The sequence below is a fragment of the Simiduia aestuariiviva genome (assembly GCF_014192475.1).
Taxonomy (GTDB): domain Bacteria; phylum Pseudomonadota; class Gammaproteobacteria; order Pseudomonadales; family Cellvibrionaceae; genus Simiduia; species Simiduia aestuariiviva.
This window is the reverse complement of record NZ_JACHXZ010000002.1, coordinates 285,462-400,804: the sequence shown is the minus strand read 5'-3', so window position 1 is coordinate 400,804 and position 115,343 is coordinate 285,462. Positions and strand designations below refer to the sequence as shown.

Sequence of the window (115,343 nt, the reverse complement as noted above, 5' to 3'; positions counted from 1 at the left end):
TTATCACAATGGTGTGAGTTAGGGCTGTGGGGTTTAATTCACTGCGTGCACAGCGATATAGATCAAAAAATTAGATCCGATGCAATAATTCGCGTTATTAGTCAGGCGAGCACAAAAAACGCTACCGAACGTGCATTAGCCCAAAGCATTGATTTCCCTCCCATGCCTTTTACTTTTATGCAGTCTCAGCCTGGCCAATTTTTTTCGGCCTTAGCCAATGTATTCGAGTGGCGAGGTGATGCACAGGTCATGACGCTTAGCAACTTAGGCTTGGACTTAGGATTATCGCTGCGATCTATTGGCGAACCCTGTTTGTTGGGCGTCGTCGATGATACGCCAAGGCTGTGCAGTTTTTGGTTGTCGCTTTTACCCACTGATCATCTGGTGCGTCCTGAACTCGAACAATTCGATAGTTTAAGCAGTCTATTTGACCTACCAGTATCGGCCCAGTATCTCTGTATAGATAGCCGCAACAACCTTTTTTACTGCTAAATTTCTTAGTTTGCACAAGTCTCCAGATTTTGATGTAAACCACTTCGCCTACACATCTTCACACCCAAGTTATATTGATCCTGGCCGTCGGCTGTCCGTTGTTGATCGATGTTGCTGAAATCCTTAGTTGCTAGTCATGCATCGCACCCGTTGTTTTACAGGCGGCGGGTTTGGGGAGGCCATTTGATACTGTAATGAATAACGCTATCAGGCTTTATGCGCGCTAGTTCTATCGACATGTGAAGGCTTGTTCTAAAGTTAACGCTAACAAAAGGGGAATAAAGGAGTATCCAACTTTGACCAATATCCGTACCAGTTTAGTGCTGTTCCCGTTTATCGGTATGGCCACTTTGCTGGTGCTATCTGCTTTTGTTTTAGAGGTGGTGCTCAACCGCTGGTATATCAAAGAAGCCCTTGATGAACAAAAGCGCATCATTAACATTACCCTAACAAGCATCAATCGAATTGGCGCCAGCGCCGATGAAATGGCACTTATTGCACAACAAATTGGATTGGTGAGGGTAGAGCATCGAATAACCATTACAAACCTAAGTGGCGATATTCTAGGAGATTCTCATATAGACGAAGGCAAGGTTGAATCTAGCCCAAATCTCGGAAGTAGACCCGAAATGAGCATGGCGCTGCGTGAGGATTTTGGCTATTTTGAAGGCCCCGATGAGCTTAGCGGCACGGAAATGCTCTTTCTTGCTAAGCGTTTCCAAGCGGAAAATAGCACTGGCATTGTTAGGGTTGCCACCTCTAAAACCGCGTTGTTAAACGCGATCGACCAACTGCGTCTGTTGCTGACAGGCATCAGTATTGTGGTGCTGGTTTTTCTGATTGCATTACTTGCTACGTTTAAGCGACACCTATCGTCTGCCGTTCGGGAAGAGAAGCGACTCTTGGAGTCGAGAGTGCGCTCAAGGACCCAGCAAATCGCGCTACTACAACGGCTGGTTAGCCTGCTGGCCGCCTGTAATACCATTGATGAAATACAGGCGGTCATCGCCGATATCGTACCCAGAATATTGGGCAATACCCCTGGCGCCATTTCATTAATCAATGCCTCTCGAAACCTTGTTGAAATAAAGGCCACTTGGCAGGGGGCTTGGCAAGGGGAAATGGTGTATCCACTTGAGGATTGCTGGGCGCTGCGAAAAGGCAAATTTCATCTATCCCATGATGAGCTGTCATCCATGGTTTGCCCCCACATGGCTAATTCCACACAGAATTGTGTCTGTATACCGCTGGCTGCGTACGGTGAAACCCTGGGATTACTGCATATAACGGCAGAACAGATCAGCGAAGGCACGAACAATATTGCATTTACCGTTGCTGAGCACCTCGGATTGGCCCTTGCCAACCTAAATATGCAACGAAAGTTACGCGAACAAGCCACAAGAGACCCTCTAACAGGCCTCTATAACCGTCGATACATGGAAGAGTTTATGGCCAAAGAGTTAAAGCTCGGCCAGCGACACGAGATAGGCTTTGGTGTGCTAATGATCGATGTAGACCACTTTAAGCGCTTTAACGATACCTTTGGCCATGATGCCGGTGACTATGTACTCGCCACAATTGCTGATCTCGTGATGCGCAATATACGTGGAGAGGATCTGGCTTTTAGAATGGGCGGCGAAGAATTGGCAATCTTGCTGCCTTTGGCGGATATCGCGCAAACAATGCAATGCGGTCAAAAGTTACGCGAGCTGGTTAAAACATATCATTGGGTGTTCAAAGGGCTTTCATTGGGCAAGGTGACCATGTCAATCGGCGCTGCAGTATTCCCGGACCATGGTCAAACGGGTGAGCAGATTATAAAAGCGGCCGACGTTGCTCTGTATCAGGCTAAGGCTTCCGGCAGGGATACTTGCTTGTCAGCTGAAATGCTGGCTGAGAATCCACCCCAAGTTAAGGTAATTCGGGAATTCAAAAATGTCGATTAGGTTGTCGGAAAATGGCGATAACACAGGAAATACCCATGATTTAGCGGGACGCCCGTGGACTGAACCAATCCTGCATTACGCATAATCTATATTATGTTAAATAGAATAATAGGTTAAGTGTTGAAGTAGACCTCGCCTTAGTATGCTTAAAATTGGGCCGACGACGTCTATTACGACGACCTCATTTACGCAGCCGTCATCAGGAATCAGGAGATTTGTTGTTTGATCGCTGCCCTAACGGGATATTGGGACAAGTTCAGATCACAAGCATCTACTGGACGGCTATATAAATACCCTTGTGCGCGATTGCATTGTAGGTCGCAGAGAAAATCATGGTGCGCCTCAGCTTCGACGCCTTCAGCAATGACGCTTAATTGCAAACTTTTAGCCATTGCTATGATCGCTTTGACCAATGCAACGTTTTCAATATTAACGGGTATACCTTCTATAAACGTCTTGTCGATCTTTACAACATCTACCGGAAATTTTCTAAGATAACTGAGTGATGAATACCCTGTGCCAAAGTCATCAATGGCAATCTTAAATCCCATATCGGAAAGTGTCTGGATCAGCTCGATATTTTCTGAGTAATCATCTAACAATAATGCTTCGGTAATTTCCAGCTGAATCCAGTGAGCTTGTACCGAAAATTCGTGAAGAAATTCCGTAAAGCGTTCTACTATTCCCTCCGCCTGAAACTGAACCGGCGAGATATTAATCGACATTGTGATTTCGTGCCCAGAGTCCCTTAAGCGACGTAATTGCGCGCAAGACTCCTTAAAGATATATTCCCCGAGTTGAACAATAAGTCCCGTTTGTTCCGCGGTTGCAATGAACAGGTCTGGCGCCATTATGTGGCCATCTGAACGCCTCCAGCGCACCAGCGCCTCCACTGAAGCGATGTTTCCAGACGCTAAATCGATAATCGGTTGGTACACTAAAAAAAATTCGGCTTTGGTAAGTGCGGCTCGTATATCAGCCTCTAACTCCAACGCTTGGCGAAGTTGCAGATTCATTTCAGGGCTAAAAAAGCAGGATTTGTTCTTGCCGGATTTCTTTGCCTGATACATAGCTGCATCTGCATTCATCATCAGTTCTTCAGCGGTACTGCCATTGTGGGGAAATATGGCAATACCAATGCTCGCTGATAGGTATATCGGTTTATCGTCTATAAGATAATACTCTGATAGCCGGTGTAACAATCGGCGTATAATTTTATCCACGATTACGCCGCCCTCCTCCATCGGCAGCAATAAAACAAATTCGTCGCCGCCTAACCGCGCCACGGTGTCACTGTCTCGCAGACAACCTTCGATGCGTCGTGCAGCCTGGACCAAGGCTTGATCTCCGGCATTATGTCCAAGTGTGTCATTGATGGTTTTGAAGTTATCTAAATCTACAAACAATATGGCGAGCTCAGTGCTAGACCTTTTACTTAGCTGTAGTAAGCGTTTAAGTCGGTCCTGTAGCAGTGTTCTATTCGCAAGTCCCGTGAGTTCGTCATAGTTTGCCTGCAACCACATGTTGTCTTGCAGCAACTTTTTTTCGGTAGAGTCAGTCGCGCTAAATATTACTTTCCGCCTTCCATTTGAGTCTTTTTGCTGAGTGCAAGCGATGGACAGCCAGCGCTTACTGCCGTGCTTGTCGTTGATCTTGAATTCTCGACGATCTAGCTCTACGCCTGCTAATGACTCTTCTAAATAGGCTTGAAATTCATTTCGGCAGGTTTCATCAAATAAATGATTTAGGTGTATTGGGTTCTGCAGGGTCGGTCTGATGCCAAATATGTCTTCAAAGGCCCGGTTGGCGTAACCGCAAACCCCTGTGTGATCACTGACCCAAATTAATACCGGAGCAGACTCAGCGACTAACTGAAAATTTCGATCGCTATCGCGTTTGACTGCAGAATCTATGGCTATTTGTTCTGCATTATTAATTGCAACTCTAAAACCGCGAGTGATATACCAGCCGATAGCAATGAAGAATACGGCAAGCGGAATTGCCCACATCAGTGCATTTAATACCAGCTGCTGGCCTGGGAGCGCCGTTGACCAAACAAAGGCACCGAGTTTGTTGTCGTTATGGTCGGCTATGTCTAGGAAGAGTTGCTTAGAATTAGGGTGCCCTGGAATCTCATTGCTGGATATAAATTGAATGTCGAAAACGTCATTTGCCTTTGTTAATTCTGGCAGTACGCTGTGTAAACTTCTGATGAGAAGAAGCGCTGGTCGAGCGGTTCCTGATGGCAATATATGCTCCTCAATATCTGTAGTGATTGCGCAGATTGCAACCATATAGGGCCGCCCTTCCCTCACCAAAAGCCCGCCAACAGGTACCGGTATGTCCATGGGTGCTAACTGGGCTTGGTTAAATAATTGGCGAATGCCATTGGGAGCAAAACCCAAGTTATCATCACTAGAAACCGCTTGCCCCATGAACTCGCCATAAAGGGGGTCGCCTTTGTCGCTCAATATCAGCAGTCCTTCGATGTCATAGCTTTCTAACAGGTAGTCTCTAAAATTGACCGTCAGCCATTGTTCGTTTCTTTGCTCCACGACGTTACTTAAGATTAAGTCCCACCACGCCAAATCCTTCGCTTTTATAATAAGAGAATCATGCAATTGCAGAAAATTTCGCTCAACCACACGCTTTGACGCAGCTATCTTTTGCTGGTCAGCCCACTCGGCCGACAGCCACAACATAAACCCAATAATGAAGAAAAAGCTGATGACAAGGCCGAGAAAATACAGCGCTAAGCGTTTGATTAGCAAAGCTAATTGGCTCGGAGCTTCCTGCTTTATAGGGCCGTCTATAAGCGCCTTTGGGATCGAAGTTCTCGGGGGAGACGACACTGTCTAAACATCCTCTGAATTTACCCAGACAAGGATAGTACAAGCGGGTCTAGATGCAGCAGATGGGCACAAAAAAGCCGCACAATGGCGGCTTTTTGATGTTATAGCGGAAAAGTCGATTAGCGAAGCGCGTTAGCCAACAGGTTGTTCAATGTTGGGCTTGGACGCATTGCTTTCTCTACTTTCTCTGGCTCGGGCATAAAGTAGCCACCCAAATCCACAGGCTTTCCTTGGCACTCAGTCAGTTCAGCAACGATTTTGTTTTCGTTCGCCATCAATTCCTTCGCTAGCTTACCAAAAGTAGCTTTTAAGTCTGTGTCTTCATTTTGTTCTGACAGCGCCTGAGCCCAGTATAGGGCTAAGTAAAAGTGACTGCCTCGGTTGTCGATTTCGCCTACCTTGCGTGAAGGCGACTTACCGTTGACCAACAATTTACCTGTGGCCTGATCCAGGGTCTTCGCCAAGATTTGTGCTTTTTGGTTGCCTTTTTTAGCTGCTACATCTTCGAAGGACACCGCCAGCGCCAAAAACTCGCCCAATGAATCCCAGCGAAGGTGATCTTCCTCGGCAAATTGCTGAACGTGCTTGGGTGCTGAGCCGCCAGCCCCGGTCTCAAACAAACCACCGCCAGCCATCAAGGGCACGATGGACAGCATTTTGGCACTAGTACCCAGCTCCAGGATCGGAAATAGATCTGTCAGGTAGTCGCGCAACACGTTTCCGGTCACAGATATGGTGTCTTCACCGCGCTTAAGGCGCTCCATGGTGTACCGAATAGCACTATCCGGTGGCAGGATTTGAATATTCAAACCATTGGTGTCGTGCTGTTGAAGGTATTTCTCTACCTTTTTAATCATTTCACGATCGTGGCCCCTGTTCGGGTCCAACCAGAATACGGCGGGCATGCCGCTGGCTCGGGCGCGATTTACTGCTAGCTTTACCCAGTCTTGAATAGGGGCGTCTTTGGCTTGGAACATGCGCCAAACATCACCTGCTTCTACGTTATCGTGCTGCAGCAACGTCGTACCGTCTTCCGATACCACACGCATTGCGCCGCCAGCGGGCACGGTGAAAGTTTTGTCGTGTGAACCGTACTCTTCTGCTTTCTGAGCCATTAGCCCGACGTTGGGCACAGTACCCATGGTGCGCGGGTCAAAGGCGTCATGGTGCTTACAGAAGTTAATGACCTCTTGGTAAATGGTGGCATAGCAAGAATCTGGAATGACGGCTTTCGTGTCTTGTAACTTGCCATCGGCACTCCACATTTTGCCGCCGGCACGGATCATAGCTGGCATGGAGGCATCGACAATGATGTCGCTGGGCACATGGAGGTTGGTGATGCCTTTGTCGGAATCCACCATAGCGAGCATCGGACGTCGCTCGTAACACTTGCGGAAATCGTATTCAATTTCTGAACGCTTGGAATAACCGAGGCTGTCTATTTTTTGTAAGACAGAACCAATGCCGTCGTTAGGATTTACGCCTAGCTCTTGCAGCGTTTTGGCATGCTTATCCCAAGCTTCTTTGTAATATACGGTCACAGCATGACCGAACACAATGGGGTCTGAGACCTTCATCATGGTGGCTTTCATGTGCAAGGAGAACAGCAGTCCTGCATTGCGAGCCCCTTCCATTTCCTCGTCGAGGAATTTACGCAGCGCCTTAGTGCTCATGAATTGAGCACTGATGACTTCGTCAGCCTGAACATTGACTTCTTTTAGCTGAGTGATCTTTCCATCGGGCTCAACGAGCTCTATACGCACTTTTTGCGCTTTAGTTGAGGTGGTGGAGATGTCACTTGAGTAAAAGTCACCTTCGCGCATATGGGCCACGTGGGTGCGTGAAGCTTGACTCCATTTACCCATAGAATGTGGGTTCGCTCGTGCATAGGCTTTGACGGCTGCCGGTGCGCGACGGTCGGAATTACCCTCCCGCAAAACGGGGTTTACAGCACTTCCAAGGACTTTGGCGTAGCGCGCCTTAATGGTCTCTTCTTCTTTGGTTTTTGGCGCATCTGGGTAGTTCGGCAGCTTATAGCCTTTGCCCTGCAGCTCGGCTATCGCCGCATTGAGCTGAGGAATGGAAGCACTAATGTTGGGCAGCTTAATGATGTTTGTGTCTGGATTTTGGGTCAGGCTACCCAGTTCCATTAGCGCATCCGGAACGCGTTGCTCTTCGGTCAAGTATTCGGGGAAGTTGGCTAGAATCCGAGCGGCTAAGGAAATATCGCTGGTTTCGACTTCAATGCCTGCGGCGGCTGAGAAGGTATTTACGATGGGCAGCAAGGAATAAGTCGCTAAGGCAGGCGCCTCATCAGTTTTGGTATAAATAATCTTCGATGTTTGATCTGTCATTTTAACCCCGTGTTTGCGTCTGGCCCGACCAACCACGACTTGTTGGTCAGCCCCTTTAAATTCTGCGTGCGGATCATACAGAATACTGACCTAAATTTATAGGTTGTAAAAATACTACAAATAATTCGCCTTTAAGCCGTGCGTTGGGCTATCCATCCCAGATAGTGACCCCGAATTCCGGTATTTTGGGATGGTAGTTGCGGTATTTTGCTGAAAGTACGCTACATATCACTCAAAGGGGCTCAGCCAACGGCGGAATAATTTGGCATTCAACCAATGCAGATGGAGCCACACTACCCCCTATGACTAAGTCTAGTCGAACATTAGTCTCGATAATTAGGGAGTACAGCGCATCCTGTACAGATAAAGGTGTTTGCCACCAATGCTTTTGCTAAGCTTAGTGGCACCTATTTTGGTATCTTCTGGTTCTCGCCAAGCCTAGTCGTATCTGGGTTACTTTCAGGATTTGAGGGTAGACTCGGGATTTCAAAGCCAGATATTGGGCTTTGTCTTCGAAAAGCTAGGGTACTACAGCTAGGCCAACTTACTTACAGGTAGCACATGAGAAGTATATTTCTGTTAGTCACTGCACTGATTTGGTCGCTGAATAGCGTGGCCACCGTTGAAAGCCCCTCTGCACTCACGTTTACAGAAACCCAAGGCAAAACGGCAATCGAGATTATCGATAAGCTGTCCACTAGGCATTACCGTAAGCTGTCACTTGACGATGACCTGTCAAGCGCCTATTTGGACAAGCTGCTCGAAACCTTAGACCCTGGCAAAGCCTATTTTTATGCAGCTGACGTAAAGCGTTTCGAAAAGCTGCGTTCTAAATTCGACGACTTCTTTCGCACCGGTAACCTGGCACCGGGATTCGAAATTTACAACCTTTACCGCGATCGTGTGAGCTCGCGGCTTATGGCCATCGTTGCGGAACTGGAAGATCCTGAAACACAATATGATTTCACCAAAGATGAGTTTCTCGACAATGACAGAGAAGCTGCACCTTGGCCAAAAGATAAGGCGGCGTCTGATGAGCTGTGGCGAAAGCGCGTAAAAGCCTCAGTGCTATCGTTAAAACTTTCGGGTAAAACGATTGAAGAGTCAAAAACTACATTGGTGCGCCGCTATAAGAACCAAATCACGCGGCTTCAACAGCAAGATCGTGAGGATGTTTTTGAAACATTAATCAATGCCCTAACGCTATTGTATGACCCCCATACCAACTATCTGTCGCCTCGGACACTGGAAAATTTCAATATCAACATGTCGCTCTCGTTAGAAGGTATAGGCGCAGTACTTCAAACTGAAGACGAATTTACTAAAATTGTACGCTTGGTTGCAGCTGGGCCTGCAGACAAATCTGGACAACTTAAACCCGCTGACAAGATTATTGCGGTAGGCCAAGGCAAGGATGGTGAATTGGTTGATATCGTTGGCTGGAGGCTGGATGAGGTTGTGCAATTAATTCGCGGTGAACCCAATACAATTGTGCGGCTACAGGTTCAGCCCGCCAATGCTGATGCTACCGCGATTAAAGTCGTCACAATCAATCGCGAGCGGGTCAAGCTTGAAGAGCAGGCAGCTAAAAAAGCGGTGTTTGAGCTTAAAGATGGCAACACCACCTATAAATTAGGTGTTATTGACATCCCTGCATTTTATTTGGATTTTGAGGCCTATCGAAAGCGAGACCCAAATTATAAGAGCACCACAAGGGACGTTATGAAGCTCCTGCGTGAGCTTGAGCAGGAGCAGGTTGACGGCATTATCTTGGATTTGCGCAACAATGGCGGTGGCTCGCTGCAGGAAGCGACCACGTTAACTGATCTATTCATAGATCCGGGTCCCGTTGTTCAAATCAGGCAGTCGAACGAAACCATTTCGCGTTTCCATCGCTCGCGCTCGCGAGCACTTTACCGCGGACCACTTTTGGTTCTAATCAATCGTTTGAGCGCGTCAGCGTCTGAAATTTTTGCTGGCGCCATTCAAGATTACGGCCGAGGCATTATAGTGGGCTCACAGTCATTTGGTAAGGGCACAGTACAATCCCTCACTGGACTGCAAGAAGGACAGTTGAAAATTACGGAATCAAAGTTTTACCGCGTCTCAGGAGAGAGCACCCAACATCGAGGCGTGATACCGGATATCGCGCTGCCTAATCTTATCGATGAAGCTGAAGTGGGTGAAAGTGCGTATCCCAATGCCCTCCCCTGGGATAAAATCCATCCGGTTCCCCATGAAAAATATTACGACATAACGCAATTGATGAGGGATATAAATCCTCAGCATGAGTCGCGAGTGGCGGTCAATCCTGATTTCAATTTCCTTCGGGATCAATTGAATTTGGTCACTGAACTCAAAGAGAAGAAGCAATTATCACTCAATGAGCAAAAACGCCTCGCTGAAAAAGAGGCGTTGGACAAGCGTAACTTACTCAGTGAAAACGCCCGCCGAATCGCAAAAGGCGACAAGCCCTACGCCAACATCGAAGCGCTTAAAGCTGCCAATGAGGCGGACAGTGAGCAAGCCATGAGTGGTTTGGTTCAAATTGATACAGAAAAAGATGCGATGTTGAGAGAGGCTGGCTTTGTTCTAGCCGATTTCATAGCTTCTCAGCGAGAAGAATCGGCGAGTAAGCTGGCAGATTTTCGTTAGCGGCGGTCGACCCAAACCCAAAAGAGCCCTAAACTAGGGCTCTTTTTTTTGGCTGAAATAGTAGACCTATGAAAAGCGTCATATCATTTAATATTAATAGTTTGAGAGCTCGTCTGCCGCAACTGCAGGCGATTATCGACAAGTATGATCCAGATTTTATTGGCCTGCAGGAGACGAAAGTCCAGGACAAGGACTTCCCTGAGGCGGCCATAAATGACATGGGTTATCAGGTAATTTTTCACGGTCAAAAGACCCATTACGGGGTGGCCTTATTGTCTAAGCAGACACCTGAACGCATTGTAAAAGGTTTTTTGTCCGACACTGAAGATGCGCAACGCCGGTTTGTGGGTGGCTGCTATTCGTTTAACGGCGAACCGCTGTGGGTGTACAACGGCTATTTTCCGCAAGGCGAGAATGAATCGCATGAGATCAAATACCCAGCAAAGCGAAAATTTTATGCCGATTTAATGCGGCACCTTGAGGACAATCATTCGCCATCGGAAAATATTATCGTTATGGGCGACATCAATATATCGCCAACTGATTTGGATATTGGCATCGGAGAGCCCAACAGAAAACGCTGGCTAAGAGACGGCAAGTGTAGTTTTTTGCCCGAAGAGCGCGAATGGCTTGATAAACTATTGGGTTGGGGTTTAATCGATAGTTTTCGACGTTTCCATCCTGACGTTAACGATCACTTTAGCTGGTTTGACTATCGTAGCCGTGGTTTCGAAGACAGCCCCAAACGCGGACTGCGCATTGATGCAATTTTGTGTTCAGCACCGTTAATCGCGAGTTGTGTGTCGGCGGGCATTGATTACGAAATACGAGCAATGGAAAAGCCTTCAGATCACGCACCTATTTTCCTGAACTGGTAACAGTTGGGGCATGTAGCCCCACCTTCCGCCAACATGCCTTCCACTCTAGCCGTTAGAGGCTCACTCGCTCTTTCCAAGCCAGCGTTTCATGCTGGATTCCAGCTGGTCGTAGCTCACCGGCTTGGGTAAATAATCGCTCATTCCAGAGGCAAAACATTTTGATTGATCGCTGCTGCCTGCATGAGCAGTCATTGCAATTATCGGCAGTGGATTGTCAATCCCTTGTTCCGCTTCCTTTTTTCGAATTGCAGCAGTAGCCGCATAGCCATCCATTTCAGGCATCTGACAATCCATCAACACTAAGTTGAAGGATTGCTCAGCCAATGCGGCCAATGCTTCTTTGCCGTTGTTAGCCAGTGTTACCTTGTAGCCCAGTTTTTGCAGCATACTTTTACTCACCATTTGATTTACACGGTGATCATCTACTAACAATATGCGCTTGCCTATGCCTTGCTTGTGATCGTGCAGCGGTACGTCACCCACTTCGGATGCAACATTGATGAGTGCTTCGGCCACAGTTTGATGTAAATTCCCGCGCAGTACTGGTTTTAGCAGGTTTACTAAGTGCGCATTATCGAACAGCGTTGCAACTTCTGTCGTAGCACGCTGTTGCAGCGTTGTGACGACAACTTGCGGCAATTCTTTAAAAGCTTCTACCAATAACAATCGCTTAGATACCGAGAGCAGTTCCAGTGAGCGAACCAACGTGTATATTAATATGCCGTCAAACGGATGATCGCTCTCAAGCGCTTCCTCCAGTTTTGTTAGCGCCGATTCTTCATCCTGAGCGGTTTCAATCAACATACCCCAGGTCTCCATCTCTACTAAGAAAGAACCCACGATAGAGTCTGGAATGCCTAGCAGCAATAATCGTTTATTTCTAAGCTGAGGGTTGATTGAAATGGTTTTTGGCGAGCGGCTCGTCGTTTCCAACGTGATATTAAAATAGTACTGGGTGCCCTGCCCTGGCTCTTCAAACACCTGAAGCGAGCCATTCATGCATTCCGCAAGCCCTTTACATAGCGTTATGCCAAGGGGAATTTCCTCGCCATGTTGATCTACGTGGTCGGACTGATCAAATTCCTTTTCTCGCGTGGAAATCTCTTTGTGTTGATCAACGATGGTAATCTGGAGCTCGCCCTGCTGGTCATTTTTAAGTACAAATTCAGATTTGAAAAATACGTCGCCGCTACTGGAATACTTAATAGCATGGCTTAGTAAATTAATTAATACTTGTTGTAGGCGTTGGGCGTCGCCCTTTACTCTCACAGGCGTTTCATTGTCGAGCACGTGATTTAACTCGACGGCTTGTTGGTAAGCGTCGTGTGAGACATCTTCAACTACGTGCTCAATCAGCTTCCAAAGGTTGAATATTGAATGATCGAGCACTAGGTTTTCATTGGACGCATTTGAAAAATCAATGGCATTATGGACGAGATTTAACTGTCGCTCGCCGGCTTTGTTTGCAAGTGCCAGTAACTCACGTTGCGCAGCGGTGAGTTCGCTGTCATCCAGCAAACTGAGCGCGCCTAGAATATCATTCAATGACGTGCGCAATTCTCCACCAAAGCGCGTAAGAAAGGTATTTTTCAGCTCTGCTGCTGCTTCTGAATCACGCTTTTCTAGCTCTAAGCTTTTCGCGTGTTGATCTAGATTAAACTGGGCCTCTAAGCGATCCCAATAGGTTCGGGAGGTAACCTCACCCTGATGGTCGAGCAACAAATAAAACACCAGCATTGTCACGCCGTATATGTAGCCTTCCCAGGTGCCGAGCAAAATGGCGGCGGCGGCGGCCGGAATCTGGCCAATAAATAAATACATCCCAAGAAAGCGACGGTAAGGCGCCAAAACATTAGCAACACTTGAATAAAATACGACCGAATACAACCAGATCAGCAATGTATCGTTTTGCATGCCTACCACCCAGGTAATAGACACAATGATAAAGCTCCACCAGCCTGCCCCCACAAATGAAGCCCAAAAGTAATGCGTGCGCCAGCGGCCTGGGGCTCTAGGATAAAGGCTGTCGAATCTGAATAAAAAATAACCGCGCCACAGTGTGATGAGGAGCAATCCGATGGCTAAGCCTGTGGCATAGTTGGGCATCTCTTGATAGAAGTCACCGAGCGCCAAGCATAAAATAAACGCGAAGAGGTTGAGAATAAGCCCCCTGCGGCTGTATTTCGCCATGCGCGCATCGGTCTCGCGCATGATCTTCCTGTCTTTTTGAACTTTGTTGGCCGGTACAAAGAGCTGCAGCATCTAGTTCCTCTTGGGGATTCTTTGCCGTTTTGGTAAGTGTCGGCATTGTAGGCCGAGCACAGCTGGGTGTGAATTTATTTATGGTTGTGTCAACCAATACGGCTGGTATACGTTATATTCAATGAATAATAGCTAATCCAAGGCGTTCGGACTGCTTTGAACAAGGACTCACTCAATCAATTCCTGCAATCACAGGAGGTGCAGGCATTTAAAATTGCCCGAGCTGCTGTGGGAAGCCATGAAGATGCCTTGGACATTGTTCAGGATGCGATGCTGAAACTGTGCAAATATTATGCGGATAAGCCTGAGTGTGAATGGCCACCCTTGTTTTATCGCATTCTGAACAATCGGATTATGGATCATTTCAGGAAAAACAAGCAGCATCGCAACGTGGTAATTGAGGACGTGGAGGCTAATCAGGCCAGTGAAGTACCAGATAGCTATGCCCCCGAGGGATTTCGATCGCTACTGGGAGCCCAACAACTCACACGATTAACAGATGCGCTATCGGCACTCCCTGCCCGTCAACAGGAGGCCTTTCTGTTGCGTTGCTGGGAGGGGCAAAGCACAGCAAGTACGGCCGATAGCATGGGCTGTACAGAAGGTAGCGTTAAAACACATTACTCGCGCGCGCTCAATGCACTCAGGCAAGCGCTACAGGATCTCTGGCCATGAAACACAGCCAACCACCAACCCCTATTAGTTCACTAGATGAGCGGCGTGAATTTGCTGATTTTGCAGGCAAATTGCCCGATCAGATCATCGTGGACGACGCTACAAGGGAGCGATTGGCTCTGGCGAGAGCTAACGCCCTCAGCACGGCTAGCAAGACCCGTTGGTTGCCTTGGTTGGCGGCTGCTTCTGTCTTTTTTGCGGTTAGCTGGCTGGTGCTTCAGCCTTACTCCGCGGTCGAGCAAACAGCGGAGCTAGCCATGATGGCTGAACTGGAAGACCCCAATATAGACCTTGAGTTAATCGATAACTTGGAATTTTACGAGTGGCTCAGTGAACTGGAAGGTTAATACGATGTGTTTAATGGCGGCTGGCTTTGCGACCCTATCGCTGGCTGAAGAGACCAAAAATATCTCACCTGCTGACCCTGAGCTGCTTATATTTTTGGGCGGGTGGGAGGCCGGTGACTCAGAGAGCTATACGCCACTCGAGTGGCTAGATATGTTGGATGATTTGGAGAGTACAGAAAGCTTCCCTAGTCAATTACACACAGGGGCGGAAACACAGCCTAAGAGAGACCTGGAATGAAGATTTCCATCAATTTAGGGCCCTATATTTTGCTGGCTACATTGACTTGCTGGACACCAGCGGGGCTGGCGGAGGGAGTGGCTTGGGAGAGCCTTACGCCTGAGCAGCAACAATTACTGGCGCCCATGGCAGCCGAATGGGGCTCATTTAACGCCGATCGACAACAGCAGTTGTATCGTGGCGTGCAGCGCTATCAATCTATGACGCCGAACGAACAGGCGGAAGCAAGACGGAACTTGAAGCGTTGGCAACAGCTGCCAGCGGCTGATCGAGAGCGTTTAAAGGCGCGATATCAAGAGTTTAAAGCCCTACCCCCTCATCAGCGACAGCGGCTGCGTCAGGCGCACGAACAATTTAAAAGGATGCCGCCGGCCCAGCGTGAACGCATTAAGCGACGCTGGCAATCGATGACACCCGAAGAGCGAAAGTCCATGCGAGAGCGGCTAAAGCGCATGACGCCAGCGGAACGGAAAGCGCTGAAAGAAAAACTCAAGAAAAGGCGTAATGCTGACTGATCAATGACAAAGGAGGCCCGTTATTATTGGCGATTTTGTTGCCATCAGGCCTCTACTTCTATCTTTTTATCCCCGCGTCGCCGGTCGTAGCCCGTGCGCAGTTCGATTAGAGGGCGCCGATAGGCACGGCCACGGCGGCGTTGATCGCGTCGACGCTCCCTATTTGGCAAAGATTCAGGTAGATCAACGGGACGCTCAACGGGAACTTCTTTCGGCAGTGTTTGACTTACCGGAGTGATTTTAACGCTACTCATAGGCTGTGTGTACAATCTGATGTCGGACATAAGTGGGGCTCCCACTGAACCTATACCCTAAATTGTGCCGCCACAGTTTTCAACTGGTCTGCCAAACCTTGCAACGAGGTACTGAGAGCGGCTACTTGTTCAGTATTTTCTTGCGCAATTTTCGAGGCATCCCGCATATTAATCACATTACCCTGGATGCTTTGAGCGAAATGTTGCTGCTCTTCCGTGGCAGCCGCAATTTTTTGATTCATATCGGTGATAGATGTAACTTTGCTGGTGATAGCGTCGAGTGAATGGCCAGTTTCGCTGGCTTGCGAAACACTTCGGCTCGCCCCTGCTTTCCCAGTCTCCATCACCTGCACAGCCTCGCGAGCCGCAGATTGAAGCTGCTCGATCACCTTCTGAATTTCATGGGTGGACTCCTGCGTGCGCGATGCCAATGTGCGGACTTCATCGGCTACCACTGCGAACCCACGGCCTTGTTCGCCAGCTCTAGCCGCCTCAATCGCGGCATTGAGGGCTAACAGGTTCGTCTGTTCGGCAATGCCCTTAATGACGTCGAGAATACCTGCCACACTTTCGGTATCGGACTCCAGCTTGACGATGACCTCTGCCGCGCGTTCGACTTCGGTCGCCAAACGATTAATTGTTTGCACGGTATCGTTGACGATTTTCAATCCGGCCTGGGCCTCTGTATCCGCGTCTGTGGCCGCCTGCGCCGCTGAACCGGCGTTTTGGGCGACGTTGTTGACACTTCGCATCATGTCATCCATAGAGTGAGTAACTCGCTCTGAGGAGTGTGTCTGCTCGGTTGAAAGCCGCTCAGATTCATGGGATACGCCGTTTAGCCGCTCTGCAACATCGGTAAGCGGCTCGATGACTTTCATCACCTCCCCAATAGTGCGGTGTAACTTATCGACAAAGGTGTTGAACCAGCCCACCAACTCACCCAATTCGTCATCGGAATTCTTGCGAAGTCGTCGGGTTAGGTCTCCCTCCCCTTGCGCGATATCCTTGAGTGACTTGGTGATGACATTGACGTTGCGGGTGATAATAATCGCGATGCTAATGGATATGGCGAGCAATAGGACGACCATCACTACACCCACGATCAAACCGACTTTTAGATTGCTTTGTTCGGTTTCAGTGGCCTGGCTGACGGTGTCTTTAAAGCTGGCATGGCTTTGATCTCGGAATAGCTTCAATGAATCGTTGACGGCATTTAATGCCTTGGTGCGCCGGTCGGCAATGGCGGCCAATTGGCTAAAGTCTACCGTGCCATCGATCATACTCGCGGTGAGGTCATAGGAGATCTTAAGGTAAATCTCCAAGAGCTCTTCCATTTCATCTATTTGGTCTCGCTTGTCCGGCAGGAGGCGGCGAGTTTGGGCGAGGTTCTCCTCAATATTCTGACCCATGCGCTTGGCGTTGTTGAGCATGTCGATTTCACCGGTGCTGGCGGCAGTACCCATGGTTTCGTTCATGCGATCAAGCGTAACGATGTTGGCCTGCGCCAACTCCAGAACCGGGAAGTAGACATCCTGGATGAGATTGAGCCGATCGACGTTTTTAAAGCCAGAATTGACAGTGAAAAGCAGATAAAGGGCAAAGCCCGTAATCCCTACGGCAGGAATCAACAAAATTTTATACTTGATACTGACGCGACTGAGCCATTTCATAGGGTTAGTATGCCTTTATTACACTGATGTAAGCATAGCTAATAACCCGATGGATGCTACTAGCCAGCCGCTATAACTGTTTATCGGCGGCAGCTAGGCGGGCTTTAATGGTCAATGGCGAGTAAAACGGTTGAATCTAGCTATTTTCCGGCCTAAACCATGCTAGTTCATGATGTAAATTGGCTACCCCACCGATGATTAGCAAGGTGGGGGCGTGAATCTCTCGACCAGCCGCTAGAGCTGGCAAGGTTGCAAGGGTGCCAGAATGGACGCGTTGGGCCGGCGTGGTGCCGCGCTCGATCAGGGCGGCCGGCGTTTCAGGCGATTTCCCGTGTTTAACCAATGTGCTGCAGATACTGCTTAAGCCCTGCAGGCTCATGTAAAACACGAGGGTTTGATCATCGGCAACGAGCTCAGCCCAACGTATGTTGGGCTGGTTGTCTTTTAGATGACCGGTTATGAATCGCACAGATTGGGCATGATCGCGATGCGTCAGTGGGATACCTGCGTAAGCAGCGCAGCCCGAGGCGGCAGTAATCCCGGGTACAACCTCAAAGGGTATTCCCTGACTGGCGAGCAACTCGATCTCTTCGCCACCCCGACCGAAAATAAAGGGATCACCGCCCTTCAACCGCAATACGCGTTTACCTTGCCGCGCCAACTCCACCAATAATTGATTGATTTGACCTTGCGGCAAGGTGTGTTCCGCACGCCGTTTACCGACGTAAATTCGATCGGCATCACGTCTTACTTTGTCCATGATTTCGGGGGATACCAATCGGTCGTAAAGTACCACATCGGCCTGCTGCATCAATTGCAATGCGCGCAACGTCAGCAAATCAGGGGCACCGGGGCCGGCTCCCACCAGATACACCTCTCCCTCAATGCTCTGCTTGGTAGCCAATATTTTGAGCGCCTCGGCCTCGGCTTTAACGAGTTGGCCCTGAGATGCCAAACTGGCCGCAGAACTGTCAAAAAACCGCTCCCAAAAGTTTCTACGTTGATTTTCCGGTAGCGATGCTTTGACTTTTTCACGCAGACCATCGGCAAATTTAGCAATGCGGCCAATGCCTTCAGGGATAAGGGACTCAATGGTTTGGCGCAGCCTACGGGCCAATACAGGTGCCGCCCCGCCGCTGGAAATGGCAACGACTAGCGGGCTTCGATCAATAATTGCGGGAGTAATTACGCTGCACAGGGATCGCTCGTCTACGACATTGACCGGCAGAAAACGGGCTTTACACGCGACAGAAATCTCGGTGTTTAGCTGGCTGTCATCAGTGGCAGACACAACCAGACACACACCCTCTAAATCCGACAATTGATAGCCGCGCGAATGCCATTGGCCACCCGTAGCGGTGATCAATGACTGCAATTCAGTAATGCACTGGGGGCTAACAAGGTTAATACGCGCTTGCGCTTTAGCCAGCAGACGTGCCTTGCGCAAGGCCACCTGACCGCCACCAACCAATAGAACCGGTTGCTGGCGCAGGTCAAAGAAAAATGGGAAGTAGTCCATTAACCAAGCTGAGTCTTACCGCCCAAATAAGGCTGTAAAACTGTAGGTACTTTTACGCTGCCATCGGCCTGTTGATAGTTCTCTAGCACTGCCAATAAGGTGCGACCAATTGCCAAGCCGGATCCATTGAGCGTGTGTAGCAGTTCCACCTTGTTGGTTTCTGGATTGCGGAATCGAGCCTTCATGCGACGCGCCTGAAAGTCTCGGAAGCTTGAACAAGAAGAAATCTCTCGATACTTAGCCTGACTCGGAATCCACACCTCGATATCGTAGGTTTTAGCCGCGGAGAAGCCGATATCACCGCCGCACAAAATCACCGTGCGGAACGGCAGCTCCAGCTTTTTCAGTATCGCTTCGGCATTATCCAGTAACGAATCAAGCGCTGCATCGGATTGTTCTGGCCGCACGAACTGTACCAGTTCAACTTTTTCAAATTGATGCTGTCGAATCATGCCGCGAGTGTCTCTACCGTGAGAGCCTGCTTCACTGCGAAAACACGGTGTGTGGCAAACAAGCTTCATGGGCAAATTTGCTTTTGCATCTAATATTTCATCACGCAGCAAATTTGTGACCGGCACTTCCGCCGTGGGAATTAAATAAAAATCTCTATCATCGTTGAGTTTAAACAAATCTTCCTCAAATTTTGGCAGTTGACCTGTGCCATAGAGCGAGTCTTTGTTCACAATAAACGGTACATAAACTTCTTCGTAGCCGTGCTCGTTTTGATGGACATCTAACATAAATTGAATCAGTGCACGGTGTAGGCGTGCGATGTCGCCACGCATCACAGCGAAACGAGCGCCCGTCAACTTGGTGGCCACCTCAAAATCTAAGCCACCCAGCTGCGCGCCAATTTCCACGTGATCTTTTACGTCGAAATCAAATGCCCGAGGCTCACCCCAACGCCGAATTTCAACATTGTCCTCTTCGCTAAGGCCATCCGGAACCTCCTCTGCCGGGATGTTCGGGACACCCGCTAACACCGCATCTAATTCTGACTGCACCTCTGTCAGTGCAGCTTCAGCGTCAGTTAACTGGGCCTTTAGGTTTTCAACCTCTGCAAGCAAGGGCGCGATATCTTCACCTTTTGCCTTTGCTTGACCGATACCTTTTGAGCGAGCATTGCGCTCCTGCTGTAGCGCTTCGGTACTGGATTGAATGCCACGACGGCGTTCTTCCAGCGCCTTGATGGACTCGATATCCAGCGTGTATCCGCGTTTTTTCAGTTTGTCGGCTACTTCTTCAGGGTTAGTTCTGACGTACTTAGAGTCAAGCATGGGGAATGGGGTCTCGTATTACAGGTATTCGCTGGTGATTTTAATAGCTAGAGAAACGGCAATGATACAGCTGGTCACACTGAGGAGTACATAGGCAATGGCTGTAAGCGAAGCGCCATTGCGCATAAGCGCAAACGCATCTAATGAAAACGCCGAAAAAGTGGTAAATGCCCCCAAAAAGCCCGTCATCAGTAGATGCCTTAGCACTGGGTGATCAGTACCGCGCTCGATCAGCCAGACATAAGCCACACCCATCAGGGCAGACCCCAAGACGTTGATACAGAGTGTGGGTAAGGGAAAGCGCTGTTCAAATAAGGGGTATAGCCATAAATTCGCGCCATAGCGTGCCATAGCACCCAATCCCCCACCCAGTGCAATGGCTAGCCAAATCATAAATCCACCATCGGCCAGCGCCTTTGCGGACTGCTCGCATCAAGTTTTTGCAGCCGCTCAAGCTTTTCGCCGATCTTGATCTCCAGTCCTCTCGGTACCGGCTGGTAGTAACGTCGCGCGGCTATGGCCTGCGGCAAATAACTTTCGCCGGCCGCGTAGGCATCGGGCTCGTCGTGAGCATACCGATAATCAGCACCGTTTCCCTGATCCGCCATTAGTTGGGTAGGCGCATTGCGCAGGTGGATGGGCACATCAAAGCTAGGGTCAGATTTCACATCTGCCATCACTTTGTTAAAGGCCTTGTAGACAGCATTACTTTTGGGCGCCGCCGCGAGATAGGCAAGCGCCTGTGCGATAGCAAGCGCACCTTCTGGGTGCCCTAGCCGCGACTGAACATCCCATGCCGAAAGTGCAATATCTAGTGCTCTTGGATCAGCATTGCCCACATCTTCGCTTGCCATTCGCACCACGCGCCGGGCGACATACAGCGGGTCACAGCCACCGTCTAACATGCGGGCGAACCAATAAAGGGCACCATCGGGGTTAGACCCACGTACCGCTTTGTGCATTGCCGAGATCTGGTCGTAAAATTGGTCGCCACCTTTATCGAAACGCCTTACATCACTGCGCAAAACTTCTTCGACAACTTGATCGGATATGCTATTCCCCCCTTCCACCGGCTCTGCCAAATCAGCTGCGATCTCCAAGAGGTTGAGCAAACGGCGAGCGTCGCCGTCTGCGGCTGCACAAAGTGACGCTTTTACCGAATCGCTCAACTCTAAACCAAGCTGGCCAAGCCCGTAATCTTCATCGGATATAGCGCGGTCTATCAATTGCATTAATGCGTGATTATCTAATGATCGCAGGACATAAACTCGGCATCGAGATAACAGCGCACTGTTGAGCTCAAAACTTGGGTTTTCAGTGGTTGCGCCGACAAATATAAATGTCCCGTCTTCAATAAAGGGCAGGAAGGCGTCTTGCTGCCCTTTGTTAAACCGGTGGACCTCATCAACGAAAAGTAGGGATTTTTGAGCGCGGTTAAGCCTAAGTTGCTTTGCTTGCTCAACCACTTGGCGAATATCTTTAACACCGGCCATTACGGCTGACAGCGTGAAAAAATGCGCGTCAACTTGAGAGGCGAGCATCCGCGCCAGCGTTGTCTTTCCCACGCCGGGAGGACCCCAAAGAATCATGGAGTGGACCTGCCCGCTGGTTAAACATTCTCGCAGAGGTTTACCTTCTCCCAACAAATGTTCTTGGCCAACGTAATCGTCTAGGTTGCTTGCTCGCAGCCTAGCGGCTAACGGTTGATAGCCAACATGGGTATCGGTAAAAAGATCATCAGTCATTATGGATAATGTCAGTGCCCGCAGGTGGTGTAAATTGGAACACAGCGTCATCAAGCGTTGGATTTAAAACAACACGCGTGAAATTAAAGGTGGTGACATTGCCGGATTTATCGGTTAACCGCATCTGCGATAGTAGATTCGCGTTAAAGCTGGCTTGTATAGTCGCAAAATCAGCGCGCAGCTCTCGGCTGACGAGTTTAAACGACTGACTGGTACTATTAGAGTTCAACCGCGTTACAACATATTGGTTTTCAATCGTATTGCCATCGCCACTGAGCAACACTGCAGGTGTTTGTGAAACCTTGTCATTGATGGTGCTGACTGTCGCCTGCTCTAAATCGGGATCGTAAAGCCACAACAGCTCGCCGTCACTCATGAGCTGCTGGGGAAATGGAGACTCTGTTTGCCAAAGGAATTTGCCCGGTTTTTTAACCGCAAAACGCCCCTCACTTGACTGCAGTAGATTGCCCTTCGAATCCGCCAAAGTCTGCACGAATTGTCCTTGTGCAGATTGCATTTCCGTAAGTATCTTTGCAAGATCTTGCGTCGGCGATGCCAGAGAACTCGAGCATACCAGGCTCAAAACCAACGTTTGCAACAACGCTATAAACTTCACAGATAGTTCCTTAAAAATAGGTGTTAATGCCTTGGCGGTGCCGGCGCTAAAACCTCGCGGTTGCCATTCGTGCCCATGGAAGATACTACCCCCGCCTCCTCCATAGCTTCGATCAGACGCGCCGCGCGATTATAGCCAATACGCAATTTACGCTGCACCGATGAAATGGATGCTTTACGTGTTTCCGTGACAAACGCCAGAGCCTCATCATACAAAGGGTCTGACTCACTGTTGTCGCCATCCTCGCCCTCTGTGGGTAGGCCCGGCACTGGAATACTATTGGTGCTTTCATCAACAATTTCATCTAAATAATTTGGCTTGCCGCGCTTTTTCCAATCATCGACAACGGCGTGAACTTCGTGGTCATCCACAAAAGCACCGTGCACCCTTACAGGAACCGATGTGCCTGGGGGTAGATACAACATGTCACCATGCCCCAATAGTTGTTCGGCGCCGCCTTGATCCAGAATAGTTCTAGAATCAATTTTGGACGACACTTGAAACGCAATACGTGTGGGCACATTGGCCTTGATCAACCCGGTAATCACATCCACAGACGGGCGCTGAGTCGCCAAGATCAAGTGAATACCCGCCGCCCTTGCCTTTTGGGCAATACGGGCGATCAATTGTTCCACTTTTTTGCCAACAATCATCATCATATCGGCAAATTCATCGATGACGACGACAATTGCCGGCAGTGTCTCTAGGTCGGGAGCCTCTGCAACAGCCTCTCCCGCCACAAAATTTTCATCTGGGACCCATGTGGGATCTTTAATGGGTTCGCCGGCTTTAATCGCGTCTTCAATCTTTCGATTAAAGCCCGCGAGATTGCGCACACCCAAGGCCGCCATGAGCTTATATCTACGCTCCATTTCACCGACACACCACCGCAAGCCATTGGCTGCGTCTTTCATGTCGGTGATCACCGGCGTCAATAAGTGTGGGATATCGTCGTAAATGGACAGTTCCAGCATTTTTGGATCGACCAAAATCAGCCGGACCTCTTTGGGAGTGGATTTGTAGAGCAAGCTCAACAACATCACATTGACACCCACGGACTTGCCCGAGCCGGTCGTACCCGCAACGAGTAGATGAGGCATTTTGGCAAGGTCGGCGATTATTGGCTCACCCGCTATATCGTGACCCAAGGCCAGCGTGGTCGGCGATTTGGCGCGGTCGTAAACATCAGATGCCAAGACTTCACTCAACCGCACCATGGCGCGGTGCTCGTTGGGAATTTCAATGCCGACAACGGACTTGCCGGGGATGACTTCAACAACTCGCACACTGATTACCGCTAATGAGCGGGCCAAATCCTTAGCGAGGTTGGAAATTCGAGAGACCTTCACCCCGGGTGCCGGTTGAATCTCAAAACGGGTAACCACAGGCCCGGGCAGAACGGACACCACCTCTGCAGTAATGCCAAAGTCAGCCAGTTTTAGCTCCAGTAGCTTCGACAGTGCCTCAAGGTTTTCTTTGCTGTACCCTTTATTTCGATTGTCATCAGCGGGCTCTAATAAACCCAATTTGGGAAGTTCACCGTCGACGGTCGTGTCGACAAATAATGATTTTTGCTTTTCTTTTTCTACGCGAGGGCTGGGTGCTTTCTTTTTAACGGGAGGCGCAATAACAATGGGCTCGCGTCGCTCCTGCTTTTCTACCTGTGCAGCAATGGCTTTGCGGCGCGCTTTCTGTGACGCTTGAGCCTGCGCTTTTTCCTGCTGCCGTTTACGGTAGTTCGACCATTTCGCCGATAGCCAGCGGGTCAACTGCAAGGTGATACGACCAATGTTGTCCATTAGCCTTATCCAGCTTAAATCCGCAAACACCGTTAAGCCAAAGAGTAAGCTGGCTAGCAATATAAGCGTGGCACCTACAAAGGAAAATGCTTTATCAAGCGCTTCTGAAACTGAAGCTCCTAGCAGCCCCCCTTCGGAGAAAGGTAGGTTGGCATCGCCGGTTTGGTGTAGAGCGATTAAGCCGGTACCGCCAATCATCAACAGCACTAACCCCATAAACCGGAGGCTCAGTAGCAATACGTCTATACCGCGCTGGGTCTTTCTATCTCGAAAAATTAACCAAGCTCGCCAGCCTATTAACACGGGAAACAAGTACGCCATGTACCCAAACAGAGACATGCACACATCGGCGAGCCAAGCCCCAAAGGGGCCGCCGGCATTACTGACTGTTCTGTTTAGGCCCGTGCTGGACCAGCCTGGATCCACCGGATCATAGGTGGCCAATATCAGTGTCAGGAAGGCGCAAACTACCAGCAGACCAATTAACGCACCTTCTGTCACCGCACGCCCCACTACCTTGGTTGTAATGGGGGTTTGGGTTTGTTCCATGGATTTCAAAGGGTCACCCGCTCTATTTTGTGCACGGCTCCACGCCAGCCACTAGTACTATTAACTTAATAATCAACATGTTATACGCTTTTCTTAAAGTAAATAAAAGCGATAAATTTCTACTATAGCTAACTGTTATCCGATAGATTAAACGATACAATTTGCCTATTTCATGCCTATCCCTAGAATTTGGGGCAGCTAGCCCCCATTGAGGGAGCAACACATTTATTCATTTCGAAAATCAGGACCCCCTATGAGCGACATCAAGCACCATCGCCTCATCATTCTGGGCTCAGGCCCAGCCGGTTACACTGCGGCAATCTATGCCGCACGCGCCAACTTAAAACCTGTTGTTATCACCGGTATGCAACAGGGCGGCCAGCTTACCACAACCACCGAAGTTGAAAATTGGCCTGGTGGTGTACACGACCTTCAGGGTCCAGATCTAATGGTGCAGATGCAACAACACGCGGAGCGCTTCGACACCGAAATAATATTCGATCACATCGATTCGGTAGATTTGAACCAGCGACCTTTCATTTTGAAGGGTTCTAGCACCTACAGCTGCGATTCACTCATTATCTGCACTGGCGCGAGCGCCCAGTATCTGGGTCTACCTTCCGAAGAGGCGTACATGGGACGTGGCGTCTCGGCCTGCGCCACCTGTGATGGTTTCTTCTATCGAGACCAAAAGGTGGTTGTGGTTGGTGGTGGCAACACCGCTGTTGAAGAGGCATTGTACCTGTCAAATATCGCGTCGGAAGTGATTTTGGTTCATCGTCGCGATTCACTCCGCTCAGAAAAGATCCTTCAGGATAAGCTTTTTGAAAAGGCTAAAAATGGCAACGTGACGCTGATGTGGAACCACACCCTGGATGAAGTCTTGGGCGATGATTCCGGTGTCAATGGCATCCGCGTGAAGAGCACTCTCGACGGTAGTACGCAAAACCTGGATGTCCAAGGTGTCTTTATTGCTATCGGCCATAAACCTAATACCGATATTTTCAAAGACCAACTGGAAATGAAAGACGGATACATCATTGTCAAGTCGGGCATCAATGGCGCCGCGACCCACACCTCCGTTGAAGGCGTATTCGCGGCCGGTGATGTGTCTGATCACATCTACCGCCAGGCAATCACCTCTGCAGGTTCCGGGTGCATGGCGGCGCTAGATGCCGAAAAGTATTTAGACGATTTGGCCTGATTGCACGATGGGGATTAAGCTGTAATGAGTCCATTTCTGGAAGGAATGCACGCTTGATCCCCTGGTTATCCTCAGACATCCCCCACTTTCCATCTACGCAACACGCCCTAGATGATCCTAATGGCCTTTTAGCCGCAGGCGGGTCCCTATCGCCCGAGTGGCTGCTCTGCGCCTATCGACAAGGGATTTTCCCTTGGTTTGACGAGGAAGGGCTGATTCTCTGGTGGTCACCAGCGCCTCGAATGGTGTTGATTCCAGAAAAAATCCACCTCTCCCGAAGCCTTCGTAAAACCATTAGGCGCGGCCAGTTCACCATTCGCTTTGATACCGCCTTTGAAGAAGTCATTGCGCAATGTGCGAATCTTAGAAAGGCGGATGGCACATGGATTCTGCCGTCAATGCAATCTGCTTACTGTGTAATGCACCAGTTAGGCTACGCCCATTCGGTTGAAGTTTGGGAGCAAGATTCACTCGTGGGCGGGTTGTATGGCTTGTGTATTGGGTCTCAATTTTTCGGCGAATCCATGTTTTCAACCAAGCCGAATGCCTCGAAAGTCGCGCTCATAGCCTTAGCTAAGCACGCGGACTTTTGGGGTATTCGTGCCATTGACTGTCAAATGCACACAGATCACCTCGCGTCGATGGGGGCTCAGCTCTTTGATAGGCCCGAGTTTGAGGCTATGCTAAAAGGGTGTGATTGCCCTTCGGCAGCCGATTGGCGTTTTCGCCCGGAATTGATGCATGTCTAGCTCAATCAACCTCAAGCTTTTCTCTACGCATCCCCATCCCTGCAGTTATTTGGAGGATCAGGAGGCTACTACGGTCTTTGTCGACCCTGAAGCCGAGATGGATGCAAACCTGTACAGCCGGCTTTCGGATCTAGGATTTAGGCGGTCAGGACAGCATGTCTATCGCCCCCAATGCGCCAGCTGTAACGCGTGCCTGCCAGTGCGTGTTAGGCTCGCAGGATTTAAGCCCAATCGCACTCAGCGACGTACGCTCAAACGCAATGCGGACCTCACGCTTTCCCTAGTAGAGAATATCGATACCGACGAGTGTTATCACCTCTACGTGCGATATATCTCTGAGCGCCACCGCGATGGCGATATGTACCCCCCGAGCAGAGCGCAATACCGTGGCTTTCTCACTAATGAATGGGGTGTTACCCGTTTTCTAGAGGCCAGACTCGATGGTCACTTAGTGGGGATCGCTGTTTGTGACGAGCTCGAACATGGATTATCTGCGGTTTACACCTACTTCGACCCAGATTTAACTAATCGGAGCCTCGGTAGCTGGTTCATTTTGCAGCAGATTTTGTGGACCTATCGCCTGAACCTACCCTACCTCTACCTAGGCTACTGGATTCGAGAGTGTCAAAAAATGAACTACAAAACCCAATATCAGCCTTTGGAGTGCTTAAGAGCCGGTTTTTGGGCAACATTATTGGCAAATTAATGCTGTCATCCTTGGCGGCTGAGTTGATTTAGTGCACAATTGCCGCCTTCTCGAATTTGGCCAGTTTTCCGGCCGACATATGCATCAAAGAGGACATTGCCGGATGGCACGCGAAGATCATATTGAAATGGAAGGTGAAGTGGTAGATACCCTGCCAAACACCACCTTTAAAGTTAAGCTCGAAAACGGTCATGTGGTCATTGCACACATCTCCGGAAAAATGCGTAAAAACTACATCCGTATTCTGACGGGCGATAAAGTTAAAGTCGAATTAACACCTTACGACTTAAGCAAAGGTCGCATCACCTACCGGGCTCGCTAATCGGTCCAGACCGCTGGCCGGTTGAAGCTCACGATTCGGCTGTAAGGTGACACTTGCAGGACATAAAAAAAGGCAGCTAAAGCTGCCTTTTTTATGTCTGGTGTATTTGGGATCAAGTCATGGCGGGCTCTTTGGTGTTCTCGGTAGCAACGACCAACTCACCCTCCTCTTCGTCGACGATGACCTGTCCGCCGGCATCAGCCAGCTCACCAAATAACACCATCTCTGCCAACGGCTTCTTGATTTTTTCTTGAATCAAGCGCGACATTGGTCGAGCCCCCATCTTTTCATCATAGCCATGTATTGCAAGCCAATCGCGCGCGGCCTCGGTCACGGTTAACTGCACATGCTTGTCATCCAACTGCACCTGTAGCTCAACCAGGAATTTATCGACGACGGTTTTGATAACATCGAGTGTAAGAGGTGCAAACTGAACAACTGCATCCAACCGGTTTCGGAATTCAGGCGTAAACGCCTTTTTAATTTCTTCCATGCCGTCGGTGCTGTTGTCTTGGTCGGTAAAGCCCATGGAGCGCTTGCTCAACACTTGAGCGCCAGCATTGGTTGTCATAACTAAAATAACATTTCGGAAATCTGCCTTGCGCCCATTATTATCGGTGAGTGTTCCGTGATCCATTACCTGCAACAACAAGTTAAAGACTTCAGGGTGCGCCTTTTCAATTTCGTCCAAAAGCACGACACTGTGTGGATGTTTGGTGACTGCATCAGTTAACAAACCTCCTTGATCGAAACCTACATAGCCAGGTGGCGCCCCAATCAAACGCGATACGGTGTGGCGCTCCATATATTCAGACATGTCAAAGCGAAGCAACTCGATACCCATCAATTTCGCCAGCTGCCTACAAATTTCGGTTTTGCCCACGCCCGTTGGGCCTGCTAACAAAAATGAGCCAATGGGTTTTTCGCCAGCGCCGAGGCCGGCACGGGCCAGCTTAATAGATGTCGCGATGGTCCCAACGGCTTCGTTTTGACCAAATACCACCATGCGCAATTGGTCCTCGAGCGTTCGCAACTGCTCTTTATCATTACTCGATACGCTTTTTGGTGGAATTCGTGCAATTTTCGCAACCATTGCTTCGATGTCCGCAACGCCAATTTGCTTCTTGCGTTTATTTGCCGGTTGCAATTGCTGGAACGCACCGGCTTCATCAATAACATCAATGGCTTTATCTGGCATAAAGCGGTCATTGATATATTTCCCGGCTAACTCAGCCGCGGCGCGCAGTGCTGTGTCCGTGTATTTTAGACCGTGATGCTCTTCAAACCTGCTCTTTAACCCTTTTAAAATGTGATAGGTGTCGTCTATGGATGGCTCATTGACATCAATTTTTTGGAAGCGGCGAGACAAGGCGCGATCTTTTTCAAATATTCCGCGATATTCTTGGAATGTGGTGGAGCCAATACACCGCATCTCTCCAGACGTTAATAATGGCTTAAGGAGATTGGAGGCATCCATTACGCCACCTGATGCCGCGCCAGCACCAATAATGGTATGAATTTCATCGATAAATAAAATGGCGTTGTCCTGTTTCCGAAGATCCGCTAACAAGCCCTTAAAACGTTTTTCGAAATCACCCCGGTATTTAGTGCCCGCCAATAGTGATCCGAGATCAAGAGAATAAACAACGGAATCTAATAATGTTTCAGGAACTTCGCCTTCCACTATTTTCTTTGCCAGTCCCTCTGCGATAGCAGTCTTGCCAACGCCCGACTCGCCAACTAAAAGCGGATTGTTTTTACGTCTGCGTGCAAGTACTTGCGCAACCCGCTCCACTTCATCTGCGCGCCCTACCAACGGATCAATTTTACCACCCGCGGCCAATTCGTTTAAATTGGTGGTAAAGCTATCGAGCGGACTTTGCTGCGCGCCTGACTCACTCACAGCCTCTTCATCAACAGAATCTGGCTGCTGCTCAGGCGCCGTGTGACCTGAGTGGCCAGACACCTTTGAAATCCCGTGGGTGATGTAATTTACGACATCGATTCGCGCAATAGATTGTTGCTTGAGATAATAGACAGCCTGACTTTCTTGTTCGCTAAAGATGGCGACCAAGACATTTGCACCTGTAACCTCTTTTTTACCTGAGGACTGGACATGAAATACGGCGCGCTGTAGCACACGCTGAAACCCTAGGGTGGGTTGCGTTTCTCGCTCAGGATCATTTTCCGGTATGAGCGGGGTCGTCGAATCGACAAATTCGATCAATTCTTTGCGTAGCTTATTCAGGTCAGCCCCGCAGGCCCTCAACACAGTGGCTGCGGATTCATTGTCTAGCAATGCGAGCAGTAGGTGTTCAACCGTCATGAACTCATGGCGCTTCGCTCTGGCTCCTTTAAAAGCCAGATTTAAGGTAACTTCCAAGTCTTTGCTTAACATCTTTAATAACCTCTAAGCTTCGTCACCTTCACCAGCAGCTTCTATTTCGCATAAAAGTGGGTGCTGATTCTCTCTTGCAAACTGATTAACCTGAGCAGCCTTCGTTTCTGCGATATCTCGGGTAAACACCCCACATACGCCTTTGCCTTGGGTGTGGACCTGCAACATCACTTTTACAGCCTTTTCTCGGTTCATGGAGAAGAAGCCCTCTAGCACCTCAACCACAAAATCCATAGGTGTGTAGTCATCATTCATCAAAACCACTTTGTACATGGACGGCCGCTTAAGTGTAGGCTCGGCCTCTTGTACGGCTAATCCACGGTCTTGATCGACATAATCACCGCTATCGTCGTCCTGACTACTTAATGTTAGTTGAAGAAATTTAAGATTTCCCATGTAGGTCCACTATGAGTTGCTAATTTTGACATCACCATTTTACCTAAGTTCTTAGAGAATACTGCCCGTAGTGCCCGAATCCCTTGACATGACCGGCTCAGTTGGTTAAAAGATGTGTTATCCAGCTAATTTTTGACCACATCCCCAGTACCCCTTTGATTTATATGGGGATTATTCGCAGGCGCCACAAGGGCTTGCATGCTTCAGTTTAGAAGGTTGTGCTTTTATAAAAACTATAAAAACACGTTTCAAATCAGGGTGATAGAAGGATTTACCTATGCCTACAGGTACAGTTAAGTGGTTCAACAATGCCAAAGGTTACGGTTTTATACTGCCCGACGCTGGCGGTGAAGACCTTTTTGCGCACTATTCAGCGATCCAGATGGACGGTTATCGCACACTCAAAGCTGGGCAAACCGTGAGCTTTGATGTGGTTGAGGGAGATAAAGGCCTCCACGCGACCAATATTCAAGCGTGTGAGGCAAGTGAGGCTGCCGCTCCGCCATCGGAGAGCAAGCCAATGCTGCAGGCTGTGGCCACCTAAACCCCAAGATTTAAAGCTAAGGTTTAAAGCCAGTAAGCTTAAGGAACCCTCTTTTAGGGGGCTCCGTGGTGGCACCTAAAGCATCTTTTTATCCGATCTTGGCAATAATGGCCTCACCAAACTCCGAGCAAGACAACAATTTTGCATCATCCATCAATCGTTCGAAGTCGTACGTTACCGTTTTGTCACCAATTGCTCCCTCGACGCCCGCAATAATCAAATCAGCGGCCTCTTTCCAACCCATGTGCCGCAACATCATTTCCGCAGATAAAATTAGCGAGCCTGGATTGACTTTATCTTGGCCGGCATATTTCGGCGCCGTGCCATGGGTCGCTTCAAATAACGCGACCGCGTCGGAACTATTAGCACCGGGAGCAATACCAATCCCCCCGACTTGGGCGGCCAGTGCATCGGAGAGGTAATCACCATTGAGGTTTAAGGTTGCTATCACCTGATACTCACTGGGCCGCAACAATATTTGCTGGAGCATAGCGTCGGCAATGACATCTTTTATAACAATTTGCTTACCTGTTTTGGGATTGATGAACGCGTGCCACGGGCCGCCGTCGAGCGGCGTTGCGCCAAACTCTTCGCGCGCCAACTCGTAACCCCAATCGCAAAATGCACCCTCGGTAAATTTCATAATGTTGCCCTTGTGCACCAAAGTCACGGAGGGCAAGTCTTGATCTACCGCGTACTGGATCGCCTTGCGGACCAAACGCTTGGTGCCTTCAGCGGATACAGGTTTGATGCCAATGCCAACATTTTCGGGGAATCGTATTTTGGTAACCCCCATTTCCTTCTGCAAAAAATCTACAATTTTTTGCGCTTCGGTGGACCCTGCCTTCCATTCGATGCCGGCGTAGATGTCCTCAGAATTCTCTCGAAAAATGACCATATCTACCTTGCCAGGTTCTTTCACTGGGGAAGGAACACCTTTAAACCAGCGCACCGGCCGCTGGCAGACATAGAGATCCATTTCTTGCCGCAAGGCGACATTGAGTGACCTGAAACCGCCCCCAACCGGCGTCGTCAAAGGCCCTTTAATGCTCACGACATACTCGCGAATGGCATCCAATGTTTCTGCAGGGAACCAATCACCGGTGTACTTTTCTGCGGCCTTTTCACCACAATAGACCTCCATCCACGCTATCGAGCGCGCACCGCCATAGGCCTTCCTCACAGCGGCGTCTGTCACCTTGCGCATGACCGGCGTGATGTCTATCCCGATACCATCGCCTTCAATAAAGGGGATAATTGGTCGCTCTGGTACATTTAACGAAAAATCTGCATTTACAGTGATTTTTTCACCATCGGTCGGTACTTGGATGTGTTGGTATCCCATGTCTTACTCCCTTATTGACTGCGCCCTACCGGTACGAAGCGGCAAGTAATTGTTGGCGTGGTTTTGGGCGATGTATGCCGGCCCAACTGCTTTGCATGATAGCATGCCGTGTTGCGACTATTATTCGCAAAAATTTAATCTCCCTATCATTTAAATGAATAGCTAAAGCGCATGCGATTCCAATTCAGTAGGCGCTCGCTGGGCTCCAGAGGTACCGTGGCTAACTTAGTGTTGTTTAACAAACCTTTTAACGTCTTGTGCCAATTTACTGATGACGACGGTCGCGCCACGCTCGCCAATTTTTTGGACATCCCCGATGTTTATCCCGCTGGGCGATTAGACTATGACTCGGAAGGTTTAGTCTTGCTAACCGACGACGGCCAACTTCAACATAGGATTGCGGACCCAGCACACAAACTGCCTAAAACCTACTGGGTGCAGGTAGAAGGAGAAATCGAAGATAGCGCCCTCGACGCCCTGCGCCGCGGCGTGTTACTTAATGATGGGCCCTGTAAACCCGCAAAGGTGAAAGTGATTGAGGCCCCGCCACTTTGGCTAAGGAATCCCCCGGTCAGATCGCGAAAGAATATTGTAGACAGCTGGCTGGAATTAGAAATTCGAGAAGGCCGAAACCGCCAAGTTCGTCGAATGACTGCCGCTATTGGGCACCCTACTCTGCGCTTAGTGCGAGTGGCCATTGGCCCATGGCGGATTGACCAGCTCTTACCTGGCGAATTTCGTACCGAGCAAATTCACCTACCTCAGGTACGAACGACCAAACACCGCGTGCCCCAACAGGGGAAACGCCGGCCCAGGAGTGCCAAATGACTGCCGTTTGGTCCCCTAGAGTGACTGTGGCTACCCTTGTTGAGCGCAATTCATCGTTCCTATTCGTCCGAGAACATACCGAACAAGGTGTACGGATTAATCAACCTGCCGGTCATTGGGAGGCCAATGAGAGTCTGCTCGATGCCGCAAAGCGAGAAACCCTTGAGGAGACCGGTTGGGACGTCACCCTCACTGGCTTCGTCAGTGCGGCAACCTTCGCTGCACCAGATGGCAACGCTTATCTGCGCTTTACCTTTGTGGCGAGCCCAATGGGCAAACGCGCTAATGTAAGCTTAGACCCAGAAATTTTGGAGGTATTATGGCTTACCCGTGGCGAGCTAGAACTTCTAAAAGACCAGTGGCGCAGTCCACTCGTGGGGGAAGTGTTAGACCAATACCTGTCAATGGGTGCGCAACCGCTGGAGCTTGTTAGTCTTGGCAGGTAAAATCGCCGCCCCAGCAACAAAGGTGATCTCATGAATAGCCAAACGAAAGTCATTGTCGGCATGTCCGGTGGTGTTGACTCCTCCGTCTCGGCCCTACTGCTGCTCCAGCAGGGTTATCAGGTGGAAGGTCTATTCATGAAGAACTGGGATGAGGACGATGGCACCGAATACTGCACCGCAAAAGAAGATCTGGCCGACGCTCAAGCGGTCTGTGAACGCTTAGGTATCCCCTTGCATACCGCTAATTTCGCTGCAGAATATTGGGATAATGTGTTCGAGCATTTCCTGCAGGAGTATCAAGCAGGTCGCACCCCAAACCCAGACATACTCTGTAATCGTGAAATCAAATTTAAGGTATTTCTCGAGTATGCGGAGGCGCTGGGTGCCGATTTCATTGCCACGGGCCATTATGTTCGCCGCGCCGATGCTGAAAATCGAACTTACCTAAAAAAAGGCGTCGACGGAAATAAAGACCAAAGCTACTTTCTACACGCTGTTGGGGAATTGGAGTTTGCGAAAAGCCTGTTTCCAGTGGGTGAGCTAGAGAAGCCACAGGTGCGCCAGTTAGCCGAACAGCACAACCTCATCACCCATAATAAAAAAGATTCCACTGGTATTTGCTTTATCGGCGAGCGACGGTTTAAGGACTTTCTTGAACAATATCTGCCCGCCCAACCGGGTCCGATGAAAACCATGGAAGGCCGAGTGATCGGAGAGCATCACGGCCTGATGTACTACACCTTGGGGCAACGTCAGGGCCTTGGAATAGGCGGCGTCAAGGGCTGCCCTGAAGAGCCGTGGTTTGTTGTGGCTAAAGACCTTGAAAACAACACGCTCCACGTTGCCCAAGGCACCGATCACGACGCACTCTACACAGATGCCCTGTTGGCCAGCCAGATTCATTGGATCAATGAGGCACCTTCCCTGCCACTGCGCTGCAAGGCGAAAACCCGCTATCGGCAGCCTGACCAGGCCTGCGAAGTCACCCGTACGTCAGATGGCGCACTAAAGGTGATCTTTGACAAACCGCAACGGGCGGTGACACCCGGACAATATGTCGTATTCTACAGTGACGATACCTGCTTAGGCGGCGCCGTCATTGACACAAGTTTTAATCTATAAGCCATCAAATTGATGAATAAAATCGATGTACAAGCCCTCGCATTAGCGGGCATTTTTGAAGCGACTAGCCAGGTGGAACGGCTCGCGACCACAGGTTTGAAGCACAAAGACAGTTTCCAGACGCTCATTCTCAGCTTATTCGTGCAACAGCCCGAGCACCCAGAGGATGTTTATCAGGGATCGTTAGAGTCAGGCCTAGCTGCACTCATTCAGTTTCTCCAAAAGGGCAAAAAGAAAGGCAGCTTTGCGGATCGGTATGTGCACGGCCTTCTCTACCTGCAAAAGAAGCTATCCAAGCACCCGGCTATGCTCGATACCATTGGTTCTCGTATCACTCAAGCCCGTCACCAGCTAGAGCACTTTGGTGCAGACCACGAAAATCTGACGGCCAATCTAGCATCCATATATACCGATACCTTGAGTACCTTTAGTTTCCGCATTCAGGTTATGGGTGAAATGACCTATTTGCAGCAACCGCGAATCGCCAATCAAATTCGCTGCCTGCTCTTGGCAGGCATTCGGTCGGCCACCCTTTGGCGACAGATGGGGGGATCTCGTTGGCAGCTGTTGGTACATCGGGCTAAATTGCTTGAGTCCGCCGAGCGCCAGCTCTATGAATTGCGCAAAAAAACAGCAGAATAACGCCGTAATCAGCTGCCTTTAGCGCCCTTTTCGGGTACTATGCCCGCCCTGAATTTTCACCTAGTTTACCGGGAGCCAACCCATGGAATTGTCTGCGCTGACGGCTGTATCGCCTATTGACGGCCGCTACGGAAGCAAAACGTGTGATTACCGAGCCATATTCAGTGAGTTTGGCCTGATTAAATGTCGCGTAGAAGTCGAAATCCGCTGGCTCCAGCAACTTGCCCGCCATACGGGTATTCCTGAAGTTGCGCCATTCTCAAATGCGACCAATGCCCAGCTCGATGCCATTGTGAGCAACTTCTCCGTACAGGATGCTGAGCGCATCAAAGCCATTGAAGCCACCACCAATCACGACGTGAAGGCGGTTGAATACTTTATTAAAGAGCAATTTGGCGATAATGAAGAACTCGCTAAGATTAAAGAATTTGTACATTTTGCCTGTACGTCAGAAGACATTAATAATTTATCACACGGCTTAATGTTACAGCGCGGGCGCACAACGCTATTGTCTCAAATGCAGGATATTACCAAGGCAATCGCCAGTCTCGCCAAAGAGTTTGCCGCCGACCCCATGCTTTCGCGGACCCACGGTCAAACTGCGTCGCCAACGACAGTCGGCAAAGAAATGGCCAACGTTGTCGCTCGCTTGCGCCGCCAAGTGCAAACCATTGAATCAGTAGAGCTGCTGGGAAAAATAAATGGCGCCGTAGGTAATTACAACGCCCATTTATCGGCCTACCCTGAAATTGACTGGGAAGCGAACGCTAAATCTTTTGTGGAAAGCTTGGGCTTAAGCTTTAACCCCTACACCACGCAAATTGAGCCACATGATTACATTGCAGAGCTATTTGATGCTATTGCGCGATTCAATACTATTGTGATCGATTTCGATCGCGATGTTTGGGGTTATATTTCACTGGGTTACTTTAAACAAAAAACCGTTGCCGGCGAGGTGGGATCCTCCACCATGCCGCACAAAGTAAACCCCATTGATTTTGAAAACTCCGAGGGGAATCTGGGCATCGCGAACGCGGTTTTTAATCATTTATCCGCTAAACTTCCGGTCTCCCGTTGGCAGCGCGATCTTACGGATTCAACTGTGCTAAGAAATATGGGCGTAGGGTTTGGCTACTGCGCAATTGCCTTTGCCTCTACGCTCAAAGGCATTAGTAAGCTTGAAATCAACCGTGCACGTTTAGCTGAAGATTTAGATAATGCCTGGGAAGTTTTGGCTGAGCCAATTCAAACCATAATGCGACGCTACGATGTGCCAGAGCCATACGAAAAGTTAAAAGCTCTCACCAGAGGGCAAACTATAAACCAGCAAGTGCTAATGGATTTCGTTGAAACGCTTGAAATACCTGAAGCGGCCAAAGCGACCATTCGCGCTTTAACGCCTCACAATTATATTGGTAATGCTGAACAGCAAGCCAAGAATCTATAAACTATAACGGCAGCTGAGGCTGCCGTTATTCATTGTCATCGAGAAATATATGAACCCTCTGACACATCTTGGCGATGTAGCGTTAAACGCATTTTTTAAAGAATACTGGCAAAAGAAGCCCGTGGTATTACGGGGCGTTTTTCCCGATTGGGAGAATCCCATTGGGCCCGACGAACTGGCCGGACTCGCGATGGAAGAGGAAGTAGAGTCGCGAATAGTGTTGGAGCAAGACCAGGGCAAACCATGGCAACTGCGAGCGGGCCCCTTTACTGAAGATGATTTTAACCAACTGCCACCTTCCGGTTGGTCATTGCTGGTGCAGGCAGTAGATCATTGGGTGCCCGAGGCCACTGCCCTGCTCGACAAATTTCGCTTTATTCCCAACTGGCGAATCGACGACTTAATGGTAAGTTATGCGCCTGAAGGTGCAAGCGTCGGGCCCCATTTTGATTATTACGATGTATTTCTAGTGCAGGGTTTTGGCAGACGGCGCTGGCAACTCGGGCAAAAATGTGACGAGAATAGCGAGCGCGTTGAACAAAGCCCCCTCAATATTTTAAAGCAATTTGACACCCGCGAAGAGTTCGTTCTGGAACCTGGCGACGTGCTTTATGTACCCCCGCAATTTGCTCACTGGGGTATTGCTGAGGGGGAATGCATGACGTATTCAGTAGGATTTAGAGCGCCAGCGCATACTGAGATACTGGATGATTATGTGGCCGAAATCTGTAGTGAACTGCCGGCCCAGTTGCGCTATGTAGACCAAAATAGTGCGTCCGGCACCACACCCGGACACATTGATGATCACGTCATTACAACGTTACAAGCCATTATCAAAAGTCACGTAGACCAGCCCGAAAAGCTCATCAGGTGGTTCGGTAAATACATGACAGAACCCAAATACCTACCCGACCAAGGCGCGCCAGAAGTCCCAGACGAAGAGGCGCTGAGCCAGGCCGCAGCGGACCTTCAGGAGCATGAAGGTCCGCTATTCCAGGCCCCTGACGCACGTTTTGCCTATCGTGGAAACGTTTTATTTGCCAATGGCGTGGCCTATGATTGTGACTCAGCTGTAGCGCAGATGATCGCCAATCAGCGTAGCATTCATGGTTGGCAGGCCTTGGTAACCCAGCGAGGCGTAGCTGCACTGATTAGCCAGTTGGTGGCATTGGATTTACTTTGGTTTGAGGACCCAGTAGAAAGTGACAGTGAAAGCAATTAATTCGCTCGCCCTACGCTACGGCGCTTGGGCAGACTATTCAGAGACCATTTCGGTATTGCGAGAAGCGGTGTTTGTCAACGAACAGGGGATCGCCTCTGAAATTGTGTGGGACAAACGCGATGAGGCGTGTAGACACTACCTGCTTAGCGATAATGAAGGCAACGCGCTAGCGGTTGCTCGCGTAGACCTCGATGGCAAGTTAGGACGAATGGCAGTGGCGCCGAGCTATCGCAACCTTGGCTTGGGGCAGCTATTATTACGCTATCTTTTATCTGCGGAGCGCGCATTGGGCAGGCCTAGTCTCTACTTGCATGCCCAACAAACGGCAGTTGGCTTTTACAAAACGGCTAAGTTTGTGTGTTATGGTGAAATATTCTATGAGGCCCGTATTCCACATCAAGCTATGCGCCTTGAATTGTAACCCTGCGCCTATGTGATTGCGCACGGCTTACCACACAACGCTATACGGAGGGCAACCGAGTGAACCCCAACCCCGGTGTAAGCGAGCAAGAAAAAGAGCAATATGAGCTCAAAGGCGCCGCTCCTGCGGAGTCAACGCCCTCCTTAATCATGCTATCTGAAATTGATGCTTTTATTGCGTTTGGCGCCCAGCTGGCCCAAACGACTCGACACGAACTGCGCATTTACAGCAATCATTTAGATCCAGCCTTTTATGCCGCGCCAATTTTTCTAGATGCTTGTTCGAGCTGCGCACGCGCCTCGGCGCGAGTGAACATCCAAATTTTGATACGCCATGCTGCGTCACTGCAAGGTAATGACCATCCGTTAGTTCGATTACAGCAACGGCTTTCCGATAAAATTAAAATACGCGCCCTACCCCTCGATTTTGACCCCGAAAATATATTCAAACTCGAACGCGAATTTATGCTCGGTGATACTGACAAAGTCTTATTACAGCATGATCACCACATTTTTGACGGTTTTGTGAATTTAGATGACCGACCCACCGTAAAAAACTTGCAGCATCGATTTGCCAGCTTGTGGAACCACGGCGAACCCATTGCGTCAATTCAGCGACTAGGTATTTGAGATAATGAGATATGTTGTAGCAATACTGATGGGCTGTCTATTTTGCGGTCTCGGTTATTCAACGCAAGCAGCTGAAAATCGTCATAACATGATCATCTATACCCTGCCGGTAAAACATCGCACCCCTGAATCAATCATGTCATCCATTGCGCCGCTCTTGGTTGAACAAGGCACGCTGTCTGCTGCCGGCAATAAAATTATTATTAAAACCACGCGAGAAAACTTTCAGGAGCTTGCACTGCTCATCGAAGAACTGGATACGCCTGCCGCTCAATTGTTAGTGAGCGTGCGACAGGCCTCCATTGGCCAACAGAGCCAGTCGGGATTCAATAGTTACGGTACAATCACCCGAGAAAAAATTCTGCTTAACGGGCAGCCTGCACCTAAGACCAGCCATCAAGTCAGTGTCAAACGATCCACAGGCTGGGGCGAAAAATCCAGCAATTATCAACTGCGCGCCCAAGAGGGCGAACCCGTTTATTTACAGACTGGTCAACAAATTCCGATTCAGAGTCGCTATGGTGTCGTCGGGGGCACCACCACCGAATACCACCCAGTGACTAGCGGAATCAGTTTTGTTGCAAGATTAGTTGGAAACACCGTTATTCTGGATATAACACAACAGCAACAAGAACCGGTAGGCAACAATCGAATTGAGACTCAATCGCTACACACACAGGTTAGCGGCCGCTTAGGTGAGTGGATAGCACTGGGTGGCACTCAAGGACGCTTTTCGTCTACCGAGCAAGGCATTCTCCGCAGACAAACTGAAGACCGCAATGACACCCTCAATATTTCAGTAAAAATTGACCGCTATTAAATTCATGCCATAAAAAAACGCCCCTCAGGGCGTTTACTTAGTGGCTGGCTTTTAATTTTTTTCGATAACTGTGCAATAGCGGCTCGGTGTATCCATTGGGTTGCGACTTACCTTCGAATACCAGATCAAGTGCAGCCTGAAATGCGATATTATTTTCAGGATTGTCTGCCATGGGGCGATAGTTAGCGTCGTAATCATTCTGCTTATCCACGACAGTGGCCATGCGAGTGAACGTATCGCGTACTTGGCTCTCAGTGCACACACCGTGATGCAGCCAATTGGCAATATGCTGGCTGGAAATTCGCAACGTTGCGCGATCTTCCATTAAGCCTACATTGTTTATGTCGGGCACTTTTGAGCAGCCGATGCCTTGATCAATCCAGCGCACAACATAGCCGAGAATTCCCTGCACATTGTTGTCTAATTCATTTTGAACATCCTCTGGCGTTAATGCAGAGGGGTTGTCCATCACGGGCAACTTCAAAATGTCGTCGAGCTGTGCGGGCGCGCGTGTTAAAAGCGCCTTCTGTCGACTTGCAACGTTGATTCGATGATAGTGTACCGAATGGAGCGTCGCACCATTTGGCGATGGCACCCACGCCGTATTCGCGCCTGACTCTGGGTGCCCTGATTTTTGCTCGAGCATCGCCGCCATTTCGTCCGGCATAGCCCACATACCCTTTCCTATCTGGGCTTTACCGGCTAAACCACACGCCAAACCAACATCGACATTCGCGTTTTCATAGGCTTGAATCCAAGCCTGTTGCTTCATCTGTGCCTTTGGTACGAAAGGCCCTGCCAGCATGCTGGTGTGAATTTCGTCACCCGTACGATCTAAAAAGCCCGTATTAATAAATACCACGCGATCTCGCGCGGCATAGATGCACGCCTTAAGGTTCACGGTAGTGCGGCGCTCTTCATCCATTATGCCCACTTTGAGGGTGAGCTTTGGCAATCCAAGTGCGGTCTCAATTCGCTCAAACAGTTCGCATGTAAATGCCACTTCTTCTGGGCCATGCATTTTTGGCTTAACGATATAGACACTGCCCGTTCGTGAATTACGCAAAGCACCTGTGTTTAGCACATCGTGCTTTGCCGCTAGCGCGGTAACCATCCCGTCCAAAATCCCTTCGGGAATTTCGTTGCCATCAGCGTCTAGCACCGCGTCTGTAGTCATCAGATGCCCCACATTGCGGACAAACAGCAGGCTTCGCCCATGCAGCGTAAGCTCGCCACCTTTGGCTGACGTGTAGCTGCGGTCGGCAGCTAATTTTCGGACAACTTTTTGGCCACCTTTGTGAAAGACCTCTTCTAGATCGCCTTTCATTAAGCCCAGCCAATTTGCATAAACTTCTGTTTTATCCTCAGCGTCCACAGCCGCGACAGAATCCTCGCAATCCATAATCGTGGTGACCGCGGCCTCGACCAACAAATCATTCACGCCGGCGGGATCGGTGCTGCCGATTGCACTCTTCCGGTCTATTTGGATTTCAATATGAAGATTATTATTTTTTAGCAATATCGCAGAGGGTGTGGCCTCTTCGCCACGATAGCCAACAAATTTTTCTGGCTGCGCCAGTGCAACCTCTGTCCCTGCTTCTAATACCGCGCGCAGTTCACCAAAGACGACTTGGTACTGTACAACCTGATGATGACTACCAGCTGCCAGAGGCGCAGCTTGGTCTAAATGATCTCTCGCAAACGCAATTACTTTTGCACCCCGAATTGGGTTGTAACCCTGCCCCCGCTCGGCGCCGCCCTCCTCAGAAATGGCGTTGGTGCCATACAAAGCATCGTACAGGCTGCCCCAGCGGGCATTGGCCGCATTTAGGGCGAAGCGGGCATTCTTTACCGGCACAACCAATTGCGGGCCCGCTTGCAGTGCAATCTCCTCGTCTACATTATTGGTGGTGATGGCAAAATCTGCCGGTGGTGTTTGCAGATAGCCGATATCAAATAGGAATTGCTTGTAGCTCGACAAATCCCGAATCGGGCCAGGATTTTCGGTGTGCCACTGATCAATTTTTTGCTGTAATTCATCGCGTCTGGCCAGTAGCTCACGGTTGCGAGGCGCTAGATCCCTCAATATCTCGGATAAAGACTGCCAAAAGCTCTCTGGGGAAACACCGGTGCCGGGTGCTATCTTCTCGACAATTAATTGATGTAAAGACTCTGAAATTTTCAATCCATTCTGTTCTATATGCTTTGACATCTCGCCTCAATTCCCCAAAAACGCGTTAAAACTGCTCTATTGTCGCCAGGCCGCCTATAAAGGTTCGACTGTGCGCTTAAGTACTACAACCGCACAAATTCTAAAGTTGGCCAACCAATTTATCTAACTGATACTGTGCATACTCGCCATTCACAAGACTTATCTAATGATTTCTATGGGCCACATCAACGATCAGACGCCGCATCCACTGATGGGCGGCATTATTCTGTAGCAAGGGGCTCCAAGCCATTTTTAGCTCAAACTGCGGCACTTCAAAAGGCGGGTCCGCCACAACAACTTTCTTATTGTCCGCATGCAACTTCGCGGCTTTAGATGGAATGGTAACAATTAAATCCTTTTGCTCAGCCAATAACATGGCGGCCTGATAGTGCCGTGTAAATACGCTGATACGGCGTTTTTTACCTTGTTTTGCTAAGGCCTCATCCACCCAACCTAGGCGCTGCACATCGCGCGGATTGACGCCAACGCCAACGCCCATGCCTGTCTTGCTTACCCATACGTGCTGTGCCTGTAGGTAGGCCTCTAACGAAAACCGGTCTTTTATGGGGTTATCTGCACTGAACATACAAGAAAAACCGTCTTTCCAGAGCGTTGTTTGGTGGAATGACTGCGGCATGCTGTCGAATCGGTTGATCACCATATCCACCTTGCCCTGCTCAACATCCAAAAAACTTACATCTGAGGGCGTCATGATATCGAGGGTCACACCTGGCGCTTCCTGACGAAGCCGCGTCAAGACCTGCGGAAATAAAACGGCTTCAGCGTAGTCGCTCGCCATTATCCGGTAGACTCGATCAGACGCAGATGGATCAAAATCGCTTTGAGGCTGCACCGCTTTTTCGACGTTAGCGAGCACATCCCGAATGACGGGTTGCAGGCTCAGCGCGCGCTCCGTGGGCGTCATACCCTCGCTTGTGCGCACCAACAAAGGATCCTCAAATAGATCCCGCAAACGCCGTAAACCATTACTCATGGCGGGCTGGCTTAACCCCAGATGGTTAGCGGCCTTAGTGACATTGCGCTCACGCAACAAGACATCCAGATAAACCAGTAAATTCAGATCAACTCGGTTAATATTCACCTATCCTACCCCTGTGAGCTCGCTCGGAGCACGCCAACAATTTAGCGCTCCAGCCTCATTTTCCGCACACCATAATTCATATTGATGATAACCGCAATAACAAGTATAAATTAGGCAAATTATGGTGAGCATCCTAGACTTGATCTCAAGCGCAAGAAGCTAAACGGTGCGGTTGCTGCAATGCGGTTGCTGCAAGAGGTGACACCACCGAGATTATTAACCCACACACGGGAAGGATTAGACAATGTCTCAATACAATACAGATATCGACGCAGTTGCAGCCCTGCGCGCCGCGCAAGGCACCAAGTGGGAAGCCATCAACCCAGAATACGCCGCCCGCATGCGCGCTCAGAACCGGTTTAAAACAGGCCTGGATATCGCGCGTTACACCGCAACAATCATGCGTGAAGACATGGCTAATTACGATGCCGATACCGCGCAATACACCCAATCTTTGGGCTGCTGGCATGGATTTATTGGTCAGCAGAAGTTGATAGCTATCAAGAAACATCTTGGCACCACAAAGCGCCGCTATCTGTACCTTTCTGGCTGGATGGTTGCCGCTCTGCGCAGTGAGTTCGGCCCCCTGCCAGACCAATCCATGCACGAAAAGACTTCAGTAGCATCGCTAATTGAAGAGCTCTACACCTTCCTGCGCCAAGCGGATGCCCGTGAATTAGGCGGCTTGTTCCGCCAGCTGGACGATGCTCGCGCAAAAGATGATCAAAAACTGGCCGCAGAAATTCAAAGCAAAATTGACAACCACGAGACCCATGTGGTGCCAATCATTGCCGACATAGACGCGGGTTTCGGCAATGAAGAAGCCACCTATTTACTTGCCAAGAAGATGATTGAGGCCGGCGCTTGCTGCATTCAAATTGAAAACCAGGTATCCGATGAAAAACAGTGTGGACATCAAGACGGCAAGGTAACTGTCCCGCACGCCGACTTCCTCGCTAAAATCCGTGCGGTTCGCTACGCCTTTTTAGAGTTGGGTGTAGAAGACGGCGTAATTGTTGCTCGAACCGACTCCCTCGGTGCGGGCCTGACCAAGCAAATTGCTGTGACCAATGAGCCAGGCGACCTAGGCGATTTATACAACAGTTTCTTGGATGCTGAAGAAGTATCAACTGCCGACATGAAAAACGGTGACGTGGTCATCAACCGCAACGGCAAACTACTGCGTCCAAAGCGCCTAGCAAGCGGCTTGTTTCAATTCCGTCAGGGCAGCGGCGAAGATCGCGTAGTGCTCGACTGCATTACATCGCTGCAAAACGGTGCCGATTTACTGTGGATTGAAACCGAAAAGCCCCATGTTGGACAAATCGCAAAAATGGTTAATCGAATTCGCGAAACAGTGCCTGATGCGAAGTTGGTTTACAACAATTCACCGTCCTTCAACTGGACGCTAAGCTTCCGTCAACAAGTTTTCGATGCATGGGCCGATGAAGGTAAGGATCTAACCGCATACGACCGCAACAACCTGATGAGTGTTGACTACGACAACAGCGAGCTAGCCCAAGAAGCTGATCGTCGGATTCAAAACTTCCAAAAGGATGCGTCGCGTGAGGCGGGCATTTTCCACCACCTTATCACTCTGCCAACCTACCATACCGCCGCGCTGTCAACGGACAATTTGGCAAAAGGCTACTTTGGCCAAGAAGGTATGCTGGCATATGTTCAGGGCGTGCAGCGCCAGGAAATTCGTCAGGGTATTGCCTGTGTTAAACACCAGAACATGGCTGGTTCAGACATGGGTGACGATCATAAAGAATACTTCTCCGGCGATGCAGCACTGAAGGCGTCTGGAAAAGATAACACAATGAACCAATTCTAGTTCATTGCTTCAGACAAAGGGTTGCTACGGCAACCCTTTTTTATTTCCAGAGTCTATTAACACGACAGCTCAGCACTCAACCAGCGCACGACGAGAGATCACAACGCCATTGGCATCCGCGTAGACATAATCACCTGGCGATACGGTAACGCCACCGAATCGAACAGGAACATCAACATCGCCAAGATCACGTTTATTTGTCTTGATGGGACATGGCTGCAACGCCTTAACACCTAGCGGCAACCGGGCGATAACTTCAACATCTCGTATGCACCCAAAAATAATAAAGCCGGACCAACCATTCTGCACGGCCTGCTCAGCAATCATGTCACCCAATAACGCACGTCGCAACGAACCACCACCGTCGACCACCATAACCCGCCCCCGCCCCGGCTCCGCCGCCAAAGCCTTTACTTTGGAATTATCTTCAAAGCATTTAACGGTTGCAGCCACTCCAGAAAAGCGCTCGATCGCGCCGAAATCGTGTAAATAGATTTCTAAAATTGCTACGTCGTCTGGGTAGTCATCGCAAAGATCGGGTGTTGAAAAGTGTGGCTGGGTAACCATGGTGAACTCCTGCGTGTTTTATTGCAGTGTGCCACGGCTTAACACCAGCACACCACCGCGGCAGCATCCATGAAATCCATATTCATTATTTTATTAATCAAGGTGCTAACTAAAGGTCAACGCCAATCGTAGTGTCCTGAAATACGTGAGGCACTTTTTCAAGCTGCTTCAAGCAATGACCGAGTGGACCTTGCGCGACGCCTGAATTTAAATCGAATGCGATACCGTGAACAGGACATCGAATATGGCCGCCCATCACCTGCGCGCGATCCATACGAGCATCCATATGGGGGCAGCGATTGATCAACACAAAGGGACGCCCCTCATCCTGGACCAACAATAGTGGCATGCCGGCAACTTGAAATGGACGACAGTAACCATCGTGCAAATGGATTAATTTTTCTAGTGGGTGGTAAGCCATAGTCAGATCAATTGGACTCAGTAATTTCCTTAAATATTTGCAGCATGCCCGGTAAAACTTGATGCACACTTTTCTCATGGTGCAACCACTCCCTCGCACTTGTATAGTTGTGCGCGGTGTCTGCCAAAAGGTGAATTTCTACGGACGGTAAATTGCGCCAACGCGTCAAGCGCGCGGCAAATTGCTCCGGTGCAAATATATGTAGAACCTTGCGCGGCTGGCTAAGAAAGAGGGTTAGCGACTCTGAGGGCTTGCGCCGCCAGCGCGTCAGCAAGCCAAAGCGTCGGCGCCAAATTTTAAGCCAGGCACGACGTTCTGGCTCATCGCCACCAAACTCTTGAACCAGCTGCTTGCGTAGACCAGCATCTGCAATCCGCTGCCCTAGCGTCATAGAATCTTTGTCGCACGGTCCTCCCAGCGATACCAAGGCCAATATGAGATTGGCGGATAGCAATCCTGATTGATACGCGTAAAGCAAAGATAAGCTACTTACATCTACGCCGACAAAAATTGCCGGCCTCCCTGTCTGCTCCCGAATAAACATTGCAGCAGCCGGTAGGTCACACTCTGCAATATCCAATGGCCCCTGTTCTACGCCCTGATCACGTAATGGCGAACTGCCGTGCTCGCGCAATTCTGGCAGCCAAACATCATACCCTTCGTTGATTAAAGCCATTGCGAGGCCACGGCCGCCGGCTATCCATTGCTGGCGATTGCGATACAGGCCATGGACTAGCACCACTGGAGGCAAGGAGGCATTGTGTTTTCCTGGTGCACTTAAGTGGGTAACCGCAAATTCCACCGTGCGATCCACACTATTGCCCGGCTTGAGCAGGTAGACATCCTCGACGTAGTCACCTTTTAACTCAGCCTCTTTCAACATCGCGGGAAATAAGCCGCTACTGCTTTTTACGCCTAACCGCGCGCTCATGGAGCGCCCCCTTTCGATTCAACATGGCTTTAAATTGGCTTGGTCGGCACAAACACTTACAATTGCCGCCCGCTTACCGCTTGATTTGATTCTTTATGCACGCAACCCCAGAAATCCTTCCAGCACCTTACTTAGAAGACCCAAGTCTTTGGTTGTGCAGACTAAGGGGCATGCCCCACCTCACCTTTTTCGACAGTTGTCATTTCACAGGTAATGCGGGGCGCTATCATATCATTACCGCTGCTCCGCAACAGTGGCTCACATTGCAAGATAATCAATTAGTGTTGTGCGCTGGCAGCCCGCTGTCCCCTTCGAAAACTTGGCACAACCCTACTGACATCGATGTTTGGCAAGCATTGGCTGAAATGCAACCCAAAACCGTTGTAAGTGATTTGCCCTTCTGTGGCGGGCTCGCCGGCCTACTCGGATATGAATTTGGACGCCTAGCACAATTGCGCCGCCCTTCTCGCTCAGCATTTAATTTCCCTGACCTTGCGGTGGGATATTACCCATGGGCACTGATTCAGGATAACCACAGCGGAACGGCATGCATCAGCATTTTAGAAGATTGCCACTCTGAAACTCGCGCGGCCCTAATTAAGGCCATTTCTAGCGCGGACGACACTAGTTTTACGCACAATTCGCAAAAATACAGGACGCATGACCAAGAATCGCTTGCAGCGGACATCTCTCCGGCCGACTATCACAAGGCATTTCACAAAATTCAGGCTTATTTACAGGCTGGCGACTGCTACCAGATCAATTATACCCAGCGATTCAGCCACGCTTCACAAGTTTCTGACCCAATAAGTCTGTACCGACAACTTAGAGAAAAATTACCCGGCCCAATGGCGGGCCTCTTGGCGGTAGATGAAGAGCGAGCGCTGCTCAGCTTTTCTCCTGAACGACTGGTGAGCTGCCAGTCAAATAACGTACTCGCACAACCTATAAAAGGCACTGCACCCAGGTCTTCCGATGCGGCGCTTGACCGCGTTCTTGCAGACAAGCTGCGCAACAGCACTAAAGATCAGGCGGAAAACCTGATGATCGTCGATCTTCTCAGGAACGACCTAGGCAAGGTGTGTGAGCACGGCACTATCGCTGTGCCCGCCCTGTTTTCGCTCGAGCATTTCGAAAATGTTCACCACCTTGTCTCCAACATAACGGGCAAACTTGCAGTCAATCAAACCCCACTGGATTTGCTCGAAGCGTGCTTTCCCGGTGGCTCCGTTACTGGCGCGCCCAAAAAGCGAGCGATGGAAATCATTGACGAGCTGGAAGACTTTAGTCGTGAAGCCTACTGCGGCAGCCTATTCTATTTAAGCGCCAACGATAACTTGGATGCCAACATCACCATCAGAAGCCTCGTGGCTAGCCCTCAAGGTCTTGCCTGCTGGGGGGGCGGAGGCATTACCGTTGGCTCTGAAGCGAATGCCGAATATGAAGAATCGCTCACTAAAGTTACTAAGCTGATCAAAGGCACTTCACCAGCGAGCGCCAGAGGTCAGCCCCAATAGGCATGTTCCCCGTGGAACATATACCAAAACGGCTGTGTCCTAGTTGCTTTATATAACAATATACGGTTTATCGGGATGCTCCTCCGACTGAATTTTCACCAACATGTCGCACCGTTATCCGATATGTGGTTGTGAAGGCGAAAAAACACACAGCATATGGTGCCGACTGGGCATTTCATGGCCAATGTTTCACGCCAGCTTAAATACCCGAAAGCTATAAGCGTATAATCAAACATTGCTTATCACTTATAACACCCTTTGCTAAAATCGCCGCCAACTCGTGAACTAAACTACCTTAGAGTTCAATTTGCTCGCGCAACCACAAAGGCCCCACATGACGGACCCAATTCCTTTAGTTGATTTAAATGGGCAATTAGAATCTTCGACGCCAATGGAGATTCTTGAATACGCCATTGATCACTACGCCGATCTTGCGCTTTCTTTCAGTGGCGCTGAAGATATTGTTTTAATAGACATGGCGCGTCAGATTGATCCGCAAATTCAAGTGTTTTGTCTTGATACCGGTCGATTACACCCAGAGACCTATCAATATATTGAAACAGTACGGAAGCACTACAAGTTGAATTTAGAGATCCTGTTTCCGGACGGCAACGCCGTACAAAAGCTTGTGAGCAAAAAAGGGCTATTCAGCTTTTATGACGACAACCATCAAGAGTGTTGTGGCATACGAAAAATCATGCCACTACAAAGCAAATTGCAAACCCTTGACGCCTGGGTGACGGGCCAGCGAAAAGATCAAAGCCCGGGCACCCGAGCGCACATCCCTGTCATACAGGACGACAAAGTATTTGCTCGGACAGGAGCCAGTCTGACAAAGTTCAATCCATTGGCCAATTGGAGCTCTCGAGCGGTCTGGGATTATATTAGGGCGCACAAAGTGCCTTACAACCCGCTCCATGATCGCGGTTTTATTTCGATTGGCTGTGAACCCTGCACCCGTGCGGTAGGCCCCAATCAACATGAACGCGAGGGTCGCTGGTGGTGGGAAGAGGCAACCAAAAAAGAATGTGGTTTGCACGCAGAAAATGTGAAAAGCTAAAGCAAAATTCTAAGGAACCCTTTACGTGAAAATCACGTTGGTCAAAAAAATTCTCGCCGATGGCAGTCCCTGCAAAAAATGTTTGGATGTCCTTGATAAGCTTGAAGCAAATGGCCATATGGCCTACATCGATGAAATACTAACGGCAGATGAGCGAGACGCAAACTCTCCTGGCATGTTGTTAGCTGCACAACTAGAGGTGAATCGAGCGCCCTTCTTCGTCGTTGAAATAGACAATGAGGAGGCGCTGGTTTACACGGTATACCTAAAATTCGTGCGCGATATATTAGAGCAGAAAACCGACGCAGCCGATGAAGCCACGGAAATATTAAGCAACAATCCAGATTTGGATTTTTTGTAGAAACCACCTAATCGTCCGAACAAAAAAACGGGGCCTCGGCCCCGTTTTTTCAATAGTATATTGGTCGGCTTTCAAAAAACGGGCAACTCCATGCCATCAAAAAGATCGTCCAGTTCGGCTTTTGAGTGCCTCTGATAAGCCTGATCCACCACTTCGCGCGTGAGATGGGGTGCAAACTGCTCAATAAAATCGTACATAAAGCCTCGCAAAAACGTGCCTCGTCTAAAGCCAATTTTTGTTGTGCTCGCTGTAAACAAATGACTGGCATCTAGGGCCACTAGGTCCTTATCCAGCTCCTCGTCGTAAGCCATCTTAGCGATGATGCCAATCCCTAAACCTAGACGCACATAAGTTTTTATTACGTCAGCATCAGCGGCGGTAAACACCACCTTCGGAGCCAAGCCCTTTTCGATGAATGCCTCATCCAGCTTGGAACGTCCGGTAAACCCAAACACGTAAGTCACAATGGGGTGTTTGGCAACGGCCTCCAAGGTAAGGCTGGAAGCCTGACACAATGGATGGTTACGGGGCACAACAACACATCGATTCCAGCGATAACAAGGCATCATTACAAGGTCTGAAAATAACTCTAATGCTTCTGTCGCTATGGCAAAATCCACTGTGCCATCGGCTGCCATTTCTGATATTTGCATGGGCGTACCCTGATGCATATGCAGAGAAACTTCGGGGTAAGCTTTGATGAAAGATTCAATTACTTTTGGTAGCGCATAGCGGGCTTGTGTATGAGTGGTGGCGAGCGAAAGACTGCCCTTCTTTTCGTTACTGAACTCCTGAGCGACTTGCTTGATGCTTTCCACTTTGCGCAAGATCTCGCCAGCAGTTTTAAGAATTGCCTCGCCCGCAGGTGTAATGCGCGTCAGGTGCTTACCGCTGCGCGAGAACACTTCTACACCTAACTCATCTTCAAGCAGTCGAATTTGCTTACTAATGCCTGGTTGAGATGTGTATAGACTCTGCGCGGTGGCCGATACATTGAGATCGTGGTGTGCCACCTCCCAGATATAGCGCAGTTGTTGCAATTTCATACTAGCCCTCCAGATGGCCGCTGAACCGTTTTGGCTGTTATAAGAATCAGCAGAAGTATTCTAATGGAGAATAGATAGGTTTTTTCGGCTTTGCCAGTCTTTCCCTATCTTTTGTTATAAGGTCAAACTCAGCTGGTCACCACAGGCCAAGTTGCTCGCCAAAGCTAGCATCATCATCTTCGCCAGAACGCATTGCCAGCGGGACTGTAAAGACAGGCACCGTGGCTCGCTGCAGTATTTTAGATGCCACAGAACCCAGCAGTGGGACCCTGTCACCACGGGCACTTTGCCCGCCTATCACGATCAAATCCGCTTGCGATAAGCGCGCATGGCTTAGCACAACTTCTGCAGCTGGCCCCTGATCAACAACGACATCACAAATTGTCCCCAAGTCTTCAAGGCCCGACATATATTCGTCGGCAAGGCGATCCACCACCTGCGCCTTGATATTCGCCAAAATCTTGTCAATCGCTTGATAGGCCTGCTGATCTGCTGAGCCAGAATAGGTGCTAAAGATGGCCTTAGCGAAGCTCCCAAGGGGCTCCACCGCGTGTACCACTTCGACTTTTGCCCCGCATTGACGAGCCAAGTAAACCGCATGGTATATGAGGTAAGACGTATGTGGGCCCAAATCTGTTCCACACACAATCCTTTCTATCATAGCGCCACCGAACCGCAGGTGATTGACATGCTCTTAGCATAGCAGCCGGTAAGCGGTGTGCTACTCGTTTGCTACGCCGTGGGGCACGTGACCGGTGGAGACATGCTCGCTGGCTGCATCACAGTGGATATGCTGGTCATCAAAGAATACATCGGCACCATATGCCTTTAAGAAGCTGGCCTTCGTCATGCCGCCCAAAAAGAGGGATTCGTCTATCCTTATGCCCCAGGCCCTAAGTGTCCTGATCACGCGCTCGTGGGACGGTGCACTGCGGGCGGTAACCAAAGCGGTGCGAATAGGTGCGTTTTCTAACCCAAATTCGGACTGGATGGAGTGGAGCGCAGCAAGGAACGCTTTAAATGGGCCGCCTGTGAGTGGCAGCTTAGCTGCTTCGCGCTCATTTTGAGCAAATGCCTCGAGCCCTTTCGTTTTATATATTCGCTCCGACTCATCAGAAAACAACACTGCATCGCCATCAAATGCAAAGCGCAATTGGTTGCTTGCTGCCTTGGGCTGCTTAGCGGCCAATAACGTGGCAGCGGCTACCCCTTCATTCAGCGCAGAACGTACATCCTGGGGATCTGTGGATAAGAACAAATGACAACCGAAGGCGGTGACATACCGGTATGGGTCCTCGCCACCGCAAAATGCGGCCCGAATAATGGGAAGGTTGTAGTGCTGTATCGAATTGAATATACGCAGACCTGTGTCTGCGCTGTTACGGCTTAACAAAATCACTTCTACCGCATGATCTTTGAGGCTGTCATTCAGGCGCAAGAGCTTTTCGACCAATGGAAACGCTTCGCCCTTTGGTAAAATTTCTTCCTCGTGCTCAATCTGATACTGTGCGTACGCCTCCAATCCCTGCTCGATGAACACGCGATGACTGTCGTCAAGGTTAAATAGCGCACGGCTCGAGATCGCAATCACTAATTTTTTTTGATCGGGTATATATTTCTGGTTGGCCGGCAGCGCAGCACCAGTGGTAAGTATGGACGTGTCCTTACTCATTTAACGACCTCCGCGGCATGACTTGCTGGCTCTAAGATGAGAGACCCTTGAGTAGCGCCTTTTGCTAGTAATTCATGGGCCTTCTTGGCGTCGGCCAACGCAAAGCGGCCGCCAATATTTGCCGCCAACCAACCATTTTCTAGCGCTTCACAGAGCTTTTCCCACAGTGTGTAAAGCTCTCCTTGGGTTGCGGTGTAATCCGCCAAGGTGGGCCGTGTTATATACAGAGAGCCGTGTTGCGCCAAGAGCAGCGGCGCAAAGGCCGGTACCGGCCCCGATGCATTGCCAAAACTGATCAGGTGTCCCCGCCTATTCAATACCTCGAGCGATTTATAAAAAGTATCCTTCCCTACCCCATCGAATACCACGTCTACACCGCCGGTTAGCGCTTTAACGTCATCGACAAAGGCGTCCGACCGGTATTCCAACACTGCATCGCACCCGCATGCTATCGCGGCAGCCCGTTTTGAATTAGCCCCTACGGTGCCCACCACCTTGAGTCCAAGTGCTTTTGCCCAACGACATAAAATCTGGCCCACCCCGCCCGCAGCAGCATGTATCAACACCCAACTACTCGGCTTTGGTTGCACCGCCTCATGCAATAAGTAGGCTGCTGTGAGCCCCTTTAACAAGGTGGCGGCAACGGTCTCAAATGCCAATCCCGCCGGTATGGGGAGCAACCTCTCTGCCGCGACACAATGAAAGTCACTGTACGCACCGAGGGGACCACTGCAGTAGGCAACTCGGTCACCTTTCTGCCAACCGGATACCCCGTCACCGACGGCATCTATCCAGCCCGCTGCCTCCAGGCCAATACCCGACGGTAGTGCCACGGGATAAAGGCCGCTGCGATGGTAGGTATCAATAAAATTGACGCCTATAGCTGCATTGCACACTCGCACCTGTCCAGCCGCAGGTTGCGGCAGCGGTGCCTGAACCAGATGCAGCACATCGGCAGAACCGGTTTGATTAAACTGAATGCTACGGTTTTCCATCAGTTTCTCGCTAAATTGGCTAGGCTATTGTTTCAGGGGTTGGACTGGAGAGCACCATGGATTCTCAAAAATATCATTGGCTAGACAGTTTAAATGATCTTGCGACGCTCTTCGGGCAACGCTGGGTGGCGCTGCCACTTATTGGATTACTTACCTACAAGGTCATCAGTATTGCGCCTGACAGCGCTTGGTATTTACCCCCTTTACTCTTGCTAACATTGCTCACGGCCGTTCGCCTTACTGCGGCTTTAGCCCTCCAAAATCGCCGTTTGTTGCTGGCGCTTTACGCGCAGCAGGCACAAAAAAGTAAAGTGCACCGAGACGACCGCTAAGGACCCTCGATGTCTTCCGGACCTGCAGCAACAATATCATCTGTTCTATGGGGCTCTAGCAAGGCTAAAACCAGCCTCTTCAGGTCGGCTAAGGTTCTGTCTGAGCGCCGACCAACCTGATTAACCACCACTAAAGACAACGCATGGGTCATCTCGAGATAGGCCCTGCCCAGCCGGTTCAATTCGTTGTCACTGGAGGTAAACCCAAGTCGACGAAAGATCGCCATCATACGGTCAATTATCATCGCGTCATGGCGTTCATCTAAGTCGCGTAATTCGGGCACTGCCCACATCGCTTGCGCTAGCGGAAGAATCGCGCGCTCGTCGCGATACACGGTAACCATTTGATCAACAGCGCGATCGATAACATTGGCAAGAGGTAATGACTCAATGGGCATCTGCTCGATGTTCGTCAACGCCTGAGACATAGTCTCTAACCAGCGATCACCCAGCGCGTACAAAATGGACTGTTTATTGGGGAAATAATGGTAGAGCGAACCTACCGATATGGATAATTCTTTGGCAATGAGAATCGTGGTCAGCTCATCGAAACCCACCTCCCCTAGCAATCGCGCCGTCACATCAAGAATTTGACGCGTTCGCACTTTAGCGCGCTCCTGAACGGGTTGGCGCCTGGGAACAATGGAGTTAGTTCGTTTTTCCGTACGGCTGGTCAAGGTTTGAGGAGCTCCTTACTAGAACATTAAGCCTACCGAGTACTTAGGCGGGTCATCCAAGCCCGTTGCGCTTGCATCGCCCTTATACAATTAGCCTATAAAAAGCCGATAGTTATGCTTAAATTATATCCCATCACCGCCACAGCCGCGCAATTTGTTACAGCTTATCTAGCAAGCTGTAATACAGCATTCCCGCTACCAATCCAGGCCACCGTAAAAGTGTGCCGCCAGGAAACATCGGCTGCGGCAGTGAAGCCAGCACATCGAACCGCTCGGCTGTGCCACTGATTACCTCAGCAAGCAACTTGCCACCCATGGTGGCCGTTGGGACACCGTGTCCAGAATAGCCCTGACCGTAAAAGACATTCGGCTCTAGGCGCCCAAAACTCGGCATGCGATTCAATGTGATCGCTAAAGTACCGCCCCACCCATAATCGATACGCGTGCCAGCCAATTGAGGATAAATTCGCAACAGGTATTTACGCACAAACTGCTTAATATCTGCCGGAAAACGGCTGGAATAGTTTTCCCCGCCCCCGAATATGAGGCGATTATCACCGGAGAGCTTCCAATAATTGATCACAAACAACGAATCCTGCACGGCCACGTCATCGCGTATTAAACTGCGAGCCGTCGAATCATCCAGTGGCTCGGTTGCCAGCACGAAATTGTTGATAGGCATGATTTTTCGGGCCAAGCGAGGCTCTAACTTATTCAAATAACCATTGGTGGCAAACACGACATATGTTGCCGATACCTGCCCTGAAGGTGTATGAACGACCGCTGGCTCGCCCTTACTGTAATGTGTCACGGGAGAATCTTGGTAAAAGCGAACGCCAGCAGCTTGTGCGGCCTTTGCCAAGCCCAGCAGATAGTTGAGCGGGTGCAAATGGCGCGAGCCTTTATCCAGATAACCGGCATGGTAGTTACTGTTGCCCACCATTTGGTCAACTTGGGCCTTTCCAACAAATTCCGCTTGATCGTACCCATAATCGGTTTGCAGCGATCTAACACCGGCCTCAAAATCTTTAACTTCCGAGGCTTTATTGGCTAAATGCAGAATCCCCTGCTTAAGGTCGCACTGAATTTGATGCTTGTTAATGCGATCCTCAACGGTCGCCACTGCTTCAAGCCCAAAATCCCACAAGATTTTAGCGGTTTCCTTACCTAGGGTTGCCTCAAGGTCAGCCTGTTCTTTTCTTTGGCCTGTGCCTACGTGCCCGCCATTTCGACCAGAAGCCCCCCAACCCACTTTATTTGCCTCAAGTACTATGACCTTGTATCCCTTTTCCGCTAAATGCAGCGCCGCTGAAACACCGGTATACCCCGCGCCGATAACACACACATCTGCGACTTTCGCGCCCTGCAATGCACCTTCATCAAATGTGCAATTGGCGGTTGCAGCATAATAAGAATCTGTGTGCGCTTGCCGCGTTTCGTGCCAAATACGATTCATACCGACTCCAGACTGACCCAAATGGGGATCTTGTGTTTAATGCAACCTACGAATAGACTGAATAATAATTCGGTTTTATAGTAGATATCAGGCGGATGCTGCGCAAGCCCCATTTGGGTTAAAGCTCGATAAACAGCTACCCCATTGTGGCCAGTCTGGCCTTGATCTACTGTTAGCCCCATAAACCCACAGCTCCTAAAGGTGCACCATGGTTGATTCCATCGACGCTTGGCTAAAACAAAACGGCATTACTGAGGTTGAGTGCTTAGTCCCCGACATGACTGGCAATGCCCGCGGTAAATTTATTCCCGCTCATAAGTTCATTAAAGAAGATAGCCGACTACCCGAGAGCATCTTGGTTCAGACGGTCACGGGTGAATACGTAGACAACCACTGGGATCTGGTTCAGCCACTCGACTCTGACATGCTGTTGGAACCCGACCCCAATGCTGTGCGCATTGTGCCTTGGGCAGAAGAGCCCACAGCCCAAATCATCCACGATTGTTACACTCGCTCCGGCGAGCCCCACCCAATGGCGACCCGCAATGTTCTGAAAAAAGTCTTGGCGCTTTACGAAAAGGAAGGTTGGACTCCGGTAGTAGCACCGGAGGTGGAATTCTATTTGGTGAGTCAAAACACAGACCCAGATTATGAATTGACCTCACCACCAGGACGCTCTGGCCGCAGAGAAATGGTGCGCCAGTCTTACAGCATTGATGGATGCAATGAATACGAGCCTATTGTCAACGACATGTATCGCTATTGCGAAGCTCAAGGCCTCGATGTAGACACCTTGATCCACGAATCGGGCGCTGCGCAATTGGAAATAAACTTTCTCCATGGCAATGCGCTGGATTTGGCGGACCAAGTATTTACCTTCAAACGCACGATGCGCGAAACAGCCTTTAGACACGGGATTTACGCCACCTTTATGGCAAAACCGATGACCAATGAACCCGGTAGCGCCATGCACATTCACCAAAGTGTCATCGATAAAAGCGGCAAGAACATTTTTGTCGACGAAACTGGCGGCGAAAGCCAACTATTTAAGTATTACATTGGCGGGCTACAACGATACATCCCCAACACCATTTCATTCTTCGCGCCCAACGTAAATTCTTACCGGCGCTTTGCTAAAGACATCGCGGCACCGGTAAATCTGGAATGGGGCTACGACAATCGTACCGCGGGTATTCGCGTCCCAGACAGTTCACCCGCCGGCAAACGCGTAGAAAACCGCTTTCCAGGCGTTGATGTGAATCCCTACCTAGCGTTCGCAGCGTCGCTCGCTTGTGGATATTTAGGAATGAAAAAGCATCTCTCTCCCACCCCGCATTGCGAAGGGCACGCCAGTGAGGACGGGGAAATTGAATTGCCGCGTAACCTATTGCATGCACTAAGTCTGTTGACAAGTTGTCCAGATCTAGAGGAAGTGTTTGGTGCCGACTTTATTAAGGCCTATGCGGCGGTGAAGATGGAAGAATTTGAGGCATTTAACCGAGTTATTACCTCTTGGGAACGTGAGTATCTTTTACTAAACGTTTAAAGGTAGGCAGCGCAATGAGATTAAGTATGCTGAAGCGACTGACAATTTTTTGCGCTGCCCTCCTTGTGGCCTGTAGTGGTGATTCGCCTAAGGCCACGCTAATAATTAATCACGCCACAATCTACACGGCCGACGCAAAAGCCGCTTTTGCAGAGGCCGTGGCAATCAGCAATGATCGCATCATTTACGTGGGAGACAATGCCGGCGCGACTCGCCACCTAGGAAGCCAAACACGCGTGATAAATGCAGCGGGCAAGGTTGTGCTACCTGGCTTGCACGATGTGCACATACATCCCTTCGGCTTGGTCAGCAACAGCAAATGTGATTTGAAAAGCGAACCACTTTCGTTGGCCGCGTTGAGCGCCATCGTCAAAAAGTGCATTGAAGAAGCCGCGCTGCCCGATGGTGAATGGCTGACAGTGGATCAGTGGAATTTCACTAAAGGCAATCAACCAATTGAATCACTACCAACATTGCGCGCGGCGTTAGATGCAGCGAGCGCATCGCACCCTATTTTTTTGCGGGGCAATGACGGCCACCATGGTGGCGCAAATAGCCTGGCACTTGCCTCTGCCAAAAATAAACGAAACGTCACAATAGGTATCAATAAGAATACGGTAAAAACTGAATTTGCCGAATACCAGCAATACATCGGCTTGGATGCGCAAGGGGAACCCGATGGCAATGTGTCAGAGGGGGCCCGTTATCTATTGGCACTCGAAGGCAACGCGTTAACGGGAGACGGTGATCCTGCTGCACTTGCAAACAAAATGCCGCACATAAATAAGCTGCTAAACCGCAGAGGAATCACCTCAATCCAAGATGCCGCGTCGGACATTGAGACCTTTGACGTTTATGAACAATATGCGCGATCAGGTCAACAGACATTTCGCATGACGGCTGCGTTAATAACAGACTTTGCTCGTTTTTCCAAGGGCGCACCAATCACGGAAAGCGACACACATAAACTTGCCGCCAAAACCAATGGTAAGGGCGCGGCACACGCAGACTGGGTTACACAAAATAGCTTACAGTCCGTGAATATTTCAGCTGTGATAAAAGCCTTCCGTCAGCTGCGCGAGCGGCAGTCAAACCCAGAGCTTTTAAAAGCAGATGCCGCTAAAATATTTATCGATGGTGTAATCGAAGGCAATCCCTATTCTGACCCACCAGCGCTCCCCAACGCAGCAGTCTATCAACCCTATCTTCAACCTCGATTCAAACAAACTGGGGGTCGGTTACAGCTCGATGGCTACATTGATACGCAAGCGCCGCAATGTGCTGGCTTGAATTCCGCAGAAAAACATCCCATCGACGATCGGCAATCATTCTATAGCAACTGGGGTCATCACCCAGAACAATGTATTGAAAGTGTCGGCCGTTTGGAGCACAACGCCGACTTTATAAAAAAGTACATATACGCATTGGAGGCCGCAGGATTTGCAGTACATGCCCACGCCATAGGTGACAGAGCGGTAGGTGTTGCGCTGTCGACTTTTGCTGAATCCCGGAAATCCTTGCGGCATTCACTGCCTCAAACCATTAGTCACGCGCAGCAAATAGCGCCTCAAGATCAGCGGCGCTTAGCAGACAATTCAGTATTCTTAGCGTTGACGTTTGCGTGGGCAATACCCGACTACCTTTACGATGTCACAGTTACTCCGTTCATAGACAATCTCTCCAGCTTAGCGGCTATTTATGAACCCTCTCTCTATGCGATGCAACACTACCCAGCGAAAAGCGCCCTACGCCAAGGCGCCACCATTGTCGCCGGTAGCGATGCCCCGGTAGACACGCGTGACCCAAGGCCATTTGTAAACATTGCTGCAGCGGTGACGCGCAGTGCAGAGGGCCGCATATATAATCCGCAAGAGCGACTATCAATGACTGAGGCACTCGACGCCTACACCCTCAACGGGGCTAAGGCTTTGCAACAAGATGCCCTCACCGGTTCTATTGAGGTTGGTAAAAAAGCTGATCTTATTATGATTGATCGCGATATTTTTCTTGATGCTAAAAATCTAGACGCTGCTGGCATCAGCAAAACACAAGTGCTTATGACGGTCTTTGACGGCGCTATCGTATACCAACAACAATGATAAACTTTTGGAATGTGAACACAGTGATCGCAAACCTACGAATACCCAGCCCCTATTTGATGTACCAGACTTTTAAATACTGCATTTATAGTCTGCTCTTAGTCAACTTCGTGCTTTTCTTCAACGAAAACTCAACCGCGGCTGAGCATACCTTTACCAGCGGCGTGCCCCTGTTCAGCTTAATTGAGGCCTATTCTGACACGATAGATACTGCAGCCTGGCTTTTATTGCTAATACTTTTCGAACTGGAAACCTACGTCATCAATGATCGCTGGCTAACCACGCGGGTGAAGCTCTGGTTATTACTTATTAGAAGTGTAAGTTACGTTTTTATTATCTACTCGCTCTACGGTTACTTGTCACGATATATCAACATCCTGGCTGCAGATCCAATCGTCATTGCAGACACATGCGCCCTAATTGGAACTGACTACACAACCATCGTGACGCTAAACGATTACGTACCGATAACTCAGGAATTGTGCCAAGAACTGAACCAATACAACTTAATACAAATGCGTGACACGCTGATTATTGGCTCAACAACCGACTATAACATCGTAAAGAACCTAGCAATGGTTGATGTAATAAACGCTTCAACCTGGCTATTAATTGTGGTGATTTTAGAGGTGGACGTATTTTTAAAAACCCACCATGCCGCGTTAAGTCTGCTCAAAAAGCTAACACACTGCATTAAAATTGCACTTTATTGCACACTGCTAGTATGCGCTATCTACTGGGGAATCGATGGTGATTTCCTTGATTTTTGGGATGCTTTTCTTTGGTTAATTGCGTTTGTATTTATAGAAATGAACTTATTCGAATGGCAGCAGGAATTGGAGCAAGCTAAGACTCGTCAAGAGCCTTAACCGCCTGCCACGCGGCTTCCATCTGTGTCAGAGTGGCGGTCTCTACGGAAACCCCGTCTGTGAGCAATTGCCGCTCCATATTGCCAAAACGGTGCTCGAACTTTCGATTCGTTGCTCGCAATAGGCTTTCTGCGTCAAATTTACTCAACCGACACACATTGACAACGGAAAAAAGCAAATCCCCCAACTCCTCGCCAAGCGCCTCAGACGCGCGCCCGCCCTGCATCTGCTGCAGTTCGTGCTCCACCTCTTGCAACTCTTCTCGCACCTTCATCATTGCGGTATTGGGTGACTCAAAATCAAACCCAACGTTTGCGGCGCGTTTTTGTAATTTTTGCGCACGGGAAACCGATGGCAGATTCAAAGGCACGTCAGCAAAAACACCAGCATCGCCCTTTTTTTCTCGCTCCTTTGTTTTCAATGACTCCCACTGCGCTTTAACGTCCACGTCATCTTTATTAGTAGCGTTGGCCACTGCACGTAACTGCCCATCGGGAAATACGTGGGGATGGCGCCCGATTAACTTGGCAGTAAGCTGAGACACCAATCCATTAAAATCGAAGTAGCCCTTCTCTCGGCCCAATTGGGCATAAAAAATGACCTGAAATAACAGATCACCTAACTCTTCTCCCAAATGGTTAAAGTCACCGCGCTCTATTGCGTCAGCAACCTCATAAGCTTCCTCCAGCGTACTAGGGACAATGGTGGCGAACGTTTGCTGAACATCCCATGAGCACCCCGTATCTGGATCGCGCAGTCGCTCCATCAAATACAGCAGGTCGCCAAGAGTGTATTGGGTGGCACTGATATCTTGGTCCATCTACCGCATTCTCCGAGCTGCAGCCACGTTTGGTAATTGATTTAGACGATTGAGCGCACGACTCAAGGCATTAAAGTTTTTCACTTCTATGGTCACCTGCATGTCCACAGTATTGAGGTTTTTATTGGACAGCGTCTGCATTGCAACGATGTTTATCTTCTCGCTGTCTAATAGCGCTGTGACATCTCGCAGCAATCCTTGGCGATCAAATGCTTCAATCAACACCTCTACTGCATAGTATTTTTGAGGGGCAACCCCCCAGGCTACCTGAATGATTCGCTCTGGCTCGTCCGACTCCAGCTGCAATATATTACTGCAGTCTTGACGATGAATAGATACACCCTTACCGAGTGTTATATAGCCGGTAATTGCATCACCCGGGACTGGCGAGCAGCATTTTGCCAAATGCGTCAGTAAATTACCGACGCCATCGATGTAGACATCGGCAGAATCACCAGTAGCTCTCGCGACCTTCAATTGTGGTAGTTTGGAATCGTCAGCGGCGTCGGTTTCCAGAAGTCGCTGTGCCGCGTTCAACACCTGAGTCACGCTGATGTCGCTCGCACCAACAGCGGCATATAAATCGTCTAAGGACTTGCTGTGCAAGCTCTTGGCCAGCTCTTCAAAATCGATATCCTGAACAGCAATACGTTTAAACTCTTTGTCCAACAGCGCACGGCCATCGGCTAAGTTCTTCTCGCGCGCCTGTAGTTTAAACCACTGTTGTATTTTCGCGCGGGCTCGAGATGTGGTGACGTATCCCAGCGCAGGGCTAAGCCAATCTCGACTTGGAGACTCCCGTTTGCCCGTTAAAATTTCCACCTGATCTGATGTGGCCAGCGCATGATTTAACGGCACGATGCGGCCATTGACCTTAGCCCCACAGCATTTATTTCCCACATCTGTGTGTATACGATAGGCAAAATCGAGCGGAGTTGCGCCGCTTGGCAAATCGATCACATGCCCATCAGGGGTAAAGACGTAAATACGGTCTTGATTTAGACCCAAATTGAGGTCGTCGGCCAAGGGGTTGCTATCCCCGCTTTTATCTCCCAACTCTTCGTGCCACTCAAGAACCTGCCGAAGCCAAGCGATTTTTTGATCGTAGCCGGTCTGCTCCTCTTCCTTGTCAGTACCTTTATAGCGCCAATGAGCACAGACCCCAAACTCTGCATCTTCATGCATTGAAAACGTACGAATCTGGATCTCTAAGACTTTTCGCTCAGGCCCGATTACCGCAGTATGTAACGAACGATAACCGTTCTCTTTTGGTGAGGCGATGTAATCGTCGAATTCATTTGGAATATTGCGCCATAAACTGTGTACGATGCCTAAAACTGCGTAACAATCCCGGACAGTGGGCACCAGAATACGCACCGCTCTTATATCGTACACCTGCGAAAATCCGATATTTTTACGACGCATTTTTCGCCAAATGCTGTATATGTGCTTGGCTCTGCCTGTTATTTCGCCTTCAATAGCGGCCCCGGTTAATTCACCACGCAAAGTGCTGATGACATTATCGATATATTGCTGTCGGCCAAGCCGTTTTTCATCAAGCAATCGTGCGATGGTTTTGTAATCGTCTGGTTCTAAATACCGAAACGCAAGATCTTCCAATTCCCACTTAATATGGCCAATGCCCAACCTGTGTGCCAACGGGGCATACACATTGGCTATTTCTCGGGCAACGCGTTGTCGCCTTTCTGCAGTGGCGTTTTTCAAGGCTCGAATTGCGCAAGTTCTTTCTGCTAGCTTAATGAGCGCAACCCGCACATCATCAACCATGGCAACTAACATTCTTCGAACATTTTCAGCATGTTCTTCCGAGTGACGTCCCAGAGCGACATTTTCGTCGCTCAGTCGTACGCCACTAATTGCAGCCATTCGAAGCACGCCGTCAATCAGCTTTTCTATATTGGCCCCGAACTCCTTGCCCACGAACTTTTTGCTGAGCTTACCTTCACGCACGGCCCGGTAAAGTATGGCTGACACCAAGGTGTCAACATCCAAGTTTAAATCCGCCAGAATGTCAGCCATCTCCAAACCGGTTTTGGAGCTACTGATGCCGGTTACCCAAATGTTTTCACTGGCAATTGCGTCCTGCTCAGCTTCAACTGCGGCAAGACACGCCAGCTTAATGCGCGAGTAGGATTCGCTGGTCAATTGCACCTTAGCGTCAAGGCGCGACAACCAAGCCTCTACATCCACCTGGCCGTCTGATTTTATGGGTTGATCTTCTCGAACCTTTACCATGAGCTTCCTGTCATCGGTACAACATTACTTGCGAAAAAGTGCCATCGTTTCCACGTGCATCGTTTGTGGAAACATGTCCAAAATTCCAATTTTGTCCACTGAATATCCACTATTACAGAGTTCCGAGGCATCGCGTGCAAAGGTAGCCGGATCGCACGAAACATAGAGAATTCGTTTGGGGTTGAGCTTGGCCAAATGCGGTATAACCATTTTGGCACCCGCCCTCGGCGGGTCTAGCAAGACGCCATCAACTTGCTTAGGGAGACGCCGATAGACGGTGCTTTGCTCCAAATCTGCGGCGTAAAAATTGGTATTTTTAACACCTTGGATGGATGCATTAATTTCGGCTTGCTGCACCATATCCATAGCGCCTTCAACACCGATCACCTGTGCAGCACGAGTCGCCAACGGCATACTAAAATTCCCAATGCCACAAAATAAATCCAGCCAAGTTTCGTGAGCTTCAGGCTCTGCCCACACCAAAGCCTGCGCAACCATTTGCACATTTACAGGACGATTAACCTGCGTAAAGTCGTGTGGTCTATAGCGCAGCGGTTTTGCAAGCATAGGTAGCGCAAGCGTTAGCTCTACCTCTGCTGGCGCCCCATTTAGATCCACATAGTTAGGCGTGGATTCTGGCTGCATGAGAATAGTAATCCCACAGGAGCTGGCAAACTGGCTGAGCAAGTCTTGTTGATCAGAGCTGATTTCAGACACGTGTCGTAGAATCAAAATCGGGCCAGATTGATCATCAACCAATTCGATATGTCCTAGCGCTTTTGCAGGTAGCTGCGCTAACAGCGTCTGTATAGGTTCAATCAAGCGCTCCAAATTCGGTGCCAATACAGGACACTCCTGAAGCTTGATAAGCTGTGATTGATTCTTTTGCCTAAAGCCGGCAAATGCAGGTCCCTTATGCTGCGTTGAAAGCCGACAACGCGCCCGATAAGCCATTGGGGAGCCAGTCACAGCGGCCTCAAAAGCCGGTAACACAACACCGTTGCGACGACATTGATCAAAGACAAGCGCCTCTTTGAATGCCAGCTGACTTTTATTGTCCAGATGCTGTAAGTGGCACCCCCCACAACTCTGGTAGTGCTGACAGCGTGGCGCCGCTCGAGAATTCGCTGGCGGCGAGAGTAGCGCGACACTGACAGCTTCAAAGAACGTTGACTTACCGCCGACGAGGTTAATTTTGTGCCGCTCGCCGGGCAGCGCCTGTTCTACAAAAACGATCTTACCTTCTAGATAACCAATTCCTCGGCCATCATGTGCAAGACGCTCAATCTCTACCGACGCTTCACGCTGTACAAATTGTGCTGTACGCGGCTTTGACTGTGTTCGCTTTCGCGATTTCTGGCGCGTCACCATTAGTCGAATACACCCGATGACAAGTATCTATCGCCACGATCACAAACTATGGCGACAATTACGGCATTGGTAAGATGCTTATTCAATTCGAGTGCAGCAGACACCGCACCTCCGGACGACACACCACAAAACAGCCCCTCTTCGCGCGCCAACGCCCGCATTGTCTCTTCCGCCCTTCGCTGTGACATACTGACCACCTCGTCAACGCGAGCAGCGTCATAAATCTTGGGTAAATATTCGCTTGGCCAACGGCGAATACCCGGAATGCTGGCACCGTCTTCTGGCTGTAAACCAATAATCTTTATATTTGGATTCTGTTCTTTTAAATATCGAGAGACACCCATAATAGTGCCCGTGGTTCCCATCGAGCTGACAAAGTGGCTCACCTTACCCTGTGTTTGCCTCCAGATTTCTGGGCCAGTGGTCAAGTAGTGAGCACAGGGATTATCAGCATTGGCAAATTGATCTAACACCTTGCCACGACCTTCCCGCGCCATTGACTGGGCGAGATCACGAGCGCCCTCCATACCCGCCTCCTTGGACACCAAAATCAGCTCTGCGCCATAAGCCGTCATCGCTGATTTGCGCTCCTGAGTAGCGTTGTCAGGCATGATCAGTGTCATTTTATAGCCCTTGATAGCGGCTGCCATCGCCAATGCTATGCCCGTATTGCCACTGGTGGCCTCTATCAAGCGATCACCCGGCTTAATATCGCCTCGAGACTCTGCACTGTTAATCATCGACAGGGCTGGTCGATCTTTGACCGACCCTGCTGGATTGTTACCTTCGAGCTTTAAGAGCACCAAATTACTGCTGTCGCCGGGTAGGCGCTGCAGACGGACCAAGGGCGTACCACCCACTAGAGCGTCCATTGTTGGAAGCCCTAGATCTCCGCCGGAGTAAGCCATAAATCTAACCTTCTTTCCCAAGGTGAGCAGCGACCAGACATAGCCGGAAACGCCTGAAGGGCGCTATTCTACCGCCGATTATGGTATGGTTAAACAGCTGCCAAATTGGATGGTCTAGACGTGGACATTACCCGAACAATTAAGCGACGCTCTCTGCGTATTGCCCTACTTCCTACCGCACTATTGACCCTTGTGCTCACCGTGCTTCTAACCGGCCTGTATGTTCACCAGCTCGGCAAATTATCGGTCGATCGCGGCTATCATTTGAGCCGCCTGTTAGCGCAGCTTACCTACCAATCCATGCACAACAGGCTTTTGTTACAGTCAGTTGTACAAACCAGCGTGAGTGACGGCGATATACGTGCCGTGCGGGTCTTCGACCTGAACCGCAACCCCCTGATTCATGCGGGTAACAGCTTTTCACTTACCGCACAGCTAGAGCCCAATAAATTCGGCCTAGACGCCAATCATCAAGTGCTGACTGACAGCACCCTGTTTGTGGTCCCAATACACGCAGATCACGACTCCTTTGCCCCCTTTGGTTGGCTGGCCGTTGAAATATCCAACGACGATTACACCCTCCTTGAATATCAAACGCTCCTGCTCGCCTTAGTCTTGGGGCTGGCCGCCGCACTTGCCGGTGGCGCAATGGCGCTGGTCTACGGACAACAAGTCGCAGGTGCCCTATCAAACTTAAAGCGCGGGCTTCAACAACTTGAAAATGGCGCGCTCAACACACGCCTCGAGGCCAGCAGCCTCCCTGAAATCAACGATCTAGTCACCGCGTTTAACAATCTGTCACTCGGACTTAAAGAAAGTCGCGAAGACATTCAGCGCAACATGGATCAATCAATAGAAGATCTTCGGGAAACACTGGAGACTATTGAAATTCAAAATATTGAGTTGGATTTGGCGCGCAAAGAAGCTGTTGAAGCAAGCCGCGTGAAATCAGATTTCTTAGCCAATACCTCACACGAAATACGTACGCCACTGAATGGCATTATTGGCTTTACGAGCTTGCTGCTCAAAACACCACTCAATGACCAACAAAAAGAATACATGCGAACTATCCAGCACTCCTCTCAAGGGCTGCTAACTATTATTAACGACGTACTCGACTTTTCTAAAATTGAATCAGGACGATTGCAGCTCGACTACGTGCCCATGCAGCTGCGACAAGTTATCGAAGAAGCGATGCAAATCATGGCACCTGCGGCACATGAGAAAAACATCCAACTCATTCTGTTAATGGACGGAAATTTACCCACCCACCTATTAGGTGACCCACTCCGACTGAAGCAGGTTCTAACCAACTTGGTTAGCAATGCCATTAAGTTTTCGCACGGTGGCAATGTCATTATACGGACCGCACTCAAACAACTGGAAGAAACACAAGTAGATGTGGGCATCACAGTTGAAGATTCCGGCGTCGGGGTTAGCGACCAGGATCGCTCAAAACTCTTCCAGGCTTTCAGCCAGGCCGATAGCAGCAACAGCCGAAAACACGGCGGCACCGGGCTAGGCCTGGCAGTCTCCAAAGGCCTTATCAAACGAATGCACGGCGAAATCGGTGTTAAAAACAGCGACACCGGTGGTGCGTTATTTTGGTTTACAGCCCAATTTGGTATCGAGCAAGAATCCTACGACCAGCAATCACAGCACCTATTGGCAAACTGCCATTTTGGCATGCTAAGCAGCAATGGGCAGCTGTGTGCACAGGTCAAAGAGATAGTGGGAGCGGAAAGCGGCAAAGTTATCATCATTAAGAGCACCCCCGAATTGCTCTCGCTGGTGAAGCAACAAACCCAGGTCAACATGCCCATTGAAGCGATTTTCTATGACATTGAACCACAGCAAGAGCGACAGCTGGATTTCGAACAACTCAACGACCTAATAAATCAATTAAAACACCACTTTTCCTGCAAAACGTTTTTGCTGGGAACTCCAAATGCACGCCGTGTGGTCGAGCACAACCTCCCGCAACACGAAGGGACTTTTCTTGAGAAGCCGATGACACAGGCGCGCCTTCTCAACGCCATCCGTCAGGATTTAGCCCAAGACAAAGAAGAAACACGTATTGGAGGCCAGACAGCTAACTATGAAAATAAGCCACGCATACTGGCTGTGGATGACAACCCCGCAAATCTCCAGCTAGTGGGCGAATTACTGAGCGGCCTCGGCATGGAAGTCACACTTGCGTCAGATGGCAAACAGGCTACCGATATCGCCGACAAACAAATCTTCGACATGGTGTTTATGGATTTGCAGATGCCCATAATGGACGGTATTGAAGCAACAAAAATAATTAGGAGCCGGGAACACGGAAAACGCAGAACCCCCATTGTAGCCCTAACCGCTCATGCAATGGCAGAGCAAAAGTCACAATTACTTTTGGCAGGCATGGACGACTACCTCAGCAAGCCAGTGAGCGAAGCACAGCTCGCCCACGTAATTAATCGCTGGCTCAAGGCGCGCTCAATTCAAGTCGATTGGCGCCCCAAATTACAACACAGCACCGCACAACCCATAGCAAGTAATGCGGCTAGCGCGCCCAGCCCACTATCAAAAAGAGTGGTAGACGTTCAAGAATCATTAAGGCTGGCAAACAATAAACCAAACCTCGCGCGTGACATGCTGAACATGCTACTAGACACACTCGCCGAAGATCAGCAAAGCATGCAATCCAGCTTTAAAGCTAAAGATTACAAATCACTAGAAACCACAGTTCATCGTCTACATGGCGGATGCTGCTATTGTGGGGTAAGCAGGCTGCGCTCTGCGGCTCACCAATTAGACAAAAGCCTTCAAGCCAAAGACACGAGCCAACTGAGTGAGCAAATGGAGCATTTAGACATCGAAATAAATGCACTACTCGAATGGTCTGAGTCGCATGATGTAGATGCTCTTTTCGCGGAAGATGAAGCGACAATGTCAAATTAGCGAAACGCGCTATTTGAACAACTCGCGACTCGCAAGAGGCTTTGAGCCCAGTAGCGGCCGCAAAACCCGGCGCATAAACTGCTTAATTTCTTGGCGATCACTCTCCAAACGCAAATTACCTTCAGCCAACGCCAACAACGCTGCACCAGAAACGGCACCCTCGCCAGGCGCCACCGCTTGCAAACCTTGCTGATGAATCAAACTGTAATACTGATTGGGCCGAACCGGCTCCGCATCTATGCATTCGACCAGCGAAAAGCCTGCTCCCACCTTTTGCACGAGCAACCACTCGAACGAACGAAGCCGCACCTCCAAAGGCGCATCGCCCCACTCGGGAGCATGCACGGCTAAATCAGAGAGAATATCACTATAGAAATCAAACAGCTGTGACTGCCCATCATCTTCTGGCAACAATCGCTTGATCAACTCATTCAAATAGAAGCCGCAAAACAAGGCGCGACCTTTAAGCTGATACGCCGGCCCTACCGATTCAATTGACGTGAGCGTTTTAAGACTTCCCCGACCTTTTGCTGAAACTGTTAGGGGAATGAAGGGGTTGAGTAATGCCCGATGGCCTGTTTTCTTCTTTGATTTTGCGCCCCTTGCATATAGGGACTGTAGACCATGAGTTCTAGAAAAATAGTCAACAATTAAACTCGTGTCACCATAGGCCCTGCTATGCAATACAAAACCAGCTTCAAAATCGAGCGCAGTGACCACAACTAAAGATCATCATAGCCTAGGCTTTTTAAGGCACGCTCATCATCAGACCAGCCAGACTTCACCTTCACCCAGAGCTTTAGCATAACCTTGATATCAAATAGCGTTTCAATATCAAGTCTCGCTTGCTGGCCAATCTTTTTAATTCGATCGCCCTTATCGCCAATAAGTATTCGCTTCTGGCCATCACGCTCAACCAAAATCACCGCACCAATGTGCAACACTCCACCGTCTTGCTCAAACTCTTCAATTTCCACGGCCATTTGGTAGGGCAACTCCGCGCCCAACTGACGTGTTATTTTTTCACGAACAATTTCAGCGGCCAGAAATCGAGAGCTGCGATCAGTGATCTGATCCTCAGGATACATATGCTCACCATTTGGGAGCAACTGTATCAACAGTGATTCCAAGCGATCCAGCGCGACACCCCGCAATGCAGAAATGGGAATTATTTCCGTGGGGGACAAACGATCTGACAAGCGCTTCAAGTGGGGCAGCAACACCGCCTTATCATCCAACTGATCGCACTTGTTTACCGCAATGATTAAAGGGATATTAATATTTTCTAAACGCCGAGCAACGGACTCATCCTCCTCGGTCCAAGTCAACTTATCTACCAGAAAGACCACCACATCAACGTCCTTGATTGCGGTGCCTGCGGCTTTATTCATGTAGCGATTCATTGCACTGGCGTGGTGCAAATGCAACCCTGGCGTATCCACAAAAACCAGCTGATTCGAACCCTCAGTTTTAATACCCGTTACATTATTCCGAGTCGTTTGAGGCTTACGGGAAGTGATGCTAATTTTTTGGCCCAACATATGGTTGAGCAATGTGGATTTCCCAACATTGGGGCGGCCAACCAATGCAATAAACCCACACTTTTTGACACCTTGGCTTTCCACGTCTGTCACCGCCCACCTCTTGGTAATTCATTTAGCAAGTCAAGCGCCATGCGCGCAGCCTTTTTCTCTGCCTTTTTACGGCTGGTGTCGGTAGCAATGGGAGTTGCTTCCAGACCTGACACAACACATTGTATTGAAAAGCGCTGAGCATGGCCCTCACCTTCAACTTTAACCACCTGATAATCTGGTAACGGTAGTTGCCGAGACTGCAGGTATTCTTGCAAGGCACTTTTACTGTCTTTTTGGGGGTCGTCGAGCGAGAGCTGATTTAGTCGATCCTTCAATAATCGTATAACCAATTCTTTTGCCGCGCTAAGACCAGATTCTTGATAGACGGCACCTATAATGGCCTCAACCAAATCGGCGAGTATAGAGGCCCGGGCATGCCCCCCGCTTTTGCGCTCACCTTCACCCAAGCGCACAAAATTGCCAAGCGATAGCGTAGTTGCAATTTCAGCGAGCGTATCACCTTTAACGAGATTGGCACGCAATCGAGTGAGCTGCCCCTCTTTTGCCTCAGGAAACGCCAGGTACAATTGCTCGGCAACGACGAAATTGAGGATGCTATCGCCCAAGAACTCCAATCGCTCGTTATTGGGCAGCCCGACACTGCGATGGCTTAGCGCCAATCTCAGCAGCGCTTTACTTTCAAACTCATAGCCCAACTGCTTCTCCAGCTGAGCGAAGGCATTCTGACTCACGATTTCTTCTTGGGCCGATAGTCTACAGGTGGTCGGCAGCATGCCTCGGGCTTCGTTGTGTCCATATAGTTTTGAAAGTCGACAACAACGGAGATGTTATAGATAAGCGGAACACGAACCTCATAATTGATGGTGATGATATTACGATTGCGCTCCCTTTCGATTTCGATATTGGAAGCACCCTCGGAACGCACACCATTAATCATGTAAAAGCTTTGCAAATGCTTTCGAATTTCGGCCGCTGTCATCTGGGCTACAGGCTTGTCTTTGTTACGCAGCGATTCTAAAGCACTCACCACATATTGATTTTCTGAATAAACGGGCACAAGCTTAAAAGCACACATTGCAAAAAAGCCGACGACCGCCAACACCAAAAGCAAATTAAAAGAACTTAATCCCAACTGCTGTTTACGCATAACCCACTCCCAGATCTACTTTTAGACTTTATTGTATTCCGCCAGCCCTGGAAAAACTGGGCACGCTCAAAAATCGCTCCCAGTGCATCCAAATCGCAAATGCTTTACCCACTATAGCCTCTTCGGGCACAGCTCCCCAATCTCGACTATCGGAGCTGTTGTCACGGTTGTCGCCCATCATAAAATAATGCCCTGCGGGCACAACCCACTGGCCCGACCGGCTAAAAGCGCCAGGGCGAATATTGCGGTGAATCTGGTGGCCAACGTCACCCAGGGTTTCTTCCATTACTTGATAATGTGGCCGCGCCGCAGGCAAACTGGCCAACAATTGATGCGGAGCCTTTTCGCCATTGATATAGAGGCTACCGTCGGCAATGACGATTTCATCTCCAGGCAACCCTATCACGCGCTTGATGTAATACGTATCCGGCTTGTGGGGAGGAAAAAACACCATTACATCGCCTCGCTCCGGCTCACCAATGTCCACAAATTTGGTATTGGTAACTGGTAAGCGCAACCCATAGGCATACTTATTAACAAGAATAAAATCACCAACTTGAAGCGTCGGCACCATTGAAGCCGACGGGATTTGGAAAGGTTCCACCAGAAATGACCGAAGCACCAATACGAATGCCAGAACAGGAAAAAAAGACTTTGCGTACTCAACCGCCACCGGCTCTTTAGCCGCAGCCGCCATGGTGGTTTGATAGCTGGTGTCGGTCTCTTTTAAATTTGTATTCTTAAGCCCCTCTTCAGCATCACCGATTCGCACCTTGCGTGCACTTGCTAAAAACAAAATGTCGTACAACCAAATGAGGCCTGAAACCAGCACCAATACGACCAGAATCAAAGGGAAATTAATATCCAAGTGTCTATCCTTTTAATGGGTATCCAATTTAGCTATCGACTTTAAGCACTGCGAGGAAGGCTTCCTGTGGTATTTCCACTCGCCCAACCTGTTTCATTCGCTTTTTACCGGCTTTTTGCTTTTCCAGTAATTTACGCTTACGACTTACGTCACCGCCATAACATTTAGCCGTCACGTCTTTGCGCAAAGCCTTTACGGTCGTTCGAGCAACCACCTGCCCACCAATTGCAGCCTGAATAGCGACATCAAACATCTGACGTGGGATGAGCTCTTTCATTTTCTCTGCTATCGCACGGCCTTTATAAGAAGCATTATCCCGATGAACAATGAGCGCTAGCGCATCGACTTTTTCACCGTTGATTAAAATGTCTAAGCGGACTAAACGCGCGGGCTCAAAGCGAAGAAAAGAGTAATCAAGCGACGCAAAACCTCGGCTGACCGATTTAAGCCTATCAAAGAAATCAAGTACCACTTCGTTCATGGGTAGTTCGTAACGAACTTGAACTTGTGAGCCGGTGTATTGGATATCTTTCTGAACGCCGCGCTTTTCGACGCACAAGGTTATCACTGCACCCAAATATTCTTGCGGCACTAAAATGTTGGCCTCTACGATAGGCTCGCGCATTTCATCAATAACGCCGATATCGGGTAATTTAGAGGGGTTGTCGACATGCACAACCTCACCGTCTGTTTTTACGACCTCGTAGATTACCGTCGGCGCAGTAGTAATCAAATCCAAATCGTATTCGCGTTCCAATCGCTCCTGGATGATTTCCATGTGCAGCATGCCAAGGAAGCCACAACGGAAACCAAAGCCCAATGCATCAGAGCTTTCTGGCTCGTAAAACAATGAAGCGTCATTCAGGGTAAGCTTCGCTAGCGCTTCGCGAAACCCCTCAAAATCGTCAGACGTAACCGGGAACAAGCCCGCATAGACCTGGGGTTTTACCTTCTTAAAGCCCGGCAGTGATGGCGTGTCAGCAGTATTTGCATGGGTAATAGTATCGCCCACCGGCGCACCCAAAATTTCTTTAATACCAGCGACAAAAAAACCAACCTCGCCAGCCTTCAGGTCTTTTGTTTCTGTGAGTTTGGGCGTAAATACCCCCACCTTGTCGACCACGTGCGCCTTGCCAATGGACTTGGTGATAATTTTATCTTTGGCTTTTAACGTGCCTTGCTTGACGCGAACAAGTGAGACAACACCGAGGTAGTTGTCAAACCAAGAGTCGATAATCAACGCCTGCAATGGCGCGTTAACATCGCCCACGGGCGGCGGCACAAGCCGAACCAACTCTTCGAGCACATCTTCAATGCCCATGCCTGATTTAGCACTACAGCGCACCGCTTCTGTGGCATCGATACCAATAATATTTTCAATCTCTTCAGCGACCCGCTCTGGCTCTGCTTGGGGCAGGTCCATTTTATTAAGTACGGGAATGACCTCTAGACCCTGCTCAATGGCGGTATAACAATTGGCTACCGACTGAGCCTCAACACCCTGCCCTGCATCTACCACCAGCAGCGCGCCCTCACAGGCAGCCAGCGAGCGTGAAACCTCGTAGGAAAAATCTACGTGACCAGGCGTATCAATGAAGTTGAGCTGATAGGTTTTTTCATCCCGCGCCTTGTAGTGCAGAGTCACACTCTGTGCCTTGATGGTAATACCACGTTCGCGCTCGATATCCATTGAATCGAGGACTTGGGCCGCCATTTCGCGGTCGGTTAGCCCACCGCACAAATGTATGAAGCGGTCAGCAATAGTGGATTTCCCATGGTCAATATGGGCGATGATTGAAAAATTACGAATATGGCTTAAGTCAGACACAGGTGCACTTCAACTACTGGAATCATGAATAATCGGGCTGGGTGATTCGCGACCTTAGCCCCGGTAACACCGGAACTCGTCAACGTGCACGGGAAGCCCATATAGAGAGAGCCCCGAAGGGCCCTCTAGGCGCGGCAAGTCTACCGCATTTGGCCTGCAGAGGCTATGTAACTCACTCTTCAATCATGAACGAGCGGTAGGCAGGACGCCCATCACGGTAGAACCGGATGGGTAGCAATTTGCCCTTCGGCAGCGCCTGCTCTAGCTTGCGGTAGCTTTCCACCCCTTCGACGTCATCGAAACCGAGTTGCGCAATGACATCGCCAGGTCGAAGGCCGGCTTTGGCGCCTGGAGACTCAGGCGCCACATGGACCACCTGCACACCTCCAGATAACCGCCACGCTTGCTGCTGGCGAGAATCTAAAGCTTCCACAACCAGGCCAAGACGATCGCCTTGGTTTTGGCTGGCCACACTAGGCTCGTCGCCTGCATTGAGCTTACCAACCGTGACGTCCAGAGACTTTTTCTTGCCTGCACGCATCACCTCAACATCGACCTTTTTACCCGGCGCAATGCCGCCAACAACATGGGGCAAATCGGCACTTTTCGAGATTGTCCGACCATCAAATTTAAGAATTACATCACCGATTTGCAGACCCGATTTATCTGCCGGACTACCGGGCTCAATTTGTTGAATTAGGGCACCCATGGGCTTGCTTAAACCAAACGATTGCGCCAAGTCACGATCCACCTCTTGGATTGCAACCCCTAGCCAGCCGCGATCAACACGCCCCTTATCTTTCAATTGGGCGATAACATCCTTAGCTACATTGCTAGGTATGGCAAACGACAGGCCGATAGAACCACCACTACGGGTGTAGATCTGACTATTAATGCCCACCACTTTGCCTTCCAAGTTAAAGAGTGGCCCACCGGAATTGCCGGGGTTGATGGCAACATCTGTTTGGATGAAAGGGACGTAATTTTCATTGCGCTCAGTTGGAATGCTGCGCCCAATGGCACTGACAATACCAGCACTAGCAGTAAAATCTAAGCCAAAGGGAGAGCCAATTGCCAGCACCCACTCACCAACTTTGAGACCATCTGAATCTGCGAAGGACAAGGTCGGCAGGTTTTTCGCATCCACCTTTAATAGCGCCAGGTCTGAACGCGGATCGGTACCGATCACTCGCGCGTCAAACTCTCGCTGATCAATCAATCGCACTGAAATTTGATCTGCGCCATCTACGACGTGATTGTTGGTCAACACATAGCCATCGGCGGAAATTATGAAACCAGAGCCCATAGAGCGCTGTTCGCGTTGGCGCGGATCTCGCTGCTCGAAAAGATGCCGAAATATGTCGGGAATATCTTGGGGGTATTGCTGCCTTTGAGATGAGCGTTTAGCCCGTTCAACCGTATTGATCTTCACCACTGCCGGAGAATGTTGCTCAATCAGATCAGTGAATTCTGGCAGACCTCGAGCATCGGCAGGTGCCGCTAGGCAGAGTGCTACCACTGTGGCAAATAACCATAATTTTAGTTGCATGCATTCCTCACTTTAACAATTCTAACGCGCACCAGAGCGATTCGCGCTGCTTCAGAAAGGGTAAATAAGGACTAGGGATGGATCAGTTTATCCCCTAATGTAAGCCCCATTTGCAGTCCCTTGTCGCTTTTGACAGTGAATTTTTGCACAAGTTTCATGCCTACCCATAGGCCAATCCCCGCTCCCGCCAAAGCGACTCCATCGTGCGACCAAAGGTGATACGCCAATGTAGATAGCAACAACATACAAGCCAAGGGCATCATATACACCAGCAGCGCAGCCCTAGCTAGCGCATCACCCGGCACGTAAAAACTCACGTGATCACCCACCTGCCAATCGGGGTTAACGTCGTCAATTGCCAAGAGATTTGATGCTTCTGCCCATTTCGCTAACGCCGACTGCCCGCATACCGATTTTGCTGCACACTGACCGCAGGCTGAACGGTTGATGGATTCCACCCAGGTTTGGCCAGATGAAATTCGGACGATACGCCCCTGCTCCATAATGCGTTTCAAGATTCAGCTTCCACATTTGCCATATTGTTACGCAAACTCATGGCCACTCGCTCAAGTGTCGGTGACGGCACTTCACCTACAACTGTGACACGATAATGCTGATCGCCCTGCTCCGCCCGCCCCATGTACGCAACAGTAGCGCCACGCTGGGCACGCCCCTCAATCACACTCGGCGAAGCTACGGTATCCACAAAAACGGAAAACGCTGCGAGACCGTCGGTGAACATAAGCATCTCTCGCTCGGGGGACAGTTGCCGGCTGCCTGCCAGCTGGAAACCTGGCGGCAACCATTGCGCGTCCCATAATGATGCATAACCCTCGTCAACAGACCCGCACACGGCATCAACTTTTATTTCGTCGCCATTGGATTCAGTAATCTCGACAGTGGCAAATTGAAAGCGCTCCAGCACCCGCGCACCGGGACCAATGAGCATCACTTTCAATGCCAGGTGGGTGGCCTGATCCAGGCCGATAACATAACCATAGCGGTGCTGGTCACGGGGCATAACCTGTATCAAGGTAACCAATCTTCCCGCCACCCGCTCCTGCCCCACGACAGAGATATGATAATAGGATTCGATGTCGGTATCGTTATCGACGCGGCCCAAGCCCCGCAATAGTCGCTCACCAGCGTGAGGACATTGGCCCGGCTCAGAATCGCGAACGATCGATCGATGCTCACCATTCAAGTGGACCAATCGTTCATGTTCAACGCCATCGATTACCGAATGTGATAATTCTACAGTGGCCAAATGCGCACCGTGCTCATAGGTGAGAATGCCTTTGTAATTCAGGTTCGCCATGGCCACTGAGTGTTTGGCCAAGAGCGCACGGGCGTCCAGGTCGGCATTGGACACCTGCGGAAATACAAACAATACCGCTAGAAACAGAAACGCCCGGGACAAACCCAGGCGACCTTTTAACGCGAACTTCATAAATTGGCCTTAACCAGCCGCTTTGTAAGCGACATCATTGTGGATCGTTTGGCGCCTTTTGGCGTGACGCTTTCGCACTCACTTCAGATTTAACATTGGGGGCTATTCGGGCATAGGGCAGCATTCCCTGAGCACTATTGTGCGTTGCATTTTCAGCGTGCTGCAGCATCAGTTGATTCAAGTGCTCTTCAATGACCTGATTTTGGATTTGTTGCTCTGCGGCACTGGGTTGGTATTGGGGTTGGTATTGAACCCCGGTGCGCTGGGTATTTAGGACAGGGCCGTCAGAGATATTAACCGTACGCGTACTCAACGCTGGCGCACGAAACCCATCAGGCACCAAACCTGCGGCTCCACCGACGGTTTCTGGCGCAGCCGCCATCATGGGAGCTTCTGTATCTAGGTATTGTTGGGCGCCAATAATTACCGCACCCGCAACACTGGCTGCCACCGCCATGCGGCCTGCGGTATGCCAAAGTCGGCCAAAAACATTGCCCCGACCTTCGCGATGAGCGGGCTCGTCGGCTATGGCTGCGCAGATCTGGGAGGACAAATCTATCGGCTTTAACGCCGGCGCCTCACCGCGCAGGGCATCCGCAGCAAGATGATAATGTACCCAACTCTCGCGCAAGCTTGAATCAGATTCTGTGGCTTTCAATAAACGGTGCAATTCAAGCTCACTGGCTTCGCTGTCCATGAGCGCAGAAAGACTTTCCTGAAGTTTGCGGTCTGAGTGTTGAACCATTATTAACAATCACCTTGTTTATTAATCAGCCATTAAGCCAATACTGATACAATTGAACAGCGAGCGTCTTGCCTGCTTATTGGAGTGAGACCACGGTTCTATGATCGAGTTCCCAGCTTGCCCTATATTTGTTAAAAAAAGTAAATTTTTACTAAGCAGGCGTAGATTTACTGGCTTGAGGCTGCATATACGCCTTAATTTTACTGTCCAACACCTCCCGAGCCCGAAAAATTCTCGAGCGCACGGTACCCACTGGGCACTGCATGATCTCGGCAATTTCCTCATAGCTTTTGCCATCAATCTCTCTCAAGGTCACTGCTGACCGCAAATCTTCCGGCAAACTGGCAACCGTTTTGGACACGATGGCATCCAACTCGTCTCGAAAGTGCAGCCCTTCGGGCGTGTTGACGTCCTCCATATACTCAGCTGCCAGAAACTCGGCATCTTCGGCATCGACACCTTGTGCGGGCGGCCTCCTTGAGCGAGAGACCAAGTGGTTTTTGGCAGTGTTGACCGCGATGCGAAATAACCAAGTATAAAAGGCGCTCTCTCCCCGAAATCCCGGCAACGCACGGTAGGCCTTGATAAACGCTTCCTGGACAACGTCATTAACTTCAAACGTATCGCGGATATAGCGCGATACTATTGCAGCAACCTTGTGCTGGTATTTCAAAACCAACAGGTCGAAAGCACGCTTGTCGCCTTTCTGTACCCGTGCGACCAACATCTGGTCATTATCTGGCGCTTGCGCCATACAAAACTCCCTAGCCATATTTCTTTTGACCAGCAGGTATGACTGCTAACGGTCTATTGGTATTGGGGATTTCAGGGCGCTGTGGCCGTCCCCAGACGGCATTTTTGAGATTTTACGTCTAATTAATGCAGCAAGTCTCTGTAAAGACGCAGTTTTTAGTAAAAAAGTTCAATGTTATGCCTACGGATTCCTACCGAGTATTAGCGCCTATTCGTTATAATCCCGCCACCATAAGCTTTAGAGTTTCCACACCCACTATGCAGTATCAATATGATGTCTTGGTAATTGGCAGCGGCGCAGCTGGGTTATCGCTTGCGCTCCACCTGGCCGACAGCGTAAAAGTTGCTGTGCTGAGCAAAGGCCAACTGCATGAGGGCTCAACTTGGTTTGCTCAGGGCGGGATTGCAGCCGTTTTGGACGATCAGGACAGCATCGATGCCCACGTAGCCGATACCCTAGCTGCCGGTGGAGGCCTGTGCCACGAAGAAAGCGTGCGTTTTACCGTCGAGCGCAGCAAGTCGGCCATAGATTGGCTGATCAACCAGGGCGTTGATTTTACCAAAGACGAAGCCGCCAACAGCTACCACCTCACCAAAGAAGGCGGCCACAGCCATCGACGCATCATCCACTCCGCTGATGCCACCGGCAAAGCCGTCTTAAGCAGCCTGATTGCGCGCGTCAAAGCCCACAAAAATATTACCCTGCTCGAGCGCTTCATTGCCCTTGATCTCATAACGCAGCCCGACCCCAACTCCCGCAAACTGCGCTGTACCGGGGCATACGTGTACAACCATGCCGACGACCACGTACACGCCTTTCAAGCGAAATCAGTGGTACTTGCCACAGGAGGAGCCAGCAAGGTCTATTTATACACCTCGAATCCCGATGGCGCGTCCGGCGATGGGATTGCCATGGCATGGCGCGCAGGCTGTAGGGTCGCGAATATGGAATTTAACCAATTCCACCCCACCTGCCTATTCCACCCAAAGGCTAAATCTTTTCTGATTACCGAGGCATTGCGTGGTGAAGGTGCCCACCTAAAGCTCCCCAATGGTGAGCGGTTTATGCAGCGCTTCGATGAGCGCGGCGAACTGGCGCCACGAGACATCGTAGCCCGAGCCATTGACCATGAAATGAAACGCCTTGGCGCAGATTGCCTCTATCTGGACATTAGCCACAAGCCCTCCGACTTCATTGCTGAGCACTTCCCCACCGTTAAAGCCCGCTGTTTAGAGTTTGGTATCGACATTACCAAAGAGCCTATTCCCGTGGTTCCGGCCGCCCATTACACCTGCGGCGGGGTGGTAGTAAATGCACAGGGCCACACGGACCTGGTCAACCTCTACGCCATCGGCGAAACATCCTTTACCGGCTTGCATGGCGCCAACCGCATGGCGTCCAATTCATTGCTGGAGTGTATTGTTTACGCCCGCTCGGCGGCGCTCGATATCGCCAGCAAAATTGCCGCAATTCCAGAGCCCTTGCCCTGCCCCCCATGGGATGAGTCGCGGGTCACCGACTCCGATGAAGACGTAGTGATTTCGCATAACTGGGACGAGTTGCGGCGATTCATGTGGGACTATGTCGGCATTGTGCGCACCCGCAAACGTCTAGAGCGCGCCACTCATCGCATAAAATTGCTACAAAAAGAAATCGGCGAGTACTACAGCAACTACAGAGTGCGCGGAGATCTCATCGAATTGAGAAATTTGGCGCTGGTGGCAGAGTTGATTATCCGCTCTGCTATCGAACGAAAAGAAAGCCGCGGCCTGCACTATTCTCTCGACTACCCTGCTCCCGCGCCCGTGGCACGAGACACGATTTTAGTGCCAACCAACTATGCGGCCCAGGACGTATTTGTGACCGATATGCTCGCAATAAAGTCCTAGCGTCCCTGATTCAACGCCACCCGCAACTGGCGGTGGGCATCGGCATTATCGCCGTCGGCCCAGAGCCACAAGGTGTAGTGGCGCTCGTCTACCTGAGAACGGACCCCGAGCACCACCACCCAAGGCGCAATCAACTGCTCACCACAAAGCGCCAACGGCTGCCACTCTGAGTGGCTCCCCAGCCAATACCCCGCCTCATTTTTTCGCAGGAACAAGGTGGCTGTCGCCCCATTAAACGGGGCTCGAAGCCAGCGCCATGAGCCGAGTAGTAACGCAGAGAGCAGAACGACCAATAGCCATGGCCAATGGGCCACCGCTAGATACGTCAGCGGGTAGACTTCCCGCTCGCGCAGCCAGAACACCAATGCAATCAGGGGTAGCCACTGACAAATAATCCAAAGCACGCACTTATAGGCGTACTCTAAACGGCCGGAAGAGAGCCTAAACAGCAGCGGGTCAGCTTTGCGCTTGTAGCCCAGTGTTATCGCGGATGATTTTGACAATGCGTAAAAGCTCCGTGTCATCTGGATCTTGCCGCTTTAAGAACCAACCAAACATATCCTGGTCTTCCGATTCAAGCAGCTTCCAATAACGTTCCTTGTCTTCCTGAGGGAGTGATGGATAGACGTTTTCCAAAAAAGGCAACAGCACCAAATCCAGCTCTAGCATGCCGCGGCGACTGCCCCAAAATAAACGATTTCTTTCCACCGAGTGATCTCCAAGTAAAGCGTGCGCCCGCCCAGACGGCAAACCTAAGGGCCTGCCGCCAAGCATGGCAAATTGGCACTTGCTAATGTGCAAGCGATTGGCATTATAGCGACCCCACAGAGCCATTTCATCCAAGAATACACAGAGTAATGAGTAAGGCAGCTATGAGCACACATTGGCAACAATTTATGACCCGTCAAGGCGCTGCACTGAACCCATCAGGTTGTGCAGAATTTTTTACCAACTGCCCGTTTCCGGATCTAGAGTCACCACTGCTCATTGACCTTCAACATTATTCCACGCTGGAATTATCTGGCCCGGACTGCATTAAATTTCTTCAAGGGCAGATCACCCAAGACGCGCAAAAACTGGCCACGAATGACGGTTTTTTTACCGATCATTGCAACCCCAAGGGGCGCATCCTCGCGAGTTTTTTTGCTTTGGGAGTCGCTGAAAACCGCATTAGATTGTTGCTGCCGAGCAATAATGCTGAACATCTCGCCCAGCATCTCAACAAATATTTGGTGTTCTCGAAGGCCACACTCTCAATCGAGCCTCAACTTGTCTCACTTGCGGTCACGGGTGCACGTGCCAGCCAACATTTAGCAGCCGTCGGTTTGAAGCCGCCCAGCAGTGTTGGCAGCGTTTGCAGCACTGGCGACACCAGCATTTTCCGCTATTCAGAACAGTGTTTTGTGATCACATCTACAGAAAGCGACGCCCTAGAACTTTGGCCGGCGCTGGCAAAAAATCACACGGCAGCAGGTGCAAGAACCTGGCGCACACTCGCGCTTCAACAGGGTGTGCTATGGGTAGACGCGGACCGCCGTGAGCGCTATACCCCACACCAAATTAACCACCAATTCATAGATGCTATCAATTTTCGCAAGGGATGCTATACCGGCCAAGAAGTGGTCGCGCGCATGCACTATAAGGCCACACTAAAAAGCCACTGCTATCTTTTTACCTTGGCCAGTGATGTCGCCCCCAAAGTGTTTAGCCCCCTTATGGCGGGAGATCAAAAGGCGGGCGAAATACTACAAATTGAAGCCATCAGTGCAGATCAGTGGCTTATCTTTGCGGAAGTTCGAGACACCTTACTCAATGAACCCCTGCACATAGATGGCATCGCCACAGAAAATCTCCATCAAGTGGCGCTCCCCTATGCTATAAACAAGTGACCAGAATCAAAAAAAGTGGGGACCTTGTATGAGCCAATTGGTGGAAAAAGTCAGTCAGGACATCATCGCCGCCCTAGAATCTGACCAATTGGTACTCCCCACCCTGCCCGAAGTGGCCTTGCGAGTACGCGAGGTCGCAGAAGACCCCGATGCAAGTATCAGCCAAATGGGTAAGGTGATCGGCAGCGACGCCGCCCTTACGGCTCGCTTGATCAAGGTCGCCAATAGTCCGCTGTTGCGCGGCAGCAGAGAAATCAACGATTTGCAGATGGCGTTAGCGCGGTTAGGCATCGAATACATCTGCAATATCGCCACTGGCTTGGCTATGTCGCAAATGTTTCAGGCCACCAGCGACCTGGTCGACAAACGATTACGGGAAGTGTGGAATCGATCCAGTGAAATTGCCGGCATTTGCCATGTCATGTGCAAACACAGAACCAAACTTCGTCCTGATCAGGCAACCCTCGCGGGCCTAGTACACCGCATCGGCGTGCTCCCTATCCTAACCTACGCAGAAGAAAACCCCAGCTTACTGCGAGACAGTTTTACTTTGGATACCGTCATCGAGGCCCTGAACGGTCCCATCGGTGACCGCATATTGAAACACTGGGCCTTCCCAGACCCCTTGATTCACATCCCCAGCCAGCACGTGCAATTTGATCGCGTGGCACCAGAAGCGGACTATGCGGACATAGTGACGGTGGCCGTACTGCAAAGTTACATGGGTTCAAATCATCCCCTCGCCAGCGTTGACTACAGCACCGTTACGGCATTTGCGCGTCTGGGGTTAGATTCAGACATGGAAAATGCCGAGGGCGATGACCTCAGCGCCGAAATGGAAGCGGCCATGGCCATGCTTCAGTAACGAGAACAACCTACAGCAGCTTAGGCGCCAATTAGTGAACTGCGTGCCAATTCACGGGTTCCCTCCCCCAGTCACGCAATTGCTGATTCGCCTGTGCAAAGCAGCCGGAACCCAAGAATGCGTCGAAGTCGGCACCAGACTTGGAGGCACCCAATGGACTTGGGTGCGAGGTCTTAATTACCCGATGTCGCTGCGTATTTATCTCTGAACATACCCCGTGCGCAAATTTTCCCCATGACAAAAACACGATCTGCTCACACTGCTCATTAATGGCACGCAGGCATCGATTGGTAAACGTCAGCCAACCTTTTTTGGCATGGGAGCCAGGCAGTCCTTGCTCCACGGTTAATGATGCATTTAGCAGCAAAACACCTTCTCGGGCCCAGGGCGTCAGATCGCCCGCCAACGGGCCATGCCCTGCATCGAACAGCTCCTTGTAGATATTTTTCAGGCTGGGTGGCAAAGATACACCGCGCGGCACACTAAAACTTAACCCATGGGCCTGACCAGGGGCGTGATAGGGATCCTGCCCAACGATAACGACTTTAATGGCTGGCATTGGCGTCATCAGAAACGCGTTAAACCATAGGTCTGCAGGGGGAAAAATTGTTTTCCCGTTTTCAGCTTCTCGTTTTAAATACGCATATAATTCCTGCATATAGGGCTGGCCGAACTCGTGCTCGAACAGGGACCGCCATTGCGGATCCAACTGCGTTAAGACACCCTCCATCAATTTACTTTGCACACAAAATATTCCGTAAAAAAAAGCCGCAATGCGGCTTTTAAGTTTATTCAGGCCGCATGTGCGGGAATAACAATACATCTCTAATAGATGGCGAGTCCGTCAACAACATCACCAATCTATCGATGCCAATACCCTCACCTGCCGTGGGCGGCAGACCATACTCTAAGGCTCGCACGTAGTCAGCGTCGTAATGCATTGCCTCATCATCACCTGCGTCCTTTTCCTGCACTTGCTGCATGAAGCGCTCGGCTTGATCTTCTGCATCGTTTAGCTCCGAGAAGCCATTGGCCAATTCTCGGCCGCCAACAAAAAACTCAAAGCGATCTGTAACAAAAGGATTATCGTCATTGCGGCGCGCAAGCGGTGACACTTCTGCAGGGTATTCAGTAATAAAGGTTGGCTGTATTAATTTGTGCTCAGCGGTTTCTTCAAATATTTCTATCTGAATTTTGCCAAGCCCCCAGGTGCTTTTAACGTCGATTTTTAAGTTTCGCGCAATATCAGTGGCGCTAGAGATATCATTCAACTGTTCGCGCGTCACACTGGGGTAGTATTTTAAAATCGCATCCACCACTGAAATACGGTCAAAGGGCTTATTAAAGTCATACTCAACACCCTGCGAGGTAAAGGCTGCGGAACCACACACTTCAACCGCCAGTTTACGCAACATATCCTCAGTGAGATTCATTAAATCTTTGTAGTCCGCGTAAGCCTGATAAAACTCCAGCATGGTAAATTCTGGATTGTGGCGAGTTGACAAGCCCTCGTTGCGGAAGTTGCGATTTATTTCATACACGCGCTCATAACCACCTACTACTAAGCGCTTTAAATACAGCTCAGGCGCAATCCGAAGGTACATTTCCACGTCGAGCGCGTTGTGGTGCGTAACGAAGGGTTTAGCCGATGCACCACCAGGAATCACGTGCAGCATGGGCGTTTCAACTTCCATAAAGTCTGCATCGTTCAGGTACTGGCGAATGAAACTGATGACTTTTGAACGCGTGCGGAATACATCGCGCACCTCAGGGTTTACCATCAGATCAACATAGCGCTGACGATACCTTATCTCCTGATCACTCAAACCGTGAAATTTATCCGGCAAAGGTCGCAAAGCTTTTGTTAGCAACTGGAACTCCTCTAAATTGACATAGAGATCCCCCTTGCCCGATTTATGCAGCTGCCCTTTAACACCGACGAGATCGCCCATATCCCACATGCCGGTAGTTTCTTTTAAGGCTTTTTGTGCTTCCTTGTCGGCATACAATTGAATCTGCCCACTACCATCCTGCAAAACAAAAAATGGGCCCCGCTTGGCCATAATGCGGCCCGCCACAGACGCTTGCTGTCCGAGTGATTCCAACTCTTCTTTGGTTTTATCGCCAAACGTAGCCTGCAGGTCGGCAGCTTTATGCTCGCGTCGAAAATCGTTGGGGAAGGCATTGCCCTGTTCGCGAATAGCCGCCAATTTTGCGCGACGCTCGGCGATTAAACGGTTTTCATCTTGCGCGGGTGTCTGGTTGTCATTACTCATGGTGGGCACTCGTCGATAAATTACAGGCCAGCCTTAAGGCTAGCCTCGATAAACTGGTCCAGATCACCATCTAGTACTGCCTGGCAATTGCTGGTTTGAACACTGGTTCGCAAGTCTTTAATCCGCGAATCATCTAGTACGTAAGAGCGAATCTGGCTACCCCAACCGATATCGGCTTTGCCGTCCTCCATCGCTTGCTTATCAGCAGAACGCTTTTGCATCTCTAACTCATACAATCTTGCTCGCAGCATTTTCCATGCTTTATCACGATTTTGATGCTGAGACCTTTCACTCTGGCACTGCACAACAGTATTTGTTGGCTCATGGGTCAACCGCACTGCGGAATCGGTTTTGTTAACGTGCTGACCACCGGCACCCGAGGCGCGGTAGGTATCTGTCCGCACATCGGAGGGATTGATATCAATTTCAAAATTGTCATCAATTTCCGGCGACACAAATACTGAGCTGAAGGACGTATGACGTCGATTGCCGGAGTCAAAAGGCGATTTGCGAACGAGTCGATGCACACCTGTTTCCGTGCGCAACCAGCCAAAGGCGTACTCACCCTCAAAATAAATAGTGGCACTTTTAATACCGGCCACTTCACCGGCTGACACTTCTTCAAGGGTGGTTTTGAAACCCTTGGCTTCACCCCAGCGAAGGTACATGCGCAACAACATCTCGGCCCAATCCTGAGCCTCTGTACCACCCGACCCTGCTTGAATATCCAGATAGGCATTATTGGCGTCCATTTCACCGGAGAACATACGGCGAAACTCCAAGACTGCCAATTGTGCTTCCAGTGCCTGGATATCGGCGGCTACTGCGTCAACGGAATCTTGATCCTGCTCTTCAACAGCCATGTCTAACAAATCACGGCTGTCTGCAACACCCGCATCGAGATTTTCTATGGTGGTAACAACCGCTTCTAGCGAGGATCGCTCGCGGCCTAGTGCCTGTGCGCGATCTTGGTCATTCCACACATCGGGCTCTGCCAGCTCGAGCTCTACTTCAGCAAGCCGCTCTTTCTTGGTGGCATAGTCAAAGATACCCCCTAAGCACGTCTGTACGCGCTTGCAGGTCTTTCAATGCGATGATAAGCGGGTTGATTTCCATGAATCCCCATAAGCCCTGAACGAGGGGCGGTTTGTCGAAAGGCGCGGATTGTACCCCACTGCAGGGCTGGCACCAAGCCCGAGGGGCGGCCTTTCAGCCCCGTTTTTTCAGTTAAACCAACGAGTTAAGTAACCAGCCCAAAATCAGAATTTGAGGCAAGGTGTAGAGCGGTAAAGCCAATGCCAAACGCCACGATCCGGTGGTATCTCGCAGCGACATGATTTCTGTGTAATCCGTGGATACCCCGGCCATCATGAACGTGAAGCCGTTGCCTGGCGCACCCGCGCGCGTGATCAACTCTGCTGCCAAGGGCGTCGATCCCTCTGAACACACTTCAATGATGGTTGCAGCAAGCAATGTAGCAAGCAGCCCCAGCATTGTGGGGCCAAACCACTGGGCAAACATGCCTGCGTCGATGAATGTGCGCACCAACGCCGCCAACAAAACACCCACCAGTAACCAGCGCAACACCATTGCCGAGCCCTTGAGACCGTCCCACGCAATGTCGGGCACTAAGGACCAATGCCATTGAATTGCCTGCCAACGCTGCTTGAAATCTTCAGACCAACGATAATCTGGCGCCGGCGCGACGGTCTGTGGATTGGCGGGCAGGCGACCCTGGCTAACTAAGCGGTCTATCCACCATCCGGTAGTCAGCGCAATCAGCAGCGATAACACGATAAATAGCAATGTTAGCGGTAACCCTATAAGCGAAATCATAATGATGGTCAGCGACAGAGAGTTCCACGGCGTGGCAATGAGAAACGCCATGACCTGCCCCAAACTGGCCCCTCGCTTATATAGCTGCATGCCCACCATCAGCACGCCATGAGAGCAGAGATCCAAGGCCAGCCCAGCCGCAGTAGCCCTAAACAGCCCCTGCTTTGTGCCCCCCTCACCCAACACGCCCATGATTAAGGCCTGTGGAACTCGCGCTAGGATGCCCACAAACAGCGCGGCCAGGACAATCCCCCACCACATGGTATTCATCAATTCAAACACCGTGTGGGAGGCTGTGCCCCAATGGGCATTCACGCTATCCGAGTGCCCCACCACCAGATAGCTCCCATAAAGAACCGAGACCAGCAGCAGGCCGCCCCACAATAGATAATCAATACGCTGAGCATCTGTATCGCAACAGCTAGAACTTTCAGCCTGCGAACTGTCGCTTTGGCAACTATGGGATATGGGCGACTCTTTAGGTTGTTCCGAGCAGCAAGAATGATCATTAGACATTGTCAGCCTCCTTACTGTCCCTAGGGAAGTTGGTGTCAAAACCTGCCGTCGCGAGACGATCTAAAATAGCGCAGCGACTGTTTTCTTGGCCGTCACAGCACGCCCATAGGTCTGTTAGCGTGGCCTCTAAGCGCTCTATTTCTTTGCGCTTTTGCTGCAGCTGACTCAGTTTTTCGGCGACCAACGCCTTAACGCTGGCGCTGTGATTGGCCTGATCGGCATACAGCGCCAATAGGTGTCCAGATTCTTTTACGCTAAATCCCACCGCGCGTGCATGCTGCAGAAAACAGAGATGGTCCAAATTTTCACGGCTATAAATACGATAACCGTTGCTAGCGCGCTGATGGGGAATAACCAACGACTGCGCCTCATAATAGCGAATAGCTTTAGGGGTCAGCCCGGTTACCCGTGCCACATCGTTTATCTGCATATCAACCTCCGTGAACGACGGCTGCTCCACAGAGCAGCACAGCGAATAGAGGCAGAATAAACCTTCCCCTTAGGTAAAGGTCAAGAGCGACTGCGAAAACCCTTAAGTCTAAGTCTACGCAGCTTGACGCAACACAGTGGCAGGTGGCAATGAAAGCAAATGGCGGCACGACCAGGCGCCAAACGCACCGATAACAACCGCACCAAACACGGGGGTCGACAGCCAAATCCAAGGGTGTGGCTGCCACGTCAAATCGAAAACAAATCGCTGTAAGCCCCACAGCAATGACTCTGCACCAAGCGCTGCCACCAAACCTGACAGGGCCCCTAACGCGGCGAATTCAATCCACAATCGGTGGCGCAGTAACCGACGGCTTGAACCCAGCGCACGCAAGAGTCCAACCTCCTGCGTGCGCGCGTCCATACTGGCGTGCACCGAGGCCATTAACACCAACATCGATGCCAAAAATACAAGCCAAAAAACCAACTGCACGCTGCCGCTTACCTGGTCAATAACCGAGCGAATTTGCGTAAATATTTTTTCCATTTCTATGACCAAGGCCGTGGGGTGTCGTCGCACCAAATCGGCAACAAATCGACCCCCATCTGCAGGTGCGTACAAACTGGTCATGTACATGGGCGCATAATCATCAAGCGCACCAGGGCTAAACAAGACGAAGAAATTGGGCCTGAGAGAATCCCATCGCAATGAGCGAAAACTGGTCACACGGGCCTTCAGCGATAAACCGCCGATACTAAAGGTCAACTCATCACCCAGTGCAATGTCCCGCCACTTGGCAAACTCCTGTTCAACACTCACCTCGACTTCCCGACTATCTGCCGCCCACCAAACGCCATCGGTGATCGAGTTGCCCTCTGGCACCTCTGAAGTCCAGCTTAAATTCAGCTCTCTGGTCATGGCTTCAGGTGCCTCTGAAGGCCCCCTTTCACCGGCTGCTTGTTCTGCCTCTGCCTCTGCCTCCGCTTTAGCAAGCGCGCGAGCCTTGGCATCTTCGCCATTAATGTGAGTTAGACGCCCGCGCACCAATGGATATAAACCGCTATGGGACAATGCACGCTCAGCAAGTAGCCCTTCAAATTCAGGCAGCTCGGCGGGCGACAGGTTGACGACAAAATGATTGGGCGCATCGGCCGGTAATTGCAGTCGCCACTCTTCAAGTAGTGATCCACGCACAAGCAGTAAGGTAGCCAAAAGCATTAAGGCTGTACCAAACACCACTACCTGCAAATGAGTTTCCGCACGTCGGCGCTTTAGCGAGGCAATTGCCAAGCGCCATTGGCTACCTAACTGCGCGGCATGACGACCAAGAAGCCTTAAAAATAGGATCGCTAACCCCGTTGCAACCAGCGCCACCCCAGCCCACGCGGCCATCACCGCACCCGACATCGCCAACTCGCCGGTGTACAGCCAAAGTAAACAAAACGATGAGAGGAAACCCACTATCAATTGAATCGAGCCCGCAGTAGACGCAACCGGTGTTTCTCGACGCAGCACTTTTATGGGGGCTACCTTTGGCAGTGGCCACAGAGGCGGCAATGCAAAAAACAATAAACACAAAAAACCCGCCATCAATCCCAACAATGACGGGATAAGCCCCGGCGCAGGCAAATTTACGGTTAACAAGCTACTGAGGCTTTCCGCGATTACCATTTGCAATAGAAAACCCAAGGCGAGCCCAATGCCACCGGCAATGGCGCCCAACCACAACATTTGGCCCAAATAAAGTTGCCGAATACGACTCGATACAACGCCTAAGCTCTTAAGCAATGCCACCTGATCCACATGCCGACTACAAAAACGCTGAGCCGCCATCGCGATGGCAATACCGGCTAAAAGCACGCCAAACACACTCGCCAACATTAAAAAGTTACGTGCTGTTTTAAGATTGCGCGCAATGCGTGATTGCGCTTTGGCGACATCGATTACGCGCTCGTGAACTGACAACCCCGGCTGTAAGTTAGCCAGCACTGTATCAATACTTTCTTCCTCACCGGCCAGCAACAAGTTAAAACTTGCGCGACTGCCCTCTTGCAACACACCGGTGCTGGGCAAATCCTGAGCGTGCATAAGCACCCGCGCACCAAAATTCATAAAACCCTGGCCACGATCGGGCTCACTCACAAGCACCTGACTTATTCGAAGCTGTGTTTCACCCACCTCTAGGTGATCACCCACATTGAGCTGCAATATTGGAAATAACCTGCCCTCCACCCAGACTTCGCCAGGCGCAGGCCCCATTCTGTGTTCGCGCACCTCGCCATCGCCAAACGGTTGATCACTCGTCTCCAAAACGCCGATCAATGGGTAGCCTTCGCCCACCGCTTTGACAGACGCTAAATGGGAGCTGTCACCGTGAAATACCATGGAGCTAAATACGGTTGTGGTTGCTGTCCTCAGCGAAGCGCCTTGCGCCTGGGCTATCCAGCTTTCTGGAATTTGCCGGTTTGACCTCACAACCCGGTCAGAGGCGATGAACGCGTGAGACTGCGCCTCCATACCCCGCTCTAGACGATCGGCAAAGAGCGCGATGCTGCTTACCAAAGCCACAGCCATCAATGTGGCCAGCCCCAGAATGCGGACCTCAGCGCTGCGCAAATTTCTAACGAGCAAGCGCAAACTTAACATGCTGCACTAGCTCCTTCGGTATGCGCACTCGCTGTCATTGATTCGACCGAGATTTCGGTGCCTGCCTCTAAAACCAAACACCCGTTGCAACGCTCCGCTAAACGTTGTTCATGGGTCACAAGCACTAAGGTTGTTTGGTGTTTTTTATTGAGATTGAATAGCAGATCGATAATCCGTGAGCCTGTAACCGCATCTAAATTGCCCGTAGGCTCATCCGCAAACAATATTTTGGGTTTGTTCACAAAGGCCCTTGCCAGTGCGACACGCTGTTGCTCACCACCGGACAACTGCGGTGGGTAGTGATCTTCTCGCTCCGCTAAGCCCACCTCAGCCAGAGACTCACGGGCCCTCTCACGCGCATCGCGATGCCCCTGCAATTCCAGCGGCAACATCACATTTTCGAGCGCGGACAGGCCGGGCAACAATTGAAACGACTGGAAAACAAAACTCAAAGTCTCCGCCCGCAACTCGGCTCGCGCCTCTTCATCTAGGCCATTTAGATCTCGATTATCGAGCAATACCCGGCCTTCAGAGGGCACGTCTAAACCCGCCAGAATGCCCAATAAGGTTGATTTACCTGATCCAGAGGCACCAACAATGGCGAGACTATCGCCTGCTGCCACCTTAAGATTAACACCACGCAATATGTGTAAATCACCCGCCAATGTCTGAACGGTTTTATGTAGGTTTTGCGCAACAATCATAAACATGCCTTCATTAAACAACTTTTAAAAACCATTTTAGTCGGAGATACAACGCAATTTGGCGAGTGTTCCTTGCAAAAACAAGCCAGTTTACGCACATTATGTATTCACATTACAAAGGTTATACGATGCTCACTACCCTAACAGATTACCAAATACTGGCTAGACGCTTGCTCGCAACCTGTCTGTTATTGGTCGCAGGCTGGGGCCACGCTGCGGAGTCTGCTAGCCCACAAGCTAACCGAACCATTTTAATAGTCGGTGACAGCCTTAGTGCCGGCTATGGACTTGCCGCCTCAGACGCGGGCTGGGTTGACTTGCTGGCGCGCTCACTTAGCGACTACAAGGTAATTAACGCCAGCATTAGCGGCGATACGCTCGCAGGTGGGCTTGCTCGCCTACCTCGCTTGCTAGAAGAGCACAAGCCGCGCTGGCTGGTAATTGAGCTGGGCGGCAATGATGGTCTACGCGGGCACTCACTGGCAACCATCCGCGACCAATTAAGCAAGCTCATAGCACTTGGGCAAGCGGCGGGTGCAGAGGTGCTGGTAATGGAAATGCGCATTCCACCTAACTACGGAAAACGCTACACGCAAAAATTTACGGCGGTGTTTAGTGAACAAGCCAGCGAAATGAATGCAACCCTGATTCCTTTTTTCCTTGAAAAGATTGCGCTACAGGCTGGCATGATGCAAGGCGATGGCATTCATCCTACGGCCTTGGCACAAACTCATATGCGCGACCAAGTGCTCAACCAACTTAAACCGCTGCTTTCGCGGGCTCGAGGTGACTAATTAATAGCTGCACGGAGCGCTGGCCACGAAATTCATTGATATCCAATTGATACACCGCAAATAGCCGATGCACATTTGGCATTGGCCACAGATCGAGATCCACGTTAAATGCGATTGCATCCAACGCTAGCTCCTGTTGCGCGATCGGTGACAAAGATAACTTGAGATGCTTGCCGCCCACTAACCGCTGTTGGCGTATGACGAATTGGCCCTCAAACGCAGGCTCTGGGAACTGCTGCCCCCAGGGTCCCGCATCCGCCAGCTGCTGCGCCCGCTCCAAGGTAAAATCCCCGGTCGACAACTCGCCATCTGTATAGATAACTGCTTGAAGATCCGCTTCCGTCAATATCTGTCGGCAGATGATGTCAAACGCGCTTTGAAATGCCTCAAAATTTTCAGCGGCCAAACTTAAGCCAGCGGCCATGGCGTGCCCACCAAATTTCACAATCAGTCCGGGATGTGTCACCGCAACGCGATCTAACGCATCACGTAAATGCAACCCCTTGATTGAACGGCCCGAGCCCTTGAGTTGCCCATCACCGGCATCTGCAAACAAAATCGTTGGCCGGTGGTACCGCTCTTTGATACGAGACGCCAATATACCAATCACACCCTGGTGCCACTGATCGTGAAACAGGCTAATGCCCCAGGGCGCTTGCTCACCAAGCGCCAGCTGATACAATGCATCTTCTGCTTCTTTGTGCATGGCAGATTCAATAGCCCGCCGGTCCCTATTAAAATCATCGAGCTGTTGTGCCAGTGCCATTGCCTCGTCTTCGCTCGGAGATAACAAGCACTGAATCCCTAAACTCATGTCATCCAATCGCCCCGCAGCATTTAACCGAGGCCCCACCGCAAACCCCATATCCGATGCTTGTACCGACGCTGGATTGCGGCCTGCAACGTTTAACAACGCGGTAATACCCGGCTGACATCGGCCCGCCCGAATACGCATCAACCCCTGTTTAACTAACAAACGATTATTCGAATCTAGTGGCACCACATCGGCCACCGTACCGAGTGCGACCAGGTCTAGATAACTCGCCATGTTGGGCACCGGTCGACCGAGTGATTCAAACCAGCCGGCATCCTGTAGCACCGTGCGCAACCGGCTCATCACGTAAAAAATTACGCCAACACCCGCCAAATTTTTACTCGGAAAATCGCACTGGTGCTGATTGGGATTTACAATCGCATCGGCTACCGGCAGGGTTTGCGCGGGTAAATGATGATCGGTAATGACCAACTTCATGCCCGCCGCGCGCACTGCTTCCGCACCCGCGATACTGGATATTCCATTATCGACAGTAACTAACACATCGGGCGCATAGCTTTGTGCAACAGCCACAATTTCGGGCGTCAAACCATAGCCAAAATCAAAGCGGTTTGGGACCAAAAAATCGACCCACGTGGCCCCCATAGCACGCAACGCCAACACCGCCAAGGCTGAACTCGTGGCGCCATCTACGTCAAAATCGCCGACTACAAGAATTCGCTGGCCTTGAGTAACCGCCTCCTGCAACACCGCTACGGCCGCATCGAGCCCCTTCTGGGTTGGCGGCAACAATTCGTTTAGGGACTGAGGCAAATCCTGAGAGCAAAACGCACCTCTCGCCGCATAAATGCGCTGCAACAAAGGCGGCATTGCCACATCGAATTGCGCGCGCGATAAGTCGACGGTGCGCTGTTTAACTTCCATGAAATGTCCCTTGCGAATTGGTTAACATGGCCATCGTCAAGGCCGCGTAATGGGCAAGAATACCATGATTGATATGCGAGCCAAGCACCACATGAACTGGTGCAAAGCTGCCACAAACTAGGGTGTACTCTATCGATAACAACTCATCAAACATCGAGTTGAAACCGCGCGACAGGCTGTATCGCAAGCAACTTCACATGCGACATGGAGGAGAAATGCTTTTTAAGCGGCGAATGCTTTAGCGCTGCGCAATTAGCTGCCTTGCACGCTCAGGGCGTGGCGCGCCTGACGACGCGCAGTTGCTTCGCGCCATCGGCGCTGCTGAACTTCCGTTTCTGGAGTCAAAGGTGGCACGGGAATCGGCTTGCCGTCGGCATCCACTGACACCATCGTGAAATAACTGGTGTTAGTGTGGCGAATCGCGCCCGATTCCAAATTTTCAGCGATCACCCGTATGCCGATTTCCATTGAACTATTGCCGGTGAAATTTACCGAAGCCAACAGTGTTAATAATTCACCGATGGCGACGGGCTCCTTAAACAACACGTTATCCACTGAAAGGGTTACGACATAGTTACCGCTGTACCGAATCGCAGCCGTATAAGCCACCTTATCCAATAATTTAAGCAGCTCGCCACCGTGCATCTTGCCGCCAAAATTACTCATTTCCGGTGTAACTAACAATGACATTTCGGTAGTAAACGAGCGCATTACTGGCTCCAGCCTAAAAATTTAATTTGATAAGTGCCCTGCGACATACTGCTGCACGGCATTTATCGCATTCTCCAAAACCACGTAACGCTCTTCAAGCTCGAATAAATCTGCCATATGGGCTGGCAATGCGGGATCTTTGGCTTGTCCGGCGCGCTTTACCGCATCTGGAAATTTAGCGGGATGTGCGGTTGCTAAACATACTACCGGTGTCTCTTGGTTTTTACGTTTAACGCGCGCCGCCTCGACCCCAATCGCAGTGTGTGGATCCAACAGATAGCCGGTCTTATCAAACACCTCAGCAATCACTCGAACCATGTCTTCATCTGCAAGTCGATGACTGCAAAAAAGCTCACGCGCTTTTGCTAAGGCAGACTCAGACAAGGTCATGCTACCCGAGGAGAATTCTTGCATCAGCGTAGAAATAGCATCGCCATCTCGGCCGTACAAATCGAACAGCAACCGTTCGAAATTGCTCGACACCATAATATCCATGCTGGGCGACAGGCTGTGAATTAACGGTTTCTTTGAATGATCATTGTCACTGATACAACGATGTAAAATATCGTTAGCGTTAGTTGCGATAATCAGTTGTTCAACTGGAAGCCCCATCTTGCTCGCCAAGTAACCGGCAAAAATATCGCCAAAATTACCCGTGGGCACAGAAAAGGATACCGGTCTATGGGGCGCGCCCAACGCCAAAGCCGCATAAAAATAATAGACGATTTGGGCCATAATCCGCGCCCAATTGATGGAGTTGACGGCTACCAACTGGCGCCCATCGGGTAGAAATGATTGGTCACTGAAGCTTGCCTTGACCATATTTTGGCAATCGTCAAAATTACCTTTCAAGGCGATATTGTGCACATTCGGTGCTAACACAGAGGTCATCTGGCGGCGCTGCACCTCGGACACTCGGCCGTGTGGATGCAAAATAAAAATATCGATATTTTCGCATTGGGCGCAACCCACGATGGCCGCCGAACCCGTATCTCCAGAGGTGGCCCCCATTACCGCAACTTTTTGATTGCGTTTTGCCAAGATGTGGTCGAGCAGGTTCCCCAGAAACTGCAAGGCAAAATCCTTGAACGCCAGTGTGGGGCCCTGAAATAATTCCAACACCCACTCGTTTCGGTCAATTTGAACCAGGGGGGCAATCGCGGGGTGGCGAAAGTTGCTGTAGGACTTTTCAATTATGGCGCTGAGTTCACTGTCTGTTAGCGCGCCATCAATGAACGGTTTTATTATTTCAAGTGCCAAGTCCTGGTAGGAAAGCCCAGCCCAACTCGCAATCGTAGCACTATCGAACTTGGGCAGTGTTTCCGGAACGTACAAGCCACCATCGCTGGCCAAACCCGTTAACACGGCATCTTCAAAAGAGAGCGCGGGTGCCTGCCCGCGGGTGCTGATATATTTCACAAAATTATCCAACCATAATTAATTAGCCGAGACTTTCCACTCGAATGTGAGTGACCTCACCGTGTATTACGGGAAGCGCTTCGATTTGAGTAATTGCAGACATCAGCTGGTGCTCAATGGCTCGACTGGTCAATAAAATCAATGGCACTTGAGGCGCGTCTTGCTGGGGTTCTTTTTGAATCAACGCCTCAACACTGATATTTGCTTCAGCCAAAATGGTAGATACCTGTGCCAGTACACCCGGCCGATCTTCGGCAAGCATGCGCAGGTAATAGGCGGTTTCGACCTGGTCCATAGGCAACATGGTGGGCTGCTGGGTTGCAGCATTATAAAACGCCAGCGGCGCAATGCCGCGGCCGCCCTGCTGGACTACGCGAGCCACATCAATGATGTCTGCAACCACCGCTGATGCAGTTGGTTCTGCACCGGCGCCCGCGCCGTAGTACAGTGTTGGCCCAACCGCGTCACCCTTCACCAAAACCGCGTTCATGACCCCATCCACATTCGCGATAAGCCGCTTTTCCGGAATCATGGTGGGGTGCACTCGCAACTCTATACCGGCAGAAGATTGGCGAGCGATACCGAGGTGCTTGATCCGATAACCCAATTCTTGTGCATAACCCACGTCTTCAGGAGCGACTTTGCTGATCCCCTCCGTAAATACCTTGTCAAATTGAAGTGGAATACCAAAGGCCAACGATGCCAATATGACCAGTTTATGGGCGGCATCAATACCCTCCACATCAAATGTGGGGTCGGCCTCTGCATAGCCTAGGGCCTGCGCTTCTTTTAGCACGTCATCAAAAGCCCGACCCTTGTCCCGCATCTCTGTGAGGATGAAATTACCGGTGCCGTTGATGATGCCCGCCAACCACTGAATGCGGTTGGCGGCGAGCCCTTCCCGCAGCGCTTTAATGATTGGGATACCGCCGGCCACCGCGGCCTCAAACATCACTTGAACACCTGCCGCCTCGGCTTTGGCAAATATTTCATTGCCGTGCTCGGCGATGAGCGCCTTATTGGCGGTAACCACATGCTTACCCTGGGCAATGGCTTCCAAGACCAACGATTTGGCAACGTCGGTACCGCCAATGAGTTCCACTAAAATATCCACTTCAGGATTTTTCGCGACCGCGAAGATGTCCCTTTCGACAGCTACATCAGCAGTGTTACAGCTGGGATTGTCGCGGCGCGCACCCACCTGAATGACGTCTATTTCAATACCGGCTCGTGCACTAATTTCGCGCCTATTTCGCCCCAACACGTTAAATGTGCCACTGCCAACTGTACCTAGGCCACAAATCCCTACTTTCACCGACTTCAAAATAACTTCCTCTAAACAGCGCCTGACGCAGACAAACATTGCGCGAATTCAACACATTAGATTTAATTCTTGCAAAAGGACGGCAACCTTACTGATCCCGACGATAGCTGTCAATCGGGGAACACGCGACTAGGCGGATAAGATATTAATGAGACAGGAGCCGCGAGCGCGGCTCCCAAACAGGTGCAGAGAAATTACGACTCTAACCCTAGCATTTTGAGCAAATCAGGCGCGGGACGATAGCCAGATATCAGTTCGCCACTGGTTAAGAAAATGGCAGGCGTGCCGCGCACACCCAATTCGCCACCCAAATTAAACTGGCCCGCAATAGGATTGATGGCGCACACTTCGCCGCTAATGCTCTGACCGTTTTTCAGGCGCGTCAGGGTTTCGGTAGGATTGTCTGAACACCAAGCCCGCGCCAATTTGTTATAGGACTCAGAGCGCAAGCCCGCACGTGGGTACGCCAAGTAGCGCACTTCAACACCGGCGGCATTCAACTGTGGAACTTCACGATGCAGTTTGCGGCAGTAGCCACAGTCCACATCTGTAAAGACATAAATTGCCGTGCGCGCTTTACCCTTGGCGGGGAACACAATCATGTCGCTGACATTTTGTGCTGCCAGCATAGGTGCACGCAGTTCTTGTCTCGCTAACTCTTCAACATTAACAAGCTTTTGACCCTCAATTTTATAGAGGTCTCCAGCCACTAAATACTCGCCAGAAGCGTCGGTATACAACACTGGACCATTATTCAAACGCACTGCGTAAATGCCCGCAAAGGGTCCATTCTCAATGCCCGTAACTGCCATGTGTGGAATTGCTGCAGCGACCTTTGCCTTTAAACGCGCTTCAATTTCGGGGGTAATCTTGGTAACGCCGGTGGCCGCTTGACCGAATGCGAAGCTCGCTACCAGTGCCAGAGTCAGGGCCAATGCAGGGGAAAACAGGTTAGTCATTGATGAATCCTTAACATTTACGTTGCATGGCTTGATCATAACTCATGACTGGTAGAGTTACAGCGCAGAACAGCACAATAAACGATTAGCCGAGGCCCTAGCCCCTTGGATGGTGAGCTTGGTGCAATTGCTTCATCCGCGCTCGCGCAACGTGAGTATAAATCTGGGTAGTGGATAAATCGCTGTGCCCCAGCAGCATCTGCACGACGCGCAAATCGGCACCGTGGTTGAGTAAATGGGTGGCAAACGCATGCCGAAGCGTATGGGGCGATAAGGGTTTAGAAATTCCGCTAACGGTAGCCCAATGCTTTATGCGGTACCAAAAGGTCTGTCTTGTCATCTGCTGCCCCCGACTGCTTGGAAACAACACATCGCTCTGCGAGCCACCCAATAGCGCTAAGCGGCCAAACTTGCCATAGGCCTGAAGCCAATGTGCAGCTTCTTCACCAAGGGGCACCAAGCGCTCTTTTGAGCCCTTGCCGAACACGCGCACTACGCCTTGACGAAGGTTTACTTGCGACAGGGTCAACCCCACCAATTCAGACACCCGAAGCCCCGTTGCGTAAAGCACTTCCAACATACAGCGGTCCCGCTGTCCGATAGGGTCTTCCGTATTCGGCGCGGCAAGCAACGCCTCGACGTCGGCTTCGGTCAAGGTCTTGGGCAGCGGCCGCCCCAGTTTGGGACTGTCGATGTGGGCGGTGGGATCGACTGCAATACGCCCCTCCCGCAATAAATAGCTGTAAAAACTGCGCAGACAGGAGAGCTGCCTTGCCACCGAGCGCGCGCTGCTACCTTGCTCGAACCGCTGGCTGAGGTGACGTTGAATATCCTGCCCTTGCATGCCAATTAGCTGATCGGGCTCACCGGTGGCCAGCTTCAACAAATCGCGCCGATAAGCGGCCAGCGTGTGGTCGCTTAAGCCCTTCTCCATCCACAGGGCGTCTAGGTATTGATCAATAATGTTCACAACATCCTCCCAGAGGACAGAATACGGCGCTGATTCGATTGTGCAAACATAAAAAAAACCGGCCAGTGGCCGGTTTTTCAAAGTCAAACTCAAACTTAGTTGAGCTTTTCTTTAATACGTGCAGCTTTACCTGCCAAATCGCGCAAGTAGTACAGCTTAGCTTGACGCACGTCACCGCGACGCTTAACGGCAACAGAGTCCACTAAGGGGCTATGCAGCTGGAAAGTACGCTCAACGCCAACACCGTAAGAAATCTTACGCACGGTGAACGCAGAGTTCAGACCGCGATTGCGCTTGCCAATCACAACGCCTTCAAAGGCCTGCAGACGGGTGCGATCGCCTTCTTTAACTTTTACCTGAACCACAACGGTATCACCGGGTGCAAACTCAGGAACCTCTTTCTTCAACTGTTCGTTTTCGAGGGCTTGAATAATCTTGTTAGTCATGTCTTTCTCCAAATTAACAAGTGTGTAGCTTCACAGCTAGAATGGAAAACCACTATTTATCGCGGTTTTCCGCCTCGAGGTCCCGACGAAAGTCCGTCAGCAGCCGTTGCTGCTCCTCGGTCAAGGTCTTGCCTTGCAACAAGTCTGGACGCCGCAATGCGGTGCGCCCTAGCGCTTGCTGTAACCGCCAACGGCGGATTCTTTCATGGTCTCCGGAGGCCAATACCGCCGGAACCGGTAATTCTTGCGCGCCGTCGGTATAAACCTCGGGCCGCGTAAAGTGCGGACAATCTAACAAACCATCCGTAAAACTGTCTTGCTCAGCGGATTGCCGATGCCCCAGGACACCTGGAATAAGGCGCGCAATGGCATCGATCATCACCATCGCCCCCAATTCGCCGCCACTGAGCACATAGTCGCCAATGGACCACTCACTATCGACCTCAAGGTCGATAAAACGCTCATCTACGCCTTCGTAGCGCCCCGCCACCAATACCAGATTGCGTGGCGCTGCGGCAAATGATTGCGCAGCCGCTTGATCGAAACGCCGCCCTTGAGGCGAAAGGTAAATTACCTCGCACTCACCGGCCCAAGCCTTCGCTGCCTGCACCGCATCCCTTAGGGGCTGCACCAGCATAACCATGCCCGGTCCACCGCCGTAGGGGCGCGCATCCACCGTCTGGTGTCGATCGCTGGTGAACTCGCGAGGATTCCAACAGCGAACCTCTACCAACCCCTGCTTCACCGCCCGACTGCTGACACCAAACTGGGTTACAGCGTCGAACATCTCAGGGAAAAGCGTCACTAGCGCGATGCGCCTTGGCTTTTTAGCCCCAGACTCGGACTCTACGGGGTTGGCCACGTTAGAAATCCGGGTCCCAATCGACCCACATCGTGCCAGCCACCAAATCTATTTTTGTCACAAACTGCTCTGGTACGTAAGGCACCAAGCGCTCGCGATCATCGAGGCTGCCGTCACAAGGTTTGATCACCAATACATCGTTGGCGCCCGTTTCTAGCAAGTGGCTAACCTGGCCCAGCAGGATGTCGCCACCCTCAAATACGCTGATAACCGTTAAGCCTTCTAGCTGGTGCCAATAATATTCATCGGCAGCCAAAGCGGGCAGCTGGTCTCGCTCGATACTGACGCTCACCTTGGTAAGGGTTTCCGCCAACGTGCGATCGTCAATACCTTTAAAATGCGCAATAAAACCTTTGCCGTGAGGTTGAAATTCATCCACCTCCATCGCCTTCACGCCGTGCTTGGTTTTTAACCACCAGGGTGAATAACGGGCAATGTTTTCCGGCGGCTCGGTATCAGAGTGAACTTTCACCCACCCTTTAATACCGAACACCGAGGTAATACGACCAACATCGATTAAATTTGACCGGTTTTGGGTCATTGTCGGCCGCACCTCAGTCCTAGCTATTAAGCAGCTGACGCTTCTTTCAGCAGTGAAGCAACGCGATCGCTCAGCTGTGCACCTTGACCAACCCAGTGCTCAATGCGCTCCTTGTTGATGCGCAGGCGCTCTTCCTGGCCACGGGCCGATGGATTAAAGAAACCCACGCGCTCCAAGTAACGACCATCACGGGAGTTACGGCTGTTGGTTACGGTCAAGTGGTAAAACGGGCGCTTCTTAGAGCCACCGCGAGATAAACGAATGCTTACCATGTAAGTCTTCTTCCTGTTGTTAAATTTGTGCCAGCGTTATGCCTGCACCACTACATCTAGCAAGATTGCAGACACAGGCCTGCGAAAGGCGCGGTATTCTAGGGTAAAAAATGAAGCCTGTATAGGCATTACAACCCTGAAATACCGCTGAAACCCGCCATTTGACCGGCTTCTATGGAAAATCCAGTAATTTTTATGGGGAATCTAGCGAAATCCACCCGGTGGCAGGCCACCCATACCGCCAGGCATCATTCCACCTAGGCCGCGCATCATTTTGTTCATACCGCCGCCCTTCATCTTCTTCATCATCTTGGACATTTGCTTATGCTGCTTAAGCAAGCGATTCAGATCCTGAATATCAGTACCGGAACCAAGGGTGATGCGGCGCTTACGCGATCCGTTCAATAGCTCTGGATTGCGACGCTCTGCGGGTGTCATGGAGCTGATGATGGCGTCCATCTGCTTGAATTGCTTAGACATATCGGCCTGCTGGGCCATCTGGGCGACGTTGCCCATACCGGGCAGCTTTTCCAGCATGGAGCCCAAGCCGCCCATATTCTGCATTTGTTGCAGCTGATCACGAAGATCTTCTAGGTCAAAACCCTTGCCTTTAGCCACCTTTTTAACCAGCTTTTCAGCTTTGGCTTTATCAATGGTCTGCTCGGCCTGCTCGATCAGCGACATCAAGTCGCCCATACCCAATATGCGCGACGCTATGCGATCTGGGTGGAAGGGCTCGAGTGCATCTACCTTTTCACCGACGCCCAAGAACTTGATGGGCTTGCCGGTCACCTCACGCACTGAAAGTGCTGCACCGCCCCGAGCATCACCATCGGCCTTGGTTAAGATCACGCCGGTGAGCGGCAGCGCCTCGTTAAAGGCCCGCGCGGTATTGACGGCATCTTGGCCAATCATCGCGTCGATAACAAACAGGGTTTCAACCGGGTTAATGGCGCTGTGCAAGCCTTGAATCTCGCCCATGAGTGCGTCATCGATGTGCAGGCGGCCCGCGGTATCGACAATCACCACATCACAAAACTGTTTCTTGGCGTGTGTTATTGCCGCCTGCGCAATATCGATAGGTTTCTGATCGCTGCTCGATGGGAAGAATTCGACGCCCACTTCTTCAGCCAAGGTCTCCAACTGTTTGATCGCGGCTGGGCGATAAATGTCGGCGCTGACCACCAGTACTTTCTTCTTTTCGCGCTCCTTAAGAAAACGCGATAATTTGGCGACTGACGTTGTTTTACCGGCACCCTGCAAGCCTGCCATAAGCACCACTGCTGGCGGCTGCTGAGCCAGATTTAAAGATTCATTAGCCTGCCCCATCAACTCCACGAGCTCGGCTTGGACAATTTTCAAAAATTGCTGGCCAGGATTTAGGGCGCGCGCCACTTCCACACCAACCGCACGCTTGCGCACTTTTTCGACAAACGATTTGACCACAGGCAAGGCCACATCGGCCTCGAGCAGCGCCTTACGCACTTCCCTCAAGGTGTCTTTAATGTTGTCGTCAGTCAGGCGCGCCTTGCCGGTAATGGCGCGCAGCGATTTTGAAAGTCGTTCCGTTAAATTATCAAACATCGTGCAAATTCTTCAGTTCGCTAAGGATCGTCGACCCATGAGCCGACGTTGAAAAGGCGGGCAGTATAGCCCAAGCGCCATGCCGGCCCAAGTCATCCAACACTTAAATCGATGGACTGACGAAATCTTCAATTTCTGCCGCCGCTATGACACACTGCGGCAGTCTTAGGTGGGTGACACTGCATGTTAAACGGAATTCTTATGTACGCTCTGGCCATGAACCTCGCCGCGGTTGCCGTCTACATTGCGGCGAGCGGCTACCTCATCAACTTATTGCGCGGACGCCAGCCCCTAGATGGCCCCTGGGTTCACGCATTGGCACTGACAGCCGTTGCCTTCCACTGGTCTGGACTTTATCCCCTATTATTTGGCGCCGACGGTGTAAATTTCAGCTTTTTCGCCACCGCGAGTCTCGTCTGTGCAGCCATAAACAGTTTGCTCCTGCTCTCCGGTCTCCGCAAACCGGTCCACACCCTTTATTTGTTACTCATGCCCTTGTCGGCTGCAAGCATTCTTATGCTGCTGATTTTCCACAACCACGCACACTTTACCCCGCTAGGTGATGGACTGGCGGTACACGTAGTGCTCAGCTTGCTGGCCTATAGCCTGTTGACCATTGCCACGGCGCAAGCACTGATACTGGCGTTTCAGACCCACCAGCTAAAAAACCACCAAACGGGCGGCGCGGTGCGCATTTTACCCCCCCTGCAGACCATGGAAGCCTTGTTATTTGACGTGCTATGGCTCGGCTTCGCACTGCTCACCGCTGCGCTGGCATCTGGCTTCGTCTTTGTAGAGGATTTACTGGGTCAGCACTTAGCTCACAAAACAGTTTTTTCTATTTTGGCGTGGCTCATTTACGCCAGCCTTCTCGCTGGACGCCATTTTTTGGGATGGCGAGGACACACGGCGGTACGATTCACACTGGGCGGTTTCGCTGCGCTAATGCTCGCTTATTTTGGCAGCAAATTTGTACTGGAACTGGTATTGGGCATCAACAGCTGAGTCAGCATTTGCCTTGAGCCGGCATCTGCTGCAAGATATGCGCTTTATAGATCTAGGGATCACCCTTTCTTGAACGACATACCCCTTAGCCTGCTATTTTCAAGCTTGGCTGGACTCATATTACTTTCGGCATTTTTCTCATCTTCCGAAACCGGAATGATGTCACTCAACCGTTATCGCCTCAAACACTTGGTGAACAAAAAGCATCGCGGCGCCCTGCGCGCAGCCGAATTGCTGGCTCGACCCGATCGGCTTATCGGCGTGATTCTCATCGGCAATAACCTAGTGAATGCCGCAGCAGCCACCATCGCTACGCTGATCGCCACTCGCCTCCTCGGTGACATTGGCCTAGCGCTGGCCCCTGTAGCCCTGACCCTACTGCTTTTAGTATTCGCTGAAGTGACACCGAAAACGGTAGCGGCGCTGCACCCGGAACGCATAGCCTTCCCTGCCAGTTTTCTGCTGAAACCGCTGCTGATCCTTTTTTACCCCATCGTCATACTCGTAAACGTGGTGTCCAACGCCCTGGCTCGCCTACTCGGCGTGAATCCTGAAGCTCACAACACCAATGAGCATCTTCACCCCGATGAGCTGCGAACAGTAGTTGATGAGGCTGGCGACCTAATACCCGACCAGCATCAGGGCATGCTGCTAAACGTGTTGGATCTCGGCAAAGCCACGGTTGAAGACATCATGGTGCCACGCAACGATGTGGTTGGCCTGAACTTGGAAGACGACATTCCCACCCTGTTGCGACAAATTCGCACCAGTGAATACACGCGACTACCCGTTTACGAAGGCGACATCAACAATGTGGTGGGCACGTTGCACCTACGCAACGCTGCGCGCTTTATCTTTGGTGATGACAGCACAATTACCCATGCCGATATCCGTCGTTTTTGTCGCAAGCCCTATTTCGTGCCGGAATCCACACCACTACACACGCAGCTCCTGCACTACCAAAAAGAAAAGCGCCGCATGGCCTTCGTCGTTGACGAGTACGGCGACGTACAGGGGATCATCACCCTCGAGGACTTACTTGAAGAAATTGTAGGAGACTTCACCACCAATCGAGCGGAAGAGCTGGGTGAGGAAATATCTGACGTGGGTGATGGCTGGTTTATTATCGATGGCAGCACCTCGCTGCGCGATGTCAATCGCGAGCTGGAATGGGACCTCCCCACCGACGAAGCAAAAACGATCAATGGTCTACTCGTCGACACCTTTCAAGGCGTTCCTGAATGCGCCATGAGTTTGACCCTGCGCAACTACAGGTTTGAGATTATGCAAACCTCTAGCAAGATGATCGAACGGGTTAAAGCGACACGACTCCCCGAGCTAGACGACTAAGCAAAGGGATTGTCTTCTTTGGCCCGCTCGCGGGCCGCTAAAACCACGATGCGCTGCTCCTCGGGCAACATACGCGACCAGCGACTAATTTCATCGGCCGTACGATAGCAACCCACGCACACATCGGCGTCATTGAGCGCACAGATTGAGGTACAGGGCGACTTTACCCGCACAGGACGACGCTCACTCACAACTCAACCTCAGTCAGACCGTCCCGATATCGAGCGGCGTGATTGACGTAAACGTCCGCATTAAGCGTAAGCATCGCGACCGCCTCTGCGTCCAGCGAGCGAATCACTTTTGCAGGGCTGCCTACCACCAAACTGTTGTCGGGGACTTCCATGCGCTCTGTGATCAATGCGTTGGCACCCACGATGCAGTTACGCCCAATGCGGGCATGGTTGAGCACCACCGCACCGATGCCAATCAGCGTATTATCGCCCACCTGACAACCGTGTAGCATGGCGCTGTGGCCCACCGTCACATTGCTACCCAGCAGCAGCGGAATACCCGGGTCTGTGTGTAAAACCGCGCCATCCTGTACATTGCTGCGCTCGCCAATCTGAATCAGCGCATTATCGGCCCTGATGACGGCGTTAAACCACACACTACTGTGCGACAGCAGGCGCACCTGGCCAACCAGCGTCGCATTGGCAGCCACAAAATGGCCTTCACCAGTAAGCTCAGGCGCGTATTCACCCAATTGATAAGCCGTCATTCCGCCCTCGCTAAATCTCAATTAAATGGCTGTTAAAAACGCCGCACTGGCGCGCTTGGGTGAGCTTTTACAATTCCTGCGTCCAAGGTTTTATTCAGCAAATCAACCAACACGCCAGCAGTGAAGCCCCAAATTTCATATTCATCAAATTGATATGCTGGCGCCCACTGCTCTCGGCCATCGCGCTCAAACACATCCGTACGCAATCGGTTATCCGCTAGGAAAAATGACACAGGCACTGTAAATACGGCATCTAGCTCACCTGGGTTGGGCGCAAGCGAAAGGCCAGGTTCTATTAACCCAACCACCGGCTGAACGCGAATACCACCGCGCGCGTAGCGTGAGCGCCAACTGCCCAACACCTGAACCGATGACGGCGCCAAGCCAACCTCTTCGTGCGCCTCGCGCAATGCGGTATCGGCAAGCGTTTCATCACCGGGCTCCCACCAACCGCCTGGAAATGACACCTCCCCAGAATGGCGTGTCATGTTAGCGGAGCGCAGCGTCAACAACACCTGCGGCTCTTCTTCACGGGTGAGCGCTATCAATACCGCAGCCTGGCGCGGATGGGTTTCAGGCAGATCCAAACTGTAAGAAAACTGATCGAGCAGAGCGGAAAGCTTGCGTAACATAAGACTACCTCAGCCCGCATTATAGCCGGAATGCTTTAGCTGTGAAGGCGCCCTAAAAATGTCTTTCTGGTAAACTCTTGCTTTTGCGTAATCGAGTAGCCCCATGCAACTGCCCAATTTTGACACGCTTCGCGACCTTGCGGAGCAGCAACCGGAGGAACTCGAAGCCTTGCGACAGCGACATATAGCTGCGCTTATCACGCGCTCCAACCCAGCCTCGCAAAGACGGCTAAAGGGCCTGCAATTTCAAATCGACGGCCTGAGACAGCGGCATCGCCATCCACTGGCTGCGTGCATTAAAATCTCGTCACTAATGAAACAATCTGCGCGTGACTTGCTGGCTGAACTGCACGCTTCATCGGCGCCCCATCGCGCTTCAAAATCCGCCGCAATAGTGCCTTTTAACACCAGGAAATAGCCCATGAAATTTTGCAGTCAGTGCGGTGAAGGTGTGACCTTGGCGATTCCCGAAGGCGACAATCGCGAGCGCCACGTATGCAATGCATGCAGCACTATTCACTACCAGAACCCGCGCATCATTACCGGCACACTACCCGTCTACGACGATCAAATCTTATTGTGCAAACGCGCCATCGAACCAAGGCATGGCCTGTGGACACTGCCAGCGGGGTTTATGGAGAATGGGGAAACCACAGAGCAAGGTGCGATACGGGAAACCTGGGAGGAAGCCAGCGCCAATGTAAATGACCTAGCACTTTATTCAATATTCAACTTGCCACAAATCAACCAAGTCTATTTTTTTTATCGCGCGCAATTGAGTGACTTAAGCTTTGGCCCTGGCGAAGAATCTCTGGAAGTTGAATTGTTTAACGAAGACGCAATTCCATGGGATCAGCTGGCATTCCCCGTCATTACGCGCACCCTACAACACTATTTAAGCGATCGAAAATCAGGTGAATTTCCCGTGCGCACTGAGGACATCATTCGCAAACGCTAGTTAAACCAGCACACAGAATTACAAAAGCGTCTCAACATCCACCAGCTTTATCAGGTCGAAGGCTGGCTCTTCATAGGGGTGCGCACCACGCAGCGCGGCAATGACGGCGCCGGCACAACGCTCAGACACCAACATTTCCACGCGACACTCGGGCACCCTTTCCAGCGTATCTATTGCGCCAATATAAGGTTGGGCGCCCGCCCGCGGCCGAAACTGCCCATGCCCTTCTACCTGCCAACAACAGGCCTCGTAGTCACCCTGCTCGCCAGCACCGGCAGCAAAAACTGCCGTTTTAACAGCTTCCACGTGACTATTCGGTACGTACACACACAGTTTAAACATGGGCATCACTCCAGGGGCTTTGCGCTCAAGAATCTACCGCTATCGACATTCAATCGAAGTAAAATTTGCAGCCACAATTGTGCCGTTTATGTAGAACTACCTGGCAGGCTAACCTACGACTTCTTGGTAAGCCCAAGCAAGCCAAGGCATCAACGCTTCAATATCGGCGACTTCTATTGTCGCACCGCACCAAATCCGCAACCCGGGTGGCGCGTCACGATAGGCGCCAATATCATAAGCGACGCCCTCTTCTTCCAATAGATCAGCAATTGCAGAGACTTGCGCAGGTGTTGCATCTAAGGTTAAGCACACACTGGTGGAGGAACGGAGGCTGGGCGATTCTGCTAAAAAGTGAATCCATGGCGTTTTTTCGACGAACGCCTCGATCGCAGCTAAATTGTTTGAGCAACGCTGGATACCCGCCATCTGACCACCGATTCCCTCAAGCCATTTCAACGCATCAAGATAATCAGCTACACACAGCATCGACGGCGTATTTATGGTCTCGCCCCGGAAAATACCGTCGATGAGTTTGCCACCCTTGGTCATCCGGAAAATTTTGGGCAACGGCCAGGAAGGCGTATAACTTTCCAACCGGGCCACCGCGCGAGGGCTCAAAATCAACATGCCATGCGCGCCCTCCCCACCCAGTACTTTTTGCCAGCTGAAGGTCACCACATCCAGCTTTTCCCAAGGCAATTCCATAGCAAATACAGCGGAAGTCGCATCGCAAATGGTTAGGCCCTCACGATCATCAGCGATCCAGTCACCATTGGGCACCCGCACCCCGGAGGTAGTCCCATTCCATGTAAATACGATATCGCGCGTGCAATCGACCTGCGATAAATCGGGCAACTTGCCATACTCAGCTGTATGGCTAGTGACCTCTGTCAGCTTTAACTGCTGAGTAATATCATCTAGCCATCCTTTCCCGAACGACTCCCAGTAAATCACCTCGACAGGGCGCGCGCCCAACATTGACCAGAGCGCCATTTCCACAGCGCCCGTATCGGAAGCCGGCACAATGCCCACCCGATAACCCTTGGGCAATTGCAACAATTCAGCCGTTTGAAGACACGCTTGAGCCAACACATCACGACCCAATGCCGATCTGTGTGAGCGCCCCTGAGTCTCCACACTGAGGGCAGACAAGTCATAGCCAGGCCGCTTACTGCAGGGGCCAGAAGAAAAGTTTGGATTCTGAGGTTTTACGTCTGGTCGCATTAATGGCACTCAAATTGTCTGCGTATGGGGTTCTATTGCACAAAACTCTAAAAAGTGCGCGAATTATGCCAGCTGCCCTAGATTTTACCAGTGCCATCTACCACATAAGTGACCGAAAGACTGTGGCTAGCACCAGCTACCAGGGTGCGACTGTCTCGACCGCAATTGGCCGTCTCAACACACACCATACGCTGATAATCTTGGGCGAGAAAATGACTAAGACGCCTGGACTTTTCAATCCACGGATTCCAAATGACGGCACTGCCACTGCCCTCAGTAATTAACTCCACCCGACAAACCGGAGACTCTACCGCTAGCGGGCGCCGCGGGTAGTAAATGCGATCGACCTCGGCATCGAATTTAAGCTGATCCATAAGCGCTCGCTGATCGCCTGAAGCTTGTGGTAAAAGACTGTCGTCATACTGCACACCGGCCAACCCCGATACTTGCGCGAGGTTAATGTCCGCAATATTAAAATACGCGTGCAGAGCCTGTGAAAAATTAAAGTCGCTAACGCCATTGTTCGTTGTCGTCAGTCGCAACAAAAGCTCAGCGCCCACATCGATTTGCAATTGCAACTCAACGCCAGTGGGGATATGAGGTGTATTAAGCTCCGGCAACTGCAACACCAGCGTGACGCCATCCACGCGCCGACTAACGGATTGCAGCGTCCACATAGCGTCGCGGGCAAGCCCGTGAGCAGGCGCGGCAGTATCGCTAGGGTGTGCACCAAACCACGGCCAACACAAGGGGATGCCACCGCGAATCGCTTTGCCCGGCTCGTAGGGTTCTGCCTCACTCACCCAGAATACCTCGGGCCCCTGCGCAGGTTGGAAATGGGTAACTTGCGCCCCCTGCAGACACACTCTTGCCGCAGCACAGGGGTGATTTACGACGACGAATCGAAGACCATTATCATGATCTTCGTAATTAACACCTTCCGGCAACGCCAATTCCATTGGGCTTCCTCAATACAGCAACGTGTACAACTGCCTTTGATAGCGCACAGCCAAAGGGTCACCTTTGCCCAAGGCCGCGAGGATATCCTGAAAGGTTTTTTTAACCGCACCATCGCCTGCATTTAGATCCTTGCGCAGCAACGCCATTAGCAACATCAGCGCCTCTTCACGGTGGTCGTTCTCAGCTAACGCCACCGCCAACTGCTGCGCCAACTCGATATTCTCTGGTTGCTCTGCATATGCAGCTTCTAATGCGACCACCTCTGGAGCCTTACCGGCTTCGCGCTTGAGCGTGAGCTTTGCACTCGCCTGTTGCCAGTCTGATTGCCGATCCTGTAGCGCCACCGTATTGAGCAACGCCTCGGCCTCATCCAGCCGGCCCGAATCCACCAAGGTTTCGGCCAATAGCGTCGACACGCGATAGTCGCCACCTGCATCAAGTGCGCTGCGCAATAACAATTGCGCTTCTTGGCATTGCGCAGAATCACCGCTCGCCAAAAGGGCCTGTGCACGCTGGAAATCTTCAAGCCATTGCGCTGGCAAATACTTGTTTAGCAAGTCGCGAACAGCCTGTTCGGATTGCGCACCAACCAAGCCGTCAACGGGCTGCCCCTTATCCATCAATATCAAGGTCGGCAGACTGCGGACTCCTAACTGCCCAGCAATAGCGCCGAGCTCATCGGCATTCGCCTTCGCCAGTAAAAAGCGACCACCAAATTCTTCGGCAAGCTTTTCCAACAGCGGCATTAGCACTTTGCAGGGCTCACACCAATCGGCCCAGAAATACACCAAAACTGGCCGCTCCATTGAGGCTTCAATGAGCACCTGCTGTGCGTTTTGCATCGTCACTTCGACGATGGCTTCCTGCTTATTCAACATATTCACGCGTAACTCTTTGCTTTCAACATTAGGGCTGACGATAAAGCGCAAGCTTTACCTGTGTTAGATACGATTTAATATCAGATTGATTTTTTGGACCTAAGCGCCACATCCATTTATGCAGTGCCGGCGCCTTTTCGAGTGAGGGCTCGACATACTTATACATCACTGGGCGCGCTTGGATATCGGCATTTAACGGCGCGACAGGAACTGATTGAAGCTGGCGCAGTGCCTGCATAACGCGATCATCAAAATTACCGCCCTTCCCTAATTCGCCATAGGCCTTTTCCAACAGAGGCTGCCAAAGTCGATAGTAGGCCACCAATATTTCAGGCTCAATTTTAGTAAACGCAGCCACCAATGGCGTCGCTCGACTATAATTTTCTGGGCTAATCTGTGCCAATTCTTTAGTGCCATTTATTGCAAAAGGCGCCATTTCGTATGCTATAGGTAAATGCTTGGTCGACAGCGTGCCGTCGGCGATTTGATCAATAAGAATCACCCATTTCCTCAATAGCTCCTCACTCACCATCCACTGAATCAATGTCGGCGAGACGTTATTGAGAACTGCCACTATTACCTCATGGCTAGCGTCAATGCTGACCGCGGCCGGTATCAGTTTAGGCTTGGAAGATCTATCCAATGCCTCTGCAGGCACCGGTGATTGCGTTGGTGGTTCGGGCTGTATTTCGCGCTCAACCTTCACCGGGGCAACCGGGACGGTAACCGCAGGCTGGAGATCCGGCTCATCGCGCAACAAGACGTAACCTATTGCTGCCAATAAACAAACGCCGACCACCCACAAAACGCTTTGACGACCACTCATGTTGTTTGCCTTTAAAACGCCAATAGAAGAAACCTAAACTACCACATTTTCAAGCACACCAACCATGGCCGCCAGCGGCGAAGCAATAAAAAACGGGGGCTGTGCCCCCGCTTGCTCTAGCCTGTAAATACCCGCGCATTGCGGAACATGCGCATCCATGGCGAATCCTCGCCCCACTCTTTTGGGTGCCACGAATTTGATACTGTACGAAATACACGCTCAGGATGCGGCATCATAATTGTTGCTCGACCGTCCACACTTGTAACCGCCGTGATACCTAGGGGTGAGCCGTTGGGGTTGGCCGGATAGACTTCAGATGGCGCCAATTGATTGTCGATGTAACGAACCGCCACCAGCTCCCTATTCAGCAAATTGCCGGGCGCATCGCTATGTGAAAATTCTGCGCGCCCCTCTCCGTGTGCAACGGCAACTGGCATGTGCGAACCTTGCATCCCCTGAAAAAATACTGAGGGGCTCGCCTGAATCTGCACTAAACTAAAGCGCGCCTCAAATTGTTCGGATTCATTGCGCACGAATCGCGGCCAGTCATCTGCCCCAGGAATCAATGACTTAAGGTTTGACATCATCTGGCAGCCATTGCAAACACCCAACGAAAAAGTGTCGTTGCGATGGAAAAATTGCTGGAACATCTCCCGAGCACGATCATTAAACAGAATCGACTTTGCCCAACCCTCGCCAGCGCCCAAGACGTCACCATAGGAAAAGCCACCGCACGCAGCCAGACCCTGCATGTCTGCCAAATCAATACGCCCACTTAGAATGTCGCTCATGTGAACATCAACAGCTGAGAAACCAGCACGGTCAAATGCCGCAGCCATTTCCACATGGCCGTTAACACCCTGCTCACGCAAGATTGCAACCCTGGGCTTAACCCCAGTAGCAATAAAGGGGGCGGCAACATCCTCGCTCAGATCAAAACTGAGCTTGGCGCTCAACCCCGGATCTTGCGACATCAACTGAGCAAATTCCTGCTCAGCGCAGGCCGGATTGTCCCGCAGCGACTGCATTTGGAAACTCGTTTCGCTCCACAGACTGTGTAAATACGCGCGCGGCTGCTCAAATAACCATGGCCCCGTGCCCGATCTCAGTCGAATTTGGTCATCATCGTTGAGCTTTCCAATAAAGTGCACAGCATCCGTCAAACCCGCCGCCTCGAAGCGGGCTATTACCGCTGCGGCATCATCTGAGCGAACTTGCAGCACAGCGCCCAACTCTTCGTTAAACAACGCCGCCAGCGCAGGCCCGCCTAAACTGTCAAGTTGAACATCTACTCCCGTGTTGCCGGCAAAGGCCATTTCAACCAAAGTCGCGAACAAGCCGCCATCACTCCGATCGTGATAGGCCAACACAATGTCATCGGCCAGCAGCGATTGCATCACATTAAAAAATGCTTTGAGCAGTTCGGGTGCATCTAGGTCGGCGGGCTGTTCACCCAACTCATTGAAAACCTGTGCCAATATCGAGCCGCCTAAACGGTTTTTGCCGACACCCAAGTCCACCAACAGCAAATCGCTGTCACCACACTGCGTATTAAACTCTGGGGTTACGGTTTGGCGTACATCCAATACCGGCGCAAACGCTGTGATCACCAACGATAACGGCGCGGTAACTGACTTGTCTTCCCCATCTTCTTGCCACGCGGTGCGCATTGACATTGAGTCTTTGCCCACCGGAATAGTAATGCCTAGGGCTGGGCACAACTCCATGCCCACTGCCTCTACGGTTCGATAAAGCTTTTCATCTTCGCCAGTATGCCCCGCTGCACACATCCAGTTGGCAGACAAGTTAATCTGAGACAGGCTTGCGATGCGCGTGGCGGCGATATTCGTAATGGCCTCGCCGACGGCCAACCGACCTGAGGCAGGACCATCAAGCAACGCCACTGGCGTGCGCTCACCCATGCTCATGGCTTCTCCGGCATAGGTGTCGTAGCTACTGGTAGTGACTGCGCAATCTGCCACGGGCACCTGCCATGGCCCAACCAATTGGTCACGGGCTACCAAACCTGTGACACTGCGGTCACCGATGGTAATTAAAAACTTTTTACTCGCCACCGCTGGATGCTTTAACACCCGTTCAGCGGCGTCATAGATATCGATGTTTTGACTATTAAACGCTCGCGTAACCGGCGCATGGGCCATAGCCTCGCGATGCATTTTAGGTGGCTTGCCAAACAATACAGACATAGGCAGGTCGACTGGGTTCGCATCGAACACGGTGTCTTTGACACGCAAGTGTTTCGCATCGGTGGCCTCACCCACTACCGCATAAGGCGCGCGCTCGCGGGCGCAAATCGCTTCAAATTGCGGCAAATCTTGTGGGTTAATGGCGAGCACATACCGCTCTTGCGATTCATTACACCAAATTTCTAGTGGGCTCATACCCGGCTCGTCGTTGGGCACTTTGCGCAGCTCAAATTCGCCCCCACAACCGCCATCTTTTACCAACTCAGGAAAAGCGTTCGACAAACCGCCAGCGCCCACGTCGTGAATAAAAGCGATTGGGTTTTGCGCACCTAACTGCCAGCAGCGATCGATAACTTCTTGACAGCGGCGTTCAATTTCTGGATTTTGACGCTGTACGGAAGCGAAATCTAAATCTTCGCTAGAAGTGCCAGAGGTCACTGAGGAAGCTGCTCCGCCCCCCAAACCGATAAGCATTGCTGGGCCACCCAGTACGACCAATTTAGTGCCCGCAGTAAACGGCGGCTTATCGACATGATCGTCTCGAATGTTACCGTAGCCACCCGCCAACATGATCGGCTTGTGGTAGCCGCGACGCTCGCCATCGAAGTTTTCTTCGAAGGTTCGAAAGTAGCCGCAAATATTGGGGCGGCCAAATTCATTATTAAACGCAGCGCCACCAATCGGCCCCTCGAGCATAATATCCAATGCGGTAACAATGCGGCTCGGCTTTCCGTAATCCTGTTCCCAGGGCTGAATAAATTCTGGGATCTGTAAGTTCGACACAGTAAAACCGGTC

At 50.7% G+C, this 115,343-nt stretch carries 108 protein-coding genes (2 of these 108 cut by a window edge); 39 read left to right on the top strand and 69 right to left on the bottom strand.

Features of this window, described 5'->3' with window-relative positions:
* Positions 1-492, top strand: partial view of a hypothetical protein gene (locus FHS30_RS07400; RefSeq protein WP_183909821.1) — the 3' portion only. 105 nt of this gene lie to the left of the window's left edge; only the last 492 of its 597 coding nucleotides appear in the window; its start codon lies beyond the left edge, outside the window; its stop codon occupies positions 490-492.
* A 341-nt stretch (positions 493-833) separates the two neighbouring features.
* Positions 834-2,438, top strand: coding sequence for a sensor domain-containing diguanylate cyclase (locus tag FHS30_RS07395; protein ID WP_183909820.1), 1,605 nt, complete (start codon positions 834-836; stop codon positions 2,436-2,438).
* A 206-nt stretch (positions 2,439-2,644) separates the two neighbouring features.
* On the opposite strand, the gene FHS30_RS07390 is transcribed toward FHS30_RS07395, so the two are convergent.
* Together FHS30_RS07390 and FHS30_RS07385 are read right to left on the bottom strand one after the other, a co-directional pair.
* Positions 2,645-5,290, bottom strand: a complete 2,646-nt coding sequence (locus tag FHS30_RS07390) for an EAL domain-containing protein (protein ID WP_183909819.1) — start codon at positions 5,288-5,290, stop codon at positions 2,645-2,647.
* Between the two features lie 119 nt (positions 5,291-5,409).
* On the bottom strand, positions 5,410-7,644 hold the full coding sequence (locus tag FHS30_RS07385; RefSeq protein WP_183909818.1) for an NADP-dependent isocitrate dehydrogenase: 2,235 nt from the start codon (positions 7,642-7,644) through the stop codon (positions 5,410-5,412).
* Positions 7,645-8,205: 561 nt separating this feature from the next.
* On the opposite strand from FHS30_RS07385, the gene FHS30_RS07380 reads away from it, so the two are divergent.
* The gene (locus tag FHS30_RS07380) at positions 8,206-10,299 is read left to right on the top strand and encodes a carboxy terminal-processing peptidase (RefSeq protein ID WP_183909817.1); all 2,094 of its coding nucleotides are present in this window, start codon (positions 8,206-8,208) and stop codon (positions 10,297-10,299) included.
* 68 nt (positions 10,300-10,367) lie between these two features.
* Positions 10,368-11,177: an exodeoxyribonuclease III gene (gene xthA / locus FHS30_RS07375; protein ID WP_183909816.1), complete on the top strand. Its 810-nt coding sequence runs from the start codon at positions 10,368-10,370 to the stop codon at positions 11,175-11,177.
* A gap of 60 nt (positions 11,178-11,237) precedes the next feature.
* On the opposite strand, the gene FHS30_RS07370 is transcribed toward xthA, so the two are convergent.
* Positions 11,238-13,439 (bottom strand): response regulator, encoded by a 2,202-nt coding sequence (locus FHS30_RS07370; protein WP_183909815.1) that lies wholly within the window; start codon positions 13,437-13,439, stop codon positions 11,238-11,240.
* 156 nt (positions 13,440-13,595) lie between these two features.
* On the opposite strand from FHS30_RS07370, the gene FHS30_RS07365 reads away from it, so the two are divergent.
* From FHS30_RS07365 to FHS30_RS07350, 4 genes are read left to right on the top strand one after another with little or no spacing between them, the layout of a single operon-like run.
* A complete protein-coding gene (locus FHS30_RS07365; RefSeq protein ID WP_221197204.1) occupies positions 13,596-14,114 on the top strand; it encodes an RNA polymerase sigma factor in 519 nt (172 codons plus the stop codon).
* Complete coding sequence (locus tag FHS30_RS07360) at positions 14,111-14,461, top strand: hypothetical protein (protein WP_183909814.1); 351 nt, start codon at positions 14,111-14,113, stop codon at positions 14,459-14,461. The genes FHS30_RS07365 and FHS30_RS07360 overlap by 4 nt, the downstream gene beginning before the upstream one ends.
* On the top strand, positions 14,445-14,699 hold the full coding sequence (locus FHS30_RS07355; RefSeq protein ID WP_183909813.1) for a hypothetical protein: 255 nt from the start codon (positions 14,445-14,447) through the stop codon (positions 14,697-14,699). The genes FHS30_RS07360 and FHS30_RS07355 overlap by 17 nt, the downstream gene beginning before the upstream one ends.
* Positions 14,696-15,214 (top strand): DUF3106 domain-containing protein, encoded by a 519-nt coding sequence (locus FHS30_RS07350; protein ID WP_183909812.1) that lies wholly within the window; start codon positions 14,696-14,698, stop codon positions 15,212-15,214. Before FHS30_RS07355 ends, FHS30_RS07350 begins: the two co-directional genes overlap by 4 nt.
* 44 nt (positions 15,215-15,258) lie before the next feature.
* On the opposite strand, the gene FHS30_RS07345 is transcribed toward FHS30_RS07350, so the two are convergent.
* The 8 genes from FHS30_RS07345 to FHS30_RS07310 form a co-directional block, all read right to left on the bottom strand.
* Entirely contained in the window at positions 15,259-15,498 is a 240-nt protein-coding gene (locus tag FHS30_RS07345) for a hypothetical protein (protein WP_183909811.1), read from the bottom strand.
* Positions 15,499-15,518: 20 nt separating this feature from the next.
* Positions 15,519-17,138: a methyl-accepting chemotaxis protein gene (locus FHS30_RS07340; protein ID WP_183909810.1), complete on the bottom strand. Its 1,620-nt coding sequence runs from the start codon at positions 17,136-17,138 to the stop codon at positions 15,519-15,521.
* Positions 17,139-17,274: 136 nt separating this feature from the next.
* Positions 17,275-18,657 carry a siroheme synthase CysG gene (gene cysG, locus FHS30_RS07335; RefSeq protein ID WP_183909809.1) on the bottom strand — a complete coding sequence of 461 codons (1,383 nt, stop codon included), beginning with the start codon at positions 18,655-18,657 and terminating at the stop codon, positions 17,275-17,277.
* Entirely contained in the window at positions 18,657-19,934 is a 1,278-nt protein-coding gene (gene serS, locus FHS30_RS07330; RefSeq protein ID WP_183909808.1) for a serine--tRNA ligase, read from the bottom strand. Before serS ends, cysG begins: the two co-directional genes overlap by 1 nt.
* Before the next feature lie 18 nt (positions 19,935-19,952).
* Entirely contained in the window at positions 19,953-20,327 is a 375-nt protein-coding gene (crcB, locus tag FHS30_RS07325; protein WP_183909807.1) for a fluoride efflux transporter CrcB, read from the bottom strand.
* Complete coding sequence (locus tag FHS30_RS07320) at positions 20,324-21,679, bottom strand: replication-associated recombination protein A (RefSeq protein WP_183909806.1); 1,356 nt, start codon at positions 21,677-21,679, stop codon at positions 20,324-20,326. The genes crcB and FHS30_RS07320 overlap by 4 nt, the downstream gene beginning before the upstream one ends.
* On the bottom strand, positions 21,672-22,295 hold the full coding sequence (lolA, locus tag FHS30_RS07315) for an outer membrane lipoprotein periplasmic chaperone LolA (protein ID WP_183909805.1): 624 nt from the start codon (positions 22,293-22,295) through the stop codon (positions 21,672-21,674). Before lolA ends, FHS30_RS07320 begins: the two co-directional genes overlap by 8 nt.
* Positions 22,296-22,318: 23 nt before the next feature.
* Positions 22,319-24,643: a DNA translocase FtsK gene (locus FHS30_RS07310; protein ID WP_183910261.1), complete on the bottom strand. Its 2,325-nt coding sequence runs from the start codon at positions 24,641-24,643 to the stop codon at positions 22,319-22,321.
* 253 nt (positions 24,644-24,896) lie between these two features.
* Here FHS30_RS07310 and trxB point away from each other — a divergent pair, with 253 nt between their 5' ends.
* From trxB to infA, 4 genes are all read left to right on the top strand, one after another.
* A complete protein-coding gene (gene trxB / locus FHS30_RS07305; RefSeq protein ID WP_183909804.1) occupies positions 24,897-25,847 on the top strand; it encodes a thioredoxin-disulfide reductase in 951 nt (316 codons plus the stop codon).
* A gap of 53 nt (positions 25,848-25,900) precedes the next feature.
* Entirely contained in the window at positions 25,901-26,596 is a 696-nt protein-coding gene (gene aat, locus FHS30_RS07300) for a leucyl/phenylalanyl-tRNA--protein transferase (protein WP_183909803.1), read from the top strand.
* Positions 26,589-27,302, top strand: a complete 714-nt coding sequence (locus FHS30_RS07295) for an arginyltransferase (RefSeq protein ID WP_183909802.1) — start codon at positions 26,589-26,591, stop codon at positions 27,300-27,302. Before aat ends, FHS30_RS07295 begins: the two co-directional genes overlap by 8 nt.
* A 103-nt stretch (positions 27,303-27,405) precedes the next feature.
* Complete coding sequence (gene infA, locus FHS30_RS07290; protein ID WP_015046008.1) at positions 27,406-27,624, top strand: translation initiation factor IF-1; 219 nt, start codon at positions 27,406-27,408, stop codon at positions 27,622-27,624.
* Between the two features lie 112 nt (positions 27,625-27,736).
* Here infA and clpA read toward each other — a convergent pair whose 3' ends face one another.
* On the bottom strand, positions 27,737-30,022 hold the full coding sequence (gene clpA / locus FHS30_RS07285; protein WP_183909801.1) for an ATP-dependent Clp protease ATP-binding subunit ClpA: 2,286 nt from the start codon (positions 30,020-30,022) through the stop codon (positions 27,737-27,739).
* Positions 30,023-30,034: 12 nt separating this feature from the next.
* The gene (gene clpS / locus FHS30_RS07280) at positions 30,035-30,418 is read right to left on the bottom strand and encodes an ATP-dependent Clp protease adapter ClpS (protein WP_183909800.1); all 384 of its coding nucleotides are present in this window, start codon (positions 30,416-30,418) and stop codon (positions 30,035-30,037) included.
* A 277-nt stretch (positions 30,419-30,695) separates the two neighbouring features.
* On the opposite strand from clpS, the gene cspD reads away from it, so the two are divergent.
* Complete coding sequence (gene cspD, locus FHS30_RS07275) at positions 30,696-30,962, top strand: cold shock domain-containing protein CspD (RefSeq protein ID WP_183909799.1); 267 nt, start codon at positions 30,696-30,698, stop codon at positions 30,960-30,962.
* A gap of 88 nt (positions 30,963-31,050) precedes the next feature.
* Here cspD and icd read toward each other — a convergent pair whose 3' ends face one another.
* Positions 31,051-32,307 carry an NADP-dependent isocitrate dehydrogenase gene (gene icd, locus FHS30_RS07270; RefSeq protein WP_183909798.1) on the bottom strand — a complete coding sequence of 419 codons (1,257 nt, stop codon included), beginning with the start codon at positions 32,305-32,307 and terminating at the stop codon, positions 31,051-31,053.
* Positions 32,308-32,523: 216 nt separating this feature from the next.
* Between icd and FHS30_RS07265 the strand changes: the two genes are divergently transcribed.
* The 9 genes from FHS30_RS07265 (at position 32,524) to FHS30_RS07225 (ending at position 39,884) form a co-directional block, all read left to right on the top strand.
* Positions 32,524-33,135 carry a pseudouridine synthase gene (locus tag FHS30_RS07265; protein WP_343048938.1) on the top strand — a complete coding sequence of 204 codons (612 nt, stop codon included), beginning with the start codon at positions 32,524-32,526 and terminating at the stop codon, positions 33,133-33,135.
* On the top strand, positions 33,132-33,581 hold the full coding sequence (locus FHS30_RS07260; RefSeq protein ID WP_183909796.1) for an NUDIX domain-containing protein: 450 nt from the start codon (positions 33,132-33,134) through the stop codon (positions 33,579-33,581). Before FHS30_RS07265 ends, FHS30_RS07260 begins: the two co-directional genes overlap by 4 nt.
* 30 nt (positions 33,582-33,611) lie before the next feature.
* Positions 33,612-34,703 carry a tRNA 2-thiouridine(34) synthase MnmA gene (gene mnmA, locus FHS30_RS07255; RefSeq protein WP_183909795.1) on the top strand — a complete coding sequence of 364 codons (1,092 nt, stop codon included), beginning with the start codon at positions 33,612-33,614 and terminating at the stop codon, positions 34,701-34,703.
* A 12-nt stretch (positions 34,704-34,715) separates the two neighbouring features.
* The gene (gene hflD, locus FHS30_RS07250) at positions 34,716-35,345 is read left to right on the top strand and encodes a high frequency lysogenization protein HflD (protein ID WP_183909794.1); all 630 of its coding nucleotides are present in this window, start codon (positions 34,716-34,718) and stop codon (positions 35,343-35,345) included.
* 82 nt (positions 35,346-35,427) lie between these two features.
* Complete coding sequence (gene purB / locus FHS30_RS07245; RefSeq protein ID WP_183909793.1) at positions 35,428-36,792, top strand: adenylosuccinate lyase; 1,365 nt, start codon at positions 35,428-35,430, stop codon at positions 36,790-36,792.
* A gap of 49 nt (positions 36,793-36,841) precedes the next feature.
* Positions 36,842-38,014, top strand: coding sequence for a cupin domain-containing protein (locus FHS30_RS07240; RefSeq protein WP_183909792.1), 1,173 nt, complete (start codon positions 36,842-36,844; stop codon positions 38,012-38,014).
* Positions 38,001-38,435, top strand: a complete 435-nt coding sequence (locus tag FHS30_RS07235; protein WP_183909791.1) for a GNAT family N-acetyltransferase — start codon at positions 38,001-38,003, stop codon at positions 38,433-38,435. The genes FHS30_RS07240 and FHS30_RS07235 overlap by 14 nt, the downstream gene beginning before the upstream one ends.
* A 59-nt stretch (positions 38,436-38,494) precedes the next feature.
* Positions 38,495-39,064: a DUF7931 domain-containing protein gene (locus FHS30_RS07230; RefSeq protein ID WP_183909790.1), complete on the top strand. Its 570-nt coding sequence runs from the start codon at positions 38,495-38,497 to the stop codon at positions 39,062-39,064.
* An 88-nt stretch (positions 39,065-39,152) separates the two neighbouring features.
* Positions 39,153-39,884 (top strand): hypothetical protein, encoded by a 732-nt coding sequence (locus FHS30_RS07225; RefSeq protein ID WP_183909789.1) that lies wholly within the window; start codon positions 39,153-39,155, stop codon positions 39,882-39,884.
* 37 nt (positions 39,885-39,921) lie between these two features.
* Here FHS30_RS07225 and FHS30_RS07220 read toward each other — a convergent pair whose 3' ends face one another.
* Positions 39,922-42,096: a malate synthase G gene (locus FHS30_RS07220; protein WP_183909788.1), complete on the bottom strand. Its 2,175-nt coding sequence runs from the start codon at positions 42,094-42,096 to the stop codon at positions 39,922-39,924.
* 163 nt (positions 42,097-42,259) lie between these two features.
* Positions 42,260-43,198, bottom strand: a complete 939-nt coding sequence (locus FHS30_RS07215; protein WP_183909787.1) for a LysR substrate-binding domain-containing protein — start codon at positions 43,196-43,198, stop codon at positions 42,260-42,262.
* Between the two features lie 244 nt (positions 43,199-43,442).
* Here FHS30_RS07215 and FHS30_RS07210 point away from each other — a divergent pair, with 244 nt between their 5' ends.
* Positions 43,443-45,035 carry an isocitrate lyase gene (locus FHS30_RS07210; protein WP_183909786.1) on the top strand — a complete coding sequence of 531 codons (1,593 nt, stop codon included), beginning with the start codon at positions 43,443-43,445 and terminating at the stop codon, positions 45,033-45,035.
* Between the two features lie 69 nt (positions 45,036-45,104).
* Here FHS30_RS07210 and rraA read toward each other — a convergent pair whose 3' ends face one another.
* The 3 genes from rraA to FHS30_RS07195 all read right to left on the bottom strand — a co-directional run bounded on the left by rraA (position 45,105) and on the right by FHS30_RS07195 (position 46,954).
* The gene (gene rraA / locus FHS30_RS07205) at positions 45,105-45,602 is read right to left on the bottom strand and encodes a ribonuclease E activity regulator RraA (RefSeq protein WP_183909785.1); all 498 of its coding nucleotides are present in this window, start codon (positions 45,600-45,602) and stop codon (positions 45,105-45,107) included.
* A 109-nt stretch (positions 45,603-45,711) separates the two neighbouring features.
* Positions 45,712-46,023 carry a Rieske (2Fe-2S) protein gene (locus FHS30_RS07200; protein WP_183909784.1) on the bottom strand — a complete coding sequence of 104 codons (312 nt, stop codon included), beginning with the start codon at positions 46,021-46,023 and terminating at the stop codon, positions 45,712-45,714.
* 7 nt (positions 46,024-46,030) lie between these two features.
* Complete coding sequence (locus FHS30_RS07195) at positions 46,031-46,954, bottom strand: alpha/beta hydrolase (RefSeq protein WP_183909783.1); 924 nt, start codon at positions 46,952-46,954, stop codon at positions 46,031-46,033.
* A 95-nt stretch (positions 46,955-47,049) separates the two neighbouring features.
* Between FHS30_RS07195 and FHS30_RS07190 the strand changes: the two genes are divergently transcribed.
* The 3 genes from FHS30_RS07190 to FHS30_RS07180 all read left to right on the top strand — a co-directional run bounded on the left by FHS30_RS07190 (position 47,050) and on the right by FHS30_RS07180 (position 49,892).
* Positions 47,050-48,471, top strand: coding sequence for an anthranilate synthase component I family protein (locus tag FHS30_RS07190; protein ID WP_281368216.1), 1,422 nt, complete (start codon positions 47,050-47,052; stop codon positions 48,469-48,471).
* Between the two features lie 334 nt (positions 48,472-48,805).
* Positions 48,806-49,531 carry a phosphoadenylyl-sulfate reductase gene (locus FHS30_RS07185; RefSeq protein ID WP_183909781.1) on the top strand — a complete coding sequence of 242 codons (726 nt, stop codon included), beginning with the start codon at positions 48,806-48,808 and terminating at the stop codon, positions 49,529-49,531.
* Positions 49,532-49,556: 25 nt separating this feature from the next.
* Positions 49,557-49,892 (top strand): hypothetical protein, encoded by a 336-nt coding sequence (locus FHS30_RS07180; protein ID WP_183909780.1) that lies wholly within the window; start codon positions 49,557-49,559, stop codon positions 49,890-49,892.
* Between the two features lie 71 nt (positions 49,893-49,963).
* On the opposite strand, the gene cysB is transcribed toward FHS30_RS07180, so the two are convergent.
* The 4 genes from cysB to FHS30_RS07160 all read right to left on the bottom strand — a co-directional run bounded on the left by cysB (position 49,964) and on the right by FHS30_RS07160 (position 53,605).
* Positions 49,964-50,938 (bottom strand): HTH-type transcriptional regulator CysB, encoded by a 975-nt coding sequence (gene cysB, locus FHS30_RS07175; RefSeq protein WP_183909779.1) that lies wholly within the window; start codon positions 50,936-50,938, stop codon positions 49,964-49,966.
* Positions 50,939-51,074: 136 nt separating this feature from the next.
* A complete protein-coding gene (locus tag FHS30_RS07170; protein WP_183909778.1) occupies positions 51,075-51,599 on the bottom strand; it encodes a universal stress protein in 525 nt (174 codons plus the stop codon).
* A 60-nt stretch (positions 51,600-51,659) separates the two neighbouring features.
* On the bottom strand, positions 51,660-52,610 hold the full coding sequence (locus tag FHS30_RS07165; protein WP_183909777.1) for a 5'-nucleotidase: 951 nt from the start codon (positions 52,608-52,610) through the stop codon (positions 51,660-51,662).
* The gene (locus FHS30_RS07160; RefSeq protein WP_183909776.1) at positions 52,607-53,605 is read right to left on the bottom strand and encodes a quinone oxidoreductase family protein; all 999 of its coding nucleotides are present in this window, start codon (positions 53,603-53,605) and stop codon (positions 52,607-52,609) included. Before FHS30_RS07160 ends, FHS30_RS07165 begins: the two co-directional genes overlap by 4 nt.
* Positions 53,606-53,661: 56 nt before the next feature.
* Between FHS30_RS07160 and FHS30_RS07155 the strand changes: the two genes are divergently transcribed.
* Complete coding sequence (locus FHS30_RS07155; RefSeq protein WP_183909775.1) at positions 53,662-53,937, top strand: hypothetical protein; 276 nt, start codon at positions 53,662-53,664, stop codon at positions 53,935-53,937.
* Here the strand turns inward: FHS30_RS07155 and FHS30_RS07150 are convergent.
* Positions 53,934-54,614 carry a TetR/AcrR family transcriptional regulator gene (locus FHS30_RS07150; RefSeq protein ID WP_183909774.1) on the bottom strand — a complete coding sequence of 227 codons (681 nt, stop codon included), beginning with the start codon at positions 54,612-54,614 and terminating at the stop codon, positions 53,934-53,936. The two genes, FHS30_RS07155 and FHS30_RS07150, sit on opposite strands and share 4 nt — an antisense overlap.
* 157 nt (positions 54,615-54,771) lie before the next feature.
* Positions 54,772-56,070 carry an NAD(P)/FAD-dependent oxidoreductase gene (locus FHS30_RS07145; protein WP_183909773.1) on the bottom strand — a complete coding sequence of 433 codons (1,299 nt, stop codon included), beginning with the start codon at positions 56,068-56,070 and terminating at the stop codon, positions 54,772-54,774.
* 208 nt (positions 56,071-56,278) lie between these two features.
* On the opposite strand from FHS30_RS07145, the gene FHS30_RS07140 reads away from it, so the two are divergent.
* The 3 genes from FHS30_RS07140 to FHS30_RS07130 all read left to right on the top strand — a co-directional run bounded on the left by FHS30_RS07140 (position 56,279) and on the right by FHS30_RS07130 (position 60,584).
* On the top strand, positions 56,279-57,616 hold the full coding sequence (locus FHS30_RS07140; protein ID WP_183909772.1) for a glutamine synthetase family protein: 1,338 nt from the start codon (positions 56,279-56,281) through the stop codon (positions 57,614-57,616).
* A gap of 26 nt (positions 57,617-57,642) precedes the next feature.
* Positions 57,643-59,715: an amidohydrolase gene (locus FHS30_RS07135; protein ID WP_183909771.1), complete on the top strand. Its 2,073-nt coding sequence runs from the start codon at positions 57,643-57,645 to the stop codon at positions 59,713-59,715.
* 110 nt (positions 59,716-59,825) lie between these two features.
* Entirely contained in the window at positions 59,826-60,584 is a 759-nt protein-coding gene (locus FHS30_RS07130) for a hypothetical protein (RefSeq protein WP_343048937.1), read from the top strand.
* Here the strand turns inward: FHS30_RS07130 and mazG are convergent.
* Genes mazG through cysM form a run of 4 tightly spaced genes read right to left on the bottom strand, consistent with a single transcriptional unit; the run spans position 60,562 to position 65,939 of the window.
* Positions 60,562-61,404 carry a nucleoside triphosphate pyrophosphohydrolase gene (gene mazG, locus FHS30_RS07125; protein ID WP_183909769.1) on the bottom strand — a complete coding sequence of 281 codons (843 nt, stop codon included), beginning with the start codon at positions 61,402-61,404 and terminating at the stop codon, positions 60,562-60,564. The two genes, FHS30_RS07130 and mazG, sit on opposite strands and share 23 nt — an antisense overlap.
* Positions 61,405-63,660 (bottom strand): GTP diphosphokinase, encoded by a 2,256-nt coding sequence (gene relA / locus FHS30_RS07120; RefSeq protein WP_183909768.1) that lies wholly within the window; start codon positions 63,658-63,660, stop codon positions 61,405-61,407. It abuts the gene before it with no gap.
* Positions 63,661-63,684: 24 nt separating this feature from the next.
* Positions 63,685-65,031, bottom strand: coding sequence for a 23S rRNA (uracil(1939)-C(5))-methyltransferase RlmD (gene rlmD / locus FHS30_RS07115; protein WP_183909767.1), 1,347 nt, complete (start codon positions 65,029-65,031; stop codon positions 63,685-63,687).
* Positions 65,031-65,939, bottom strand: coding sequence for a cysteine synthase CysM (gene cysM / locus FHS30_RS07110; protein WP_221197203.1), 909 nt, complete (start codon positions 65,937-65,939; stop codon positions 65,031-65,033). Before cysM ends, rlmD begins: the two co-directional genes overlap by 1 nt.
* Before the next feature lie 120 nt (positions 65,940-66,059).
* On the opposite strand from cysM, the gene FHS30_RS07105 reads away from it, so the two are divergent.
* On the top strand, positions 66,060-68,879 hold the full coding sequence (locus tag FHS30_RS07105) for a response regulator (RefSeq protein ID WP_183909766.1): 2,820 nt from the start codon (positions 66,060-66,062) through the stop codon (positions 68,877-68,879).
* Positions 68,880-68,888: 9 nt separating this feature from the next.
* Here the strand turns inward: FHS30_RS07105 and recO are convergent, their stop codons facing one another.
* From recO to rpoE, 11 genes are all read right to left on the bottom strand, one after another.
* Positions 68,889-69,599, bottom strand: coding sequence for a DNA repair protein RecO (recO, locus tag FHS30_RS07100; RefSeq protein WP_183909765.1), 711 nt, complete (start codon positions 69,597-69,599; stop codon positions 68,889-68,891).
* Positions 69,600-69,601: 2 nt separating this feature from the next.
* Entirely contained in the window at positions 69,602-70,504 is a 903-nt protein-coding gene (gene era, locus FHS30_RS07095) for a GTPase Era (RefSeq protein WP_343049015.1), read from the bottom strand.
* Positions 70,505-70,509: 5 nt separating this feature from the next.
* On the bottom strand, positions 70,510-71,205 hold the full coding sequence (rnc, locus tag FHS30_RS07090) for a ribonuclease III (RefSeq protein WP_425502355.1): 696 nt from the start codon (positions 71,203-71,205) through the stop codon (positions 70,510-70,512).
* On the bottom strand, positions 71,202-71,621 hold the full coding sequence (locus FHS30_RS07085; protein ID WP_183909762.1) for a DUF4845 domain-containing protein: 420 nt from the start codon (positions 71,619-71,621) through the stop codon (positions 71,202-71,204). The genes rnc and FHS30_RS07085 overlap by 4 nt, the downstream gene beginning before the upstream one ends.
* Positions 71,622-71,649: 28 nt before the next feature.
* The gene (gene lepB / locus FHS30_RS07080) at positions 71,650-72,489 is read right to left on the bottom strand and encodes a signal peptidase I (RefSeq protein ID WP_183909761.1); all 840 of its coding nucleotides are present in this window, start codon (positions 72,487-72,489) and stop codon (positions 71,650-71,652) included.
* Between the two features lie 28 nt (positions 72,490-72,517).
* Positions 72,518-74,317: a translation elongation factor 4 gene (gene lepA / locus FHS30_RS07075; RefSeq protein ID WP_183909760.1), complete on the bottom strand. Its 1,800-nt coding sequence runs from the start codon at positions 74,315-74,317 to the stop codon at positions 72,518-72,520.
* 172 nt (positions 74,318-74,489) lie between these two features.
* Positions 74,490-75,866 carry a DegQ family serine endoprotease gene (locus FHS30_RS07070; RefSeq protein WP_183909759.1) on the bottom strand — a complete coding sequence of 459 codons (1,377 nt, stop codon included), beginning with the start codon at positions 75,864-75,866 and terminating at the stop codon, positions 74,490-74,492.
* 71 nt (positions 75,867-75,937) lie between these two features.
* Positions 75,938-76,381 carry a SoxR reducing system RseC family protein gene (locus FHS30_RS07065; RefSeq protein ID WP_183909758.1) on the bottom strand — a complete coding sequence of 148 codons (444 nt, stop codon included), beginning with the start codon at positions 76,379-76,381 and terminating at the stop codon, positions 75,938-75,940.
* A complete protein-coding gene (locus tag FHS30_RS07060; protein ID WP_183909757.1) occupies positions 76,378-77,316 on the bottom strand; it encodes a MucB/RseB C-terminal domain-containing protein in 939 nt (312 codons plus the stop codon). Before FHS30_RS07060 ends, FHS30_RS07065 begins: the two co-directional genes overlap by 4 nt.
* Before the next feature lie 34 nt (positions 77,317-77,350).
* On the bottom strand, positions 77,351-78,061 hold the full coding sequence (locus FHS30_RS07055; RefSeq protein ID WP_183909756.1) for a sigma-E factor negative regulatory protein: 711 nt from the start codon (positions 78,059-78,061) through the stop codon (positions 77,351-77,353).
* 151 nt (positions 78,062-78,212) lie between these two features.
* A complete protein-coding gene (gene rpoE / locus FHS30_RS07050; RefSeq protein ID WP_183909755.1) occupies positions 78,213-78,815 on the bottom strand; it encodes an RNA polymerase sigma factor RpoE in 603 nt (200 codons plus the stop codon).
* Between the two features lie 257 nt (positions 78,816-79,072).
* On the opposite strand from rpoE, the gene nadB reads away from it, so the two are divergent.
* Positions 79,073-80,704, top strand: a complete 1,632-nt coding sequence (nadB, locus tag FHS30_RS07045) for an L-aspartate oxidase (protein WP_183909754.1) — start codon at positions 79,073-79,075, stop codon at positions 80,702-80,704.
* On the opposite strand, the gene FHS30_RS07040 is transcribed toward nadB, so the two are convergent.
* A complete protein-coding gene (locus tag FHS30_RS07040; protein ID WP_183909753.1) occupies positions 80,701-81,207 on the bottom strand; it encodes a protein YgfX in 507 nt (168 codons plus the stop codon). The two genes, nadB and FHS30_RS07040, sit on opposite strands and share 4 nt — an antisense overlap.
* Positions 81,161-81,412, bottom strand: a complete 252-nt coding sequence (locus FHS30_RS07035; RefSeq protein ID WP_425502351.1) for an FAD assembly factor SdhE — start codon at positions 81,410-81,412, stop codon at positions 81,161-81,163. Before FHS30_RS07035 ends, FHS30_RS07040 begins: the two co-directional genes overlap by 47 nt.
* A gap of 164 nt (positions 81,413-81,576) precedes the next feature.
* Between FHS30_RS07035 and ygfZ the strand changes: the two genes are divergently transcribed.
* Both ygfZ and FHS30_RS07025 read left to right on the top strand, forming a co-directional pair.
* Positions 81,577-82,593 carry a CAF17-like 4Fe-4S cluster assembly/insertion protein YgfZ gene (gene ygfZ, locus FHS30_RS07030; RefSeq protein ID WP_183909752.1) on the top strand — a complete coding sequence of 339 codons (1,017 nt, stop codon included), beginning with the start codon at positions 81,577-81,579 and terminating at the stop codon, positions 82,591-82,593.
* Positions 82,594-82,621: 28 nt separating this feature from the next.
* Complete coding sequence (locus tag FHS30_RS07025; protein WP_183909751.1) at positions 82,622-83,458, top strand: HDOD domain-containing protein; 837 nt, start codon at positions 82,622-82,624, stop codon at positions 83,456-83,458.
* 31 nt (positions 83,459-83,489) lie between these two features.
* Here the strand turns inward: FHS30_RS07025 and ung are convergent, their stop codons facing one another.
* The 7 genes from ung to FHS30_RS06990 form a co-directional block, all read right to left on the bottom strand.
* The gene (ung, locus tag FHS30_RS07020) at positions 83,490-84,167 is read right to left on the bottom strand and encodes a uracil-DNA glycosylase (protein ID WP_246341216.1); all 678 of its coding nucleotides are present in this window, start codon (positions 84,165-84,167) and stop codon (positions 83,490-83,492) included.
* Between the two features lie 79 nt (positions 84,168-84,246).
* Positions 84,247-85,734: a lysine--tRNA ligase gene (lysS, locus tag FHS30_RS07015; RefSeq protein WP_183909750.1), complete on the bottom strand. Its 1,488-nt coding sequence runs from the start codon at positions 85,732-85,734 to the stop codon at positions 84,247-84,249.
* A 20-nt stretch (positions 85,735-85,754) separates the two neighbouring features.
* A protein-coding gene (gene prfB / locus FHS30_RS07010) for a peptide chain release factor 2 (protein WP_183909749.1) occupies positions 85,755-86,850 on the bottom strand; the annotation gives its coding sequence in 2 pieces (ribosomal slippage) (positions 85,755-86,777 and positions 86,779-86,850; 1,095 coding nt in all).
* Positions 86,851-86,961: 111 nt separating this feature from the next.
* Complete coding sequence (locus FHS30_RS07005) at positions 86,962-88,086, bottom strand: permease (RefSeq protein WP_183909748.1); 1,125 nt, start codon at positions 88,084-88,086, stop codon at positions 86,962-86,964.
* On the bottom strand, positions 88,079-88,516 hold the full coding sequence (locus tag FHS30_RS07000; protein WP_183909747.1) for a MerR family transcriptional regulator: 438 nt from the start codon (positions 88,514-88,516) through the stop codon (positions 88,079-88,081). Before FHS30_RS07000 ends, FHS30_RS07005 begins: the two co-directional genes overlap by 8 nt.
* 114 nt (positions 88,517-88,630) lie before the next feature.
* Entirely contained in the window at positions 88,631-91,162 is a 2,532-nt protein-coding gene (locus FHS30_RS06995) for an ABC transporter permease (RefSeq protein WP_183909746.1), read from the bottom strand.
* Complete coding sequence (locus FHS30_RS06990; protein ID WP_183909745.1) at positions 91,156-91,866, bottom strand: ABC transporter ATP-binding protein; 711 nt, start codon at positions 91,864-91,866, stop codon at positions 91,156-91,158. Before FHS30_RS06990 ends, FHS30_RS06995 begins: the two co-directional genes overlap by 7 nt.
* A 128-nt stretch (positions 91,867-91,994) precedes the next feature.
* On the opposite strand from FHS30_RS06990, the gene FHS30_RS06985 reads away from it, so the two are divergent.
* Positions 91,995-92,660: an arylesterase gene (locus tag FHS30_RS06985; protein ID WP_183909744.1), complete on the top strand. Its 666-nt coding sequence runs from the start codon at positions 91,995-91,997 to the stop codon at positions 92,658-92,660.
* Here the strand turns inward: FHS30_RS06985 and recJ are convergent.
* The 11 genes from recJ to ffh form a co-directional block, all read right to left on the bottom strand.
* Positions 92,626-94,359 (bottom strand): single-stranded-DNA-specific exonuclease RecJ, encoded by a 1,734-nt coding sequence (gene recJ / locus FHS30_RS06980; protein WP_183909743.1) that lies wholly within the window; start codon positions 94,357-94,359, stop codon positions 92,626-92,628. The two genes, FHS30_RS06985 and recJ, sit on opposite strands and share 35 nt — an antisense overlap.
* A 252-nt stretch (positions 94,360-94,611) precedes the next feature.
* Complete coding sequence (locus FHS30_RS06975) at positions 94,612-95,070, bottom strand: acyl-CoA thioesterase (RefSeq protein WP_246341215.1); 459 nt, start codon at positions 95,068-95,070, stop codon at positions 94,612-94,614.
* A gap of 21 nt (positions 95,071-95,091) precedes the next feature.
* On the bottom strand, positions 95,092-96,489 hold the full coding sequence (thrC, locus tag FHS30_RS06970) for a threonine synthase (protein WP_183909742.1): 1,398 nt from the start codon (positions 96,487-96,489) through the stop codon (positions 95,092-95,094).
* Positions 96,490-96,511: 22 nt separating this feature from the next.
* On the bottom strand, positions 96,512-97,813 hold the full coding sequence (locus tag FHS30_RS06965; RefSeq protein WP_246341214.1) for a homoserine dehydrogenase: 1,302 nt from the start codon (positions 97,811-97,813) through the stop codon (positions 96,512-96,514).
* Between the two features lie 194 nt (positions 97,814-98,007).
* Positions 98,008-98,772 (bottom strand): DsbC family protein, encoded by a 765-nt coding sequence (locus tag FHS30_RS06960; protein ID WP_183909740.1) that lies wholly within the window; start codon positions 98,770-98,772, stop codon positions 98,008-98,010.
* Between the two features lie 97 nt (positions 98,773-98,869).
* The gene (gene xerD / locus FHS30_RS06955) at positions 98,870-99,706 is read right to left on the bottom strand and encodes a site-specific tyrosine recombinase XerD (protein ID WP_221197230.1); all 837 of its coding nucleotides are present in this window, start codon (positions 99,704-99,706) and stop codon (positions 98,870-98,872) included.
* 131 nt (positions 99,707-99,837) lie between these two features.
* Positions 99,838-100,188 carry a 50S ribosomal protein L19 gene (rplS, locus tag FHS30_RS06950; protein WP_183909739.1) on the bottom strand — a complete coding sequence of 117 codons (351 nt, stop codon included), beginning with the start codon at positions 100,186-100,188 and terminating at the stop codon, positions 99,838-99,840.
* Positions 100,189-100,240: 52 nt separating this feature from the next.
* Positions 100,241-101,050, bottom strand: a complete 810-nt coding sequence (trmD, locus tag FHS30_RS06945; RefSeq protein WP_343048935.1) for a tRNA (guanosine(37)-N1)-methyltransferase TrmD — start codon at positions 101,048-101,050, stop codon at positions 100,241-100,243.
* Position 101,051: 1 nt separating this feature from the next.
* Positions 101,052-101,591, bottom strand: a complete 540-nt coding sequence (gene rimM / locus FHS30_RS06940; protein WP_183909738.1) for a ribosome maturation factor RimM — start codon at positions 101,589-101,591, stop codon at positions 101,052-101,054.
* 26 nt (positions 101,592-101,617) lie between these two features.
* Complete coding sequence (gene rpsP / locus FHS30_RS06935) at positions 101,618-101,863, bottom strand: 30S ribosomal protein S16 (RefSeq protein ID WP_183909737.1); 246 nt, start codon at positions 101,861-101,863, stop codon at positions 101,618-101,620.
* A 204-nt stretch (positions 101,864-102,067) separates the two neighbouring features.
* Positions 102,068-103,447 (bottom strand): signal recognition particle protein, encoded by a 1,380-nt coding sequence (gene ffh / locus FHS30_RS06930; protein WP_183909736.1) that lies wholly within the window; start codon positions 103,445-103,447, stop codon positions 102,068-102,070.
* A gap of 183 nt (positions 103,448-103,630) precedes the next feature.
* On the opposite strand from ffh, the gene FHS30_RS06925 reads away from it, so the two are divergent.
* Together FHS30_RS06925 and FHS30_RS06920 are read left to right on the top strand one after the other, a co-directional pair.
* Entirely contained in the window at positions 103,631-104,452 is an 822-nt protein-coding gene (locus tag FHS30_RS06925) for a cytochrome C assembly family protein (protein ID WP_246341213.1), read from the top strand.
* A 69-nt stretch (positions 104,453-104,521) separates the two neighbouring features.
* Positions 104,522-105,802 carry an HlyC/CorC family transporter gene (locus FHS30_RS06920; RefSeq protein ID WP_183909735.1) on the top strand — a complete coding sequence of 427 codons (1,281 nt, stop codon included), beginning with the start codon at positions 104,522-104,524 and terminating at the stop codon, positions 105,800-105,802.
* Here the strand turns inward: FHS30_RS06920 and FHS30_RS06915 are convergent.
* The 3 genes from FHS30_RS06915 to FHS30_RS06905 are packed head-to-tail and all read right to left on the bottom strand — an operon-like array spanning position 105,799 to position 107,152.
* Complete coding sequence (locus tag FHS30_RS06915; protein WP_183909734.1) at positions 105,799-105,993, bottom strand: DUF1289 domain-containing protein; 195 nt, start codon at positions 105,991-105,993, stop codon at positions 105,799-105,801. The two genes, FHS30_RS06920 and FHS30_RS06915, sit on opposite strands and share 4 nt — an antisense overlap.
* Positions 105,990-106,520 (bottom strand): gamma carbonic anhydrase family protein, encoded by a 531-nt coding sequence (locus FHS30_RS06910; protein WP_183909733.1) that lies wholly within the window; start codon positions 106,518-106,520, stop codon positions 105,990-105,992. Before FHS30_RS06910 ends, FHS30_RS06915 begins: the two co-directional genes overlap by 4 nt.
* A 32-nt stretch (positions 106,521-106,552) precedes the next feature.
* Entirely contained in the window at positions 106,553-107,152 is a 600-nt protein-coding gene (locus FHS30_RS06905; RefSeq protein ID WP_246341212.1) for an NUDIX hydrolase, read from the bottom strand.
* Between the two features lie 103 nt (positions 107,153-107,255).
* Between FHS30_RS06905 and FHS30_RS17440 the strand changes: the two genes are divergently transcribed.
* Positions 107,256-107,570, top strand: a complete 315-nt coding sequence (locus FHS30_RS17440; RefSeq protein ID WP_183909732.1) for a DUF3135 domain-containing protein — start codon at positions 107,256-107,258, stop codon at positions 107,568-107,570.
* 3 nt (positions 107,571-107,573) lie between these two features.
* On the top strand, positions 107,574-108,110 hold the full coding sequence (locus FHS30_RS06895; RefSeq protein ID WP_183909731.1) for an NUDIX hydrolase: 537 nt from the start codon (positions 107,574-107,576) through the stop codon (positions 108,108-108,110).
* 18 nt (positions 108,111-108,128) lie between these two features.
* On the opposite strand, the gene FHS30_RS06890 is transcribed toward FHS30_RS06895, so the two are convergent.
* The 6 genes from FHS30_RS06890 to purL all read right to left on the bottom strand — a co-directional run.
* Complete coding sequence (locus FHS30_RS06890) at positions 108,129-108,452, bottom strand: YqfO family protein (protein ID WP_183909730.1); 324 nt, start codon at positions 108,450-108,452, stop codon at positions 108,129-108,131.
* Positions 108,453-108,560: 108 nt separating this feature from the next.
* Positions 108,561-109,676: a phosphoserine transaminase gene (locus FHS30_RS06885; protein ID WP_183909729.1), complete on the bottom strand. Its 1,116-nt coding sequence runs from the start codon at positions 109,674-109,676 to the stop codon at positions 108,561-108,563.
* A gap of 77 nt (positions 109,677-109,753) precedes the next feature.
* Positions 109,754-110,635 carry a D-hexose-6-phosphate mutarotase gene (locus FHS30_RS06880; protein WP_183909728.1) on the bottom strand — a complete coding sequence of 294 codons (882 nt, stop codon included), beginning with the start codon at positions 110,633-110,635 and terminating at the stop codon, positions 109,754-109,756.
* Positions 110,636-110,644: 9 nt separating this feature from the next.
* On the bottom strand, positions 110,645-111,514 hold the full coding sequence (locus FHS30_RS06875; protein WP_183910252.1) for a tetratricopeptide repeat protein: 870 nt from the start codon (positions 111,512-111,514) through the stop codon (positions 110,645-110,647).
* 28 nt (positions 111,515-111,542) lie between these two features.
* Positions 111,543-112,340, bottom strand: coding sequence for a DUF3014 domain-containing protein (locus FHS30_RS06870; RefSeq protein ID WP_183909727.1), 798 nt, complete (start codon positions 112,338-112,340; stop codon positions 111,543-111,545).
* Positions 112,341-112,456: 116 nt separating this feature from the next.
* Positions 112,457-115,343, bottom strand: partial view of a phosphoribosylformylglycinamidine synthase gene (gene purL, locus FHS30_RS06865; RefSeq protein WP_183909726.1) — the 3' portion only. It continues 989 nt past the right edge of the window; only the last 2,887 of its 3,876 coding nucleotides appear in the window; its start codon lies beyond the right edge, outside the window; the stop codon is at positions 112,457-112,459.

What these genes read in the sequence shown, in the direction of transcription:
- mazG (WP_183909769.1), bottom strand. Translation starts at nt 61,404, where the DNA reads ATGGACCAAGATATCAGTGCCACCCAATACACTCTTGGCGACCTGCTG.
- mnmA (WP_183909795.1), top strand. Translation starts at nt 33,612, where the DNA reads ATGAATAGCCAAACGAAAGTCATTGTCGGCATGTCCGGTGGTGTTGAC.
- FHS30_RS07155 (WP_183909775.1), top strand. Translation starts at nt 53,662, where the DNA reads ATGGATTCTCAAAAATATCATTGGCTAGACAGTTTAAATGATCTTGCG.
- FHS30_RS06960 (WP_183909740.1), bottom strand. Translation starts at nt 98,772, where the DNA reads ATGACTAACCTGTTTTCCCCTGCATTGGCCCTGACTCTGGCACTGGTA.
- rpsP (WP_183909737.1), bottom strand. Translation starts at nt 101,863, where the DNA reads ATGGTAAGCATTCGTTTATCTCGCGGTGGCTCTAAGAAGCGCCCGTTT.
- FHS30_RS07200 (WP_183909784.1), bottom strand. Translation starts at nt 46,023, where the DNA reads ATGGCTTACCACCCACTAGAAAAATTAATCCATTTGCACGATGGTTAC.
- FHS30_RS07345 (WP_183909811.1), bottom strand. Translation starts at nt 15,498, where the DNA reads ATGTCCGACATCAGATTGTACACACAGCCTATGAGTAGCGTTAAAATC.
- FHS30_RS07380 (WP_183909817.1), top strand. Translation starts at nt 8,206, where the DNA reads ATGAGAAGTATATTTCTGTTAGTCACTGCACTGATTTGGTCGCTGAAT.
- FHS30_RS06985 (WP_183909744.1), top strand. Translation starts at nt 91,995, where the DNA reads ATGCTCACTACCCTAACAGATTACCAAATACTGGCTAGACGCTTGCTC.
- xerD (WP_221197230.1), bottom strand. Translation starts at nt 99,706, where the DNA reads ATGGAGAAGGGCTTAAGCGACCACACGCTGGCCGCTTATCGGCGCGAT.
- cysB (WP_183909779.1), bottom strand. Translation starts at nt 50,938, where the DNA reads ATGAAATTGCAACAACTGCGCTATATCTGGGAGGTGGCACACCACGAT.
- rraA (WP_183909785.1), bottom strand. Translation starts at nt 45,602, where the DNA reads ATGGTTACCCAGCCACACTTTTCAACACCCGATCTTTGCGATGACTAC.
- FHS30_RS07005 (WP_183909748.1), bottom strand. Translation starts at nt 88,086, where the DNA reads ATGTCTAATGATCATTCTTGCTGCTCGGAACAACCTAAAGAGTCGCCC.
- FHS30_RS06990 (WP_183909745.1), bottom strand. Translation starts at nt 91,866, where the DNA reads ATGATTGTTGCGCAAAACCTACATAAAACCGTTCAGACATTGGCGGGT.
- FHS30_RS06995 (WP_183909746.1), bottom strand. Translation starts at nt 91,162, where the DNA reads ATGTTAAGTTTGCGCTTGCTCGTTAGAAATTTGCGCAGCGCTGAGGTC.
- purB (WP_183909793.1), top strand. Translation starts at nt 35,428, where the DNA reads ATGGAATTGTCTGCGCTGACGGCTGTATCGCCTATTGACGGCCGCTAC.
- nadB (WP_183909754.1), top strand. Translation starts at nt 79,073, where the DNA reads ATGCAGTATCAATATGATGTCTTGGTAATTGGCAGCGGCGCAGCTGGG.
- FHS30_RS06890 (WP_183909730.1), bottom strand. Translation starts at nt 108,452, where the DNA reads ATGTTTAAACTGTGTGTGTACGTACCGAATAGTCACGTGGAAGCTGTT.
- rimM (WP_183909738.1), bottom strand. Translation starts at nt 101,591, where the DNA reads ATGACCCAAAACCGGTCAAATTTAATCGATGTTGGTCGTATTACCTCG.
- infA (WP_015046008.1), top strand. Translation starts at nt 27,406, where the DNA reads ATGGCACGCGAAGATCATATTGAAATGGAAGGTGAAGTGGTAGATACC.
- recJ (WP_183909743.1), bottom strand. Translation starts at nt 94,359, where the DNA reads ATGGAAGTTAAACAGCGCACCGTCGACTTATCGCGCGCGCAATTCGAT.
- FHS30_RS07190 (WP_281368216.1), top strand. Translation starts at nt 47,050, where the DNA reads ATGCACGCAACCCCAGAAATCCTTCCAGCACCTTACTTAGAAGACCCA.
- FHS30_RS06910 (WP_183909733.1), bottom strand. Translation starts at nt 106,520, where the DNA reads ATGACGGCTTATCAATTGGGTGAATACGCGCCTGAGCTTACTGGTGAA.
- FHS30_RS07295 (WP_183909802.1), top strand. Translation starts at nt 26,589, where the DNA reads ATGTCTAGCTCAATCAACCTCAAGCTTTTCTCTACGCATCCCCATCCC.
- FHS30_RS07060 (WP_183909757.1), bottom strand. Translation starts at nt 77,316, where the DNA reads ATGAAGTTCGCGTTAAAAGGTCGCCTGGGTTTGTCCCGGGCGTTTCTG.
- FHS30_RS06925 (WP_246341213.1), top strand. Translation starts at nt 103,631, where the DNA reads ATGTTAAACGGAATTCTTATGTACGCTCTGGCCATGAACCTCGCCGCG.
- FHS30_RS07310 (WP_183910261.1), bottom strand. Translation starts at nt 24,643, where the DNA reads ATGGAACAAACCCAAACCCCCATTACAACCAAGGTAGTGGGGCGTGCG.
- FHS30_RS07185 (WP_183909781.1), top strand. Translation starts at nt 48,806, where the DNA reads ATGACGGACCCAATTCCTTTAGTTGATTTAAATGGGCAATTAGAATCT.
- FHS30_RS07135 (WP_183909771.1), top strand. Translation starts at nt 57,643, where the DNA reads ATGCTGAAGCGACTGACAATTTTTTGCGCTGCCCTCCTTGTGGCCTGT.
- xthA (WP_183909816.1), top strand. Translation starts at nt 10,368, where the DNA reads ATGAAAAGCGTCATATCATTTAATATTAATAGTTTGAGAGCTCGTCTG.
- cspD (WP_183909799.1), top strand. Translation starts at nt 30,696, where the DNA reads ATGCCTACAGGTACAGTTAAGTGGTTCAACAATGCCAAAGGTTACGGT.
- serS (WP_183909808.1), bottom strand. Translation starts at nt 19,934, where the DNA reads ATGCTTGACTCTAAGTACGTCAGAACTAACCCTGAAGAAGTAGCCGAC.
- cysM (WP_221197203.1), bottom strand. Translation starts at nt 65,939, where the DNA reads ATGGCTTACTCCGGCGGAGATCTAGGGCTTCCAACAATGGACGCTCTA.
- clpS (WP_183909800.1), bottom strand. Translation starts at nt 30,418, where the DNA reads ATGGGAAATCTTAAATTTCTTCAACTAACATTAAGTAGTCAGGACGAC.
- FHS30_RS07210 (WP_183909786.1), top strand. Translation starts at nt 43,443, where the DNA reads ATGTCTCAATACAATACAGATATCGACGCAGTTGCAGCCCTGCGCGCC.
- ygfZ (WP_183909752.1), top strand. Translation starts at nt 81,577, where the DNA reads ATGAGCACACATTGGCAACAATTTATGACCCGTCAAGGCGCTGCACTG.
- FHS30_RS07395 (WP_183909820.1), top strand. Translation starts at nt 834, where the DNA reads ATGGCCACTTTGCTGGTGCTATCTGCTTTTGTTTTAGAGGTGGTGCTC.
- FHS30_RS17440 (WP_183909732.1), top strand. Translation starts at nt 107,256, where the DNA reads ATGCAACTGCCCAATTTTGACACGCTTCGCGACCTTGCGGAGCAGCAA.
- FHS30_RS07220 (WP_183909788.1), bottom strand. Translation starts at nt 42,096, where the DNA reads ATGTCAAAGCATATAGAACAGAATGGATTGAAAATTTCAGAGTCTTTA.
- FHS30_RS07145 (WP_183909773.1), bottom strand. Translation starts at nt 56,070, where the DNA reads ATGAATCGTATTTGGCACGAAACGCGGCAAGCGCACACAGATTCTTAT.
- rplS (WP_183909739.1), bottom strand. Translation starts at nt 100,188, where the DNA reads ATGACTAACAAGATTATTCAAGCCCTCGAAAACGAACAGTTGAAGAAA.
- FHS30_RS06885 (WP_183909729.1), bottom strand. Translation starts at nt 109,676, where the DNA reads ATGCGACCAGACGTAAAACCTCAGAATCCAAACTTTTCTTCTGGCCCC.
- FHS30_RS07000 (WP_183909747.1), bottom strand. Translation starts at nt 88,516, where the DNA reads ATGCAGATAAACGATGTGGCACGGGTAACCGGGCTGACCCCTAAAGCT.
- lysS (WP_183909750.1), bottom strand. Translation starts at nt 85,734, where the DNA reads ATGAGTAATGACAACCAGACACCCGCGCAAGATGAAAACCGTTTAATC.
- FHS30_RS07240 (WP_183909792.1), top strand. Translation starts at nt 36,842, where the DNA reads ATGAACCCTCTGACACATCTTGGCGATGTAGCGTTAAACGCATTTTTT.
- FHS30_RS07360 (WP_183909814.1), top strand. Translation starts at nt 14,111, where the DNA reads ATGAAACACAGCCAACCACCAACCCCTATTAGTTCACTAGATGAGCGG.
- FHS30_RS07085 (WP_183909762.1), bottom strand. Translation starts at nt 71,621, where the DNA reads ATGCGTAAACAGCAGTTGGGATTAAGTTCTTTTAATTTGCTTTTGGTG.
- rpoE (WP_183909755.1), bottom strand. Translation starts at nt 78,815, where the DNA reads ATGGCGCAAGCGCCAGATAATGACCAGATGTTGGTCGCACGGGTACAG.
- FHS30_RS07165 (WP_183909777.1), bottom strand. Translation starts at nt 52,610, where the DNA reads ATGAGTAAGGACACGTCCATACTTACCACTGGTGCTGCGCTGCCGGCC.
- FHS30_RS06895 (WP_183909731.1), top strand. Translation starts at nt 107,574, where the DNA reads ATGAAATTTTGCAGTCAGTGCGGTGAAGGTGTGACCTTGGCGATTCCC.
- FHS30_RS06880 (WP_183909728.1), bottom strand. Translation starts at nt 110,635, where the DNA reads ATGGAATTGGCGTTGCCGGAAGGTGTTAATTACGAAGATCATGATAAT.
- FHS30_RS07260 (WP_183909796.1), top strand. Translation starts at nt 33,132, where the DNA reads ATGACTGCCGTTTGGTCCCCTAGAGTGACTGTGGCTACCCTTGTTGAG.
- FHS30_RS07340 (WP_183909810.1), bottom strand. Translation starts at nt 17,138, where the DNA reads ATGAAATGGCTCAGTCGCGTCAGTATCAAGTATAAAATTTTGTTGATT.
- FHS30_RS06875 (WP_183910252.1), bottom strand. Translation starts at nt 111,514, where the DNA reads ATGTTGAATAAGCAGGAAGCCATCGTCGAAGTGACGATGCAAAACGCA.
- FHS30_RS07140 (WP_183909772.1), top strand. Translation starts at nt 56,279, where the DNA reads ATGGTTGATTCCATCGACGCTTGGCTAAAACAAAACGGCATTACTGAG.
- rlmD (WP_183909767.1), bottom strand. Translation starts at nt 65,031, where the DNA reads ATGGTGACGCGCCAGAAATCGCGAAAGCGAACACAGTCAAAGCCGCGT.
- ffh (WP_183909736.1), bottom strand. Translation starts at nt 103,447, where the DNA reads ATGTTTGATAATTTAACGGAACGACTTTCAAAATCGCTGCGCGCCATT.
- FHS30_RS06975 (WP_246341215.1), bottom strand. Translation starts at nt 95,070, where the DNA reads ATGCGCTCGTTTACTACCGAAATGTCATTGTTAGTTACACCGGAAATG.
- FHS30_RS07160 (WP_183909776.1), bottom strand. Translation starts at nt 53,605, where the DNA reads ATGGAAAACCGTAGCATTCAGTTTAATCAAACCGGTTCTGCCGATGTG.
- trxB (WP_183909804.1), top strand. Translation starts at nt 24,897, where the DNA reads ATGAGCGACATCAAGCACCATCGCCTCATCATTCTGGGCTCAGGCCCA.
- cysG (WP_183909809.1), bottom strand. Translation starts at nt 18,657, where the DNA reads ATGGACTACTTCCCATTTTTCTTTGACCTGCGCCAGCAACCGGTTCTA.
- FHS30_RS07350 (WP_183909812.1), top strand. Translation starts at nt 14,696, where the DNA reads ATGAAGATTTCCATCAATTTAGGGCCCTATATTTTGCTGGCTACATTG.
- FHS30_RS07195 (WP_183909783.1), bottom strand. Translation starts at nt 46,954, where the DNA reads ATGAGCGCGCGGTTAGGCGTAAAAAGCAGTAGCGGCTTATTTCCCGCG.
- FHS30_RS07385 (WP_183909818.1), bottom strand. Translation starts at nt 7,644, where the DNA reads ATGACAGATCAAACATCGAAGATTATTTATACCAAAACTGATGAGGCG.
- icd (WP_183909798.1), bottom strand. Translation starts at nt 32,307, where the DNA reads ATGGGATACCAACACATCCAAGTACCGACCGATGGTGAAAAAATCACT.
- clpA (WP_183909801.1), bottom strand. Translation starts at nt 30,022, where the DNA reads ATGTTAAGCAAAGACTTGGAAGTTACCTTAAATCTGGCTTTTAAAGGA.
- FHS30_RS07070 (WP_183909759.1), bottom strand. Translation starts at nt 75,866, where the DNA reads ATGCAACTAAAATTATGGTTATTTGCCACAGTGGTAGCACTCTGCCTA.
- FHS30_RS06870 (WP_183909727.1), bottom strand. Translation starts at nt 112,340, where the DNA reads ATGAGTGGTCGTCAAAGCGTTTTGTGGGTGGTCGGCGTTTGTTTATTG.
- FHS30_RS07025 (WP_183909751.1), top strand. Translation starts at nt 82,622, where the DNA reads ATGAGCCAATTGGTGGAAAAAGTCAGTCAGGACATCATCGCCGCCCTA.
- hflD (WP_183909794.1), top strand. Translation starts at nt 34,716, where the DNA reads ATGAATAAAATCGATGTACAAGCCCTCGCATTAGCGGGCATTTTTGAA.
- FHS30_RS07320 (WP_183909806.1), bottom strand. Translation starts at nt 21,679, where the DNA reads ATGACTGATGATCTTTTTACCGATACCCATGTTGGCTATCAACCGTTA.
- FHS30_RS07170 (WP_183909778.1), bottom strand. Translation starts at nt 51,599, where the DNA reads ATGATAGAAAGGATTGTGTGTGGAACAGATTTGGGCCCACATACGTCT.
- FHS30_RS07055 (WP_183909756.1), bottom strand. Translation starts at nt 78,061, where the DNA reads ATGGTTCAACACTCAGACCGCAAACTTCAGGAAAGTCTTTCTGCGCTC.
- relA (WP_183909768.1), bottom strand. Translation starts at nt 63,660, where the DNA reads ATGGTAAAGGTTCGAGAAGATCAACCCATAAAATCAGACGGCCAGGTG.
- FHS30_RS07370 (WP_183909815.1), bottom strand. Translation starts at nt 13,439, where the DNA reads ATGCTGCAGCTCTTTGTACCGGCCAACAAAGTTCAAAAAGACAGGAAG.
- FHS30_RS07225 (WP_183909789.1), top strand. Translation starts at nt 39,153, where the DNA reads ATGATCATCTATACCCTGCCGGTAAAACATCGCACCCCTGAATCAATC.
- FHS30_RS06905 (WP_246341212.1), bottom strand. Translation starts at nt 107,152, where the DNA reads ATGTTACGCAAGCTTTCCGCTCTGCTCGATCAGTTTTCTTACAGTTTG.
- crcB (WP_183909807.1), bottom strand. Translation starts at nt 20,327, where the DNA reads ATGATTTGGCTAGCCATTGCACTGGGTGGGGGATTGGGTGCTATGGCA.